Here is an 82,471-nt window from a genome sequence, read left to right as displayed (position 1 = left end):
TCCTATGCGTGGCTGGCAGGCCAACAAAAAGCGCACTTGTGCGTTGCCTGTAGTATTAGGGCTATGCCCGAAACGGAAATACCCCCCGCTTTGCGGGGGGATATTTATTGTTGTGCGCGGCTGTCTGTTCAGAACCGTCCTGGTTCGGCCTGCCTGCGCCCCGAGTCCCTGAAAAAGGGAAGATGGACCGGATTCCCCATTGGCGCTCCTTTTGGGGCATCAGAGCCGGTCTGGGGGCGTGCCTCTGATTGGGTCGCCGCGGGACTTCACAATCGCCCCCGAAGGCTATGGGAGGTCTTTCCCGGATTCCCGGCCTGATGCGTTTTTGATGCATCAAAGGCGGCGGACAGCATATCAGCCCGATTTCATAGATCCGATCGCTTTACAGAAAAATCCCCTCCGGACTGTCTCCAGAGGGGATTTTCAGGAATTTGTCAGCGCATCATGTAGCTGGCGTCAGTGCCGCCCCATTCCACAACGGTAAATCCGGTGCGCTCCATGGGGGTAAGCTCCTGTTCAGGGATCTCGATGGGCTCGTCCAGCGGCAGGTAGACCATGTGCACCCGCACAACGCTGTCCGGCTCAGGAGTGACGGTGAGGGGTGCCAGCTCCTCATACTGCTCCTCGGCGAACATGATGAGGTTGTAGGGGGAGTTCTGCATCTTCGGCACCCAGTAGGTGATGAAGTCATTGTACTCCCGGGGTGTGAGCCCCAGATAGGCCAGTTTTTCCCGGAGGAAGGACTCGGTATCGCTGCCCTTGACCACAAAGCCGCTCTCGAAGTTCCAGAGGGGACGGGCGCCGCCCTCCCAGAACAGGTAGTAGTGTTCGGTGCCGTCGGCCTTGTTGATGAGGCGTCCATCGGGATAGGCTGTCACCTCCCAGCCGTCATTGTAGGTGGGATAGGTGTAGGTGAAGGGGGAGTAGTCCACCGTGACGGTGCAGTCGGTGACCTCCTCAGGATAGAGATAGATCACCGGCTTGCCGGTGGGTGGGTTGAGATGACCCATCGCAGTCTTTTCATAGACACTATTGCCAGACCGGAGGGTATAGAGCAGACCCTGTTCGGTGTCGTTGGTGGTGACCAGCAGCTGGGTTTCAGTGGCGTAGATGTTGTAGACCAGGCCGTTATTGAAGGTGACCGTTACCTGGCTGCTGTCCGGCAGGCTGGTCTTGTCGGTGAAGGTGCCGGCAGAGGAGACAGTCAGCGGAACTTCGTCATAGACGTAGTAAGGCCAGGGGTCAGAGGAGTCAAAAGTACACTCCTCCCCGGTGGCGGCACGGAAGGTGATGGTTTCTGTGCGGCTCTCCCGCATCATGGTCAGCCAGGCAGGTCTGTATGCGCTCCGCTCATCCGAGTCCGCTTCCGACTGGGTGAGGTTGTTCCTGAGGGTGGTGAGATCGGAATCACTCAGCTTGAGCTTGACACTGTCGCCATAGCCCTGTCCGGGCAGGGAACGTGTGAGTTCCACACCCTGCTCATAGAGCCGTCCGGTGAGTTTGGTGTCATCCTTGCCCACAATCTCAAAGAAGGTGTCGGTCATCACCGGCTGGCCGATGTCCTCCGCTTCCACGGCGCTGTCCAGAATCAGCGCCACCGGAGCGGTTTCAGCCGTATCACTGCTCCGGGCAAACAGGCCGTTTCCAAGCCAGCTCACCTTGCGTGTGTCGTCATAAATCCAGTAAGAGCCTTCCGGGGTTCCGCAGGGGGCAAAGCCCAGCACCGGGTCGGGGGTGGCAATGAGCTTTTCATTGGAGAGCTCCTGCTGCCACCAGGCCAGCGTTACAGCGGGCTGAGAGGCGGTGGAGCTGTTCTGAGCAGTGCCGGACTGCGGTTCGCTTACGCTTTCAGAGCTGCTCTCCGGTTCCTCTTCCGGGAGGCTGGAGCTCTGGCTGGAGGAGTTCTCCGGTTCCTCCGGCGCGGAGGACGGTTCTGTGGTACAGCCCGCCAGCAGACTGAGTGCCAGCATCAAGGCCAGGAGTCGTTTCATCCGATCGCATCCTTTCAATCTCTTTTTATAGTGGTGTGGGAAAACGCCCGGTTTATTCCGGGAAATTACAGATCCGGGGGATCTTTCCAGAGCCACCAGCGCAGTCTGTCCGGGTCGGGGTCGGGGGTTTCGGCGTAGTAAACCGCCAGCCGGTAGACATAGAGCTGACAGCGGTCCTCCTGGTACCCCTTGCGGAGACAGTCCAGGCGGTACAGCTCCTCCGGGTCCTTTCCCCGGAGGTCGGCAATGGAATGGATGCCGATGGCTTCCAGATCCGCTTCAATGTTCGGCCCGATGCCCGGGATCTTCCGCAGTTCGCCCATATTTCCCACATCCTTCCTGTTTTCAGTATAGCATAGCCCAAAAGAAAAGTAAACAAAAACAGACACCGCCGGTACAAGCGGTGCCTGTTCATGCAAAGAGGTTTCGTTCTGCAGGTTATTCTGCCGGAGAAGTGCCGGGCAGGTCCTCCGGATGGTCGATGTCATGGAGTTCCTCGGCATCCGCTGTTTCCAGCATCATCACCCGGTCCGGATAGCGCCGGATCACTTCCCGGGCGCCGGTATCGCCGGTGAGGGCTGAGATCTCAGCAAAGAGAGCCCGGGGGAAGATCGCTGGATTGCCGGGCTGTCCCCGGAAGCTCAGCCGGCAGATCCGGTCCGGGTTCTCCCGGAACAGCCGGAGCAGGGCTTCCATGCTCTCTCTGGTGCAGTAGGGCTGGTCTGCCACACAGAGCATACAGCCGTCCATCTCTGCCATTTCAGCCAGCCCCAGACGGATGGTATCGCTCTGGAGCATCAGAGGGTTGTCCAGGGCCTGGAAGCCATATTCCGCAGCCATCTCCCGGACCGGTTCATACCGGGAGACCACAGTCACTCGTTCCAGCGGCAGGGCAGCCAGCTTTTCCAGGGTGTGGCGGATCATGGGTTTGCCGTCTACCGGCAGCAGCAGCTTGTTCTCGCCGGAGAACCGCCGGGACCAGCCCGAGGCCATCACCACACAGCCCACCTGACAGGGGTGCTGGTGCAGATCCAGGTCCCAGACAAAGACATCCGGGCGGCTGCGCAGCCGGTCCAGCAGGGGGGTGTGGTCCTTTCGCAGGGCGGCGATGACGGTGCAGCGGTCAAACAGCCGCTCCAGCTCTTTGGCATAGCGGGCACAGGAGGATTCCAGATAGCCCACTTCATCGATCATCACATCGCTGCCGTCCGGGATCTTGCGCAGGATTGCAGCGGCATGGCTGTCCAGCGCCTCCGGAATGGGTTCCATACGGCCCTGTCCGGGTGTGCCGATGGGGAAGACCTCACCTGTGACAAGGTCCCGCATCTCGATGCGGTCCGGGGTGGGACGGCTGCCCCAGCAGGCGTAGCTCTGGAGGCCGGCGAACGGCTTCTGTTCCAGCAGCAGGTCGCACAGGGTGGATTTACCGATCCGTTTTTGTCCGGTGATCAGCAGATGCCGTTTCCCGGAAGCCCGAAAAGTACTCATCATAGAGCTGAGAAGCTGCCCGGGCACAGGCCGATTTGTATTGTTCATAGCGAGTCATCAGTTCCTTTGCCTTGGCAGTGAGCCGGGAGCCGCCGCCCCCGGTGCCGCCGATGGTTTTTTCTGTGAGGGGAAAGCCCAGTTCCTCTTCGGCATGGCGGATCAGATGAAAGGCTTTGGTATAGGCCATGTTCATCTCCTGAGCCGCTGACCGCAGGGAACCGCACCGTTCAATGCAGCGCAGCAGCTGATAGGGGCCTTCCCCGAAAAAGCGCTGTCCCTCCTCATTGCAGAGGTAGAGTTTTATCTGTTCGCGCATGACGGTTCCTCCTTTAACATGATCCAGTGTCCACCGGCCCGGATCACATGGGTGCCGGGATAGATCTGCCGCAGAGCGCTGGAAAGGCTTTCCGCATCAGCTTCCGCCAGCCGGAGATCTCCGCAGAGCTCCCCGCCTTTGAGCAGTACCAGCCGGGTGCAGTACTGCATGGCAAGGTTAACATCATGCATGGTCAGAAGTACCGTGCGTTCCCGGTTTCCGCAGAGGGAACGCACCGTGTCCAGCAGCAGGTGCTTGTTGTTGTAGTCCAGGGCGCTGTCCGGTTCGTCCAGCAGCAGCACCGGAGTATCCTGCATCAGGGCACGGGCCAGGATCACCAGCTGTTTCTGTCCCTCGCTGAGGGTGAGAAAATCCTGCTCCTCCCGGCCGTCCATGCCCACCTGCCGGAGCAGGTCACGGGCAGCCTGCCGCTGGGCCGCAGAGGGCTGGGCCAGCAGGGGCAGACGGCTGTTGAGCCCCATGAGCACTACATCCAGCACCGGGATGGAAAAGAGAATGCTGGTGCGCTGGGGGATCATGCTGACAGTCTGCGCCAGAGCCTTGGCGCTCCCGGGGGTTTCGCCTGCCAGACGGCAGATGCCGCTGGAGGGAATCCGGGAGCAGATGCCCCGGATCAGGGTGGTTTTGCCGCTGCCGTTGGGGCCGATGAGCCCTACGGTTTCCCCGGGCTGGATGGTGAGGTCCACATTCCGGACTGTCCAGTCCCGTCCGGGATAGCCGGCGGAAAACTGCCGCAGTTCGATCATTGCCATACCGAATCCCTCCTTGCGATGAGCCAGATCAGGAACGGCGCCCCCATAAAGGAGGTGAGGATGCTGATGGGGATCTCACTGGAGCTGAGTGTGCGGGCGGCACAGTCCGCCAGCAGGAGCAGCGCCGCGCCGATCACACCGCTGAGCGCCAGGGCATGGCTTCCGCCCCGGCGGTCCAGCAGACGGGCAATGTGAGGCGCCAGCAGGCCGATAAAGGAGATAAGTCCGGTGACACTGACAATGGAAGCCACCGTCAGGGTAGCCAGGATCAGCACCAGATGGCGCATCCGGTCCACATCCACACCCAGCAGGGCAGCTTCGTCCGGGTCCAGGGCCAGCAGGGTAATCTGACGCTGGAGCAGGAAGAGCAGCCCGCCGCAGAATCCCACACACAGGACGGTGGGCAGGATCTTTTCCCGGGTGATGCCTGCCAGGCTGCCCATGGTCCAGAAGTCGATGGCAGCCAGCTGCTGATTGGGGTCAGCGGCATATTTGAGGAACATCACAGCGGCTTCCGCCAGGGCGTTGACCGCAATGCCAGCCAGTACGAAGGTGGCGGTATTGCGCCGGTCGCCGCCCCGGGCCAGCAGCAGAGCCAGCCCCACAGCGGTGAGACCGCCGGTGAAAGCCAGCAGGGTGTTGGTGAGCAGTCCGCCTCCAAAGAAGAGGATGGATACGCTGGCACCCACACTGGCTCCGGAGGATACGCCGATGATGTCCGGTGCAGCCAGCGGATTGCGGAACAGCAGCTGATACACGCTTCCCGCAAAGGCCAGACCGGCTCCGGCAGTCACCGCCATAATGGTACGGGGAACACGGAGCACCATCAGCACCTTCCAGGACATCTCATCGCCGGACAGCAGGTCAGCAGGGGTCAGGGGATAGCGTCCGGCGCAGAGGGAGAGCAGAATCGCAGCTGCCAGGATCAGCAGTGCCGCAGGCAGAAGAAATTTGCGATGGGTCATAAATTACAGAACAGAGGAGGCATCAAAGCCATAGAACTGCTGGTAGAAGTCCACACAGGCCTTGGTGTAGTCCTCGGTGGAAACAGCGTCAGGATAGAGCACAGAAGCCATCCAGATGGAGCCCAGGTAGGAGCTGGGGATGGGAGAATCCCAGCTTTCGATCACGTTGGGCATTGCATAGACCTTGCCGTTCTTTACAGCGTCCAGGTCAGCCAGGGCGGGATCGTTCAGGACATCGTCCACAGTGTACTCAGCCTGAGGAGCCAGAATGATGGCATCGGGGTTCCAGGCGAGCAGCTGCTCATAGGAAACGGTAGCCCAGTAGGTATCGGTGATCTCGGAAGCCACATTTTCAGCACCGGCGCCCCGGATCAGCAGATCCTGGAACATAGCGGGACCGGCAGTGCTCAGGAATGCGCTGTTGCCGCCCAGGTATACACGGGCAGGCTCCACGCCTTCCAGCTTGGCAGCCAGGTCAGCAATGGCCTTGTCATAGCTCTCGGTGAGCTCATTGGCACGCTCCTGCACATTGCAGGCAGTACCGATCATCGAGATGGTCTCCTTGAATTCCTTCTCGCTCTCGGGGTTTACAGCGATGACCGGAATGCCCAGCTCTTCCAGCTTGGCAACAGCATCCGGCACCTTGGCGGAGAGGATTACCAGGTCAGGCTCGGTGGATACGCAGGTTTCGAGGTTGAACTGCTTGAGGCTGCCCACATTGGGAAGGCTGGGCAGTTCCGGAGCAGCCAGCTTGTAGAGCTCACGGGTGTCGGCCTTGGCCTCGATGCCCACCAGCTTCTCATCCAGGTCCAGGGCAGCCAGGTAGGAAGTGGTGATGTAGTAGCCGCTCACCAGACGCTCGGGCTCCTCTTCGATGGTCACTTCACGGCCCAGGGCGTCAGTGATGGTTACAGGATAGGTGGTTTCCAGGGAAGCGGTCTGTTCGCTGGAGGACTGCGAGGAGGAATTTTCCTTAGCGGGCTGGTTGGCGCAGGCTGCCAGAGAGAGCACCATAACCGATGCCAGCAGCATGGAAAGGATCTTTTTCATGATTTTTTACACCTCATTATAGTTTTGAAAATATCACCATCGCCCGAAAAAACAAATCCCGGAGGATTTGTTTTCTCAGTGTGAAGATTGCAGTATTTTGTCCGTTTCTATCTTAGCAGGAAACGATCAGAACAGCAAGTGGGACAGCAGTGCAATGATCGGAATGCAGATCACAGTACGCACTACAAAGTTTACCACCAGAGCGCCGAAGCTGATCTTCATCTTGGAACCGAGCATGGCGTTGCCGGCTTCGGTCATGAAGATGATCTGGCTGATGGAGAGCATTACTACGAAGAATACGCTCTGAGCAGCCACGCCGGTGCTCACCGAAATGGCAGGCAGGCTGACCTCGATGAAGCCCAGCAGCACAGCCGGAGCAACAGCAGCGGCATCCGGCAGGCCCAGCAGGCTCAGAATCGGAGCAATGGGCTTGCCCAGCCAGGTGAACAGGGGGGTCAGGTGTACCAGCGACAGGGTCACGATCACGATGGGGATCATGTAGGCGATGATGGTCTGGGCAAACTTCAGAGCGGAAACCAGGCTCTTCCAGAACTCAGCCATGGTGAAGTCACGGCTGCGCAGGGCAGCAGCGTTCACAGCGCGCTGGAAGCGGCTGCCTTCCTGGGAAGCAGCGGCATCAGCAGGCTCGGTGGTGCCGTCGATGTAGGTGTTGGGAACCCGGGACAGAGGGGGAATCCGAACGGTGATGACGGTCATCACGAATACCATGACGAAGGTGAGCAGCAGCAGGGTGCCGTACATATTCTCGATACCGCCGATGGAGGACAGTACGCCGATGTAGCCCACCGAGATGGTGGAGAAGCAGACAGCAGCAGCAGTAGCTTCCCGCTGGGTGTAAACCTTGCTCTCATAGTACTGGTCGGTCATGTAAACGCCTACGGCAGCGCTGACCACATAGGAGGACAGGCAGTTAACCGCGGCAGCACCGGGCATCTTGAAGAGAGGACGCATCAGAGGCTCCAGCAGGGTGCCGAAGAACTCTACGATACCGGACTTGAGCACGAATACGATGAACCAGCCGCAGATGGATACGGTGGACATAACAGTACCAGCCAGAGTCAGCACCTGACCGCCGATGTTGGGGTCAGCGAAGATGGCAGCCGGAGGCAGGTTGAACCACACAGCCAGGACTACCAGCAGGGCTACACAGTAGTGGATCTGCTTGTAGGTGGATACATTGCCCAGATACTTGGCACAGGCTTCATTCTTGAAGAAGCGGGCGCCGATGATGATGGCAACGAGCAGGGCCAGGGCGAACAGGACCACATACTTGAGGTTGTCGCCGAGGATGCCCTTGATGAAGTTAACAATCAGTACGACGGGGACGCTGGAGCCGGAAACCGGGATAAAGTACAGGAAAATACCGATGAGTCCCAGGACGGCAAAGCGCATGACATCGCGTTTTGTTGCTTTTTCCATGGTGAAGCACCTCTAGATCAATAGATAAGATTGGTGAGCAGAGCCACCAGCGGAATGGCGATGGCAGTGCGCATCAGGAAGATGAGTACCAGCTTGCCGGCGCCCAGGGGGATCTTGGAACTGAGAATGGCGTTGCCGCATTCCGAGAAGAAGATGATCTGAACGATGGAGAGCTGAACTACAAAGAAGGCAGCGGCAGCACAGGCGCCGGTACCCAAAACCAGGATGCTGGGCAGGCTGATCTCCACAATGCCGATGAGGACACTGGGAGCAGCCAGCGCTGCATCCGGTACCCCGAACAGTCCCAGAACCGGAGCCAGAGGGGCGCCGATCCACTGGAAGAGAGGGGTATAGTAGACCAGGGTGAGCACCAGCATTACAGTGGGAACCATAACGCCGATGGTTTTCTGGGCGAACTTCATGGCCTGGAGGAAGTTCTGAAGGAAGGCCTTGGCAGTGAACTGTTCACTGCGTGCAGCACCCTGTTCCACAGCCAGACGGAACCGCTCGGAAAAGCTCATTTTCCGGGTGGTGACCACCGGAGCGGAACCATCGATGCAGGTATCGGGGATCATCGAAAGGGGCGGAATCCGGATCATGATCGCACCCATGACCAGAACCAGCACAAAGCTTGCGATGAGCAGTACGCCATACATCTCCTCGATGCCGGCAATGGAAGCCAGCACGCCGATGTATCCCACGCTGATCACACTGAAGTTGGTCACCACGGCACAGGCCTGCCGGGTGGTGTATGCCTTCTGGGTGTAATACTGTTCGGTGAAGTAAACGCCCACCGAAGCCGAGGATACAAAGGAGGAGATCATATTGATGGCAGCTTCGCCCGGGAGCTTGAAGATGGGGCGCATGATGGGTTCGCACAGCACCGATACAAACTCCACGATACCCGAACGGATAATGAAGATCACCAGCGTACCAGCCAGAGCGATGGTAAAGAACACGGTGGAAGCCAGTGTCAGGATCTTACCACCGATCTCCGGATGCTGGATAAAGGGCAGATCTACATTCAGTGTAACCATCCATACCAGGATGGCACTTGCCAGGAAAAAGCCCATCTTGATGACGGGATCACCGCTGTAATACTGTTCCAGCGCCTTGATATGAAAGGCCCGGGCACCAATCAGCCCCAGGACCAGCAGGGTGCAGGAAATCACCACTACCAGTCCCAGTGCCGGTCCGAGCAGAGCCTTGATGGTATCGGTGATGAGCACCACCGGAACCTTGGAATTCTGCACCGGAACAAAGAACAGGAATACGCCGATCAAGCTGAGCAGCACAAACTTGGAAACAGACTTAGTATTCATCAAACCCGCCTCGCCTTACAGCCGGCCCAGAATCCGGTCAAAGACATCGGTGACAACACCGCGGGAAGCATAGACCTTGTAATCCCGGTCAAACTCGGGAGCTACATTCTCAGCAATGTAATCGGAGAGGAACCCAGCCACATCCAGAACATTCTGCTCATTGATGGTCTTGCCCTTCATGAAGTCACAGGCCTTCTCAAAGGCAACCGGCTTGATGGCAACAGCGCCAGCGAACATCTTCATCTCACGCACATAGTCGCCGTCCATATCCAGGCCCAGCGCAACGCCGATTCTGGAGATGGTCACCTTCTTGCGGGAGCCCAGCTTGACAAAGGCACTCTTGAAGGCGGGAACGGGGAACAGGAAGCGGATAAAGGCCTCGTTGGCTTCCAGGATGGTCTTGCCGGGACGCAGGATCACATCGGTCACCGGTACGATCCGGGTGCCGTTGGGGGAGGCGATCTCCACCTTGGCATCATACAGATACATGACGGGGATCAGGTCACCGGCGGGAGAGGCATTGCCCAGGTTGCCGCCGATGGTGCCGTTGTTGCGGATCTGCAGGGAGCCTACATCAGCAGCAGCGTCCATCAGGGCGGGCAGGTATTCCCGGACGATGGGATCATGCTCCATCTGGGTCATGGTGCAGTAAGCGCCGACCGAGATGGTATCACCCTGCTTTTCGATCTTCTTCAGCTCGGGAATGTGACCGAGGTAGCAGAGGGCATCGGGCTGAACCGCGCCGGAGTGCAGACGGATGACAAAGTCAGTGCCGCCGCCGACAATCTTGCTCTCAGGGGTGAGGGCAGCCAGGCTGGCAGGCAGCTCAGCCATGGTCTTGGGTGCATAGGATTTCATCATAAATCGTTACGCCTCCTCGGAAGTTCTCTTTACTGCGCGCAGGATCTGGGTGTAGCCCGAGCAGCGGCAGATATTGCCGGCGAGGGCGTTGCGGATCTCAGTCTCAGTGGGGTGGGGGTTGTGCATGAGCAGAGCCTTGGTGGACATGATCATGCCGGTGGTGCAGAAACCGCACTGGATGGCAGTTTCCTCAATGAAGATCTTCTGGATCTTGTCCAGTTCCCCATTCTGCTCCAGACCTTCGATGGTCAGGACGCTCTTGCCTTCCAGCTGGCAGGCAAGCACCAGGCAGGAGTGCATGGCCTCGCCGTCGATGATGACGGTGCAGGCGCCGCACTCACCCTCGCCGCAGCCTTCCTTGGTACCGGTGAGGCCCAGGTCCTCCCGCAGGAGATCCAGCAGGCGCTTGTCCGGGCTTACTTCCAGCTCGGTGGGACGGCCGTTGAGAATAAAGTTCAGTGTCATTTATCTTTCCTCCCGATTCTTCAGGTAAGCAGTGATCTTGTCAGGGGTCAGGGGCAGGTCGTTCAGATCGCTCTGCAGAGCGTCGTTGACCGCGCCAACCACAGCGGCGGAAGCCGGAACATGGCATACCTCACCGATGGTCTTGGCGCCGAACGGACCCTCTGTGTTGTGGTTCTCGATGAGCTCGACCCGTACGCTGGGAGCCTCGAAGGAGTTGAGCAGATGGTAGTCCTTGAGGTTGGCGAAGGGAACACCGTTGGGACGGTAGTGCACATGCTCGGTCAGAGCAGCGCCGGCGCCCATAACAGATGCGCCCTGGGTCTGAGCGATGCAGATCTCCCGGTTGATAGCCTGACCGATATCCTGTACAGCCAGGTAGTCGAGAATCTTGACCATACCGGTGTAGGTGTCCACCTCTACATAGGCGAAGTGACCGCCGCATACGCCGGGGTTATCCTTGCTCACATACTCATAGGAGGCAAAGATCTCGTGCTGGTAGCGCTGCTGGGAAGCATAAACCAGATCGCTCCAGGTGTAAACCACATCGGGCTCCTTGGTGGAGTAAACAGTCATGCCGTCCAGAACTACATCGGCTACATCACAGCCCCGCTCGACAGCGAAGTGCTCCTTGATGCGCTCCTTGAGCAGCTTGGCGCATTCCTGGGTGGCACGGCCCATTACATAGGTGGTACGGCTGGAGAAGCAGCCTACGAAGTCCTGAGGAGTTACGGCAGTATCACCCTCCTGGATGCGTACCTGATCCACTTCGATGCCCAGCTCTTCCGCAGCGATCATCTTGAAGGCGGTTACAGTACCGCAGCCATGGTCATGCAGGGTAACGCCGCAGCGAACGGTGCCGCTCTCGGTTACGCACATATCCACACGGGTGTAGTCCGGCTTGGCAGGATAGAAGCCGTTTACATGACCGCCCAGGCTGACGCCCATACCACGCTTGTAGCGCTTGTTCTGAGCGTTGAACTCAGCGATCTCCTTCTTGCGGTTCTCCCAGTCAAACTTCTCACGGCCCAGTTCCAGTACCTGACGGCCCTTGAAGTCGCCCAGGTTCAGGCCGGTGGACAGCTCGATGTCGCCCTCATGGATGACATTCTTCAGACGCAGCTCGATGGGGTCGATGCCCAGCTTGCGGGCTGCCATGTTCATGCCGTGCTCGAAGTTGATGTTGAACTCCGGCGAGCTCCAGCCACGGAAGGCACCGCTGACAATGGTGTTGGTCAGGGCAACCTGAGCGTGGAAGGTCTCATGGGGATAGCGGTATGTACGGAAGAACTTGCTTCCCAGGGTGCGGGCGTAGTTGATGGAGTTGCCCAGATAAGCGCCGGCATCCAGCAGCAGGTCACAGTCCACATCCTGGAGCTTGCCGTCCGGAGTGAAGGTGAACTTGTTCTTGAAGTACATGGGAGCGCGGCAGTAGGTGGAGCGGATGCTCTCCTCACGGTTGTAGACCAGCTTGACCGGACGCTTTACCCGCAGGGCAGCAGCAGCTACCAGCGGCTCCAGAACCCACTCCTGCTTACCGCCGAAGCTGCCGCCCATGGTGGTCTTTACGACACGGACCTTGTTGTAGTCCATATCGAACAGATCCGCAATAAAGGAACGGATGCCGTAAACGGTCTGGTTGGGGGAGTAGATGGTCAGTTCACCCTGGCTGTCGAACTCAGCCACAGCGGCATGAGTTTCCATAGCCATATGATTGATGCGGTCGATGTGAGTGGTGGTGTCCACTTCCACAAAGGTGCCGTCATTTTCCGGACGGGTGCCGACTTCATTGGCGATGGAGCCGAATACCGAGCCATGCTCATCCATGTTGTCGATCTTACCCTCGAGAGTTTCATGGGCGTCCAGAGCAAAGGAATACTCCTCGTACTCAACCTCGATGAGGGAAACAGCCTTGCGGGCGATCTCCTCGGTGGTGGCAACAACGGCAGCGATCCGGTCGCCGACGAAGCGCACATGCTGGTTGAAGATCCGCTCGGTATGGATCAGATCCTGGCGGTACTGGGAGTGATAACGGTTGTACTCCTTCTGGCAGGTGTTGCCGTAGTAGAGCACATCCACTACGCCCGGCAGTTCCATTGCCTTGGAATAGTCGAGCTTCTTGACGAAGCCATGGGGAATCTTGCTGAACAGCACAGCCATGTGGAGCATACCCTTCAGCTCCATATCGCCGGCGTAAACAGTACGGCCTGTGGCCTTGCCCAGGGCATCGTGAATGGGATACGATTTACCTACGTGTACCATATAAACCTCCTTGCAAATACCCGGTGCGTTGTATACCATTTTATAAAAATAAGCATACCAATCGCTATTTTGCACTGCTTACTATAGCCTTTGAATTGGTCTATGTCAAGAAGCTGTGATATTTTTTTAACCCAATTGGGAAGTTTTTGGTTAAGATGATAAATTGGGTGAAAATATCCCGGTTTTCCTCACAATTATCGCTATTTTTTGCAAAATACAGCGACAAAAAGGCCGGATCTGTTTTTGTACAGAGCGACAAGAAATTTTGAATTGGTATAGATAAAATAAAAAGAGTGCCGGGGATTCCGACGCTCTGAAAAGCTGGTTTTGGATCATTTACTGGAAAATTCCGGTCAAAGAGGACGGCGCAGGGACTGGTACTTGTAGCTGTCGCCGGGGTGATAGCTGCGGCAGAACATCATCACCTGATCGCCGGAGGAGAAGTAGCTTTTGATCTGGAGAATGGGAGAGCCGGTTTCCACCTTGAGCAGCAGTGCGGTGTTGTGCAGGCAGAGCAGGGCTTCCACATCCTCATAGACGGTGAGATCGGGATAGCCCGATTCCGCTGCCATCCGGCTGAGCCCCTTGGTATAGAATTCCCGTCCCACAGTGGGGAAGAAATCCGGGTGGAAGTAGATGTCCTCATAGGCGTAGGGCTGATGTCCGATGCGGCGTACCCGGCGCAGACGCCAGTAGCTGCGGCTGGGATCGAGACCCAGCATCTTGTAGCCATAGCTGCCTTCGGAGCAGAGCTTGCAGCTGACGATCTTGACAGCGTTTTCCCCGGCTTCCAGCAGCAGGTCCGGCTTGGAGCTCTTGGCTGTGGTGAGGAAGGTGCCGCTGCCCTTCCGCCGGATCAGCAGACCTTCATACATCAGTTCTTCGATGGCCTTGCGCACGGTCATACGGCTCACACCCAGCTGGGCAGCCAGTTCCCGTTCCGCCGGGATCGCCTGTTCCGGCTTGTATTCCCCGGAGCGGATGCGCTCCATCAGGTAGTCTTTGATCTCCAGATACTTCTTCTGCATGTCGGCCTCCCGGAAAGTAGTTGATCTTGCTTTTTCCATTGTACCACAAACCGGAAAAACCGCAAGGCGCAAAAAATGACCCGTCCGCCGGGCAGAACCGGGGGACGGGTCGGGTGAAAACGATTTACTTTTCCTTCCAGAAGCAGGCAATGGCAACACAGCCGTCGCCGATATGGGTGCCGATGACCGGGCCGATGCCCTGGGTCATCTCCTCGCCCCAGGTGGCCTTTTCTGCCAGCATGGAGCGCACTTCCACCGCACCCTCGGGATTGTCCGAGTGGATAAAGCCGATGGGGAGGGAGGCATCGAATCCGGTTTCTGCCACATAGTCCACCATCCAGCGGGCAGCGGCTTTGATGCCCCGTGCCTTGTGGAGGATGGAGATATGACCGTCCTTGATGAGGACCACCGGCTTGATATTGAGCATACCGCCCAGGATGGTGACCGTTGCCGAGAGCCGTCCGCCCTTGTGCAGGTACTCCAGCGTATTCATGCAGCAGATAATCACCAGCCGTTCCCGGATCTTTTCCAGATAGTCAGCGATCTCATCCACTGTATGGCCTTCGTCCCGCATGCGGCAGGCGATCCGTACCATCATGGCAAAGGCGGTGGTAGCCAGAGAGCTGTCCACTACCCGGATCTTGCCGGTATACTGCTCTGCTGCCACACAGGCGGACTGATAGGTGCCGCTGAGATTCTTGGAGATGGTCATCACCAGCAGTTCACTGCCGTCCGCACCCAGACGCTCATATACCTCCAGGAAGGTGGCGGGATTGATCTGACTGGTGTGGGGCAGTTCCTTGGAGGCACGCAGCCGCTGGAAGAATTCCTCCTTGGTGATGTCGATGCCGTCCCGGAAGATCTCCTCGCCGAACTGGACGGTCAGCGGGATCATTTCGATCCCCAGTGCCTGACGCTCCTCCGGCTCAAAATCGCAGGTGCTGTCTACAATAATTTTTACGCTCATAATCTATATCCTCGCAGTAGTTTTGGCTGGTTCACCGTGCTTCCCGGGTTTCAGTGAAGAAGTTCGATACGATCTCCAGCGCCGAAACCAGGGTATCCAGTTCTTCCGGCGGGAGCTTTTCCATCACTGCATCTACCATTTTACGATGAAATGCCGAGTGATATTCGTTGGCAGCCAGTCCCTTTTCAGTGGGGATCACATAGACCATACGCATATCATTGAGGCGTTTTTCCCGTTTGAGGTATCCCTTGTTTGCCAGGGTTTTCACCGCTACGGTGAGCGATCCCACCGTGATGCCCAGCCGTTTGGAGATGGCGCTCATGGAGCTGCTGTCCCCGCAGGCGATCACGGCCTCGATGACATGGAACTCACTCACCGAGAGATTGGAAAACTCATGGCTGCTGGAAAGGGCCCGATCCTCCAGCTGCAGGATCGTATTGAAGGCGTTGACCAGGAATGTATTGATTTTTTCACGCTGCATGCAGGGGTACCTCCTTATGCGGGTGGTAACAATGGCTTGTGCTTTGAATTTCAAAGAGTATCTAACAATATATCACTCACAGGCAGTTTTGTCAAGGAAGGCGCCGCAACTTTTTCCAGTATTTGCGAAAGGCCGCAAAGAGGGAAAAGGACCTGACAAGCAGGCCCTTTTCACAAGCATGCGGGAATGGATTACTTTTCGAAGTATCCCTTGACGATGGGTTTTCCTTCCGCCATCATCTTCTTGCCCTTGGCATACATCTCATAAAGCTTCAGCTCGTCGCCGTCCAGAACCAGGATATCAGCATCGCTGTCCGGCTTCAGGCAGCCCTTGCGGGGATAGAGGTTCAGTGCCTTGGCTACATTGACAGTACAGGGCTTGAGAGCCTCTTCCAGCGGGAGACCCTGCTCCAGATGCAGTGCCACCATGGTTTCATAGACACCGGTGCTCTCCGCCGCCTTGATGCCGATGAGCTCGTTCTTCTCGTTCCATACGGGCATACTGCCGTTGGAGTCGGAGCTCATGGTCACGCTGCCATCGGGAGCTTCTGCCATGAATTCCTTCATAATGGCAGCGCAGCCGGAGGGCGGCGAAGCGGTAAAGTCCACATAACCGCCCATCTTTGCCAGCTTCATCATATCCTTGAGATTGTTCTTGGCATGGGTGGGACGGAAGGTCTTGACGGGAATATCGGTCTTTTCAATGATCTTGAATACATCCTTGAGGCCCTTCTTGCCGGCGCCCATGTGGATGTGTACCACGCCCGGTTTCTTGCCTACCAGACCAGCCACACGGGCAGCGGCAGCCAGCTTGGTGAGTTCCTTGCGGGTGATGCCGGCATAGCGGTGGTCGGAGATGCAGATCTTCACGCCGATGACCTCATCGATCAGGGCAATATCCCGGCCCACAGAACCAGTGACAGTGGGGGAGGGATAGTCATAGGAACCGGTGTAGCAGTAAGCAGTCAGGCCTTCTTCGTTGAGGGCCTTGACCTTGGCGAGCAGGCTTTCCACATTTCGGGAGATGGAGTCGGTGCCCAGAACGCCCACAACGGTGCAGACACCACCGCGTACCAGATCCGAGAGACCGACTTCGGTTACCTTGCTGGTGAAGCCGCTCTCACCGCCGCCGCCGGTGACATGGATATGCTGGTCAATGACGCCGGGGATTACCTTGCGGCCCTCGAGGTCCACCACTTCGGTGCCGGGATAATCGAAGTCGATATGCTCTGCAATGTCCACGATTTTGTCATTGCAGATGAGGATATCGGCCTTGCCGATGTGTTCAGGGGCATAGACGTCGCCGTTTTTCAAAAGACGGAACATAGTATCAAATCCTTTCTGTATGGGACAGAGTAAAAAGCAGAGCCAGATCTCTTTCACCATTTGTTACATATTATTATACCATGGAATCGGGACGGAGAAAATGCATTTTCAGCCAATAAAAACTGCGTTTTTTCGTCTGATACGCCAAAAAAGGGGTGGTGTATGGTCGAAATCTGCCGCCGGGAAACAAAATGCCTTCGTTTGCTGTCCTGGGAGGGATTCTTCGGGGCGTGCCTTGTCAGAATATGCCGGATATGCTACAATAAATAACCGGACTGGGAAAAGTCCGCCTTTCATTAGCAGAGTAGATGGCCAGGCGTCAAGTGCCGCAGGGACGGGGAGTTGCCGTGCGGACGAAAAACCGGTGGAAAACCGGTTTGCGGTCGGGCTGTCGCATCCCGCTGTTACAATTTCAAAGATCGGTGCAGGCTCTGCGGCAGCGTGTGCCTTTCCTGACTGTACAGCAAATTTATGAAAGTTAGGAGGCACTGCTATGAAGTTAATCGATTCCTTCCGGCGTTCGGCGGCGCAGCTTCGTGATCTGCGTTCCCTCACCGGCGCGTCGCTTCTGTTGGCGCTGAGCATCCTGCTCACCTATTTCTTCCGCCTGGATTTCGGCGGCTCCCTGAGTGTGGGGCTTTCCTTCAATGCCACCGCCCTGATGGGAATGCTGTTCGGACCGGTGGTCACCGGCCTTGCCAACGGCCTGGGGGACATCATCAAATGTGTTCTCAAGCCCCAGGGTCCCTATTTCTTCGGCTACACTTTTAATGCCATGCTGGCAGGTGTGATCTACGGCGTGTTCCTCTATGGGAAAAAGCCCACCCTGCTGCGTGTGGTGGCAACCAAGGCCACCATCAACATCGTCATCAATGCCTTTCTTGCCACCCTGTGGATGGCACTGCTGGGCGGCAAGGGCTTCTATGCCATGATCCCGGTGCGGGTCATCAAGAACCTCACCATGATCCCCATCGAGTCGGCGATCCTCTATGCGGTGCTCAACGCCGCTTCCCAGGCACTGCGCCGGGCCGGCTATTATAAAATAAGAGAATAAACAGAACCCCGGGCGCTGTCTGGCCGCAAAGACAGTGTCCGGGGGATTTTTTATTGCGCGGGGGCTGCTTCCATCGAGCGGACGGTCCGCCGGAGCAGCGCTGCCACTGCCAGAAAGACGAGCACTTCGGTGAGCGGCATGGCGTACCAGATGGCATCGGGGCCGAGAAGTGCCGGAAGCAGCAGGATCAGCGAGCCGCTGATGAGGGCGCCCCGGGACACGGCGATACCGAAGGAGAGCTCCGCCCGGAGGACCGACTGGAAGAAGTAGGTGGAGAAGATGTTGAGAGGGAGCAGCAGGAAGGAGAGGGCATAGGCCCGGAGAATTGCCGGAGCGATGGCGAGGACTTCCGGCGAGGGCGCCATAAAGACCTTCACGAAGGCCAGGGGAGCAGCCCAGACTGCCGCGGTCCAGGCGATGCCGAAGCAGATCGAGGCGGTGACAGCCAGGCGCAGGAGCTGCCGGATGCGGGAATAGAGCCCGGCACCGAAGTTCTGGGAGAGGATGGGCTGGGCCGCCTGTCCCACACTGTAACCGCAGCACTGGACAATGGTGCTGACATTGACGATGATGCCGTAGACCGCCAGGGCGTCCGAGCCGAGCAGGCGCATGATCTGACGGTTGAAGAGCATGGTGAGAATGCCCATGGCGACATCGATGAAGAAGGAGGAGAATCCGGCAGCGGCGATGCGTCCGAACAGTCCGGGCAGCCCGGGAGCGGGCATGAGCCGGAGGGTGCAGTGCCGGGAGAAGAAGTGGGAGAGCAGAATGCACAGCTGAATGATGGCTCCCAGGGAGGTGGCAAGTCCCGCGCCGTAGATGCCCATATCCAGCAGGAAGATGAAGCAGTAATCCCCGGCGACATTGAAGATACCGCCGGCAAGCACAGCGGCGGTGGTGAGACCCGGACGGCTGTCATTGCGCAGGAAGGCGGAGAGCAGCTGGTTGAACAGAAAGACCGGCACGGCGAAGGAGACCGGGCGCAGGTATTCCATCGCCAGCGGGAGCAGAGCGTCATCGGCGCCGAACAGCCGCAGCATGGGTTCCGGCAGCAGGAGGATCAGCCCCCAGCAGAGCGCCGAAAGCCCGGCGCAGAGCAGCACAGCGGCAGTGAAGAAGCGGTTCTCGGTGCCGTCGTTCCGGCTGCCCCGGGCGGCGGCAAAGAGGATCGAGCCACCGATGCCGGCGAGCAGCCCCAGGCTGTAAATGATGTTCCAGATGGGCGCGAATATGGCCAGAGCGGCGGCGCCGTCCGGCCCCTGGTACTGCCCCACCATGGCGGTATCCACCAGCCCGTAGATGGAGCTGATCATGGCACTGCCGAAGGCGGCGCTGAGATAGCGCAGATAGATGGTCCGGATATTTCCGGTGAGAAGATCCATGATGATTCCAAACCCCTTTTTCAGATACTTTTGCGGACAAACAAAAAAGAGCCGGATAAACAGCAGGCGTTCCAGCCTGACTGCTTATCCAGCTCCTCATTTCAAAGTGAATGATTCACCCTCCGCAACAACTGCCATTATAGCAGTGATTCGCATCTTGTCAAGGGGCTTTTTTACAGCTCAGAACAGCGAGAGCTGGGTGCCCCGGGTCTGTTCCTCCCATTCCCGCAGCTTGCGGTGATAGTCGGTGCTGACTCCGTAAAAGGCTGTGAGCGCCCGGATCTTCTCATAGAGCATCCGGCGGTATTCCCGGTCCAGGTGTCCGGAGGCGTAGAGCCGTGCCAGACCCGCTTCCACATCGGGGAAGTTCTGCCGCACACAGTCAAAGAACGTGCCCCGGGTCAGTCCCCGGAGATTCAGGGTGCCGGGCAGCCAGTAGTCAGCGCCGATCTCCCGGGTGGCTTCGATCAGCCCGGTGAGGTTTTCGGTGCTGTCGGTGATGAGAGGGATCACCGGCATGGAGTGGACTCCCACCACAGCCCGGGTGCACCGGGCAAATTCCCGGAGCATCTCCAGCCGGGCCCGAGAAGGAGCGGCGCCGGGTTCGATCACCCGCCGCACCGGTTCGTCCAGGGTGGTGACGGTGGAGGCGATGCCCACATAGGTCAGCCGGGAGAGCTCATCAAAGAGATCCAGATCCCGGAGCATCAGCACCGACTTGGTGGAGATGGTGATGGGATTGCGGTAGCGGATCATCAGGCGCAGGATCTCGGGCATCCGCTTTTCCCGGGCCTCCACCGGCTGATAGCTGTCGGTGACTCCGCCGATGTTGATCACCGCCCCGTTCCAGTGCGGGGAGGCCAGCCGCCGTTCCAGCAGTTCCACGATGTTTTCCTTGATGAAGATGTCCTCAAAGAAGTTGGTCTCCCCGGCCTGGGGTTTCAGGAACTCCTGGGAGTAGATGGCAAAGCAGTACCGGCACCGGTGGGCACAGCCCCGGTAGATGTTGAGGTCATAGTCATAGGGGTCGCCGCCCACATGGTTGAGCGCCTGCCGGGCTGTGATGCGGTGGATCTGCATGGCAGCATCACTTCCTGTCCCGGAGATAGCGGGCAAAGGGGTCCTCTCCCACGGTGAAGGTGCGTCCGTTCAGGTAGTCCAGCGGGGCGCTGTCCCCTTCAAACCGGAAGGTGAGCGACCAGGCACAGAGCGCCTGGAACCGAAAGCCCAGATCGTTCTTCATGGAGGAGTATTTGCCTTCGCCCACCAGCGGGTGACCGATCTCCGCCATGGTGGCACGGATCTGATGGGTGCGTCCGGTGATGAGGTGCACCTCCAGCAGCGAATAGCGCCCATTGCTGTCCAGCACCTTGTATTCGGTGATCATGGTGCGCCCGTCCGGCACCGGGTGATGGAACACCTCGATGCGGTTTTCGTCCGAACGCTTGCGCATAAACAGTTCAATGCGCCCCTCTGCCGGCTTGGGGGTGCCGTGTACCAGACAGCGGTAGCGTTTGTCGATCTGGCGCAGCTTGATCTTCTCATTCATCACCCGCAGGGCGGCGGCGGTCTTGGCACAGATCACCAGACCGGAGGTGTTGCGGTCGATGCGGTTGCACAGGGAGGGGGTAAAGCTCTGTTCCGTTGCCGGGTCGTATTCTCCCTTTTCTGCCAGATACCGCAGAATGCGCCCAATGAGGGTGTCCGGGGTCTGGCTCTCGTCCCCATGCACCACCAGACCGGCAGGCTTGTTCACCAGCAGCAGGTGCTCGTCCTCATAGACGATGGGCACCATCGGCCCGGCAAAACGGAAGCTCTCCTCCGGGGCGGTATCGAAGAATTCATCGCCGATGTACATCTCCACCACATCGCCGGCAGTCAGGCGGGTGGAGATTTCACACCGCTTGCCGTTTAACTTGATGCGTTTCAGACGAAGATATTTGTACATCAGGCTTTTGGGCAGCAGCGGCACCGCCTTGGTGATGAATTTGTCCATGCGCTGTCCGGCATCGTTCTCCCGGATGGTAAAGCTCCTCATGCAAAGTCCTCCTGTGATGTTCTCCCCTCATCATACCACCCGCCCGGGAAAATGTCACTATGTCACTTTCCTATGGCGGCGGGATATGCTAAAATAGGACAGAGAACATGCCTTTTTATGGCACAGCAGGGAGGAGGCCGCCAATCATGCCGCAGAATGATGTGGATCACAGACAGCATCGCCAGCGCCTGAAGGAGCGCTTTCTCCAGGAGGGACTGGACAGCTTCGACCCGGTGAATATCCTGGAGCTGATGCTGTTCTATGCCATTCCCCAGGGTGACACCAATCCCACAGCCCACCGGCTGCTGGATACCTTCGGTTCCCTGTCCGGCGTGATGAACGCCAGTGTGGAAAATCTCTGCCAGGTCAAGGGTGTGGGACAGCATGCCGCCACCCTCATCAAGCTGTTCGCGGCGGTGGTGCGTCCCTATCTGGACGATGCCAACCGGGGCGGTGTGGTGCTCCAGTCCACCGATGAGATCTGCCGCTATCTGCTCCCCAAGTTTGCCGGGCGCACGGTGGAGACCTTCTATCTGGTCTGCCTGGACGGACGCCGCCGGGTGAACTACTGCGGAATCCTCAGTGAGGGCACTCTGGACAGTGTGCCGGTGTTTGTGCGGCAGATCGTGGAAAAGGTGTTGGCTGTGCACGCCAGCTTTGTGATCATGGCGCACAACCACCCATCCGGGTTCGCCCTGCCGTCCCGGGCGGACATCGATACCACCCGGGAAGTGATTCGGGCGCTGGGGCCGTTGTCGGTTTCGGTGGTGGACCACATTGTCGTATCTGGCGAGGACTGTGTTTCCTTCCGGGATTCCGGCTTCCTGAACCGGTGACAAAACGAAAATGCCCTTGCACAGCCAGGGCTTGTGTGATATAGTAAGGAATGAACATTTGTTCTGAAATTCTGCCGCCGCGGCCTCACTGGAGGGCCGGGGCGGAACTGCTGATGCGGGAAAGGAGAGTGAACCCATGGCAGAAAAGGACCGGTTTGAACTGGTATCCCCCTATAAACCCACCGGTGACCAGCCCCAGGCCATTGAAAAGCTGGCAGCGGGGGTGCTGGCCGGGGACAAGGAACAGACCCTGCTGGGTGTAACCGGCTCGGGCAAGACCTTTACTATGGCGAATGTCATAGCCAAGGTGAACCGTCCCACCCTGGTGCTGGCCCACAACAAGACGCTGGCAGCCCAGCTCTGCAGTGAGTTCAAGGAGTTTTTCCCCAACAACGCGGTGGAATACTTTGTATCCTACTACGACTACTATCAGCCCGAGGCCTATATCCCCGGGACCGATACCTATATAGAAAAGGACAGCGCCATCAATGATGAGATCGAAAAGCTGCGGCATTCGGCGACTTCGTCCCTGTCCGAGCGGCGGGATGTCATCATTGTGGCGAGTGTATCCTGCATCTACACCCTGGGCGACCCCATCGACTACCGCAACATGGTGATCTCCCTGCGCAAGGGCATGACCATGGAGCGGGACTATCTCACCAAAAAGCTGGTGGAGCTGCAGTATGAGCGCAACGACATCAACTTTATCCGCAACAAGTTCCGGGTGCGGGGCGATGTGGTGGAGATCTTCCCGGCTTATCAGTCGGATACAGCGGTGCGGGTGGAGTTCTTCGGCGATGAGGTGGACCGCATCTCGGAGATCAACACCATCACCGGTGAGGTGAAGAACTTTGTCAGCCATGCGGCGATCTATCCGGCGTCCCATTACATCGTGCCGGCAGACAAGATGAAGGAGGCCATTGAGGACCTCAGGGCCGAGGCAGATGAGCGGGTGAAGTTCTTCCGGGAACAGGGCAAGCTCATCGAAGCCCAGCGCATTGCCGAGCGCACCAACTACGATATTGAAATGCTCACCGAGATCGGCTTCTGCAAGGGCATTGAGAACTATTCCCGGGTGCTGTCCCGGCGTCCGGCGGGATCGGTTCCCTATACGCTGCTGGACTACTTCCCCGAGGACTTCCTGCTCTTCGTGGACGAAAGCCATGTGACGCTGCCCCAGGTGCGGGGCATGTACGGCGGCGACCGCTCCCGGAAGCAGACCCTGGTGGACTATGGATTCCGGCTGCCGTCGGCGCTGGACAACCGTCCGCTGAACTTTGACGAGTTCTACAACAAGCTCAACCAGATCATCTATGTGTCGGCGACCCCGGGTGAGCTGGAGAAGGAACACAGCACCCAGATCGTGGAACAGGTGATCCGTCCCACCGGCCTGCTCGACCCGATGGTGGAGGTCCGTCCGGTGGATGGCCAGATCGACGACCTGCTCTCGGAGATCAATGCCCGGGTGGCAGTGGGCGAGCGGGTGCTGGTGACCACCCTCACCAAGAAGATGGCGGAGGATCTCACCACCTATCTGGAAAACCTCGGCGTGCGCATCCGGTACATGCACCACGATGTGGACACCATTGAGCGTATGGAGCTGATCCGGGATCTGCGCCTGGGCGAATACGATGTGCTGGTGGGCATCAACCTGCTGCGTGAGGGCCTGGATATTCCCGAGGTATCGCTGGTGGCGATCCTCGATGCGGACAAGGAGGGCTTCCTGCGCAGTGAAACCTCGCTGATCCAGACCATCGGACGCGCCGCCCGGAATGACCATGGCAAAGTCATCATGTATGCGGATGCAGTCACCGGATCGATGGAGCGGGCGATCACCGAAACGCTCCGCCGCCGGGCCATCCAGCAGAAATACAACGAGGAGCACGGCATCACCCCCCAGACCATCAAGAAGGATGTCCGGGAAATTCTGGAGATCTCCACCAAGGAGTCGGCAGAGTCCAAGGGGAAGAAGAAGCGCATGAGCGCTGCCGAGCGCCAGGCGATGATCCAGCAGCTGACGCTGGAGATGCAGAATGCCGCCAAGATGCTGGAATTCGAGCATGCGGCCTATCTGCGTGACAAGATCAAGAAGCTCAAGGAACAGAAGTAAGTCGGGAGGCTTATTGTGGCAAAGGATAAAATCATCATCAAGGGTGCCAAGGAGCACAACCTGAAAAATATTGACCTGGAGATCCCCCGGGACAAGCTGGTGGTATTCACCGGCCTGTCCGGTTCGGGCAAGAGTTCGCTGGCGTTCGATACCATCTACGCTGACGGACAGCGCCGGTATATGGAGAGCCTTTCCTCCTATGCCCGGCAGTTCCTGGGACAGATGGAAAAGCCCAATGTGGACTATATCGAAGGCCTTTCCCCGGCGATTTCCATCGACCAGAAAACCACTTCCAAGAACCCCCGTTCCACTGTGGGTACCGTCACCGAGATCTACGACTATCTGCGTCTGCTCTATGCCCGGATCGGTATTCCGCACTGTCCCATCTGCGGCAAGGTGATCGAGCAGCAGACGGTGGATCAGATGGTGGACCGGGTGCTGTCCCTGCCGGAGGGAACCCGGATTCAGATCCTGGCTCCGGTGGTGCGCCAGCGCAAGGGCGAGCACGCCAAGGAGTTTGAATCGGCCCGGCGCAGCGGTTATGTCCGGGTGCGGGTGGACGGCAATCTCTACGACCTCTCGGAGGAGATCAAGCTCGAGAAGAACAAGAAGCACACCATCGAGATTGTGGTGGACCGTCTGGTAGTCAAGGAGGAGATCCGTTCCCGTCTGGCGGATTCGCTGGAAACTGCCCTGGGCCTCACCGGCACCATTGCGGTGGTGAATGTCATCGACGGTGAGGACATCACCTTCTCCCAGCAGTATGCCTGTGTGGATCACGGTGTCAGCATCGAGGAGCTCACCCCGCGGATGTTCTCCTTCAATAACCCCGCCGGTGCCTGTCCCAAGTGTACCGGTCTGGGCACCTTCATGAAGATCGACCCCGATCTGGTGATCCCCAATAAGGAGCTCTCCATCCGGCAGGGCGCCATCAAGGCCAGCGGCTGGTACTTTGCCGAGGGCGGTATGGCCCAGATGTACTATGAGGGCCTGGCAGAGCACTACGGCTTCTCGCTGGATACCCCGATCAAGGATCTGCCCAAAAAGGTAGTGGATATCCTGCTCTACGGAAACGGCGGCGAAAAGCTGACCATCCGCCGGGAAACCGGCACCATGAAGGGGGCATACAGCACCGATTTCGAGGGCATTGTCAACAATCTGGAGCGGCGCTTCCGGGAGACCAGCAGCAACTGGATGCGGGAGGAGATCGCCGGCTGGATGAGCAGCATCGAATGCCCCGAGTGCCATGGCGCCCGCCTGAAGAAGGAGGCGCTGGCTGTAACAGTCGGCGGCATCAACATCAACCAGTTCTGTGAGATGTCGGTGGGGGACGAGCTGGAGTTCATCAACCATCTGGAGCTCACCGAACGGGAACAGCTCATTGCCGGTCAGGTGCTCAAGGAGATCCGCTCCCGTCTGGGCTTCCTGGTGAATGTGGGCCTGGACTATCTGACCCTGGCCCGGTCGGCAGCGACCCTCTCGGGTGGCGAGAGCCAGCGCATCCGTCTGGCGACCCAGATCGGTTCCTCCCTGATGGGCGTGCTGTATATCCTGGACGAGCCGAGCATCGGCCTGCACCAGCGGGATAACGACCGGCTCATTGCCACCCTGCAGCGGCTGCGGGACCTGGGCAATACTGTCATCGTGGTGGAACACGATGAGGATACCATCCGGGCTGCGGATTACATCGTGGACATCGGCCCGGGTGCCGGCGTCCACGGCGGCAATGTGGTGGCAGCCGGTACCGCCGAGGACATCATGGCCTGTCCCGAATCGGTGACCGGACAGTACCTCTCGGGCGCAAAGAAGATCGAAGTGCCTGCCCAGCGCCGTCCCGGAAACGGCAAGTTCCTCACCATCCGGGGTGCCCGGGAAAACAACCTCAAGAATGTGGATGTCCAGATTCCGCTGGGCTGCTTCAATGTGGTCACCGGCGTATCCGGCTCGGGCAAGAGCTCGCTGATCAACGAGATTCTCTACAAGTCGCTGGCGGCCCGGCTCAACGGTGCCAAGACCCGTCCCGGCAAGCACAAGGATATTCTGGGCGTGGAGGAGCTGGACAAGATCATCAACATCGACCAGTCCCCCATCGGACGGACCCCCCGTTCCAACCCGGCGACCTACACCGGCGTGTTCACCGACATCCGGGAGGTGTTCGCCCAGACCAATGACGCCAAGATGCGCGGCTACAATTCGTCCCGGTTCTCCTTCAATGTCAAGGGCGGACGGTGCGAAGCCTGTGACGGCGACGGCATTATCCAGATCGAGATGCACTTCCTGCCGGACATCTATGTCCCCTGTGAAGTGTGCAAGGGCAAGCGCTACAACCGGGAGACCCTGGAGGTCAAGTACCGGGGCAAGAATATCTACGATGTGCTGGAGATGACGGTGGAGGAGGCGCTGGCCTTCTTCGAGAACCACCAGAAGATCCGCCGCAAGCTCCAGACCCTCTACGATGTAGGTCTGGGCTATGTGAAGCTGGGACAGGCGGCAACCACCCTGTCCGGCGGCGAGGCCCAGCGGGTCAAGCTGGCAACCGAGCTCTCCCGCCGTCCCACCGGACGCACCATCTATGTGCTGGATGAACCCAGCACCGGCCTGCATACTGCCGATGTGCACATGCTGGTGAAGGTACTGGACCGCCTGGTGGATGCGGGCAATACCATTGTGGTGATCGAGCACAACCTGGACATCATCAAGGTGGCGGATCACATCATCGATCTGGGTCCCGAAGGCGGCGACCGGGGCGGCGAAGTGCTGATCTGCGGCACTCCCGAGGAGGTTGCAGCCTGCGATCGTTCCTACACGGGAAAATATTTGAAAAAGTATTTGTAAATCGTTCCTGATTTGTTTATAATATAGGCGGGCATATATGGTATCATATATGCAGCGGCCCGATTCAGGGACTGAGAAAAATTTAGGAGGTAATTATTATGGCAAAGTATGTTTGCACCGTTTGCGGTTATATCTATGACGAGGCAGTAGGCGAGCCCGATAACGGCATCGCTGCTGGCACCAAGTGGGAGGATCTCCCGGACGATTATGTCTGCCCGCTGTGCGGCGTAGGCAAGGATATGTTCGAGAAGGAATAATCCACAGCCGAACCTGTGATACGCAGAAAAAGTCCATGCGGAAGAAAAAGCTCCGTATGGGCTTTTTTGTTAAAAATAAAGTTTCCTGCTGGAAAGACCGGAACCGGCGGTTGATTTTAACCGGGAAAGATTATATAATAAACCGGAATGTGTCCGGAATGCGCGGTCAAGACAGCTGTCCGGACGGTAAAATGTTCTTTACAGCAGTGGCGGATTAGGGTAAAATATGGGTAGTATCGTGGCAGAGTCCGCCATGTAATGAAACGATAGGAGTGACAGGTATGGAGCCCAAATACAAGCGAGTCCTGCTCAAACTGAGCGGCGAAGCCCTGGCCGGTGATGGTCATGTGGGAATTGATTACGACAATACAGTGCTTTCCATCTGCAGATCCATCAAGGAATGTGTGGATCTGGGTGTGGAAGTGGCAATCGTAGTCGGCGGAGGCAACTTCTGGCGGGGCCGTTCCAGCGGCAGCATGGACCGTACCCGGGCAGATCACATGGGTATGCTGGCTACTGTGATCAATGCCCTCGCCCTCTGTGACGCACTGGAGTCCATGGGCGTGGATGTACGGGTTCAGACTGCCATCGCCATGACTTCGGTTGCCGAGCCCTATATCCGCAACCGTGCGGTACGGCATCTGGAAAAGGGCAGGGTAGTAATCTTCGGCTGCGGCGTGGGAAGTCCTTTCTTCTCCACCGATACAGCATCTTCGCTGCGTGCGGCTGAGATCAATGCCGATATTATCCTCAAGGCCACTCTGGTGGATGGCGTTTATGACAAGGACCCCCATAAGTATGATGATGCGGTACGGTATGAGGAACTCTCCTTCAGTGAGATGCTGGCAAAGGATCTGGCAGTAATGGATCTCACCGCCGCCACCATGTGCAAAGATAACCATATCCCTGTCATGGTATTCAGTCTGGAAGATCCCCACAATATTGTCCGTGCGGTTTGCGGCGAAGATGTGGGTACAATAGTCAAGGAGGCATAACAGTATGAACTCGAATCTCAAGGTATATGATGAAAAGATGAACAAGTCGGTGGATATCCTGGCAAAGGATTATGCCGCCATCCGGGCCGGTCGTGCCAACCCTGCCGTGCTGGACAAGGTAACCGTAGAATATTACGGCGCTCCCACTCCCATCAACCAGATGGCAGCAGTATCGGTAACCGAAGCCCGTACTCTCACCATTCAGCCCTGGGACCGCAGCACTCTGAAGGAGATCGAAAAGGCGATCCAGACTTCGGATATCGGCATCAATCCCCAGAACGATGGCAGTGTGATCCGTCTGGTATTCCCGCCTCTCACTGAGGAACGCCGTAAGGAACTGAGCAAGGGTATTTCCAAGCAGGGTGAGGATGCCAAGGTTGTAATCCGCAACATCCGCCGGGATGCCATGGATAAGTTCAAGGCCATGAAGAAGTCGGGCGAACTGACCGAAGATGATCTCAAGGCCATTGAAAAGGAAACCCAGGACCTGACTGACAAGTACTGCAAGCAGATCGATGAGATGGCAGCAGCCAAGTCCAAGGAAATTCTCGAGATCTGAGCATACAGCCGGAAGTAAAAAAGGAGTACCCCGCATGGCGGAACAGAAGCAAACAGGCGGCATGCTGCCGGAACATATCGGAATTATCATGGACGGCAATGGTCGCTGGGCCCAGAAACGGGGTCTGCCCCGTTCCGCCGGACACAAACAGGGCGCCCGTACCTTCCGGGAGATCGTGCGGTACTGCCGGAGCATCGGAATCCGGTATCTGACAGTCTATGCCTTTTCCACCGAGAACTGGAAGCGTCCCCAGAGTGAGATCGATGCGATCATGAACCTGCTCCGGGACTATCTGGATGAGCTGGAGCGCCACAGCGATGAGGAGCAGGGTGTCCTGCGCTTTATCGGGGATATGGCGCCGCTGGCAGAGGATCTCCGGCAGCGCATCACGGATGTGCAGGAGCGCACCGCCGGACGGGAGGGCATCACTGTCAATATTGCCCTCAATTACGGCGGACGGCATGAGATCGTCCATGCGGTGCAGCAGGCAGTGAGCCTGGCCCGGCAGGGAACTCTCACCCCCGAAGCGGTGGATGAGGCACTGGTGGACAGCCTGATGTATACAGCGGGTCAGCCGCCGGTGGATCTCATTATCCGTCCCAGCGGGGAACAGCGGATCTCCAACTTCCTGCTCTGGCAGGGAGCCTATGCGGAGTTTGTCTTTATGGATGTGCTCTGGCCTGATTTTACCCCGGGAGATCTGGATCGGGCCATAGCGGAATTTCAGCGGCGAAGCCGGCGTTTTGGAGGGATTTCATCTTGAAGCAGAGAATCATCACAGCCTGTGTAGGTCTTTGTGTATTGGCTGTGGTGCTGGCTAAATTCGATACATGGGCACTGAATCTGGCAGTTTCAGTGATTTCCCTGCTGGCTGTGGGTGAGGTACTGCATGTCATTGATTCGGGCAGCCGTACTCTCACCGGCATCGGCCTGATCTTTTCCGTCCTGATCCCCTTTTCCCGGATCGCGGCGATCCGGGCTGTGCTGCCCATCATTATCTATGCCTTTATTGTGGCACTGTTCTGCCTGCTTCTGGCCCGGCATGAAAAAATGCATGTGGAAGAAGTTGCCATGACGGTGTTCATCTGTATCCTGATCCCGCTGTCCCTGTCGACTATCATCGGCATCCGGGATCACCGGGGAATTGTACAGGGCTTTTACTATACAGTATTTGCCCTGATGGCAGCCTGGATGGCAGATACCGGCGCCTATTTTGCCGGTCTCAAGTTCGGCAAGCATAAGATGTCCCCGAAGATCAGCCCCAAAAAGACCGTGGAAGGTGCCATCGGCGGCGCGGTAACTGCCCTGGTATTCACCCTGCTGTTCTCCTGGATGTATGCCGAAGGCGTCACCGAGATCCTCGGAGTCCCGGTGGAGGTTAACTACCTGCGCATTGCTCTGCTCTCGCCGGTACTGACTGCCTCCAGCATTCTGGGAGATCTCTCGGCATCGGTGCTCAAGCGGCAGTACGGCGTCAAGGATTATGGCTCCATCATGCCGGGACACGGCGGAATCATGGACCGGTTTGACAGCGTACTGTTTGTGTTGCCGGCTGTGTTCCTGCTGTCGGTATACCTGCCGCTGATCCAGCTTTGAGTATGAAACGGCATCCAGTTGAATAGAGTAAGATCGGGTGGTTTATTTGAAACAAATTGCGATTCTGGGCTCTACCGGCTCCATTGGCACACAGGCACTGGATGTGTGCAGACATCTTGGATATTCAGTCGTCGCCATCACAGCCAACCGTGATGTGGACGGCATTGCGGCGCAGGCGAGGGAGTTTCTTCCTCGCTACGCTGTTATGTACGATAAAATTGCGGCAGCCCGGCTGCGGGAAGAACTTGCCGGCACCGGAATTACCGTGCTGGAAGGGGAGGAAGGGCTCTGTCAGGCGGCTTCGATGCCCGAGGCAGAACTGGTTCTCAATTCCCTCAGCGGTATGGTGGGACTGCGTCCGACCCTGGCGGCTCTGGAGGCGGGCAAGACTGTGGCCCTTGCCAACAAGGAGACGCTGGTGGCAGGCGGACGGCTCATCACCGATACAGCCCGGCGCTGCGGCGGACGGCTGATCCCGGTAGACAGCGAACACACAGCCATCTTCCAGTGCATACAGGGCGAGGAACAAAACAAAATAAAAACGATCCTGCTCACTGCTTCGGGCGGTCCGTTCTTCGGAAAGACCCGGGCAGAAACCGAGCATGCGGAGGTTGCCAAGGCACTGGCCCATCCCAAATGGAACATGGGGCAGAAGATCACAGTGGATTCCGCCACCCTCATGAATAAGGGTCTGGAATTCATCGAGTGCATCTGGAACTTCGGTGTGCGTCCGGAGCAGATTGAAGTGATTGTCCACCCCGAAACCATCATCCATTCGGCAGTGGAGTTTGAGGACGGCTCGGTCATGGCACAGCTCAGCGATCCGGATATGAAGCTCTCGATCCAGTATGCGCTGACCTATCCCCATCGCTGTCCCAGTACGGTGAAGCACCTGAGCCTCACCGATGTGGGGAAAATGACCTTTTATCCGCCGGATCTGCAGGAGTTCCCCTGTCTGGCGATGGCAATCGAAGCCATTACCCAGGGCGGACTGCACCCCTGTATCCTCAACGGCGCCAATGAGGAGGCAGTCCATGCCTACCTCCGGGGAGAGATCTCCTTCGGCGCCATTGCCCGGACGGTGCGGTATGCCCTGGATCATGTTGATCCGGGCAGTGATGCCTATACACTGCCGGAGATCCTGGCAGCGGATCAGGCAGCCCGGGCGTGTGCCCGGCAGTATATTTCCACAAAGGAGTGATTTCCGGTTTGAATACCCTTCTCACAGCGATCATCGCAATTTTTGTATTTGGAACGCTCATTCTGATCCATGAATTCGGACATTTCATTGCGGCAAAGAAGTTCGGAGTCAAGGTCAATGAGTTCGCCATCGGTATGGGCCCCACGGTGTGGTCCACCCAGAAAGGGGAGACCACCTATGCGCTGCGGGCGCTGCCGGTGGGCGGATTTGTGAGCATGGAGGGTGAGGAGGAAGGCGAGAATCCCGACAGCCGGGCGTTCTGCAATAAAAAGCCCTGGCAGCGGCTGATCATCATGGCGGCCGGACCGGCTATGAACCTGCTGCTGGGCTATTTGATCGTGCTGGGGCTGACTGCCTCGGGGAATGCCATTGCCACTCCGGTGCTCCATTCCTTTGATGAGGACGCAGTCACTTCCCAGTATTTTGAACCCGGCGACCGGATTGTTTCCATGGACGGTCATCGGGTGCATACTGCCAATGACATTTCCTTCTATCTGTCCCGGGAGGACGACGGCATCATGGATGTGGTTGTGCTGCGGGACGGCGAACAGGTTTCCATTTCGGATGTGCACTTCAAGATGGTGAATGTCCAGGGTGTGGATATGGTCACCATCGACTTTATCGTAGTGGGTGAGGAGAAGAACCTCATCAATGTGCCGGTCTATGCACTGGACTGGACCATTTCCCTCACCAAGCAGGTGTGGTTCTCCCTGTGGGATCTGGTGTTCACCGACCGGTATGGCGTGGAACAGATGTCCGGACCGGTGGGCGTAGCCGGAGCCATCGGCGAATCGGCAGCCATGGGCCTGGATCAGTTTGCCATTATGGTGGGTGTGATCACCATCAACCTGGGTGTATTCAATCTCCTGCCGCTGCCGGCTCTGGACGGCGGACGCATTGCCTTTGTACTGCTGGAGATGATCCGGCGCAAACGGCTCAATCCCAACATTGAGGGCTATATCAATATGGCTGGCTTGCTGGCTCTGATGGCCCTGATGGTCTTTGTGACCTTTAACGATATACTCAAACTCATCTGACCGTGGCCCCGGAAGGGGGCAGAAAGGAGAGGGCTATGCCTGCATACAGACGCCCCTGCCGCACTGTGCGGGCAGGGAATATCCTCATCGGCGGCGATGCGCCGGTGTCCATCCAGTCGATGCTCAACACCGATCCCCATGATGCCGCCGCTTCGATTGCACAGGCGCAGGCACTGGAAGCTGCCGGCTGTGAGATCATCCGTGCCACTGTGCCGGATACAGCCGCTGCTGCCACCCTCACGGCGCTCAAAAACAGCGTGGCCTGTCCCATTGTGGCGGACATCCACTTTGACTACCGGTTGGCTCTGGCCTCGGTGGACGCAGGTGCCGACAAGATCCGCATCAACCCCGGCAACATCGGCGGGGAGGACCGGGTGCGTGCCGTGGTGGAAAAGTGCCGGGGAGCCGGCGTGAGCATCCGCATCGGGGTCAACGGCGGTTCACTGGAGCGGGAGCTCTGGGAAAAGTACGGCGGCCCCACCGCGGAAGCCATGGTGGAGAGCGCCCGGCGGCACATCCAGCTGCTGGAGCAGGAGCATTTCTATGACTATGTGCTCTCCCTGAAGCACTCCAATGTCAAGACCATGCTGGATGCCTACCGCATGGCAGCCGAAGTCTTTGACTGCCCGCTGCATCTGGGCGTCACCGAGGCCGGTACTGCCCGGATGGGACTGGTGAAGTCGGCAATCGGCATTGGTTCGCTGCTGGCGGATGGCATCGGCGATACCATCCGGGTATCCCTCACGGCTGATCCGGTCACCGAGATCGCCGCTGCCCGGGATATTCTCAAGGCCTCGGGTCGGGGAACACAGGGGGTTACGGTGGTGTCCTGTCCCACCTGCGGACGCACCCGGGTCAACCTCATCAGCCTGGCGGAGCAGGTGGAAGCTGCCCTGGCAGACTGTCCCAAGCGGCTGACTGTGGCTGTGATGGGCTGTGCTGTCAACGGCCCCGGCGAGGCCCGGGAAGCTGATGTGGGCATTGCCTGCGGCGATGGTGTCGGGCTGCTCTTTAAGAAAGGCGAGATCGTCTGCAAGGTGCCGGAGGCGGAAATCCTTCCCACTTTGCTGCGGTTTATCGAGGAACTGTAATGGAAACGGAGACCGTGGATCTTGAAAACATTCAGCGATGTATTTGGAACCTATCTGCCTGATCTCCCGGCGGCGGTGGCTGCCGGTGAGATCGAGCATCTTCATATTCACACCCAGCGCAGGGAGCTGACGGCTCAGCTGCGCTTTGCCAATGTACTGGAAAAATCGGTGCTGCTGCAGGTGCAGGCCCAGCTCCGGACTGCGCTGCAGCTGGGACGGGTGCTGCTTCTGCCCCGGTATCCGGCAGATCAGCTCACCGTGGCCTATCTGCCCAGCCTGGCAGATACCCTCCGGGCGGCAGGCAAGCATATCAACGGCTTCTTTGACGGCGCCACCGCTGAGCTGGCAGACGACCATCTCACCATCTCCCTGGCCCATGGCGGCTATGAGTGGCTCGAGCGGGAGAACTGTGCCCGGGTGATCTCCGAGATCCTGGAACAGGAGTTCGGGCGGCAGATCACAGTGGAGTTCACCGGCGTGCTGGATCTGGAGTCCAATCAGGAGATCTACCGCAAGACCATGGAGGCGGCGGAAGCAGCCATTCCCAAGGCTCCGCCCCGCCCGGCTGCACCGGCGCCTTCCCGTCCGGCCCCTGCCCAGAACGGCGGCAATGGAGGCTGGAACGGAGGCGGCAATGGCAACGGCGGCTGGAACCGTTCGGGCGGCGGACGCCGGAGCGACAGCCGTCTGCTGGACGAGCCCAAGGCGGCGCCCATCCGGTTTGACGCCTCGGGGCTGCCCTTCCAGGCGGACGAAATGACGGTCATCATGGGCAAGCCCATTGGGGAGCGTCCCATTCCGCTGTCCGACGCCATGGAGGAGGAGATCCAGGTGACAGTCTGGGGCGATGTGTTCCAGACTGACAAGCATGTCACCCGGGACGAAACCAAGGTGATCTACAAGATCCTGTTCACCGATTATACCAACTCCTTTGCCCTCAAGACCATCGTGTCGGCGGAGAAGGCGCATCTGATCGATGATACCCTCAAGCCAGGCAAGACCATTCTCACCAGCGGCAAGGTCATGTTGGACACCTTTGAAAAGGAACTGCTGCTGCGTCCTGATTCCATTGCGTTGGTGAAGCGTACATACCGGCAGGATACCAGCGAGAAAAAGCGGGTGGAACTGCATCTGCATACCAATATGTCCTCGATGGACGGCATGACCCCGGCGGACAAGCTGGTGCAGCGGGCGGCCTATTTCGGTCATACCGCCGTTGCCATCACCGACCATGGCGTGGCCCAGGCCTATCCCGATGCCATGAATGCCCAGAAGGCGGTGGAAAAGTCGGGCAAGGAGATGAAGATCCTCTACGGCGTGGAGGGCTATCTGGTCAATGATATGGTGCCCGCTGTGGTGGGGAAATCCAAGGAGGCCTTTGACGGCGAGTTCATCATCTTCGACCTGGAGACCACCGGCCTTTCTGCCGGTCTGGAGCGCATGACCGAAATCGGCGCGGTCCGGGTGAAGAACGGGGAAGTGCTGGAGGAATTTGACACCTTCGTCAATCCTGAGAAGCGCATCCCCGATGAGGTGGTCAAGCTCACCAGCATCACCGATGAGATGGTGGCGGATGCTCCTCTGGAAGAGGAAGCCCTGCGGATGTTCATGGACTTCATCGGGCGGGAGGATGCTGTCCTGGTGGCGCACAATGCCCCCTTTGACTCCTCCTTCCTCAAGGCGGCGGCAGCCCGGCACGGGATCAAGCTGCAGTATACCTATGTGGATACAGTGCCCATCTCCCGGGCGCTGTTCCCCAACCTCAAGAATCACAAGCTGGACACCATTGCCAAGCATCTGAAACTGGCGGATTTCCATCACCACCGGGCCTGTGACGATGCCCGCACCCTGGCGGGGATCTTCCTGGCGGAAGCCAAGATCATGCAGGAGGAAAAGCAGATCATGGCAGTGGACCAGATCAATACCGGCATTACCGTGGTGGATGTCAAGAAACTGCCGTCCTACCACATCTGTATCCTGGTGCAGAACCTCACCGGCCTCAAGAATCTCTACAAGCTCATCTCCATGTCCCATCTCAATTACTTCTACAAGCGTCCCCGGATGCCCAAGAGTGAGATCTTTAAGCACCGGGAGGGACTGCTGCTGGGCTCTGCCTGTGAATCGGGCGAGCTGTTCCGAGGGATTGTGGACGGCAAGAGCTTCAACGAGCTGTGTGAGATCGCCAAGGACTATGACTACCTGGAGATCCAGCCCATCGGGAACAATATGTTTCTCTACCGCAATGGCTCGGTCAATTCGGTGGAGCAGCTGCGGGATATGAACCGCACCATTGTCAAGATCGGCGAGAAGCTCCATAAACCGGTGGTTGCCACCGGCGATGTCCACTTCCTGGAGCCGGAGGACGCCAAGTTCCGGGAGATCCTCATGGCAGGCCAGGGCTTCAAGGACGCCTCGGAGCAGGCGCCGCTCTACTTCAAGACCACCGATGAGATGCTGGAGGAGTTCTCCTATCTCGGCGAGGAAAAGGCCTATGAAGTGGTGGTGGAAAACACCAACAAGATCGCCGACAGCATCGAAAAGATCAAGCCCATCCCCGATGGCACCTATACGCCGTATATTGAGGGCTCGGAGGAGGAACTCCAGCGCATCACCTGGGAAAAGGCCAAGGAAATCTATGGTGATCCGGTGCCGGATATTGTCCGGGACCGCCTGGATCGGGAGCTCACCTCCATTATCAAGCACGGTTTCGCGGTGCTCTACATCATTGCCCAGAAGCTGGTGTTCAAGTCGGAATCCAATGGCTACCATGTCGGCTCCCGAGGCAGTGTAGGCTCCTCCTTTGTGGCGACCATGGCGGGTATTTCGGAGGTCAATCCGCTGATGCCCCACTATGTCTGCCCCAACTGCAAGCACAGTGAGTTCTTCACCGATGGTTCGGTGCAGTCGGGCTTTGACCTGCCCCCCAAGAACTGTCCGCACTGCGGCACTCCCATGAACCGGGATGGTCACAATATCCCCTTTGAAACCTTCCTGGGCTTCAACGGCGACAAACAGCCGGATATCGACCTGAACTTCTCGGGTGAATATCAGTCCCAGGCCCATAAATATACCGAGGAGCTGTTCGGTTCCTCCCATGTGTTCAAGGCGGGAACCATCTCCACTGTGGCGGAAAAGACAGCTTTTGGCTATGTGCGCCGCTACAATGAGGAGCGGGGGCTCCATGTGAACCGCTATGAAGAACAGCGCCTGACTCTGGGCTGTACCGGTGTCAAGCGCACCACCGGTCAGCATCCGGGCGGCATGGTTGTTGTGCCCAATGACTACGAGGTCTACGATTTCACTCCGGTGCAGCATCCGGCGGATGACCCGGATTCGGACATCGTCACCACCCACTTCGACTTCCATTCCCTCCATGATACCATCCTCAAACTGGATATTCTCGGACACGATGTGCCCACCTTCTATAAGCATCTGGAGGATATGACCGGCATTCCGGTAATGGAGGTGGATACCAGTGATGAGGCGGTATACAGCCTGTTCACGTCCCCGGCGGCGCTGGGCGTCACCGAGGAGGAGATCGACTGCAATACCGGTACGCTGTCCCTGCCGGAGATGGGCACCAACTTTGTGCGTCAGATTCTCATTGAATCCCAGCCCAAGACCTTCTCCGACCTGCTGCAGATTTCGGGACTGTCCCATGGTACCGATGTATGGACCGGCAATGCCCAGGAGCTCATCAAGGAGGGCACCTGTACCATTTCCAATGTAATCGGTACCCGTGACAGCATTATGACTTATCTGCTGGGCAAGGGACTGGAGCCGTCCATGGCCTTCAAGATCATGGAGATCACCCGAAAGGGTAAGGCTGCCACCCAGCTCACCGAGGAGCATATCACAGCCATGAAGGAGCATGGTGTTCCGGATTGGTACATCGAAAGCTGTAAGAAGATCAAGTATATGTTCCCGAAGGCGCATGCGGCGGCGTATGTAATTGCGGCGATCCGGCTGGGCTGGTACAAGCTCCACCGCCCGCTGGAATACTATGCCACCTACTTCACCATCCGCGGCGGCGATATTGATGCCGAAGCGGCTGTGCGGGGACTTTCCACCGCACGCTTGCGGATGCAGGAGCTCAAGAAGCTGGGCAATGAGCGTACCACCAAGGAGGACGATCAGTTCACTGTGCTGCAGATCATGTGTGAGATGATGGCACGGGGTTATGAATTCCTGCCGGTGGATCTCTACAAGTCCCACGCCACCAAGTACCGCTGTGAGGACGGCAAGATCCGTCTGCCCTTCACAGCCCTCAAGGGACTGGGTGAAAACGCTGCCCGCAACATCATGGAAGCAGCGGCGGAAGGGGAATTCCTCTCGGCAGACGAGGTGGTTTCCCGTGCAAAGATTTCCAAGTCGGTGGTGGATCTGCTGCGGCAGGCCGGCGCACTGGGCAATCTGCCTGAGAGCAGTCAGATGTCCTTCTTCTGATTTTCCTGGGAAATACCGCTTGACAGAGTCAGATTTCTGATGTAAACTATTCTGCGTGTCTAATGGTCGGCGTATGATCGGCCCCACGAAAATCAAATATTGTCTGAATAAGGCCCATTTTCCTGTTTTCTGTCCAAAACAGGGGAGTGGGCTTTTTTTCGGGCCAAAGGAGTTATCAATGAGCGTTTCCCTTCGTGAAGAAAACAAAATGGCAGTGCGGCCGGTATTCCCGCTGCTCATGTCCATGGCGATCCCGCCAATGATCTCCATGCTGATTCAGTCCCTTTACAACATTGTGGACAGTATGTTCGTGGCAAAAATCGGAGAAGATGCCCTGACTGCAGTTTCTCTGGCCTTCCCGGTACAGACCCTGATTGTGGCCTGTTCAGTGGGTATTGGTGTGGGAGTCAATTCCTATATCTCCCGCAGCCTGGGCCGGGAGGACCAGGAGGGCGCAGACAGCGCGGTAGCCCATGGGCTTCTTATGGCAGCTTTTGTGGCAGTTCTGTTCATCATCGCGGGACAGTTCCTGCTGGAACCCTTCTTCCGGCTGTTCAGCGATGATCCGGCAATCCTGGCAGATGCCATCACCTACACCAATATCTGCCTGATCTTCTGTGCCGGTTCCTTTATCCACATCTGCATTGAGAAGGTGTTCCAGTCCACCGGTTCGATGATCTTCCCCATGCTGCTCCAGGCACTGGGAGCCATCACCAACATCATTCTCGATCCCATTATGATCTTCGGCCTGTTCGGCTTCCCTGCCATGGGAGTCAAGGGCGCAGCCGTGGCGACTGTGATCGGACAGCACACCGCCATGCTGGCTTCTCTGCTGGTGTTCCTGCTGGGCAAGTTTGCGGTGCGGCTGGATCTTCGGAACTTCCATTTCAGATGGAAGATGATCCGGGATATTGCCTCCATCGGCATTCCCAATTCCTGCATGAATGCTCTGGGCAGCGTGCTGGTAATGGGGCTCAATACCATCCTCATCGGCTTCTCCAACACAGCGGTGTCGCTGTTCGGCATCTATTATAAGCTCCAGACCTTCGTATTCATGCCCGCCAGCGGCCTGACCCAGGGCGCCATGCCCATCATGGGCTTCAGCTATGGCGCCGGCAACGGCAAGCGCCTGCAGCATACTCTGAGCATCAGCCTGCGGGTCTGCTTTGTGATCATGGCAGTGGGCTGTGTGCTGTTCATGGCAGCGCCCGAGTGGCTGCTCGGCCTGTTTGACGCCTCGGAGGAGATGCTCGCCATCGGCGTTCCGGCTCTGCGGATCATCTCGGTATCCTTCCTGCCCGCAGCCATCGGCTTTATCCTGCCTACCATGTTCCAGGCCATGGGACAGGGCGGCTATTCGCTCATCGTCTTTCTGCTGCGCCAGCTGGTGATCACCCTCCCGGCAGCTGCCATCCTCAGCGGCCCGTTCGGCCTGACCGGAATCTGGGCCAGCTTTATTCTGGCTGAATCCATAGCAGCGGGTGCGGCCCTTCTGTTCTATAATAAGCTCCGGAAGAAAGATCCGGTGCTGGGATAAAATAAAAATCCCCGGTTTCCGATGCGGAGCCGGGGATTTTTTTCTCAAACGGTATAGGCACAGGGATTTGGAACAGACTATCCCCAAAGACTGCCGGACGGCAGAGAGGGGACAGGAACATGCGGGTACTGATGCTGGAACCGGGGCAGGATGCCCGGGTGGAGGAGATCCCATCCGACCCGGCACAGCTGGAACGGATTCTGGGCGGCCCGGCGGAGATCACAGCGCCCTTTGAGAGCGGGATATTGCTGGTGATGCTCCGGGATCAGCGTGGACAGCGGCCCAATCGTCTGATCGGCAGCCGAAAAGTGTATGGACGCTGCCTGCTGAGCGGAGTATCCCTGCACGGATTGGACGACCTTCCGGCAGCACTGCTGGAGCGCTACCGGGTCAGGATGGACCGCTGCCGTCTGGAGTGATTAGCGGGGCGAGCGGATCTTGTTGACCAGGAAGTTGGCAGTGAGCACTTCCCAGGCCTGGGCGAAGTAGGTGCCGATGTGCCAGAAGCTGACCCCTGCCAGTTCAAATTCCCGCACCAGATCCATCTTGGCCTGAATGCTGCGGGCGTCCTCGAACCAGACCTCATGCCGGCGTCCGGAGTCATCCCGGTAGTTGAAGTAGGGGGTTTTGGAAGTTTCATCAAAGAAGATCTGGGCGTTGTTCTGCACAGCGATGTTGATGGCGCCCACATTGGAAACCACGGTGGCGGGAGAGTAGGAGCCGATAACCCAGTCATAGCCGTAGTTGGGAATGCCCATGAGGATCTTGCCGGCGGGGATCTCGGTCACGGCATACTGGAGCACCCGGCGCACCTGGTTGTAGGGAGCCACCGCCTGAGGCTCACCGTACCGATATCCCCATTCATAAGTCCGATTATCTATGAAACTGACCCCATAAAAAATCACCCGTCAAACCGCAGGGTCAGATGGAGGCGGGGAGGGACATTTCGCTCGGTCTTGTCATAGTCGATGCGGCTGAGGATGGATTTGAGCATCAGGTTCTTTTCCACCACTGACTGGAGCAGCCCATACCCGTCAATGACCTCCTGGATCCTGGGGATCATCTCTGCCATGCGCCGCTGGTTCTGCTCGGCGGCGGTGAGTTCCTCCTGGGTTGCCTGTTCGCCCTGGCGCAGATCGTCCAGCTGCTCTTCCAGGCGCTGCCGCCGACTGACGAAGGTCTCCCGGTCGTAGATTCCCTGTTCCAACAGGTCAAAGAGGTTTCCCAGCTGCTTTTCCAGCCGGCTGATTTCCTGCCGGGTGTGTTCCAGCTTCTTGCGGTGCGCTGCGGCCTCATCAGCCAGCGTTTCAAGCTGGGGGTATTCCTCCTCAAAGCTGTCCACGATCTCCCGCAGTGCCTGCATCAGCAGCGCTTCCACTTCGGTCACATCGCTGGCCTTGCAGGAGCAGTTCGGCGTTGTGCAGTAGACAATCCCGCCCCGGCTGTTCTGCTGACGCTTCATGCCGTATCCGCACACAGCGCACTTGAGCAGCCCGGAAAAGGGGTTCTGGGGAGTCCGGCTGGACACGGTCCGGGATAGGGTGGAGGCATGGAGTTTGTCCGCCGCCTTCTGCCAGACCTCCTCGCTCACCAGCGGCTCATGCAGGCCGTCGATCAGGGTGTATTCCCCGAACTTCCGCACCGGGCGCAGCACCTTCTGGACGCCGTCCTCATAGGTTTTGATCTTGGGGCGGTATCCCATCTTGATCTTGCCCATGTAGACCGGGTTGGTGAGCACCTTGCAGACGGTGGAGCCGGACCAGTAATGTCCCTGCCGGGTGCGGTAGCCCATCTGGTTGAGCTGGGTGGCGGTGTCACCGGTACCCATTTTCGCCGAGCTGAGAAACAGCCGGAAGATGAGCTGCACCACGGCGGCATCCGGGCTGGGGATCAGGGTGAAGCCCTTCTGTCCGGTGAGAGGCGCCTTTTCATAGCCGAAGGGAGCCACACTGCCCACATACTTTCCCTGTTTGGCCGAGGCCTGACGCCCTCGAACCAGACGGCGGTTGATGGTCTTGAGCTCCCGGCGGGACATATACAGCCCGAACTCAAAGTACTCCTCATCGAATTCATCGCCCGGGTCATAAGTTTTCAAGGGAGTGACAATCTTGGTGCCGCTGTACTGGAATGCCTTGGCGACCGCACCCTGATCCTCGGTGTCGCCGCGGGCCAGACGCTCGATCTCCACCACCAGGACGCCGTCCCATTGTCCGGCGCTCACTTCCCGGAGCAGGCGCTGCATCACCGGGCGCCCGGCAATGCTGTCGCCGGAGACGATCTCCCGATAGATGGCAGTTACCCGAAGCCCCTGCCGCTCGGCAGTCTCCTCCAGGAGCTGCTGGTGCCGGGAGAGGATCTCCTCATCGGTGAAACTGGGGTTTTCGCTGTCCTTCCGGGACTTGCGCAGATACATACAGTAGGGCATGGATAAGCTCCTTTCTGTAAAAAGAAGTGTAATATATTGCTTTTTTGCGTATAAATCAAAACTGAATTTTCATTGATGTGCAAAATGTTGTATTTTTACACACTTAATGATACTATAATAAAAAGAAGAGTTAAAAATTCTGAATTTTACATGATAGAAGCTGAGGTTGATCCTATGAGTTATATTCCATTGACAAAGGTATACTATCAGTCCCCAGACGAATATGAGGAAGAATGGCGCAGACGCAGAGAAAATCCCTTTTCCTCCTACCACATTCCGTTTCAGATCGGGGAGTATCCAGTCTTTTTCCTGCAGCTTCCGGAATTGTACCAGTCGATCATTGAACTGCATCGGCTGGATCAGAAAATCCATCTGCTGTACTTTGGCTTGCCGAAAATGGCGATCCAAAACTTCACACTGCACAGTTTGATTGGGGAAATTGTGATCACCAACCAGTTTGAAGGGGTATCAAGCAGCAGGCGGGAAGTAAGGGAATCGCTTGAGAATCTGCGGCAGAAACAGAGAGCGCAAAAGCGGTTTGACGGTATTGTAAGTAAATACCGTATGCTGATGACCCGAAAAGAAATACCGCTGGAAACCCCTGAAGATATCCGGCATTTATATGATGAACTGCTGCTGGAGGGAAAAAGTGAGATCGAACCGGAAAACCTGCCGGATGGCACTTTGTTTCGAAAGGAGAGTGTCAGCGTTACAGACAGTTTTGACCGGGAAATCCATAGGGGGCTTTATCCAGAGGAGCAGATCATCCAGGCAATGCGGGAAGCATTGGCTGTGCTGAAAGACCCCCAGCTCAACCCGGTGCTGGCCATCGGGCTGTTTCACTATCTGTTTGGGTACATTCACCCATTTTACGACGGGAATGGCCGGATGAGCCGTTTCATCAGCAGCTATCTTTTGGCTCGGGAGTTTCATCCAATTGTGGCATATCGCATTTCCTACCCTATTTTTCAAAACCGAAAGATCTATGAAGAGGCCTTTCGGATTTGCAATAACCCCCGCAGCAGGGGAGATGTTACGCCTTTTCTGCTGATGTTTACCAATATCATCACGCAGGCTATGCAGGGCCTTTATGAGGCGCTGGAACGCCGCGCTGCCCGAATGAACCACTATCATAAAAGACTTCAGGAGGCGCAGGAGTCCTTTGCCGATTGGGACGAAAACCTGAGGGACTGCCTGTTCATTTTAATTCAGGTCAGTCTGTTTTCCGAAGATGGCATCAATCGGCAGGAGCTGGCGGAAGCCTGTGAGTATTCTGTATCTACTCTGATGAAACAGCTAAATCGGCTGAGCGAACTGCAGGATGGAAAGCTTTTGATTCGGGAACAGGTCGGCAGAGAAAAGCATTACCGCCTGGATCTCAATCAATTGGACCAGCTGTTGCAGTGTTTGGCGCAAGAGTAATTTAAATAGTCTGGTTTTTAAAAGGCCGCTTGTCTGTTGCAGCAGACAGGCGGCTTTTTTATTTGTCAGTGATTTTTATACTTCAATGGAATCCTCGTCATTATCATCAGTAAAATCAGTGGATTCCTCATCGGTATACACCTGGTCAGACGAAAGCGACTGATAATACTCTTCGGCGGCCATTGTGCGAACAAACTCAGCAGTAGGTTCAATATCCAGAACAATTTGCTCCAGTTCGTCAAGAGAGACATTGAAGAACTCTTTGCGACGGTTTACCTTGTTTACACGCTTCGCATCCAAGAGAGAGTGAATCCGCCCTTCCAAAGAAACTGCATCTTCGGAGAAGATGAAGCTATGCACATCGAACTTGAAAGGCACGCTGGCATTTCCCAGCTCATTGACACGGTCCTGCGGGACAAGTCTGCGGGTCATACCGATTTTGAATATATTTTCACCAAAGCTGCCCAGGTTGCTGATAATGTAAACTGTACCGGCTTTTCCGTTCTGGAGATTGATGATTTCATCTTTCTTCACAACGACATTGGCAAGCTGTTCCTGCAGTTCCAGAATGCGGGCATTGAGCTTTTCAATTTCCGTTTCGTCCTGAGCATTGGACAGCTGTGTCTGTACCTTGTCCAGTTCGCCCTTGTACTTTTCTTCCTCTTTTTCAACTTTCTTTCGTTCAAGTTCGAGAGCCTTACGCTCTTCAGCTTCCTGGCGCATTTGTTCACGGATCGCCAGCTGTTCCTGTCTGGCCTGTTCTTTTTTCACATAGTAGTTGTACTCAATCTTAATGGCGTTGATAAACAAATACTCGATTTCACCGATGAACTTGGTAAGCGTTCCGGCAATATTTTGGTTTCCGCTGCCGGCAATGGACAGGTACTTGGAAGTAACGAGTTTGAGCTTTTCGATGCTTGAATCCAGCTTCTCATATTTCAGTTCAGACAAAATGTTCTGAAGCTCTGCACGAAGGGCAATAACCATGAGCTGATAGATTGACCTGTTGGCTTTGGTCGTGTATCTTGCCGCATACTGGGACATGAGTGATTCAATCTGCTTGTCGTTTGCCCGGAATGCCTTCCGCAAATCTGCCACATTCATGTAGTTCAGGTGCAAGGTGACTGTTGGAACAAGCTCCAGTTCCTCTTCCATCTGAGGGGAAATCTTACAGTTATCAAATGCTGTAGGATCATTGAAGAAGTTGTCTATGGCATACTTTGTCGCCTCATACAGGGATTTGTTTTTGGCGATTTTGTTTGTAACGGTGCGAAGGTTGGCCTCTTTCTGGGCTACCTGCTTCTCCAGATTCTGAATTTCTTCTCGCAGAGCTGCAAGGGTTGTATTGCAGGACAGAACCTCCTCGTTTGCCTGTTTCAAGGCTTCCTGTACTTGCTCATATTCTGTAAATCCAATCTCATCAAAATGAGCTTTTTGTTCGGCAAGCTGATTGGTAAGATCCTGGATCTGCTGCTTAAATTCTCCAATTCTGAATATATCTCTCAAACCCATAAGATATCATTCCTCCATTTAGTACCTATAAGATCGCAAAACTTCTGACTGATATAACTCTGCCAGACGGGTACTGACCCCAAGCCGGGCAGCGAGCTGGTCTGTACTTTCACCATCAAAGAGCACTTCCGCTGGATCAGGAGCCATCAGACATACTGAGAAGGTGTCCGCTTCTATCTCGGGTCGGCTGGTCACTTGTAAAGTGCACCGATCCATGAACACCCGGTTTTGTCCCCGGTGGAAAAGATGATGTCCCAGCTCATGTCCAAGTACAAAGCGCCGCTCGTAGTCATTCAGACCGCTGTCCACAAAGACGAAAGTATTCCGTTTCAGTTGCTTATACATACCACGCACTCCATGCATGGGTACGTCAAAGATTTTGATTCGCATAGCAGTAAGGATTTCCTGCGGGTCAGTGGTGCCGTATTTTTCAGCGATCCGCTGAGCCCGCTGCAGTATGGTCATGCGCACCGTCTCCTACTTCTTATACTTTTTCGGGGTGTACTTTTCCTTGTTGATTTTCTTAGCATATTCCAAAGCCATAGCCATAGCATTACGGATGCTGTCCACCGCTTCTGGGGAGGCTGGGTCACCATCAAACATCAAATCACCGCTGTTCTCCAGATCGGCCATCAATGCCTCCAGATCCCGTGCAATATCGCGCTTATCCCTTTCAGAGAGTCCGTCCTTCGGGGAGGACTCTTTTTGCTTTCCCAGTATTTCATCGATACTGATGCCGAAGTATTTTGACATCTTTTCCAGAACCTCGGCGCTGGGCCGGTCGGTCTTGGTGGTCTTCCATTTGGCTGCGAGAGAACGACTGACTCCCATTTCAATACAGGCCCGGCCTGGCTTCACGCCTTTTTGCTTACACAATTCTTCAAATCGATCATAGAACACAAAAACCATCCTCAATTTTAGCACATATTCACAAAGATTACGATAGTAACCAAAATGTATTGAAATGATTACGAATGTATGCTAATATTGATTCAGGTTGAAAATCGTAATCATTTCAGGTTTTATTTTACTGACAATTTAATAATATCCCTATTGATTACATAAGTCAACAAATACATGGTGAAAGGAGTAATCTTCGTATGCCTGCACAATGGACAGGAGAAGTTTTGGGCGAAATGCATTTGAATGATATCTCCGCTCAGGAGCTTGCCGAGAAAATTGGTATCCACCCCAAGTATCTCAGCGCTATCATGAACGGACATCGGGAGCCGAAAGGTGCCGAAGAGAAAGTTCGCGCCGCTTTGGATGAGTTGATCCGGGAAAAGACCGAATAAGTCTCATCTCATAGCGGGTGTAAGCAGTTACTGCCCGGGGCACCTGCCCCCGATATTTTTTACTCATTGTACCTCTTTTCATAGTTCTGGTTTTCATTTACGGGACGGGGGCAGATGCCTGGGCAGCAATTCCAGTCATAGGACAAGCCGTTATTCCGATACAATGCAGTGAGGTGATAAAAAATGCAGGAAGAGATCATCACAACCCGCTGGGGGACAGCGGTCATTGACCGAAGCCAGGTGCCGGATGATCCGGCCGAGAATGCCCGGCGCAAGAAGGAGTTGTATCACATCTGTGTCCGGGCGATCATGAACCTGCCGCCCGACCGCCGGGCGATCTACGATGTATTTATCCGCCGCAAGTATGGGGAGGGGAAGCAGTAATGGCAAAGAACAAGAAGCACGAGATGCACACCTACACCGCCGATGTTCAGCTGGTGGAGCAGAACGGCATTTATTTCATCTATAAAAACGGGGAGCGGTACATTGGGCCGATCCTGCCGGCAGATGCCGGGATCATGCTGGCAAGCGTTCACGAGGTGCTGGCAAAGGAATGGGTCGCCGGACGGGAAGCCGAGCTGGATGCCCTCCAAAACCCGGCATAGCGGGAGGAAAAGGACGATGAAACACACAGGACAAAAAATCGCCCGGTGGCTTACACTGGCCAGCCTGGTTGCGATGTTCGGATTCGCCGGCATCGCTGAGCGGGTGGACAAGCTCTCGCCCGGCCTGGTGGCAGGAATGTTCCTGTCGGTGCTGGCCTTTGGGGTCTGTGCCGAGCTGGGCGGCCTTACATACAGGAGGGACAAGCTGTGATTCAGATTTGCCCGAAGGACTGCCCCCGGCGCCGCCCCGGCTGCCATGGGAGCTGCCCGGACTATCCCCGCCGGCTGGCGGAATACCACGCTGAACAGGCCTATACTCGGGAGCAGAAAGCCCGGATCAGCGACAGCATCCGGGGCGTGATCGCCACCCTGCCGGTGGACAAGCGCAACTGCCATGTGACCCGGACACCCGGGCGGCAGGGCAGGCGGAAACGGAGGGGATAGTCATGCGGATTCTCTACGAGTGCCGGGGCATCACCCTGGCAGACACCGGGGATCGCTATGTGATCCTCAAGCGAGGACAGGTATACATAGACAGCATTGAGACACCCCGGGAAGCAGTGATCCTTTTCACTGAGATCCTGCAGACGGAGATGCTCCGGCGGGTGGAGCGGTATGAGCAAAAGAAAAAAGCAGAGCTGTGACGAGCTCTGCCTTCTCAAAAGCGGTATTTGATTGTGTGCAAATTACCGCTTTTATTATACCGCCAAACCGCGAAAAAAGCAAGGCGCCATGCGCCTTTGCAGACTTGGTAAAGCAATTATCTTTTCGACACTGTAATAGCTGAGAGGTTGAAAAATGGCGGGATACATAAAGGCCACCTACCGGGCAGGACCGGTGACGGTGGTGGAGCGATATTACAGTCCCCGGTATGGAGTAAGGGCCGGACGGGGACAGAGGGAAAAGCCAACCCCGGAGAGGGTGGCAGAAGCCAATGAACGCCGGAGTGAGTTCAAACTGTGGCTGACTTTGCTGGAGAACTTCCAGCCGGGGGACCTGCATCTGGTTCTCACTTACCGGAAGGAGAACCGCCCAGCGGACAAGTCCCTTCTCAAAAAGGATATGCAGGCCTTTCTCCGGAAATGCCGGGCAGTTTACAAAAAGCAGGGGAGGGAGCTGCGATACATCTGGGTGTGCGAATACGAGAGCACAGCGCCACACTTCCACATCATTCTGCCACGGATCGACCCTGGACTGCTGCAAGACATCTGGCCCCACGGGAATATCCGCCCGGGCTATCTCTATGCCGAGGGGAACTTCAAGCCTCTGGCGGCGTACCTAATCAAAGAGACCCGGCGGACCTTCCGCCAGAAGCTGGTCAGCGGGCGGCGGTGGAATCCATCAAAGAATCTGAGGAAACCAAAGGTCACCATCGAGGAGACTGGGCGGAGCCGCTGGAGGAAAGACCTGAAAGTCCCCAAGGGATACATGATGCTGGGAGAAGTCCAGAACGGCGTCCATGAGTTATTCGGCACGCCGTACCAGTATTACGAACTACTGCAGATCGTCACCGAGCGCAGAAAGGAGTAGCGGGCGGAATGAAGTTTCAGGAAATAGACCGGCTGGCCCAGAGCGTGGACAAGCTGCCGGACATTGCCAATCTCGGCGACCGGTATGTCTATCACTGCCTGCGGGAGGTGTATGACCGCTTTCACGCCGGGAAGCTGGAGAAAGAGGAAGCCGAAGTAGAACGCCGGAAGCTCTACCAGGCGCACCGGCTCTACCGTGAGCAGGAGGCAGCGCACCTGAAAGCCCATAAGCAGATCCAGGAGGCGATCCGCCAGGCCGGGGAGATGCAGTCCGAGATTTACAAAGGGCTGGGTGCTCTCCCGGCGGAGCAGTTGCTGGGGCTTTGCTGCCGGTGCATCAGCGCCATGACCGGGGAGGACACCCTCACCCGGAAATACAAGAAGGAATATGGGAGGGACAAGCCATGGCCAAACGATTGACCGTAGAGGATTGGCTGAATGTCATTCTCCCGGCGGAAGAAAAAATCGACACAGTGGTCCGGTACGGCCCGGACATCGTATGCCGGGCGGAAAGTCCCAGCTGGCTCAGCTCTCACGGAGCACTGGGAGTGTTGGAAGCCAGAGTGCTGAGCGTTGAGATCACGAAAGCCAGGATCACGATCCAGGCCAGACCCAAAGGCATCACAGTTTGACCATAGAATGGAGGATATACCAATGACCACAATCAATGAACTGAAAGAAGTAATTCTTGAGATGGAGAAGGCCGCCCATGAGTACGAGCAGGAGGCAAGGGAAGCAGATACCAAGGCCGATGCGGACTTTTGCGAGAAGATAGCGGGAATGTACCGGATCGCCGCTGCCTGCTGCTGGGAAAAGCTCGAGAGCCAGGAAGCCGGGGACGGCTGGTTCCGCCCGGAGAAGGGAGAGCTCCCGCCGGACGGGGAAACAGTGATTGCCATTGTAAGCGGATCGCCCGCAGACGGAACCACTCTCACGGGAAGCTATCAGACCGCCAGCTACTATGGAGAAGATTCTGCCGGATGGGTAGTTGACGAGTGGCCTGAGTGGGAAAATCCCACAGTACATTGCTGGCAGTCAGCGCCGGAAGCCCCGGAGGAAGTCAAGAAGAAAATCCAGGAGATCTGGGATAAGATCGCAGCCGGGGAGCAGGTATGACCGCCCATCGGTACGGCGCCCGCTATGAGGTATGTTCCCGGTGCGGGCGTGAATGGAATGTGAGCCTGTGGGCGCCGGTGGGGGAGTACCTCTGCCCGGTGTGCGCAGAGCAGAAGAGGAGGGAGCGGAATGCTTTACGGGATCGCAACCATCGGCGGTGCGGAAACCGCCGTAAAGGTCCATCTGATGGACGATAAAGAGGACTGCAGCCGGCTGATCCGGCCCAGCCAGTGGAATTTCTTCCGGGGGTGTTTTGCCCACATCGGGATAGACCCTGCCACCGTGATGGTGGTAAACAAAGAGGAATATGACAGGGTAGCGGGCAGCCGCACCCGGAAAGGATAAAAGCCATGATCAAGAAGAATCTGCGGCATCTTCATGCCATTGTGACCAAGCAGACATACTGGCGCCTGATGCATTGGGCAGAGGCTGTGGGTCTGCCTGAAAAGGAAATCGGTCGGATCATCGACCGGCTGGTCCGGGAAAAGGCGCTCAGGGAGAGCACCAGCCGCCGGTTTGAAGAGGAACGCCAGAGCACCTGGCGGATCTGGCCCCAGGAGAAGCCAGAAGAAGATGGCGAGTACATTGTGCAGATTGAAGGGGCGGCCCAGGCAACGACACTTTGGTACCAAAGAGAGGCCCAGGAATGGTACGAAGAATGGTACGAACTGAGTGGGCGGTATGAGGAGCGGGAGGCGTACCGCATTACAAAGTGGCAGCCTCTCCCGGAGGTGTGAATGAGATGGGAAAGCGCACCAAAATCACGCCGGAGCTGGTACAGCAGGTCCGGGAACTTCGTGCCAGCGGAATGCCTATCAAGGAAATCCAGAAGCAGGCAGGAGTGGCCTACAACACAGTGGTGAAATTGACCAATGAAATGGAGAATGTTCGGAGAGCTGCGCCCAGGCTGTCTGCCGAGCGAGTTGAAACCATCCGGCGGCTCTATGAAGAAGGGAAACCATATATGCAGATCCGGCTGGAGACCGGTGCATCATATCAGGCGATCCAGCGATGCACAAAGGACCTTCCCAGAAGGAAAAAAGGAAATCATCAGAGTAATGACCTTCCAGCAGAGAAAATTGAGGAGATCCGGGAACTGCGCAGATCCGGGCTTTTGATCAGAGAGGCAGCAGCAGTGGCGGGCGTAACTGTTTATATGGTCCGAAAGTATACCCAGGATATCATCACCACTGAAGACAAGCTCCAGCAGACTGGTCAGCCCGGTACTCTTTGCAGACATAAGGAAACATGTCGGCATTGGAGGCCTCTCAGCGGATTGGGTGGTGGAATCAGCGCCTGCCACTATCCCATTGACCGGGACGAGCTGCGTCCCTGGCCCGCAGATCAGTGCCCGGGCTTTCCTGGCCCCAAAACAGGGCCGAACCCAACCCCAATGAGGATAAAGCGGAAGGAGTGAAACGCGGTGAAAAGATGCGCAGAACCCATGTGGGAGCAGCTGTCTTTGTTTGCGCCGGCACAGGAGTCGCCTATGAAGTTCCCGGATCTCCGCATGGTGGGAGACACCGTTGGGCGGTTGGTGCTGGCTGAATGCGAGGAGGCCATGGTCACCAAGGTGGAGAGTCTGCCGAACCACCCGTTTTACCGGACAAGCAGAGGGATTTGCTACTCCTATGAGGAAGGAGCAGCATCAGTCGATGAACTGCGCCGCCGGGCAGTGGAGCTGCTGCCGCAGTATCAGACGGTGATCCCCAGCGGACTGGAGCGCCGCCTCACGGTCCTGTACCGTCCCTATGACGGGAACGACCCGCCGATGTGGGGGCAGATCGGGATCTACAAGGGAAATATGCTCTTCTGGAAAGATGCTATAACCTATCAATTCCTGGAGCTCTATGATAACCCCAAAAAGCTGGAGGCAGCATATCAGAAGCACCGGAAGGAGCTGCTGGAGGATAGCGGGATTATTACAACCGAGGCGCCGGAACACCCCATGAGCCGCTTGTATTGGAGCCGTCATGGGTTTTATGCCAGCGCTCGGTATGTGCAGTTCAATGGATAGGAGGGAAACAAAGATGAGGACAGACAACTGGCGTCCTGTGACGCCGAAAGAACCGCCGCTTTATGAGCCGGTGATCCTGTGCCGGATCAGGGACGGGAAACTGGTCAGTGAAGCCGGCACCCGGGAACGTGACGGCTGGTGGAAGGTTTATGGAACTCGGGTCAAGAAGATCCTGTGCTGGCAGCCGATGCCTACGCCGCCGGATCTGACCGAATGGGACGAGTGGATGGAAGCCCAGGGACAGGAGGAATAAACCTATGATGAGCAAAGCAGAACTGGAAGTCCTGGCTAAAAAGTACGCAGTCAAGGCAGATAAAGCCTACCAGAACTACCAGGAAACCGGGATTTCCCGGTATAGCCGAGAGTACCATAACGCCGAGGAACTCTTCTATGCGTTTCAGGCGGCAGCCAACGCCGCAGAGGAGCATGCAGCCCTTCTTGGAATGCAGATGGTAATGCATAATCTTGCGGGTCGTGCCCAGAAAGCAGATACCGAAGAAGCGGCCAGGGCCGTGCTGGAAGAGCTGGTATCGCATGCAAGAATGATGGGACTGGCCCAGGAGGAGAAAATATGAATCTGAAAAAGATAGCGGGTATGTGCAAGTCCGCCGGGAGTTTCCATGTGACGAATGTTGTGAATGATGGCGGAGAGGTGACCGACCAGTGGGTGATCCTGGGACCCGCAGCCTATCGGGTGGACAATATGGGGCTCACCGCCAATATGCTGGCACGGTTCGCCGGCATCAAGGGCGACCAGCTGGACAGCTATTTTCTCCAGGACGAGAGCCGGGAGGAGGCAGACTGGATGCGGGACTTTCCCAAACAGCGCAAGGATATGGAAGCCACCCGGGCAACTCTGGGCCTGATTATTGGTGGCAGAGAGATCCGGCTCTACCGGGTATATGGGGCAGAGGATATCCTGCCCATTGATACGGACTATCTGGCACCGCTGGAGAGCAAGGACTATTTTGTCCGGGAGATGGAAGGAAAGCCGGTGCTGGCAGTCAAAGAGGGTATGTATATTGCGGCAGTGATCGCCCCGTATGACGCCTTTGGCGAAAAAGATGGTGTGCCGCTTCCGGGCCTGAAAACTGCCTTGGTCGAAGTCACAGGAATCTGGAGGTGATGAGGGGTGAAGCGCAAGCGTTTTGAAAAGCTCCTGATGGGGATGGGATTCAGCCGGAATGAGGTAAAAGCACTTACCAGAATTATGATTGCCCGGTTTCACCAACCGAGAAAGGGGATAGCTATGACAAAGTACGAATGCGGACTGACCGAGGGGAAAGTGGAAATGGGCGAGACCTGCCCGTTTGACAACCTGAACGAAACCACTATCAAGGACTGCAAAGACTGTCCCCATGTCTGGGAGGTGGAGCGAGATGGCGAATGAGGAGCTGATCCAGGCCCTGGATCGCCTGAAGGTGCAGACCGGGAGCCTGGCCTGCCTGGGCTGTGGGTATGAGCACAACTGCACCACAAAGGGCTGCCGGATTCTGCGGGAGGCAGTGGAACAGCTGAGCGCTCCTGCTATCAGAACCCGGGCAGAGATCCTGGAAGCTGCCGGGAAGTGTGTTGCTGGTGACAGAGATGAAGAGTATGGTGAGCCGGAGGACAGCTTTGATCTCATAGCCCAGCTGTGGGAGCCCTACATCAGGGCGGTCTGCGTATCATCTGGGGCAAATGTAGGAATCCGGGAACAAGATGTGGCGATCCTGATGGCACTGCTTAAAATCGCCCGGGCAGCCGTGAACGATAAGCCGGATAATTTTGTGGACTTAGCGGGCTATGCGGCCTGTGCCGGAGAAGCAGCACAGAGCGCCCGACCAATGCCGCCGATTGGGAAGTGCAAGGAGTGCGTGTACTGGGACGAAGATGATTCACAAGGATTTGAGAGACTTGGCGATTATATGTGCATTTGCCGCAAATGGTCAGACCATGAAAATGGAATGCGCAAATATACTGGTGAGGGGGATTGTTGCAAATCTTTCAAACGAAAGAAGAAGGAGCTGTCATAAGAGAGAAATGAATAGGTGGGCAATAACAAACAGAAGTCGCAATCATTTTCGTGAGGCCACGAAAATGGTCAATTATATCGAATGAAAGAAGGAGGAGAACCAGTGCTGACCTTTACCGAGGAGGAATTTGAGAAATACCAGACCCGTATAGCGGGTGAGAAACGGGAAGCCCAGCTCCGGCGCAGCTACCAGGGAGCGGTGAGCCGAGCCCAGGGCGCTCAGTTTGAGCAGGCCATCGCCGGTGCCTGCGATCTCTACCGGGAAAAGGGTATGGCGGACATCGAAAAGACGCCGGAGCCCATGCGCCCCATCAAAAGGTTGGAGGGAGGGCGCTTTGTGGCGATCTTTGAAAAGCAGGCCCAGCCGGACTACAAAGGGACCCTTGCTGGCGGTCAGGCGGTTATGTTTGAAGCAAAGTCCACAGCCACCGATCGGATCACCCAGGACCGGGTCACGGAAGATCAGGCAGAGCGCCTGACCCGGTGCGCCAAACTGGGAGGCATGGCATTTGTCCTTTGTGGATTTGCGAGCGGGCAGGTATATAAACTGCCCTGGAGCATCTGGGAGAATATGCAGCAGCACTTCGGGGTCAAGTACATCACAGAGGAATCGGCAGCGCCTTACCGGTGCCGCCTGACCGCCCGGGGAGAGCCTCTCTTTTTGGAGTAGAAAGGAAACAGATCCTGCAGTGATTTATGACATGACGGAGGGAGAGTACAGTGGAAGAATCAATTGCACAGCCCATGACAAAGGAGCGCCTGATGCGTTACCGCTCCCTTCGCATGGAGAACGAGAATCAGTTGGAACGCCTGGCCCGTATGAAGAGTGGAGAGCAGTTTCCGGAAATGCGGGAGGGAGACGGCTCTCAGCACGCAGGCGCCGGGGATAGATTGACCGGTGCGGTGCTTCGCCGCATGGAGTATGAGGAGCGAATCCGTCCCCTGATCGAAGCAAACCTCCGAGAGATGGAGAAGATCGAGGAAGCCATCAGCCAGATCCAGGACCCAATGGAGCGGGAAGTGCTTCGGCTGCGGTACATCGACGGAGCCTGCTGGAAACCCATGCCCTGGGGCGAAGTGGCCCTCCAGATCTACGGTGATAATGACGACAAGTGCCTGAGAGCTACCTACCGGCTGCACAATCTGGCACTTGACAGCTTAAAAAAAGTGGGCTGAAAACTTCATTTTTTCTGTGGTTCACTCTCCGAGTTTTTGGTATACAAGATTTTCTCTGAAAGTTTGTCAGTCTTTGTCAGTCAATGTCAGCTAATGTCATTGAAAGTCAGTCTTTTTGCATGATACACTTAAATCATCGGGCAAAGGCGGAAAGCCGCCGAACCGAGAATAAGCCACCTGGAAGGAGAGCCAGGTGGCTTTTCTTATGCCATAGTGCCGGGAATCGGGAAAGGAGGCGGTCTGTGTGGCAAAACTGAGCGCAAGACAGGAGCTTTTCTGTCTGGAATATATCAGGGACGGAAACGCTGCACAGGCGGCCATCCGTGCGGGGTATTCGCCCAAGCAGGCCAACAGCACAGGTGCAAGGCTGTATGCAAATGTACGCATCCGCGCGCGTATAGACGAGCTGATGGCCGACCTGCAGCAGGAGAAGATCGCCGACGCCGAGGAGGTGCTCCGGTATCTCACCAGTGTGATCCGAGGCGAAGCCACCGAGGAAGTAGCAGTTGGGACCCCAATCGGCACCGAGATTATCACCAAGCATATCGGCGGCCGGGAACAGGTCAAAGCGGCAGAACTGCTGGCCAAGCGCTATGGTCTGCTGACCGAGAATGTGAAGCTCACCGGTGGCCTGCCGGTTCAAATCGTAGATGATATAGAGGAGGGCGATGGTGACGGTTAAGCTGTCAAAGATCATCGCTCCCACTTTTGCCGGTGTCCATCGGGATATTAAGCAGCACCGGCACACCCACTACTGGCTCAAGGGCGGTCGAGGATCGACCAAGTCCTCCTTCATCTCGGTGGAGATTCCGCTTGGCATGATGCGGGACGCCGGGAAGGGCCAGTACACCAATGCCATCGTCCTGCGGCGGTACGGTGTGACCCTGCGGGAATCGGTGTTTGAGCAGATCGGCTGGGCTATCAACGCCCTGGGTGTGGCGGAGCTCTGGAAATCCAGCGTTTCCCCCATGTCCTGGACCTACCTGCCCACCGGCCAGCGGATCATCTTCCGGGGCGCCGACGATCCCACCAAGGTCAAGTCCATCAAATTTGCGGTGGGCTGGGCGAAATACCTCTGGTATGAGGAAGTCAATGAGTTCGAGGGGGCGGAGAAGATCCGCTCCATCAATCAGTCAGTGCTGCGTGGCGGCGCTGATTTTTTTGCATTCTACTCCTTTAACCCGCCCAAGGCGGCCCGGAACTGGGTCAATCAGTATGCTGCCATCGAGCGGGAGGACACCCTGGTGCATCACTCCACCTATCTGACTGTTCCGCCGGAATGGCTGGGAGAGCAGTTCATCGTGGAGGCGGAGCACCTCAAGGCCGTGAAGCCGGAGGCCTACCGCCATGAATACCTGGGTGAAGTCACCGGCACCGGCGGCGAAGTGTTTGACAATGTCACTCTGCGGAGGATCACCGATGAGGAGATCAGCCGCTTTGACAACCTGCGCCGGGGCATTGACTGGGGCTATGCGGCGGACCCGTTTGCCTACAATGTGTGCCACTACGACAAGACCCGCCGCCGGCTGTATCTCTTCCGGGAGATCCACAAGGTCAGACTGTCCAACCGGGCAGCAGCCGGTCTCATCAAGCCGGAGGCCGGCAATTCCCGGATCACCTGTGATAGCGCCGAGCCCAAGAGCATTGACGAGGTCAGAGGTTATGGCCTGCGGGTGGTAGGAGCCCGGAAAGGGCCGGACAGTGTGGAGTATGGCATCAAGTGGCTGCAGGATCTGGAGGAGATCATCATTGACCCGGCCCGGTGTCCGGAAACCGCCCGGGAGTTCTCCGGCTATGAGCTGGAGCGGGACCGGGAGGGCATTTTCAAAGCCGGGTACCCGGATAAGGACAACCATCATATCGATGCGGTGCGGTACGCCTGCGAGGACGATATGAAGCGTCCGTCCATCGGAATCATGAAGTAGAGGGGAAAAGTATGGAACTGACACGAAGTGAAGAAATCCGGCTGATGATCGAGGGCGGCGCCGGGTCTGTTATGACACTGCCTGAGATCATCGCCGCTGAGATCAATGATTTTCTCATCTCGCCGCAGTATGACATCATGAAGCAGGCAGATGACTATTATCGCAACCGCTCGGATGTGCAGCGCAAGGAGAACAAATACAAGAATCGCAGCAACACCAAGATCGAGCACCCGATCCTCAAAAAGCTGGTGGATCAGAAGGCAAACTATCTGCTCTCCAAGCCTTTTTCGGTGGAGAGTGAGAACAAAGCCTATGCTGACGCCCTGACCGAGATGTTCGACGGGCGCTTCCGCCAGAAGATCAAGAGCCTGGGCAAGGGAGCAGTCAAGTCGGGAATCGCCTGGCTGGCGCCTTACTTTGAGGACAGCACCCTCAAATGGATGCGGCTGCCCAGCACCGAGGTGATCCCCCTGTGGAGGGACGCCGAGCACACCGAGCTGGACGCCTATATCCGCATCTATCCCCAGGTAGTGTATAGCGGGCGGAACAAAAAGACCATCACCCGGGTGGAATACTGGGACCGACAGGGAGTACGGAAGTACAAGACCACCTATCCGATTCCAAGCCTTTCCACCCTGGAGCCGGACTATGACAGCGACCCGGGCACCAATGAGTTCCCTCACTTCACAGTGAATGGCCAGCCGTACAACTGGGACGCGGTTCCCATTGTGTGGACAAAGTACAACGAGGAAGAATTGCCCCTGTGTTACTTCATTAAGGAGCTGATCGACGATGTGAACTGGCAGACCTCGGTGACCGCCGATGTGCTGCGTGATATCGCCAAGTTCATCTTTATCCTGAAAAACTACGGCGGCCAGGACATTGATCAGTTCACCCGGGAGCTCTACGAAGCACTGGCCATCCAGGTGGAGGGGGACGGCGGCGTGGAAAAGCTGGAGCCGACCCTCAACATTGATGCGGTTATGGCCTTCCTGGATAAGAACCGCCGGGATCTGTTTGACTACGGCAGCGGTGTGGATACCAAGGACCCGGATCTGGGCAATGCCAGCGGCACGGCCATCAACTTCCGGTATATGGACCTGGATACCGACTGCGCTGCCCTGGGAGCTGAGCTGCAGGGGACCTTTGAGCAGATGAAGGTGTTCATCGACGCCGCCCTGGCTCTGACTGGGAAGGGCGATTTCACCGGGGACTCCTTCCATGTGACCTTCAATGCCGATCTGCCGGTCAATGAGGCGGATATCATTGCAAATATCCGGGGCAGTGACGGTATTATCAGCCGGTATACCCAGCTGGCCAATCACCCGTGGGTGGACAATGTGGAGGAGGAACTCCAGCGGATCCAGGACGAAAAGACCCGGGAGATGGAGGAGTTCGGGGCGCAGATGTTCGCCGAGGACTTCACTGCGGCCGGTCAGCAGCAGGGCGGTGGTGTAAATGGCACCGAGTAAGGACTACTGGATTCGGCGGGCCGAGGAACTGGAAAAGCGGGCCGCTGAACAGGGGGGGACCCTGATCCGGCAGGCGCTCCGCCATTACAAGAGGGCGGCACAGGAGATCAGCAGTCAGATTGAGGAGTTCTACGGACGCTACGCCTCGGAGCAGGGACTTTCCTATGCCGAGGCAGTGAAAGTGCTGCGCGGATCTGAAGCCAAGGCCTGGACCAAGACCCTGGGGGCCTATGTGGATGAGATCAATGCTTTGCCGGATGGGGCCCTCAAGGACCGTCTCAAGGCAGAGCTGGATGCCCGGGCATACAGCAGCCGGATCACCCGCCTGGACGCCCTGAAAGCCCAGGTGGATATGGAGGTAGACCGCCTGATGATCGACCTGGAGGACGGAATGGGGGAAGGCTTCGGGGATCTCTATACCGACAGCTATTACCGCAAGATGTTCGATATCCAGCAGCACGCCGGAAAGATGTTCGACTTTGCACATCTCAACCGTGAACTGGTGGAACAGACACTGTCCTATCCGTGGAGCGGCGCTGATTTTTCCTCCCGACTGTGGGAGAACAAAAGGGCGCTGCTTTTCCATCTCCGGGAGATCATGACCCAGGGGGCGATCCAGGGAAAAGGAGTCGCTGCCCTGTCCAAGGAGCTGTCCGATAAGCTGGGTCAGAGCTACAAGACGGCGGAACGGCTGATCCGTACCGAAGCGAATCACTTCCACAACGCTGCTGATGTAGCCGCCTACAAGGCCGCCGGCGTCCGGCAGTATGAGTTCATCGCCACCCTGGACAACCGGACCAGTGCAGTCTGTGCCGGTCTGGATGGAAAGGTCTTTGATATCGGAGATGCGCAGACAGGCGTCAACTATCCGCCCATGCACCCCAACTGCCGCTCCACCACTGTGGAATATGACCCGGACGAGTGGAAGGACTGGGAGACCATCGGGCAGCCCATGCCGGAGCGCATGACCTATGCCCAGTGGGCAGCAGAACAGGGCATCGAAACGCCCGAAGTATTGAAAGACAATACTGAAAATGGTAGAATCAAGCTGAAAATGGAGTTCACTCCCGCAAATTCTGCCCGGGAAGCAAAGGAATACGCTCTGTCTGTTCTGCATCTGGACAATGTGGATTATGATCGCTTTGATCTTGATGTAGCGAACTCTGTTAATCGGGAAATCACCGCATATTATGATGTGTTTGGGGATCTTCATGAGCAGGGCGTCCTGAGAAGTGTGATGTACTATCCCAAAGAACAAAATTTCTACGCAGCTTACCAACCCAGTTCCGGGATTGTGTATATGCGGGAAGTGAGGGAGAAGGATTCTCTGGAAAAGATGCTGAAAACTGCACAGGAGAATTTCGCGGCAGGATTCTGGAGCACGGATCAAACTGAACACGCAATTCGGCATGAGTTGGGGCATGCAGTTCAAATGCTTTTTACAAAAAATAATGCGGCTAAGCAAAAACAAATTGCAGCGCTGAGAAATGAACTTGAGAAAGTATGCGGTATCACGCAGTGGAGTTTGAATGACAGCGCTGAAAACATGAAAAAGGCCGGACAATATCTGTCCTATTATGCGCTGCGCGATGATTGGGAGTTTATTGCCGAAGCGGTAGCAGAGTATATGGGAGGCAGCCCTCGGGAAACTGCCCGGAAGGTCATGGATATCTTGCTCAGAAAGGACTGATAAATTATGCTTTTGGGTATTGAAGATATAAGGTTTATGAGTAAATATCTTAATGAAACGAGGGAAGGCACTTATCGATTAAAGCATCAAGATATTCCTGGTGACGATTTGGAGCGTTTGCGAAAGTTGGATGACCTGAATGTACTATGCTATGGAAGGCATCTGATTGAGGATTTTGAATCGGAGACGTGATCCAGCAATAATGCCGTCCGGAAAGGGAATAGGCGCATATCTTAACAACCTTTCGCCTTGGAAAGACCAACAGATTCCAGATGGCGTAATTGAAAGCGAGGTGGAAGAAGTCGATGAGTAAACTGACACTGGAGGAATCCCGGAAACTGCCGGAAGATCAGAAGACGGAACGCTATAAGGAGCTTTCGCCGCATGATATGTTTCTCTGGAGGATCAGTGATCCCGGAAATCCAAGGGTGATTTCCCGCAGAGCTCTGACCAAGGAAGAAGAGGAAAAAGAGGCAGAGGTCAACAGACAGTTTGAGCAGCTTCTTCAGGAAAAGTTCGGAGATAGCGGGGGTTGACAGTGATGGATCTGGAAGAAGATTCTGAATAAAATAAACCGGCACCGGCCCAATGGGTACGGTGCTTTTTTATACCCATTTCTGGTGATAAGGCGCCCGGTCGGGCGCTTTTTCATATACCGGGGCTGCCTGTCCCCGCAAAACAGGCCAAGGCAAAGCGTGTGGAAGTCACGGAAAACACAGCCGGAAAGAAAGGAGCAAAACCATGCTGGAAAAAATCAAGGAGCTGCTGGGTGAGGAACTCGCCGGGCAGGTGGAAGCTGCCCTCAAGGGCAAAGGCAAGGACGGCAGGGACATCGATTTGGTGATCGGCAATGACGGCAGCTATGTTCCCGCTGAAAAAGTGGAAACGGAGCGGCAGGCCCGCACCAGTGCGGAAACCGCCCTCAAGAATGCGGCAGCAGCCCTCAAGGGAGTGGGCGGCAGCGGTGATCCGGCAAAGATCGCCGACGATGTGGCAGCGGCCCAGCAGAAGATCTCCACCCTGGAGGCGAACTACAAGGCCGAGCTGAACACCATCCGCCGCACCTCCGCCCTCAAGGTGGAGCTCACCGGCAAGGCCCACGACCCGGAGGACATCATCAAGCTGCTGGATCTTGGGAAGATCGAGCTGGACGATGCAGGCAACCTCAAAACCTCCATTGACGAGCTGGTAAAGCCCATCAGGGAACAGAAACCCTATCTGTTTATGGAGGAAAAGCCGGCTGCAACCAGTGGAACCCCCACCATCAAGGGAGCCAAGCCCGCAGATCCCGGAAACGGGGGCGAGATGAAGCCCGACCTCAGCAAAATGACCTATTCGGAGTTCGCTGCCTATGTGGCGGAGCATCCGGATGCAATCTAAGTAACTAAGAAAAGGAGACAAGATTATGGCAGAGTACACCCAGTCGAAATTCGACAGCAAGTCGTTTAACCCTGTGGCGTTCGGCGCCTATGTGGAACGGATCCCGACCACCAAGCGCAACGAGCTGATCAAGTCCCGGGCGCTCCGGGGCAATCAGCAGATCAAGGCGGCATTTTCCAGCCAGACCGGCACCGCCTTCGCCACCATTCCCATGACCGGACGGATCGGCGGCACCCCGCTCAACTACGACGGCCAGACCGACATTACCGCCCAGAAAACCACCACCTTTGAGCGCGGCGTTGTGGTGGTAGGCCGTGCCCAGTCCTGGACCGAGCTGGACTTCTCCAGCGATATTACCGGCGGCACCGACTTCATGGGCAATGTGGCCCAGCAGGTCGCCGAATACTGGGACGGTGTGGATCAGGACACCCTGCTTTCGATCCTCAAGGGCATTTTCTCGATGACCGGCGCCGAGAACCTCAAGTTTGTAAACGGCCACACCTATGACATCACCCTGGCCACCGGCAAGGACAGCGACGGTCACGCTCTCAATATGGCGGGCAGCACCACCCTGAACAGTGCCATCCAGAAGGCCTGCGGCGACAACAAGGCCAAGTTCACCCTGGTCGTGATGCACTCCACCGTTGCCACCAACCTGGAGAACCTGAACCTCCTGGCCTACCTCAAGCAGACTGACGAGAGCGGCGTACAGCGTGACCTGGGCCTCGGTACCTGGAACGGCCGTATCGTCCTGATTGATGACAGTATGCCTGCCACCGAGGGCTATTACCCCGCCACAGCCGAGGAACCCGGTGCCCTGCTGGTCAAGGATTCCGGCGCTTCGGACGGTCAGATCAACAAGAGCGATGTCACTCCGTACTTCGGCACCGGCAGCGTCACAGCGGAGAACTATGTGGTGCCGGGTGTGCAGTACATCACCTATGTGCTGGGCGATGGTGCCTTTGACTATGAGAACATCGGCGCCAAGGTGCCCTATGAGATGAGCCGCGATCCCAAAACCAACGGCGGTCAGGACACCCTGTACAGCCGCCAGCGCAAGGTGTTTGCGCCCTATGGCATCAGCTACACCCGCAGCTCCCAGGCAACGCTGTCTCCCACTGCGGCAGAGCTGGAGAAGGGAGCAAACTGGACCCTGGTCCACAACGGCGCGTCCTCTTCCAAGGAGTACATCGACCACAAGGCGATCCCGATTGCCCGCATCATTTCCAGAGGCTGAGAGAGGGGGAGATCCGCTTGCTCGATCAACTCAAGCTGCTGCTGGGCATCTCCGGGGAGGAGCAGGACGCCGTCCTCACCTTTGTGCTGGACGCGGTCACCGACCTGGTGCTCTCCTACTGCAACCTCGACGAGATCCCGCCCCGGCTGGAAAGTGTGGTTGTGCGTATGGCGGCAGACCAGGTCCGCAGCGAGGGCTATGGGCAGGCTGCCGCTCCCCGGACCGCCCAGTCGGTGACCCGTGGTGATGTGACCGTCAGCTACGGCAGCAATGCCAGTGCTGCGGCGGAGATCACCGGCGCCGGGAAATCCCTGCTGGATGATTACCGGTCGCAGCTGAATGCGTTCCGAAAGGTGAGGTGGTGACTGGTATGTTTGGCAATCCATACGCTGAAAGAATGGCTCTGGAGGCCACCTATGAGGACACGGCGGTCATTTCCCGCCCGCAGCCTGTGAAGGGTGATGACGGCTTTACCAGACCCCAGCCCAGCCCCGTATACTCGGGGATCATCTGCGCCCTGTCCAGCGGCAGCGACAGCAGCCGCCAGACCGACGCTCAGCAGAACCTCCGGTATGACCGCAAGCTGTTTGTCCAGCCGGACAAGGAAGTCCGTCCCGGCGATACAGTGACTGTTTCCCGGTTCGGGCGCTTTCTTGACCCCAGTCCATCGGTGCAGAAGTTTGAGGCGGTGGGAGAGCCGCTGCTCTACCCGACCCACCGGGAGGTATTCCTCAAGGCGGTGGATCTGGCATGAGCATGGAAGTCAGCGGTCTCCGGCAGCTCCGGGACAACCTGGAGCGCCTGGGGGACAAGGCCCCGGAGGTCATGGAGGAGATCCTGATCGGTGAGGGTGTCTATGCCGTGGGGCAGGCCCGGAAGATCGTCACAAACGCCGGAGTGGTCAACACCGGCGCATACCGGTACAACTTCCACACCGGAACCAAAACCCGCCCGGCCTATTCCTCCGCCAGGATGCACGATGGCAGCAAACCCCGGAAACAGGGAAAGACCTGGATTATTGATGTCTACAATAACCTCGACTATGCCAGCTTTCTGGAGATGGGCTTCCGCTCCCACTTTGTCCCCGGACACTGGGAGGGGAAAACCTTTGTCTATGAGCCGGGCTTTCCCGGGGGAATGTATGTGGGGCCGTATGGCGGCTATGTGGAGGGGATCTGGACCCTCCGGACAGCCATGCGCCGCACTGAAATGACTCAGAAATCCCGTATCCAGCGGAAATTTGAGCGATACATCAAGGAAGAACTGGAGAAAGGACTGTAAACCATGACCGTGAACGAGATTATGAGCGCACTGGCGCTCCGGCTGGGGGAGCTTTTCCCCGAACGGGCGGTCTACTATACCCAGATCCCCAGGGAAGCCGACGGAAACCACTATATCCGCTGTACCGATCAGAGCCACACCAAAAAGCTCGGGCGCCGGCGGGAGCGGGCGTACAGCTTCGAGGTGCTCTACTTCTGCCGGGAGGGGGACGCACTGGTGTTTGGCGACTGGGCGGAGACTCTCTATTCGGAGCTGGAGACCCTGACGGTGAACGGGCAGGTGGTACATATCACCGGCGCCCAGGCGGAGCCCGGGGACGATATGGTGTTCCATTTCGTCTTTGATATGACCCTTTCGGGGCTGCTGGACCCGCCTGCCGGGGAACCGATGGAGGACCTGGAGATGAGGGAAGGACTGAAAGAATGACAGCAAAAAACAAACGGGCCGCAAAGCCCGCCGGAAAGGGGCCCGCCGTTCAGACGGAGCCCTCTTTTTATCGGGAGCAGCTGACCGCTGCCCTGAAAGTACACCCGGACATCATACGGGCGCTGCTGGAAGAAGGCAGGCTCTACACGGTGTCCGAGGCAGAAGAAGCTATCAACCGATACATGACCAGAAAGGTGTGATTTTATGCCTATTGGAGGCGGCACATTTACACTCCAGAACAAGGTGCTCCCCGGCGTATACATGAACTTTGTATCCGCAAGCGGCGGCGTTTCTGCGGGCTCCCGGGGCATCGCCTCGATCCCGGCGGAGCTGGGCTGGGGTGCCGAGGACACCATCATCAAGATGGACTCCGGCGACTTTAACCGACAGGCGGTGACGGTGTTCGGCTACGATGCCACAGCGCCGGAACTGCTGCTGATCCGGGAGGCATTCAAGCGGGCAAAAACCCTGCTTGTCTACCGGGTGGACGGCGGCGGCTCCAAGGCCGCCAAGGAGATCGGCGGTATCACCGTGACTGCCAGGTACAGCGGCACCCGGGGCAATGCCCTCAAGGTGGCGGTACTGGAAAATACAGACGGGAGTTTCGATGTGGTGACCTATCTGGATACCACTGAGATGGACCGTCAGACAGTGACCGAGGCCGCCGGGCTGACTGCCAATGACTTTGTCATCTTTGGTGGGGAAGGCTCTCTTTCGGCGGCGGTAGCCACTGCCCTGGAGGGCGGCACCAACGGTACAGCGAACGGCGCAGCCTACACCAAGTACCTCTCCGCCGTGGAGGTGGAGCAGTTCAATACCCTTTGTTACCCCGGCACTGACAGCGAGACCAAGGGCCTGTTTGTGGCCTTTGTGAAGCGCCTGCGGGACGATGAGGGCAAGAAGATCACCTGTGTGCTGACCGGGCAGAAGGCCGATTATGAGGGCATCATCAATGTGAAGAACGGTGTGGTGCTGGAGAGCGGCGAAACCCTGCCGCCGGAAAAGGCGGTGGCCTGGGTCTGCGGCGCTACGGCGGCAGCGGAGATCAACGAGAGCCTGACCAATGCTGTCTACGACGGCGCGGTGGATGTGAGCGAGAAGTACACCAAGAGCCAGTACGAGGCAGCCATCAAGGCCGGCGAGTTTGTGTTCTACGCTGAGAACCAGCAGGCCCGTGTCCTCACCGACATCAACAGCCTGACCACCTTCGCCGGCGGCAAGACCTCGGACTTTACCTCCAACCGGCTGATCCGTGTACTGGACGGCTGGGCCAATGATGTGGCGCGGATCTTCGGCGCATCCTATCTCGGCCTTGCCACCAACAACGACACCGGACGCCAGCTGTTCAAGGCCGATCTGGTGAGCCTGGGGAATCAGTACCAGGACATCGGCGCCATCAGCGACTTTGAGAGTGCCGACATCGAAATCGACCAGGGCGCTGGAAAGCGCGATGTGGCGGTTGCCAGCGCGCTGAAGCCCAATGACAGCATGGAAAAGCTCTACATGACGGTCCATGTGGCATAAGAAAGGGGGATAAACCAATATGGCAAAACTGAAATCCTTTGACCCCATCAGCGGCAAGGAGGGCGTAGCCTACGCCAAGATCAATGGAAACAACGAGGAGCTGTTCTTCGCCAAGACCATCGAGGCCTCGGTGGAGAAGGCAAAGTCAGAGATCAAGGCCATCGGCCGGCGCATGACCGGTCATAAGACCACCGGCATGAGCGGCAGCGGCAAAATGACCCTCTATTATCTCACCCCGCTGTTCCGGCAGATGCTCAAGCAGTACAAGGACACCGGTGTGGACATCTACTTCGATCTGGTGGTGGAGAACAACGACCCGTCCAGCTCTGCCGGCAAGCAGACCACACTGCTGATGGACTGCAACCTGGACAGCGTAGTGCTCACCAAGCTGGACGGTGACAGCGATGATCCGCTGGAGGAGGACGCCGACTTCACCTTTGAGGACTACGATATCCTCCAGGAGTTCACCAAGATCCAGTAAACCAACAACCAAGCCCCGCCAGAACAGCGGGGTTTTCTTTTTAAGGAGGAAACAATCATGGGAAAACTTCAGGACTTCCTGATGTCCCAGGCAGACATCGGTGATGAGCTGGTGGAGGTCCGGACTGCCACCCTGCCCGATCCGTTCCTGGTACGGGCTATCACCGAGGGTGAGAACAAGGCCATCCGCAAGAGCTGCAAGAAAGTGATCATCGACCAGAAAACCCGCCAGCGGCAGGAGTACACCGACCAGGACCTCTACAACAACAAGCTGGTGATCGCCTGCTGCGTGGAGCCGAACTTCAAGGACGCCGACTGGCAGGCGGCTGTCGGAGTTATGGGCGCTGAGGCACTGCTGGACAAGGTGCTCACCGCCGGTCAGTTCTCCGACCTGCTGATGGGTGTCCTCAGGGTCAATGGCTTTGACGATGACATCAACGATCTGGTGGACGAGGCAAAAAACTGATAGCGGGGGGAGATGATGCGGCTCCGGACGGGGAATCCGTCTATGCCCACTACGCCCTCCACAGACTGCACATTCTGCCCAGCGCTCTGATGGATCTCTCGATCCGGGAGCGAGCCTTTATCTATGCGTCCATTGATGAGCAGATCCGGGCGGAAAAAGAGGCCAACAAGCGGGCAGAGCGTGCCGCAAAGAAGGGGGGAAAGTAAATGGCAACCGTATCATCGAGCCTCGCATTGCAGGACCGATTTACAGCCACCATCAACAAGGCTATCCAGGGCAGCAACCGGCTGCTCAAGGTGATGGAACAGATCGACCAGAAGGATCTGGATGTGAACCTGCGCCGGCAGTTCAGTGCTGCCCTGCAGGCGGAAAAGGCCAACAATGCCGAGCTGGAAAAGATGGTGAAGAACCTGAACAACGCCGGAAATGCGGCGGACCCGCTGGCAGATGCCATGTCCAGGGTCAAGGGTGCCCTGCTCGGCGCCGGGGCAGTATACAGCGCCCAGCGGGTGCTCCAGCTGGCGGACAGCATGACCACCACCCGGGCCCGGCTGGATCTGGTGATTGAGGGCATGAACGAGGCCGGAACCACGGCGGATCAGCTGCAGCAGAGAATCATGCAGTCGGCTAACCGCTCCCGTGCCTCCTATCTGGACACAGCGGACGCCATCTCCAAGATGGGTATTATGGCAGGAGATGCCTTCGGAAGTACCGATGAACTGGTGCAGTTCACTGAGCTGATCAACAAGCAGTTCACTATTGCCGGAGCGTCTGCCGAAGGCCAGAGCGCCGCCATGCTGCAGCTCACCCAGGCCATGTCCTCGGGTGTTCTCCGTGGTGAGGAACTGAACTCGATCTTTGAGCAGGCTCCCACCATTATCCAGACCATAGCGGACTATCTCGATGTGCCCATCGGCAGAATCCGGGACATGGCTGCCAATGGAGAGATCACGGCGGAGATCGTCAAAAATGCCATGCTGTCCTCGGCGGACGAGATCAACCGGAAATTTGAATCCATGCCCTATACCTATTCCCAGGTATGGACAATGGCACAGAATATCCTGATGGATTCCTTCCAGCCGGTGCTGCAGATGATCGGCGCCGGAGCCCAGCTGATTGTGGACAACTGGGGAACCATTGAACCGGTTTTCTGGGGGCTTGCGGCAGCCGGTCTTGCCTACGCTGTGGCACTGGGAATCCAGACCACAGCGACCTGGATCGCCACCGGAGCTGCCAGGACATTCTTTGCCACCCTTCTGACCAATCCGCTGCTTTGGATCGCCCTTGTAATCGGCGTAGTAGTAGCGGCGATCTATCAGTGGGTGCAGGCAGTGGGCGGCCTTGAGAATGCCTGGGCTATTGCGATGGATTATATCCAGTATGGCACCGATCTGACCGCCTACGGGATCTCCTATGGTGTCACCTGGGTGCTGAACTCCCTGGACCGTATGGAGCTGGGAGCGGCGACCCTGTCCACCAACTTCCAGAACTTCATGGGAGATATGAGGGCCGGGGCGCTTACTCAGCTTCAGGAGCTCGCCAACGGCGGTATCGGCATCATCAACGATTTTATCAGCACGCTCAATAAGATTCCGGGGGTGTCCATTGATCTCATCGATCAGTTGACCTTCGGCACGATAGCCGGACTGGAAAACGAGGCAGCCAAGCAGCAGCGCAGCGCCGATCTGGCAGCCAAGACCCAGGCGGTCAATGACCGGATCAGCAGCCGGGACACGGCACTGGCGACTCAAAAGGCCACACTGGAATCGGCGCACGCTGCCCGCAGGGCGGAGAATGCCTCCAGGGTAGCTGCCGCTGCGGAAAAGGCAGCTTCCGATTCCCTGCTTTCCGCTGCGGGAGGCGCCGGGGCAAGTCAGCTTGACAGTATCGGCAAGGTGGGCGAGGTCGGCAAGATCAACAGTGATGTGAACATCGCCGACGAGGACCTCCAGCTGATGAAAGATGTGGCGGAGATGCGCTATGTGCAGAACTTTGTCACCCTGACCCCGACGGTGGCCATGAACGCCCAGGTGTCGGAGCGGGTGGACATTGACGAGCTCACCGGCAGAGTAGCCGATGCGCTGATCGAGGAAGTGGCTGCCGGAGCCGAGGGGGTATATTGATGGCAGATTATCAGATGACGCTGTCCTTTGGCAGCAGTGTGATCCATATCCCGGTGCTGCCGGAAAAGCTGACGGTCAAATCCCCGGGCAAGAATGAAACAGCCACCGTGCTGGAGCTGGGTGAGGTGAGCCTCCTGCGCCGGCGGGGACTGCGGCAGGTGAGCTGGGAGAGCCATTTCCCCGCCCATGATGCGCCCTATGTCTCGGCCTGGGAGAGCCGTTCCCCGGTGGACTATGTCCGGGACATCGAGGACTGGCGGGACACCCGGGAAAGCGGACGCCTTTCCATCACCGGCACCGACCTCAACATCAACATGGCAGTGGCGGTGGAGGACTTCTCCTATGAGGAGCGGGGCGGCGAGGTAGGCGACATCTACTATTCCCTCACCCTCAAGGAGTGGAAGGATTACAGCGCCGTGACCGTATCGCTCCCTTCTCCCAGCCGGGCAGTGAAATCCGCTCCCAAGCGCAGCGGAAAGCCTGCGGCGGCGTCCTCCAAGACCCACACGGTGGTCAAGGGGGACTGCCTCTGGGCCATCGCCCAGAAACACTACGGGGACGGCAGCCGTTACCCGGAGCTGTACCAGAAGAACAAGGCGACCATCGACGCCAAAAACAAGGGTACCGGAAATCCGAAGTACACCATCTACCCCGGGCAGAAACTGATCCTGTGAGGCGGTGAAACATGGCACAGATTCTATATCAGAACATCGAAACCGGCGACGCCCACGATATCACCACCCTGGTGAAGTCCGCCAGCTGGAAAACTAAGCGCGCCGGGTCCCCGGCTCAGCTCTCCCTGACGCTGGTGGCTGATCCGGCAGTGGAGATCACCGAGGGCGGCATCGTTACCCTGACCGAGGACGGCACCGGCCTCTTTTACGGCTATGTGTTCAAGCACAGCCGGACCGAGAGCGAGGAGGTCAGCGTCACTGCCTATGACCAGATGCGGTACCTTAAAAGCAAGGACACCTATGTGTTCACCGGGCAGACGGCGGATCAGATCACAACCCAGATCTGCGCCGACTTCGGCATCAAGGTGGGGGCACTGGAGCCCACCGGCTATGTGATTCCCTCAATGGTAGAGGACGGTCAGACCCTGTTTGACATCATTCTGGGGGCCCTGGACCTCACATTGGTGAACACCGGAAAGATGTACTATCTCTGGGACGATTTCGGCAGTCTGCGGATCTCCGATGTGGCGGCATCCGCCATCGGCCTGACAATCGGGGACGGGAGCCTTGCCACCGGGTACACCTACCAGTCAGACATCGACAGCGACACCGCGAACAAGGTGAAGCTGGTGCGGGACAATAAAGAAACCGGCAAGCGTGATGTGTGGATCGTCATGGACAGCTCTACGCAGAAGCGCTGGGGTGTCCTGCAGCACTATGAGAAGGTGGCCGAGGAACGGAGCAGCGCCCAGGTGGAGGCGATGGCCGACAGCCTCCTGGAACTCAAGAACCGACCAAAGAAATCGCTCTCCATCAATGGACTGTCTGACCTGTCAATCCGGGCCGGGCGGTCCATTCTGGTGAGCATCGCAGATGTGGGGATCAGCGGGTGGTACATCGTGGACGAATGCACCCATGATCTCATCAAGGAAACCATGACCTTAAAGGTGGTGATCGTATAATGGCAACACTCGGCGAGGCCGTCAAGCTGGCGGCCGGAGCGCAGAGAAGCGCATCCAAGCCGGCAGCCTGGATGTTCGGCGAAGTGCTGGCTGTATCGCCGCTGCGGATTCTGGTGGATGACCGCTTTGAAGTGGGAGCAGATCAGGTGGTGCTCATGCGGGAGTTTGTGGCCGGGCAGTATGCCACCCATACCCACGGTATTAACCCGCACACCCACACGGTGCAGGAGCATACTCATGCCATTCCCCAGCAGACCACTGAGGAGGCGGACGGGCACAGCCACAGCGTCCCGAAGCAGGTCACAGAGGGCACTGCCCTGATCAGCGACCCGACGCCCCTGCAGACAGCCACAGAGGTATATACCGGCCTCCTGGTCGGGGACAAGGTGGTACTGCTGCAGAATGAAGGCGGGCAGAAGTTTCTTGTACTGGGGAGGGTGTAGCGTATGTCACTGACACCTGCAAATCTCAGCACAATGGTGACCATCGGCGGGACGGTAGAGGTGGAGACCCGTGCCGCGCAGCCTTCCCGCACCTACGCTGTCAACTGGCAGACCGGGCGGATATCCGGCACAGTAGACGGCATGGATGCTCTCAAACAGGCAATCTATAAGGTCCTTCAGACTGAGCGGTTCGCTCACCTGATTTACAGCTGGAACTATGGCTTCGAGGCGAACCGCCTCATCGGGCAGAGTGCTGCCTTTCTTCGGAGCGAGATCCAGCGGCTGGTCACCGAAGCTCTGCTGGCCGATGACCGGATCACAGCGGTGGAGAACTTCAAAATCAGCATCACAGGAAAGCGTCAGGCGGCGGTGGAGTTCACCGCTGTCTCCGTGTTTGGAGAGATCGAAATCAAAACGGAGGTGATGATCTGAATGGCCCATGAGGAGATGACCTATGAGCGGATTATGTCCCGCTGTCTGGCACGGGTGCCGGGCACGGTGGACAAGCGGGAGGGCAGCATCATCTATGATGCCATCGCCCCGGCAGCAGCCGAACTGGCGATTCTTTACTCGACTCTGTCCACCGAGATGGACCGGGCCTTCCCCGATACCGCAGCCGATGTGGACCTGACCAATAAAGCCAAGGAGCGGGGCGTGTTCCGCCTCCCTGCGTCGGCAGCGGTGCGGAAGGGCGTATTCAAGGGCGCATCCGGTTATATGGATATCCCCATCGGCTCCCGGTTTTCCGGCGGTACGGTAAACTATCAGGCGACCAGGAAGGAGAGCCTGGGCGTCTATCAGATGACCTGCGAGGACACCGGGGAGATCGGCAACGCCTACTTTGGCAACCTGATCCCCATTACCTACATAGCGGGACTGACATCGGCAGAGCTCCAGGATATCCTGATCCCTGGCGAGGACGAGGAGAGCGACGAGGAGCTCCGGGCGCGGTATATGCAGAGCCTTTCCAACACAGCATTTGGCGGAAATGTGGCTCAGTACAAGCAGCAGATTGAACAAATTGAGGGCGTAGGTGCCGCCAAGATCTTCCCGGTCTGGGCCGGCGGAGGGACTGTCAAGGCAGTGCTGGTGGATTCCAGCGGCGCCGTGCCGTCTTCCCAGCTCATCGGGAAGGTGCAGACCGCCATTGACCCGGAACAGAACGCCGGGGAGGGGCTGGGCATGGCGCCCATCGGTCATACCGTTACCATCGAGGCAGCCACCGGTACCACCGTGAATGTGGCATTTACGCTGACACTGGAGAGCTCGTCCAGCTGGGAAGGGATCGCTGAGAGCGTAAAGGAGACGATCCAGACCTATTTTGACAGCCTGATTTCCACTTGGGCGGACAGTGACCATCTCACCGTGCGGATCAGCCAGCTGGAGAGCCGGATCCTGGATGTGCCTGGGGTGCTGGATATCACCGGGACAACCATCAACGAAACAGCCGGGAACCTGGAGCTTTCCAATGTGGCAATCCCGGTACTGGGGACGGTGACGAACCATGCTGATTGACCGGTGGCCGAACTTCCTTCAGGACATTCTGGAGTTCCGGAAGATCGCCGAAGCGGAACAGCCGGAGTTTGACAACGCCGCTCAGGCAGTGGAGAACCTGCACCAGGAGTTTTCCATTTTCACAGTGACCGAGATTGGAGCAGCCCGGTGGGAGCGGATTCTGGGTATCCAGCGAGCCCCGGGGGATACCCTGGCGCAGCGGCGCAGCAAGATCCAGACCCGGTACCTTTCCCAGCTGCCCTATACCTACCGGAACCTGTTGCGTTACCTTGCACAGATCAGCGGGGATTTTACAGTGAACCTGGACTATGCCAACTACACGCTGTATCTGGATATCCTGCTCACCGGATATGAGCAGAAGGAGGTACTGTTTGCCGTGCTGGCGGATATGCTGCCGGCCAATATCCTGCTGAAGCTCAAGAGCCTGATCCCGATGACCACCGACAATGCGCCGATCACGCCGGCGGTGGGAGTATTTACGCAGGTGCGTCACAGATCAGAACCAATCCAGAGAGGAGAAAGCTAAATGGCACATTTCAAAAGCGTTGTAACCGATATCGGCGCCGGGAAGATCGCCGCAATCGTGACCGGCGGCGGCAAGCTGTCCCTGACCCGTGCGGCGGTGGGCAGCGGCCGCACCGATTCTGACCGGGCAGCCATGACCGCCCTGGTCAAAGAAGAGAACGCCGAGATCCAGACCGGCGACCTGGAGGTCACCACTTCCGGAGGCATGACGGTGCTGCGCCTGCCGGTGCAGGTCACCAACAAGGGCCAGTCTGTCCCGCTGCCCGTCCGGGAGGTGGGGCTCTATTCCCAGGACGCTGAGGGTGAGTATCTGTTCGCTGTGAGTTGGCTGGACGGGGAGGACACCGACAACATCATTCCCCCACCGGCAGACCCGGAGGCGGCAGATACAGTGCATATCCACGATGTGGGTATTGTTGTCACCAACCAGGAGGCGGCGGTCATTGAGGTCAGAATGGGGCTGGGCGGCATGGCAACAGCGGAACAGCTGGAAGCAGAAACCAAGGCCCGGATCGAGGCTGATGCGGACTTGGAAGGCAGATTGTCCGATCACCTGGCAGATACCGCCCGGCATATTGTCACCCTGACCCACAGCAAAGAGGGCAGCGCCCACACACTGACCGGTCTGCCGGAAGCACCGGGCATCTGTACGGCGCAGTTCAAGGCAACCGCTGACTATGCCGAGGGCGACACCTTCTCCGGCGGCTGGGCAGCCAAGCCCACCGGGGAGGAAACCTCCTTGCCGGACAAGGTGTTTGTGACCGGGGACATTGTATCGGTGACGGTGGACGCCAGCGCAAAGCGGATAAATTTTAAGCTGGGGGGCGGCGGGTACAACGACACCCTTCCGGCGCTGCTCCCGAACTTTACAGCGGACTGGCTGGACGATGAGACCATCATTCTGATGGCGGACATGGTTCCAGCGGCAGACAATCCGGCGCTGGCCGGCGCCCGGTGGGTTTACTGCGTTGATGGCGCAAACTACCCGCAAAGCCCGAGAGATGGAATAGTGTTGGATATTTCGCTTGAAGAACTGGTTTATTAGTGAGGTGATAAAGTGGGTACACCGATAAGTCAATTAGCAGAAGGGACAACGCTTAAAATAAAAAAGCCATCTGGAACCATTGCAATTTATTATATTGCTAAGCATAATTACGAACCAAATTTGAATGGTAACGGAAGGTGTGCGGTAGTTCTAAAAGAGCATGAAGGCAGCCCGGGCGGCTACAATGTTGCGTCTTGGGATAGTAACGGTGAAAACGCATATCTTAGCGCAACAATTCATACGCAATATCTCAAAGAATCATTTCTAAATACATTTGATGAACCTACTAAAAAGCTAATAGGGAAAACCAAATTTTATGTATCGAGAGGGAATCAAGATAAAACCATCATAACCGGAGAAGCGGAAATTTTTCTCCCTTCGGTAACTGAATTGGGGTTAACCACAAGAGTGGGAAGTGATTGGAGCCCCGCTGTAGAAGGAAGCCGTTTCCCGAACTATTCAACTATACAAGTATCAGGAGCTAATAGTTTTTGGACAAGAACATCGAACGAAGCGACACCTGATAAGTATAACAGCGCTTCAGCTTATATATGTCAGTCCGGCACTTCCGATGTTGCTTCTACTAACACATCTGCCGGCGGTTATATAAGAGAAATGTTTACATTACCCGAAACAGCGGAAGTTGATGATAATGATTGTTTGATTGTAAATGAGCCCCCAACTACTCCCTCTTTCATTTCTTTTGAAACGCCAAAAGCGGGAAAAAACCTTGGTATAAGCTGGGGAGAATCGACAGATCCAGATGGAGATACAATCGACTATCTGCTTGAAAGACAGGTAGATACCGGAGAGTGGGCACAAATAGCAAAAACCTCTGCGACAAAATATACCGATGTGTGCCCAAGCAGCGGCACCAATGTCAACTACCGGGTAAAGGCCAATGATCGTAAGGGCGGTGAAAGTGATTACCGCACCGGTACAGCAAAGGCGATTGTATACAATCAGCCTCCTTCAGTTCCGGCGTCCATTACATTCGGAGATCCGCACGCAGGAAAGTCGCTGCAGATCACCTGCGCAGCATCTACCGACCCAGACGGCAATCCCATCACCTACATCTGGGAGCGTCAGATTGACAGCGGCGGCTGGACACAGATTGGTAGCGGAGCATCTACAAGTATCACCGATACAGTCCCATCCAGCGGAACCAATATCAACTACCGGGTAAAAGCCCGGGACAGTGAAGGCGCCGAAAGTGGATACCGCACCGGATCGGCAAAGGCGATCATCTATAATCAGCTCCCGACCATACCGGGCGTACCACAGTATAAGTACCCGATCCCAGGTGAGGAGATGTCGGTCAAGTGGCAGGCGTCCACTGACCCGGAGAGTGGGGCCGTTACCTATATTGTGGAAACAAAGCTGGGCGATGGTGAATGGACACAGGCCAGAGAGACACCGGAAACAAGCTGCCTGGTGAGTGTTCCGCAGGTATCTGCCGCTGGAACGATGATTATAGTCAGAGTAAAGGCGAAAGACCAGGAAGGTGCCGAATCCGCATACTCTACCGGAGAGACGGCAGAGATCCTTTACCACAAGGTGATCCGCAAGATCCCCTGGCAGCAGGGTAAGCCGTTCAAGGCACGGCAGTACACATACAATGGGAAAAAGCAGTACCAGACCATGCGCGAGGGCGCTCTGGCAGGGATAGAAGCAGAGCCATAAAATAAAAGGAGGTATAAACGATGCAGAAACTCAGACTGCCATTTAAGGAATCGACGATGCTGTGTGGTTATAAAACACAGCGGTATCTCAATGCGTGGGGCTATCCGCACTATGGCATTGATATTTCCACCTATCAGGGCAAGAAAGTACCTGATCATACCATTTACGCTTCTGGCGTAGGTACTGTAGTGGCTGCAGGGTGGGATTCCAAGCTGGGCGGTGCACTCTGTATCAGATATGACGATGTGTATAATCACAGGACTGGAAAAACCATTTCTGTGATTGCAAGATATATGCACATGGAAAAAGTTCTGGTTAAGCAGGGGGACACTGTGAGGCTCGACACCCCGATCGGTATCGAAGGGAAGGAGGGTACTTCCAATTACCATCTGCACCTTGAGTTTGACACAGATCTGAATTACCCCAAGTGGACGCCTCAGGTTTCCAAGGGCCTCAGCTTCTGGGTGAAGGGTACAGACAGCACCGTGAATCCCTCCTGTCTGCTCTATCAGGACAAGAACCATACCACACTCCCTGACAACTGGGAGGACGGCTGGCTCAATCAGGAGGACAAGAATATCCCTTTTGTAGATGAATCTACTATCAAGTGGGACGAGCTGCGTGGGATTCTGGAATCTGCCGGAATCGAAACCATTGAAATGTGAGGAGAAGAAGATGGAACATATCAATGAATGGAAAGTGATCATCACCGGCGTGGGTGCAGCAGTATCCGCTGCCCTGGGTTGGCTCGGCTGGCTGGTGGTGGCGTTTGTAGGCTGCATGACGCTGGACTGGATCACCGGTACCATGGTGGCCAAGAGCAAGGGGGAGTGGTCCTCATCGGTGGCCCGGGCCGGACTCTGGCATAAGATTGGATCAGCGGTGGCAGTGATCGTGGCCCTGATCTTCGACTGGCTCATCGCCATGATCCTGGTCAATATTCCCGGCATCACTCTGCCTTTTGACTATTCGGTATTCCTGGGGCCGGTGGTGCTGGTGTGGTACATCGTCACTGAACTGGGCAGCATCACTGAAAACGCCGGTGCTCTGGGCGCCCCGATCCCGGATTTCCTCCGGGCAGCGATTAAGTCCCTCAACCAGGCCGTAGACGGCAGTGACACCAAAGACTAAACTACATAGAACAACAAGAAAGGCCGCCCACACGGGCGGCCTTTTCGTTTTGTGTTATTTCTGGTCAGGGTACAGTGAGCAGCAGCGTGACATTAAAGTGAATGATTGCGCAGTCTGTTTTCCTGGCGATACTCGGCAAAATCGATATCTACAAGGGAAATGACTTCTCCAGCATTAGTGCGGATCGATGCAGGATCAGACGGAGCAGGGATTTCTTTTTTATCGTCCTGCATATCAATACCCATTAACCCAATAGCGTCACGCATCATTGCAATTGCATCAGTCAGGCTGTTTCCCTGCGTATTGATTTCAAAATCCGGTGAATAAGCCATATAACCATCATTGAGTTGAGTGAAAATAACAGGATAAACAGCTTTCATAGTTTGTCCTCCTTGTGCTAGAAAGTGTGGGTAAGCCAAAGGGTCCATTTACAGCAGTCCTCGATAAACCGATTGATTGCCAAGTAGATGGATCAATTGTTTTTCTTGATCCTTTATGCGAACATGGCGTATTTCTTCGGATTTATCAAAACCCATAATTGCGCTTGTTTTTTTGAGATATTCTTTTTAAGCTCTTGTATTTATCTTCCGCCAGTATTCCGATTTCGCTCTTTTCTGATTTTGCGCAAGGACAGGCCAATGCTGATAATGGCCAGTATAATATTGATCAGGCAGAGGAAGATTGCAACATTTTTCATAGTTTACAAAGTGGGTGATTTTGAATATGAAAAAGGGGGAAGCCCCTCCTTATCTTTAATCCTTCATCAGAGTGATAGGAGTGATGAGATGGATTATTGCAGTCGCAAGGTTGGTCTTTGTTTCAGGTGCAGCCATGTGACAGCTTTTCTTTTTGCCCACTTGCCGGCCTCCTTTCCATAGATTTATTATATCAATAGTTTCTCTGTTTGTACTATTTAATTGAAAATTTCAGTATTTTTGCTGCTTTTTATTGCAAATTGCAGGGGTTTTCTGTATTATTATAGTGAAATGGTATAATGTAATACGGGATCGGAGGAAATTTGAATGGCAAAAAATGAAAGCCTCTCAAGGGCTAAAAATGCCAAGAAGGACGAATTCTATACTCAGTATGAGGACATACAGAGTGAACTGAATCATTACGAGAAGCATTTTCAGGGGAAAACTGTCCTTTGTAACTGCGATGATCCATTTGAGAGCAATTTCTGCAAATTCTTCCTCCGGAACTTTAATTATCTTGGACTGAAGCGCCTGATTTGTACTTCTTATGCTGCCTCGCCAGTCATCGGACAGCAGCTCTCCCTTCTGGATCAGGACGGGAATCCGGTAGTTCAAGGGTGTGGATATGTGATGGATATTTCCGAAGTCCCGATGTCAAACGGCCGCGGCGTTTCGGATGCAGATATCGATGCTTTGCTCCAGTCCAAAAAGAGCGGGGTGAAGAAACTCCAGGGTGATGGGGATTTCCGATCTGAAGAGTGTATTGAATATCTCAAACAAGCGGATATAGTTGTTACCAACCCTCCTTTTAGTCTATTCCGGGAGTATGTTGCCCAGCTTATGGAGTATGGTAAAAATTTCTTGATTATAGGAAATAAAAATGCAATTACTTATAAAGAGATATTTCCTCTTATTAAAGATAATCTGATGTGGGTTGGCTATAGAGGCTTTTCTGGTGGAATGTGGTTTCATTCTAATTACGAAGGGCGAACTGAAAAAATCGTTAATGGGGAAAAATTGATAAATGTGCCTAGTATATGGTTCACAAATCTTGACCATAACAAGCGCCATGAAAAGCTGGTTCTCTATAAGCGTTATTATGGCAATGAGGAAGAATACCCTCGGTATGCCAATTATGATGCAATCAATGTGGATAAAGTAGCTGATATTCCATGTGATTATTTTGAGGATATTGGTGTGCCGATCACCTATATTGATAAGCACAATCCGGAGAAGTTTGACATTGTAGGTTCCAGCAGAAATCTGGGTCAGCCAATGTCGGAAATTGCACCAGAAGGAAGTTATGAAAAAGGCGGGCCGAGATTCTACTTAGCACTTGACAAGATAAACCAGACAGGCGATACTCTTAGCAGAGCAGAGCAGAGCAGAGCAGAGCAGAGCAGAGCAGAGCAGAGCAGAGCAGAGCAGAGCAGAGTTATCGTCGCCTGTACGACCGAATTGTCATCCGACGCAAGATGTAATGGAGTCATGGGAGTGCCGATTACTTTCCTTGACAAGTACAGCCCTGATCAGTTCGAAATCATTGGGGCAACTGAAAGCGAAGGAAAGGGATTCTCAAACGGACTCTGGAATTCTGAAAGTGGAGTTGCTCAGCCCATTGTCCAGGGACAGCGCCGGTACAAACGTCTCTTCATCAAGAGAAAGATGTAACGGGATTATGGGTGTACCAATCACATTTCTGGATAAGTATAACCCGGATCAGTTCGAGATTTTAGGCATTACACTGGGGAATACGGTGGACTATCAGATGACTGCTATCTATGAAAATGCGATTCAGCATAATCAGGATGGAACTACTCAAGGCGGTAACAAAGTTAATACAAGGGCTGCAATACTGTTGAAGGAAAAGCCATCTGGTAAAGTATATTACACAGCAGATAATGCAGACGGGTATTTGTTAAGTATCTATCCCCGTATTTTGATAAGGAGGATCAGGTCATGAATATTGAGCCCAGGAAGATCAAGATCAGAGATGTATTTCAGAATTATGCAGATAATGGTGATGACGGTGTCTTTGCATATGGTGGAAGACTTGCCATCCGGCCTGCTTATCAGCGCGAGTTTGTATATGATCTGGAACAGGCAGAAGCTGTAATCCAGACTGTCCTGAAGGGGTATCCTCTCAATGTAATGTATTGGGTCAAGACTGGTGAGGATTGCTATGAAGTATTGGATGGTCAACAGCGTACCCTCTCTGTGATGCAGTATCTAAAACACCAGTTTCCCATAACACTGGACGGGAAAAAGTTTTACTGGGATGCTCTTCCTGATGATAAGTACAACCGGATTATGGACTATGAATTTATGATCTATGTTTGTGAAGGGGCGGAGTCGGAAAAGCTGGAGTGGTTCCGGGTTGTCAACATTGCCGGCGAAAAACTGACTGAGCAAGAGCTTCGAAATTCGGTTTATACTGGTGCCTGGCTGTCAGATGCCAAACTGCATTTTTCCAAACGAAATTGTGCGGCTAAGAAGCTTTCAGATAAGTATATTATCGGAGACCCGAACCGACAGGAACTCCTTGAGAAAGCACTCAAAGGAATTTGCGAGTTCCAGCAGATAAAGGACATCACAGAGTATATGGCACAACATAAGTCGGATCCGGATGCAGATGAGTTATGGCAGTATTTTCAGGATGTAATTCATTGGACAGAAAAAATCTTTCCGCAGTATTATCGCGATATGAAAGGGCTGGATTGGTGTCACCTCTATAATCGTTATCATGAAAATTATTATAATTCAGCAATTATGGCTGCAGAGGTAAAGCGTCTGCATGAAGATACATTTGAGGTACAGAAGCCAAAAGGAATTTATGAATTTCTGCTCTGTCGGGATACCGATCCATACGCAGGAAGATTGCTGAACCTGCGTGTTTTTGAGGAGAAAGACAAGCAGGCTGCATATAGCCGCCAGAATGGAATTTGCCCGGTATGCGGACAGCATTTTGAATACGATGAAATGGAAGGGGATCATATTCTTCCTTGGAGCAAAGGAGGGAAGACAACAGGGGAGAATTGCCAAATGTTGTGCAAGCCATGCAATGGCAAGAAGTCAGATAAGTATTAACCTTTCAGTTATGGCTTAAAACTATATCGATGAGATTCGATTTATAGTGATATACTTATAGTAAGGAGTGATAAATATGGCTGCTCCAAGTCAAGGAAAACTGTTGTATCATATTACACATATTAGAAATATTCCTTCTATAGTTAATAATGGCTTATTGTCTCGTAAAGAATTAATGGAAAGAGGACTTATAGATTTTGAGGATATAGCTGACCATCAAATTTTGGAAAAGAGAGATCAATACTCAGTTATTCTTTCCAGCTGTGTACCGTTTCACTTTTTTGTAAAAAATCCTTTTGATGGTCGGGTGTGTAAAAAATATGGCTCGGAGAATATGGCAATTATAGCTGTCAGGAGAGAGTTATATAAAACTAAAGAACTTTACATTATTCCATCTCATCCATTGGACCGAGAGCATCCGGAAGTTCTATCTTATGAAGATGGAATTAAACGTATTAGATGGGATATACTCGACAACACCGCTGATCGGAATTATCATGATGAAGTAGTTCGAAAAAATTGCATGGCTGAATGTCTTTCGCCTTCACCAATTGATGTCTCGGATTTTTTCGCGATATATGTAAAAAATAAAACAGCGAAAGAGAAATTGGTGGAACTGTTAGTAGAACAATGCGATTTTAATCTTTTATGTAAATATGTGCATATTGATATCGGAGAATATATGTTTCCATGATATCATCCAATTTTCTCGGAGAGGAGGCTGCAAATGATATACTATATGGAGGGGGACTTATTGAAGTCTCAGGCAGAGGCCTTAGTAAATACTGTTAACTGTGAAGGCTATATGGGAAAGGGTATAGCTTATCAATTTAAACTTCAATTTCCGGAAAACAATATAGCTTATGTTAAAGCCTGCAGTGCGAATTTGTTAGCCCCCGGGAAAATGTTTTCTTTTAAAGAAAAAGGAAAGATAATTATTAATTTTCCTACAAAGAATAAATGGAGGGAGAAATCTAAAATTGAATATATTCTGAATGGATTGGATGACATGATCAATACAATTCAAGAAGAAGATATTCATAGCATAGCCATACCTCCATTGGGATGTGGAAATGGAGGGTTAAATTGGTCAGAGGTAAAGGAAATTATTGAAGGTAAATTGAAGAATATCTCAAATGAAGTTGAGATATATGTATATGAGCCTTCGGCTAATTATAAAAAAGCTGTTTGTGAGGAACCAAATCTAAGTGCTTCCGCTTTAGTTTTGATTGATATCAAATTAAATTTGCATAAATTTAATAAAACACGATTACAAAAAACAGCTTATTTTGTTAATTTGTTTTCTCAAAAGCATTACTTTAATTTTGAGGCAAACAAATTTGGTCCCTATGACCACGCAATTGAGGTGATAAGCAGGAAAATTAAAGAGTTTCAAATATATTATGGAACTTCTAACACCATGCAAGCCCGGACAATTTTATATAATAGAATTGTCAGTGAATCTGTAAACAATGTTTTAGAATCCCTAAGTCCATATGTAAAAAAAGCTTGTGATTTTGTAAATTCAATATCGACTGATCATGAGCTTGAGTGCTTGGCAACGATTTGCTTTATCGTTGAGCGAGCCAACATAATTTCTGAACCAGAAATAGTTAATCAATTCAAACAATGGTCTGAGGACAAGGCAAACCGATTTAAAGAACAGGAAATTTTAGAAGGAATTTGGAAACTTAATGACTCCCAAATTTTATCTAAAACATTCGTAGGGTATATAATAAACGACATAAAATAAAGCCATCCAACAGATGCTGGATGGCTTTATTGTTGTGTAAAGAAAACCACGCGATAGTCGCGTGGTTCAAAAGAGCTTAAGCGGTGAAAAAGATAAAAAAACTCCTAATGTGTTAAAGTAAAAGTGTGACCTGCCAGT

The 82,471-nt window shown here is 55.7% G+C and carries 93 protein-coding genes and 1 riboswitch; of the genes, 68 read left to right on the top strand and 25 right to left on the bottom strand.

The window, feature by feature from the left end; genetic code table 11:
* Positions 1–434: 434 nt before the first annotated feature.
* The 16 genes from H9X81_RS11915 to iadA form a co-directional block, all read right to left on the bottom strand.
* Positions 435–1,991, bottom strand: a complete 1,557-nt coding sequence (locus H9X81_RS11915; protein ID WP_243424153.1) for a hypothetical protein — start codon at positions 1,989–1,991, stop codon at positions 435–437.
* A gap of 65 nt (positions 1,992–2,056) precedes the next feature.
* Positions 2,057–2,314 (bottom strand): helix-hairpin-helix domain-containing protein, encoded by a 258-nt coding sequence (locus H9X81_RS11005; protein ID WP_204722008.1) that lies wholly within the window; start codon positions 2,312–2,314, stop codon positions 2,057–2,059.
* A 115-nt stretch (positions 2,315–2,429) separates the two neighbouring features.
* A complete protein-coding gene (locus H9X81_RS11000; protein WP_204722006.1) occupies positions 2,430–3,482 on the bottom strand; it encodes an NTP transferase domain-containing protein in 1,053 nt (350 codons plus the stop codon).
* Positions 3,415–3,795, bottom strand: a complete 381-nt coding sequence (locus H9X81_RS10995) for a winged helix-turn-helix domain-containing protein (RefSeq protein ID WP_204722004.1) — start codon at positions 3,793–3,795, stop codon at positions 3,415–3,417. The genes H9X81_RS11000 and H9X81_RS10995 overlap by 68 nt, the downstream gene beginning before the upstream one ends.
* Positions 3,780–4,568, bottom strand: coding sequence for an ABC transporter ATP-binding protein (locus tag H9X81_RS10990; RefSeq protein WP_204722002.1), 789 nt, complete (start codon positions 4,566–4,568; stop codon positions 3,780–3,782). Before H9X81_RS10990 ends, H9X81_RS10995 begins: the two co-directional genes overlap by 16 nt.
* Positions 4,559–5,533 (bottom strand): FecCD family ABC transporter permease, encoded by a 975-nt coding sequence (locus tag H9X81_RS10985; protein ID WP_191392728.1) that lies wholly within the window; start codon positions 5,531–5,533, stop codon positions 4,559–4,561. Before H9X81_RS10985 ends, H9X81_RS10990 begins: the two co-directional genes overlap by 10 nt.
* Before the next feature lie 3 nt (positions 5,534–5,536).
* Entirely contained in the window at positions 5,537–6,583 is a 1,047-nt protein-coding gene (locus H9X81_RS10980; RefSeq protein ID WP_204722000.1) for an ABC transporter substrate-binding protein, read from the bottom strand.
* Between the two features lie 126 nt (positions 6,584–6,709).
* Positions 6,710–8,023 carry a YjiH family protein gene (locus tag H9X81_RS10975; RefSeq protein WP_204721998.1) on the bottom strand — a complete coding sequence of 438 codons (1,314 nt, stop codon included), beginning with the start codon at positions 8,021–8,023 and terminating at the stop codon, positions 6,710–6,712.
* Between the two features lie 17 nt (positions 8,024–8,040).
* Positions 8,041–9,345, bottom strand: a complete 1,305-nt coding sequence (locus tag H9X81_RS10970; RefSeq protein ID WP_204721996.1) for a YjiH family protein — start codon at positions 9,343–9,345, stop codon at positions 8,041–8,043.
* Positions 9,346–9,360: 15 nt separating this feature from the next.
* A complete protein-coding gene (locus H9X81_RS10965) occupies positions 9,361–10,206 on the bottom strand; it encodes an FAD binding domain-containing protein (protein WP_224762458.1) in 846 nt (281 codons plus the stop codon).
* A 6-nt stretch (positions 10,207–10,212) separates the two neighbouring features.
* On the bottom strand, positions 10,213–10,671 hold the full coding sequence (locus H9X81_RS10960) for a (2Fe-2S)-binding protein (RefSeq protein WP_191392724.1): 459 nt from the start codon (positions 10,669–10,671) through the stop codon (positions 10,213–10,215).
* A complete protein-coding gene (locus tag H9X81_RS10955; RefSeq protein ID WP_204721994.1) occupies positions 10,672–12,930 on the bottom strand; it encodes a xanthine dehydrogenase family protein molybdopterin-binding subunit in 2,259 nt (752 codons plus the stop codon).
* Between the two features lie 353 nt (positions 12,931–13,283).
* Positions 13,284–13,958 (bottom strand): GntR family transcriptional regulator, encoded by a 675-nt coding sequence (locus H9X81_RS10950; protein WP_177504496.1) that lies wholly within the window; start codon positions 13,956–13,958, stop codon positions 13,284–13,286.
* Positions 13,959–14,082: 124 nt separating this feature from the next.
* Positions 14,083–14,925 carry a DegV family protein gene (locus H9X81_RS10945; RefSeq protein WP_204721992.1) on the bottom strand — a complete coding sequence of 281 codons (843 nt, stop codon included), beginning with the start codon at positions 14,923–14,925 and terminating at the stop codon, positions 14,083–14,085.
* Positions 14,926–14,956: 31 nt separating this feature from the next.
* A complete protein-coding gene (locus H9X81_RS10940; RefSeq protein ID WP_177504493.1) occupies positions 14,957–15,406 on the bottom strand; it encodes a MarR family winged helix-turn-helix transcriptional regulator in 450 nt (149 codons plus the stop codon).
* A 191-nt stretch (positions 15,407–15,597) separates the two neighbouring features.
* Positions 15,598–16,719 carry a beta-aspartyl-peptidase gene (gene iadA / locus H9X81_RS10935; RefSeq protein ID WP_204721990.1) on the bottom strand — a complete coding sequence of 374 codons (1,122 nt, stop codon included), beginning with the start codon at positions 16,717–16,719 and terminating at the stop codon, positions 15,598–15,600.
* 310 nt (positions 16,720–17,029) lie between these two features.
* A riboswitch (THF riboswitch) is annotated at positions 17,030–17,137 on the top strand.
* An 87-nt stretch (positions 17,138–17,224) separates the two neighbouring features.
* Between iadA and H9X81_RS10930 the strand changes: the two genes are divergently transcribed.
* Complete coding sequence (locus tag H9X81_RS10930; protein ID WP_177504489.1) at positions 17,225–17,785, top strand: folate family ECF transporter S component; 561 nt, start codon at positions 17,225–17,227, stop codon at positions 17,783–17,785.
* A gap of 50 nt (positions 17,786–17,835) precedes the next feature.
* Here the strand turns inward: H9X81_RS10930 and H9X81_RS10925 are convergent, their stop codons facing one another.
* From H9X81_RS10925 to H9X81_RS10915, 3 genes are all read right to left on the bottom strand, one after another.
* Entirely contained in the window at positions 17,836–19,167 is a 1,332-nt protein-coding gene (locus tag H9X81_RS10925) for an MATE family efflux transporter (protein WP_204721988.1), read from the bottom strand.
* A gap of 180 nt (positions 19,168–19,347) precedes the next feature.
* Positions 19,348–20,247 carry an SPL family radical SAM protein gene (locus H9X81_RS10920; protein WP_204721986.1) on the bottom strand — a complete coding sequence of 300 codons (900 nt, stop codon included), beginning with the start codon at positions 20,245–20,247 and terminating at the stop codon, positions 19,348–19,350.
* A gap of 7 nt (positions 20,248–20,254) precedes the next feature.
* A complete protein-coding gene (locus H9X81_RS10915) occupies positions 20,255–21,205 on the bottom strand; it encodes an RluA family pseudouridine synthase (RefSeq protein ID WP_204721984.1) in 951 nt (316 codons plus the stop codon).
* A 146-nt stretch (positions 21,206–21,351) separates the two neighbouring features.
* Here H9X81_RS10915 and H9X81_RS10910 point away from each other — a divergent pair, with 146 nt between their 5' ends.
* The 14 genes from H9X81_RS10910 to H9X81_RS10845 all read left to right on the top strand — a co-directional run bounded on the left by H9X81_RS10910 (position 21,352) and on the right by H9X81_RS10845 (position 40,124).
* The gene (locus H9X81_RS10910; RefSeq protein WP_204721982.1) at positions 21,352–22,041 is read left to right on the top strand and encodes a JAB domain-containing protein; all 690 of its coding nucleotides are present in this window, start codon (positions 21,352–21,354) and stop codon (positions 22,039–22,041) included.
* Between the two features lie 136 nt (positions 22,042–22,177).
* Positions 22,178–24,151 carry an excinuclease ABC subunit UvrB gene (gene uvrB / locus H9X81_RS10905; protein ID WP_177504483.1) on the top strand — a complete coding sequence of 658 codons (1,974 nt, stop codon included), beginning with the start codon at positions 22,178–22,180 and terminating at the stop codon, positions 24,149–24,151.
* Between the two features lie 15 nt (positions 24,152–24,166).
* A complete protein-coding gene (gene uvrA / locus H9X81_RS10900) occupies positions 24,167–26,986 on the top strand; it encodes an excinuclease ABC subunit UvrA (RefSeq protein WP_204721980.1) in 2,820 nt (939 codons plus the stop codon).
* 98 nt (positions 26,987–27,084) lie between these two features.
* Complete coding sequence (rd, locus tag H9X81_RS10895; protein ID WP_191392715.1) at positions 27,085–27,243, top strand: rubredoxin; 159 nt, start codon at positions 27,085–27,087, stop codon at positions 27,241–27,243.
* A 281-nt stretch (positions 27,244–27,524) separates the two neighbouring features.
* Complete coding sequence (pyrH, locus tag H9X81_RS10890) at positions 27,525–28,238, top strand: UMP kinase (protein ID WP_177503784.1); 714 nt, start codon at positions 27,525–27,527, stop codon at positions 28,236–28,238.
* Between the two features lie 4 nt (positions 28,239–28,242).
* Positions 28,243–28,797: a ribosome recycling factor gene (gene frr / locus H9X81_RS10885; protein WP_177503786.1), complete on the top strand. Its 555-nt coding sequence runs from the start codon at positions 28,243–28,245 to the stop codon at positions 28,795–28,797.
* A gap of 34 nt (positions 28,798–28,831) precedes the next feature.
* On the top strand, positions 28,832–29,560 hold the full coding sequence (gene uppS, locus H9X81_RS10880; RefSeq protein WP_204721978.1) for a polyprenyl diphosphate synthase: 729 nt from the start codon (positions 28,832–28,834) through the stop codon (positions 29,558–29,560).
* Positions 29,557–30,393: a phosphatidate cytidylyltransferase gene (locus H9X81_RS10875; RefSeq protein ID WP_204721976.1), complete on the top strand. Its 837-nt coding sequence runs from the start codon at positions 29,557–29,559 to the stop codon at positions 30,391–30,393. Before uppS ends, H9X81_RS10875 begins: the two co-directional genes overlap by 4 nt.
* 37 nt (positions 30,394–30,430) lie before the next feature.
* Positions 30,431–31,594 carry a 1-deoxy-D-xylulose-5-phosphate reductoisomerase gene (locus tag H9X81_RS10870; protein WP_430673036.1) on the top strand — a complete coding sequence of 388 codons (1,164 nt, stop codon included), beginning with the start codon at positions 30,431–30,433 and terminating at the stop codon, positions 31,592–31,594.
* 8 nt (positions 31,595–31,602) lie between these two features.
* A complete protein-coding gene (locus H9X81_RS10865; RefSeq protein WP_204721972.1) occupies positions 31,603–32,631 on the top strand; it encodes a M50 family metallopeptidase in 1,029 nt (342 codons plus the stop codon).
* Positions 32,632–32,666: 35 nt separating this feature from the next.
* A complete protein-coding gene (gene ispG / locus H9X81_RS10860) occupies positions 32,667–33,722 on the top strand; it encodes a flavodoxin-dependent (E)-4-hydroxy-3-methylbut-2-enyl-diphosphate synthase (RefSeq protein ID WP_204721970.1) in 1,056 nt (351 codons plus the stop codon).
* 21 nt (positions 33,723–33,743) lie between these two features.
* Entirely contained in the window at positions 33,744–38,168 is a 4,425-nt protein-coding gene (locus tag H9X81_RS10855) for a PolC-type DNA polymerase III (RefSeq protein ID WP_204721968.1), read from the top strand.
* Positions 38,169–38,346: 178 nt separating this feature from the next.
* On the top strand, positions 38,347–39,705 hold the full coding sequence (locus H9X81_RS10850) for an MATE family efflux transporter (RefSeq protein WP_204721966.1): 1,359 nt from the start codon (positions 38,347–38,349) through the stop codon (positions 39,703–39,705).
* A gap of 119 nt (positions 39,706–39,824) precedes the next feature.
* Positions 39,825–40,124 carry a DUF3846 domain-containing protein gene (locus H9X81_RS10845; RefSeq protein ID WP_204721964.1) on the top strand — a complete coding sequence of 100 codons (300 nt, stop codon included), beginning with the start codon at positions 39,825–39,827 and terminating at the stop codon, positions 40,122–40,124.
* On the opposite strand, the gene H9X81_RS10840 is transcribed toward H9X81_RS10845, so the two are convergent.
* Positions 40,125–40,535: a glycosyl hydrolase family 18 protein gene (locus H9X81_RS10840; protein WP_345941546.1), complete on the bottom strand. Its 411-nt coding sequence runs from the start codon at positions 40,533–40,535 to the stop codon at positions 40,125–40,127.
* A gap of 71 nt (positions 40,536–40,606) precedes the next feature.
* On the bottom strand, positions 40,607–42,130 hold the full coding sequence (locus H9X81_RS10835; RefSeq protein WP_204721960.1) for a recombinase family protein: 1,524 nt from the start codon (positions 42,128–42,130) through the stop codon (positions 40,607–40,609).
* 150 nt (positions 42,131–42,280) lie between these two features.
* Between H9X81_RS10835 and H9X81_RS10830 the strand changes: the two genes are divergently transcribed.
* Entirely contained in the window at positions 42,281–43,552 is a 1,272-nt protein-coding gene (locus H9X81_RS10830) for a Fic family protein (protein WP_204721958.1), read from the top strand.
* A gap of 75 nt (positions 43,553–43,627) precedes the next feature.
* Here the strand turns inward: H9X81_RS10830 and H9X81_RS10825 are convergent, their stop codons facing one another.
* From H9X81_RS10825 to H9X81_RS10815, 3 genes are read right to left on the bottom strand one after another with little or no spacing between them, the layout of a single operon-like run.
* Positions 43,628–45,064, bottom strand: a complete 1,437-nt coding sequence (locus H9X81_RS10825) for a GIY-YIG nuclease family protein (protein ID WP_204721956.1) — start codon at positions 45,062–45,064, stop codon at positions 43,628–43,630.
* Between the two features lie 18 nt (positions 45,065–45,082).
* Positions 45,083–45,529 carry an ImmA/IrrE family metallo-endopeptidase gene (locus tag H9X81_RS10820; RefSeq protein WP_204721954.1) on the bottom strand — a complete coding sequence of 149 codons (447 nt, stop codon included), beginning with the start codon at positions 45,527–45,529 and terminating at the stop codon, positions 45,083–45,085.
* A gap of 12 nt (positions 45,530–45,541) precedes the next feature.
* Positions 45,542–45,964: a helix-turn-helix domain-containing protein gene (locus H9X81_RS10815; RefSeq protein ID WP_204721952.1), complete on the bottom strand. Its 423-nt coding sequence runs from the start codon at positions 45,962–45,964 to the stop codon at positions 45,542–45,544.
* Positions 45,965–46,164: 200 nt separating this feature from the next.
* Here H9X81_RS10815 and H9X81_RS10810 point away from each other — a divergent pair, with 200 nt between their 5' ends.
* The 47 genes from H9X81_RS10810 to H9X81_RS10575 all read left to right on the top strand — a co-directional run bounded on the left by H9X81_RS10810 (position 46,165) and on the right by H9X81_RS10575 (position 76,798).
* Positions 46,165–46,359: a helix-turn-helix domain-containing protein gene (locus H9X81_RS10810; protein WP_204721950.1), complete on the top strand. Its 195-nt coding sequence runs from the start codon at positions 46,165–46,167 to the stop codon at positions 46,357–46,359.
* 183 nt (positions 46,360–46,542) lie between these two features.
* Entirely contained in the window at positions 46,543–46,743 is a 201-nt protein-coding gene (locus H9X81_RS10805) for a hypothetical protein (protein WP_204721948.1), read from the top strand.
* On the top strand, positions 46,743–46,964 hold the full coding sequence (locus H9X81_RS10800) for a hypothetical protein (RefSeq protein WP_204721946.1): 222 nt from the start codon (positions 46,743–46,745) through the stop codon (positions 46,962–46,964). The genes H9X81_RS10805 and H9X81_RS10800 overlap by 1 nt, the downstream gene beginning before the upstream one ends.
* A 16-nt stretch (positions 46,965–46,980) precedes the next feature.
* Positions 46,981–47,175 (top strand): hypothetical protein, encoded by a 195-nt coding sequence (locus tag H9X81_RS10795; RefSeq protein WP_204721944.1) that lies wholly within the window; start codon positions 46,981–46,983, stop codon positions 47,173–47,175.
* The gene (locus H9X81_RS10790) at positions 47,172–47,408 is read left to right on the top strand and encodes a hypothetical protein (protein WP_204721942.1); all 237 of its coding nucleotides are present in this window, start codon (positions 47,172–47,174) and stop codon (positions 47,406–47,408) included. Before H9X81_RS10795 ends, H9X81_RS10790 begins: the two co-directional genes overlap by 4 nt.
* Positions 47,409–47,410: 2 nt before the next feature.
* A complete protein-coding gene (locus H9X81_RS10785) occupies positions 47,411–47,608 on the top strand; it encodes a hypothetical protein (protein WP_204721940.1) in 198 nt (65 codons plus the stop codon).
* Between the two features lie 154 nt (positions 47,609–47,762).
* A complete protein-coding gene (locus H9X81_RS10780) occupies positions 47,763–48,494 on the top strand; it encodes a rolling circle replication-associated protein (RefSeq protein ID WP_204721938.1) in 732 nt (243 codons plus the stop codon).
* A gap of 8 nt (positions 48,495–48,502) precedes the next feature.
* Entirely contained in the window at positions 48,503–48,913 is a 411-nt protein-coding gene (locus tag H9X81_RS10775) for a hypothetical protein (protein WP_204721936.1), read from the top strand.
* Positions 48,898–49,125, top strand: a complete 228-nt coding sequence (locus tag H9X81_RS10770) for a hypothetical protein (RefSeq protein WP_204721934.1) — start codon at positions 48,898–48,900, stop codon at positions 49,123–49,125. The genes H9X81_RS10775 and H9X81_RS10770 overlap by 16 nt, the downstream gene beginning before the upstream one ends.
* 22 nt (positions 49,126–49,147) lie before the next feature.
* Entirely contained in the window at positions 49,148–49,609 is a 462-nt protein-coding gene (locus H9X81_RS10765; RefSeq protein WP_204721932.1) for a hypothetical protein, read from the top strand.
* Positions 49,610–49,738: 129 nt separating this feature from the next.
* Positions 49,739–49,954 carry a hypothetical protein gene (locus H9X81_RS10760; protein WP_204721930.1) on the top strand — a complete coding sequence of 72 codons (216 nt, stop codon included), beginning with the start codon at positions 49,739–49,741 and terminating at the stop codon, positions 49,952–49,954.
* Between the two features lie 5 nt (positions 49,955–49,959).
* Entirely contained in the window at positions 49,960–50,346 is a 387-nt protein-coding gene (locus tag H9X81_RS10755) for a hypothetical protein (protein WP_204721928.1), read from the top strand.
* Between the two features lie 71 nt (positions 50,347–50,417).
* Entirely contained in the window at positions 50,418–51,026 is a 609-nt protein-coding gene (locus tag H9X81_RS10750) for a hypothetical protein (protein ID WP_204721925.1), read from the top strand.
* Positions 51,027–51,032: 6 nt separating this feature from the next.
* A complete protein-coding gene (locus H9X81_RS10745) occupies positions 51,033–51,626 on the top strand; it encodes a hypothetical protein (RefSeq protein ID WP_204721923.1) in 594 nt (197 codons plus the stop codon).
* 13 nt (positions 51,627–51,639) lie between these two features.
* A complete protein-coding gene (locus tag H9X81_RS10740) occupies positions 51,640–51,879 on the top strand; it encodes a hypothetical protein (protein ID WP_204721921.1) in 240 nt (79 codons plus the stop codon).
* A gap of 4 nt (positions 51,880–51,883) precedes the next feature.
* Positions 51,884–52,201: a hypothetical protein gene (locus H9X81_RS10735; protein ID WP_204721919.1), complete on the top strand. Its 318-nt coding sequence runs from the start codon at positions 51,884–51,886 to the stop codon at positions 52,199–52,201.
* On the top strand, positions 52,198–52,752 hold the full coding sequence (locus H9X81_RS10730) for a hypothetical protein (RefSeq protein WP_204721917.1): 555 nt from the start codon (positions 52,198–52,200) through the stop codon (positions 52,750–52,752). The genes H9X81_RS10735 and H9X81_RS10730 overlap by 4 nt, the downstream gene beginning before the upstream one ends.
* Before the next feature lie 123 nt (positions 52,753–52,875).
* Complete coding sequence (locus H9X81_RS10725) at positions 52,876–53,016, top strand: hypothetical protein (RefSeq protein WP_204721915.1); 141 nt, start codon at positions 52,876–52,878, stop codon at positions 53,014–53,016.
* Positions 53,006–53,641, top strand: coding sequence for a DUF6378 domain-containing protein (locus H9X81_RS10720; RefSeq protein ID WP_204721912.1), 636 nt, complete (start codon positions 53,006–53,008; stop codon positions 53,639–53,641). Before H9X81_RS10725 ends, H9X81_RS10720 begins: the two co-directional genes overlap by 11 nt.
* Positions 53,642–53,743: 102 nt before the next feature.
* The gene (locus tag H9X81_RS10715; RefSeq protein WP_204721910.1) at positions 53,744–54,310 is read left to right on the top strand and encodes a Holliday junction resolvase RecU; all 567 of its coding nucleotides are present in this window, start codon (positions 53,744–53,746) and stop codon (positions 54,308–54,310) included.
* A 50-nt stretch (positions 54,311–54,360) separates the two neighbouring features.
* Positions 54,361–54,816, top strand: coding sequence for a hypothetical protein (locus tag H9X81_RS10710; RefSeq protein WP_204721908.1), 456 nt, complete (start codon positions 54,361–54,363; stop codon positions 54,814–54,816).
* Between the two features lie 244 nt (positions 54,817–55,060).
* Positions 55,061–55,498, top strand: coding sequence for a terminase small subunit (locus H9X81_RS10705; RefSeq protein WP_345941545.1), 438 nt, complete (start codon positions 55,061–55,063; stop codon positions 55,496–55,498).
* Positions 55,485–56,741, top strand: a complete 1,257-nt coding sequence (locus tag H9X81_RS10700) for a PBSX family phage terminase large subunit (protein WP_204721906.1) — start codon at positions 55,485–55,487, stop codon at positions 56,739–56,741. The genes H9X81_RS10705 and H9X81_RS10700 overlap by 14 nt, the downstream gene beginning before the upstream one ends.
* An 11-nt stretch (positions 56,742–56,752) precedes the next feature.
* Positions 56,753–58,213, top strand: coding sequence for a phage portal protein (locus H9X81_RS10695; protein WP_204721904.1), 1,461 nt, complete (start codon positions 56,753–56,755; stop codon positions 58,211–58,213).
* Complete coding sequence (locus tag H9X81_RS10690) at positions 58,200–59,903, top strand: minor capsid protein (RefSeq protein WP_204721902.1); 1,704 nt, start codon at positions 58,200–58,202, stop codon at positions 59,901–59,903. The genes H9X81_RS10695 and H9X81_RS10690 overlap by 14 nt, the downstream gene beginning before the upstream one ends.
* Positions 59,904–60,208: 305 nt before the next feature.
* A complete protein-coding gene (locus H9X81_RS10685) occupies positions 60,209–60,439 on the top strand; it encodes a hypothetical protein (protein WP_204721900.1) in 231 nt (76 codons plus the stop codon).
* Positions 60,440–60,644: 205 nt separating this feature from the next.
* Positions 60,645–61,283 carry a phage scaffolding protein gene (locus H9X81_RS10680; RefSeq protein ID WP_204721898.1) on the top strand — a complete coding sequence of 213 codons (639 nt, stop codon included), beginning with the start codon at positions 60,645–60,647 and terminating at the stop codon, positions 61,281–61,283.
* Between the two features lie 25 nt (positions 61,284–61,308).
* Positions 61,309–62,520: a phage coat protein gene (locus H9X81_RS10675; protein ID WP_204721896.1), complete on the top strand. Its 1,212-nt coding sequence runs from the start codon at positions 61,309–61,311 to the stop codon at positions 62,518–62,520.
* 17 nt (positions 62,521–62,537) lie between these two features.
* Positions 62,538–62,885, top strand: a complete 348-nt coding sequence (locus tag H9X81_RS10670) for a phage head-tail connector protein (protein ID WP_204721894.1) — start codon at positions 62,538–62,540, stop codon at positions 62,883–62,885.
* A gap of 5 nt (positions 62,886–62,890) precedes the next feature.
* Positions 62,891–63,274: an ABC transporter ATP-binding protein gene (locus tag H9X81_RS10665; RefSeq protein ID WP_204721892.1), complete on the top strand. Its 384-nt coding sequence runs from the start codon at positions 62,891–62,893 to the stop codon at positions 63,272–63,274.
* Complete coding sequence (locus H9X81_RS10660) at positions 63,271–63,801, top strand: HK97 gp10 family phage protein (protein WP_204721890.1); 531 nt, start codon at positions 63,271–63,273, stop codon at positions 63,799–63,801. Before H9X81_RS10665 ends, H9X81_RS10660 begins: the two co-directional genes overlap by 4 nt.
* Before the next feature lie 3 nt (positions 63,802–63,804).
* Positions 63,805–64,227, top strand: a complete 423-nt coding sequence (locus H9X81_RS10655; protein WP_204721888.1) for a phage tail terminator family protein — start codon at positions 63,805–63,807, stop codon at positions 64,225–64,227.
* Entirely contained in the window at positions 64,224–64,427 is a 204-nt protein-coding gene (locus tag H9X81_RS10650; RefSeq protein ID WP_204721886.1) for a hypothetical protein, read from the top strand. The genes H9X81_RS10655 and H9X81_RS10650 overlap by 4 nt, the downstream gene beginning before the upstream one ends.
* A 4-nt stretch (positions 64,428–64,431) precedes the next feature.
* Positions 64,432–65,751, top strand: coding sequence for a phage tail sheath family protein (locus H9X81_RS10645; protein ID WP_204721884.1), 1,320 nt, complete (start codon positions 64,432–64,434; stop codon positions 65,749–65,751).
* 19 nt (positions 65,752–65,770) lie between these two features.
* Positions 65,771–66,232 (top strand): phage tail tube protein, encoded by a 462-nt coding sequence (locus tag H9X81_RS10640; RefSeq protein ID WP_204721882.1) that lies wholly within the window; start codon positions 65,771–65,773, stop codon positions 66,230–66,232.
* A 57-nt stretch (positions 66,233–66,289) separates the two neighbouring features.
* Entirely contained in the window at positions 66,290–66,697 is a 408-nt protein-coding gene (locus H9X81_RS10635; RefSeq protein WP_204721879.1) for a phage tail assembly chaperone, read from the top strand.
* 206 nt (positions 66,698–66,903) lie between these two features.
* On the top strand, positions 66,904–68,820 hold the full coding sequence (locus H9X81_RS10625; protein WP_204721877.1) for a tape measure protein: 1,917 nt from the start codon (positions 66,904–66,906) through the stop codon (positions 68,818–68,820).
* On the top strand, positions 68,820–69,494 hold the full coding sequence (locus tag H9X81_RS10620) for a LysM peptidoglycan-binding domain-containing protein (protein WP_243424151.1): 675 nt from the start codon (positions 68,820–68,822) through the stop codon (positions 69,492–69,494). The genes H9X81_RS10625 and H9X81_RS10620 overlap by 1 nt, the downstream gene beginning before the upstream one ends.
* Positions 69,495–69,505: 11 nt before the next feature.
* Positions 69,506–70,456, top strand: coding sequence for an XkdQ/YqbQ family protein (locus H9X81_RS10615; RefSeq protein ID WP_204721875.1), 951 nt, complete (start codon positions 69,506–69,508; stop codon positions 70,454–70,456).
* Positions 70,456–70,899, top strand: coding sequence for a DUF2577 domain-containing protein (locus H9X81_RS10610; RefSeq protein WP_204721873.1), 444 nt, complete (start codon positions 70,456–70,458; stop codon positions 70,897–70,899). Before H9X81_RS10615 ends, H9X81_RS10610 begins: the two co-directional genes overlap by 1 nt.
* 3 nt (positions 70,900–70,902) lie before the next feature.
* Positions 70,903–71,331, top strand: coding sequence for a DUF2634 domain-containing protein (locus tag H9X81_RS10605; protein ID WP_243424149.1), 429 nt, complete (start codon positions 70,903–70,905; stop codon positions 71,329–71,331).
* Positions 71,332–72,414, top strand: coding sequence for a baseplate J/gp47 family protein (locus H9X81_RS10600; RefSeq protein WP_204721871.1), 1,083 nt, complete (start codon positions 71,332–71,334; stop codon positions 72,412–72,414).
* Positions 72,404–72,940, top strand: a complete 537-nt coding sequence (locus H9X81_RS10595) for a putative phage tail protein (RefSeq protein WP_204721869.1) — start codon at positions 72,404–72,406, stop codon at positions 72,938–72,940. Before H9X81_RS10600 ends, H9X81_RS10595 begins: the two co-directional genes overlap by 11 nt.
* Entirely contained in the window at positions 72,941–73,984 is a 1,044-nt protein-coding gene (locus H9X81_RS10590) for a hypothetical protein (protein WP_204721867.1), read from the top strand.
* Between the two features lie 12 nt (positions 73,985–73,996).
* The gene (locus H9X81_RS10585) at positions 73,997–75,667 is read left to right on the top strand and encodes a DUF6273 domain-containing protein (protein ID WP_204721865.1); all 1,671 of its coding nucleotides are present in this window, start codon (positions 73,997–73,999) and stop codon (positions 75,665–75,667) included.
* A gap of 20 nt (positions 75,668–75,687) precedes the next feature.
* On the top strand, positions 75,688–76,332 hold the full coding sequence (locus H9X81_RS10580) for a M23 family metallopeptidase (protein ID WP_204721864.1): 645 nt from the start codon (positions 75,688–75,690) through the stop codon (positions 76,330–76,332).
* Positions 76,333–76,342: 10 nt separating this feature from the next.
* On the top strand, positions 76,343–76,798 hold the full coding sequence (locus H9X81_RS10575) for a phage holin family protein (protein WP_204721862.1): 456 nt from the start codon (positions 76,343–76,345) through the stop codon (positions 76,796–76,798).
* A 92-nt stretch (positions 76,799–76,890) separates the two neighbouring features.
* Here the strand turns inward: H9X81_RS10575 and H9X81_RS10570 are convergent, their stop codons facing one another.
* On the bottom strand, positions 76,891–77,178 hold the full coding sequence (locus tag H9X81_RS10570) for a type II toxin-antitoxin system HicB family antitoxin (protein ID WP_204721860.1): 288 nt from the start codon (positions 77,176–77,178) through the stop codon (positions 76,891–76,893).
* A 642-nt stretch (positions 77,179–77,820) separates the two neighbouring features.
* Between H9X81_RS10570 and H9X81_RS10565 the strand changes: the two genes are divergently transcribed.
* The 5 genes from H9X81_RS10565 (at position 77,821) to darG (ending at position 82,333) form a co-directional block, all read left to right on the top strand.
* Positions 77,821–79,164, top strand: coding sequence for an adenine-specific methyltransferase EcoRI family protein (locus H9X81_RS10565; RefSeq protein WP_204721858.1), 1,344 nt, complete (start codon positions 77,821–77,823; stop codon positions 79,162–79,164).
* 7 nt (positions 79,165–79,171) lie between these two features.
* Positions 79,172–79,456 (top strand): adenine-specific methyltransferase EcoRI family protein, encoded by a 285-nt coding sequence (locus tag H9X81_RS10560; protein ID WP_204721856.1) that lies wholly within the window; start codon positions 79,172–79,174, stop codon positions 79,454–79,456.
* Positions 79,453–80,580 (top strand): HNH endonuclease family protein, encoded by a 1,128-nt coding sequence (locus H9X81_RS10555; protein ID WP_204721854.1) that lies wholly within the window; start codon positions 79,453–79,455, stop codon positions 80,578–80,580. Before H9X81_RS10560 ends, H9X81_RS10555 begins: the two co-directional genes overlap by 4 nt.
* Positions 80,581–80,656: 76 nt before the next feature.
* The gene (locus H9X81_RS10550) at positions 80,657–81,274 is read left to right on the top strand and encodes a DarT ssDNA thymidine ADP-ribosyltransferase family protein (protein ID WP_204721852.1); all 618 of its coding nucleotides are present in this window, start codon (positions 80,657–80,659) and stop codon (positions 81,272–81,274) included.
* 33 nt (positions 81,275–81,307) lie between these two features.
* Positions 81,308–82,333 carry a type II toxin-antitoxin system antitoxin DNA ADP-ribosyl glycohydrolase DarG gene (gene darG, locus H9X81_RS10545; protein WP_204721850.1) on the top strand — a complete coding sequence of 342 codons (1,026 nt, stop codon included), beginning with the start codon at positions 81,308–81,310 and terminating at the stop codon, positions 82,331–82,333.
* Positions 82,334–82,471: the final 138 nt, after the last annotated feature.

It is taken from the genome of Hydrogenoanaerobacterium saccharovorans, from assembly GCF_016901815.1.
GTDB classification, from domain to species: Bacteria; Bacillota; Clostridia; order Oscillospirales; family Ruminococcaceae; genus Avimicrobium; species Avimicrobium caecorum.
Note: the sequence above shows the minus strand (reverse complement) of the source record. Positions and strands in the feature narration are given on the sequence as shown.

Bases quoted from the DNA above. Each gene is read 5' to 3' on its own strand.
- H9X81_RS11915 (WP_243424153.1), bottom strand. From the start codon at position 1,991: ATGAAACGACTCCTGGCCTTGATGCTGGCACTCAGTCTGCTGGCGGGC.
- H9X81_RS11005 (WP_204722008.1), bottom strand. From the start codon at position 2,314: ATGGGCGAACTGCGGAAGATCCCGGGCATCGGGCCGAACATTGAAGCG.
- H9X81_RS11000 (WP_204722006.1), bottom strand. From the start codon at position 3,482: ATGATGAGTACTTTTCGGGCTTCCGGGAAACGGCATCTGCTGATCACC.
- H9X81_RS10995 (WP_204722004.1), bottom strand. From the start codon at position 3,795: ATGCGCGAACAGATAAAACTCTACCTCTGCAATGAGGAGGGACAGCGC.
- H9X81_RS10990 (WP_204722002.1), bottom strand. From the start codon at position 4,568: ATGGCAATGATCGAACTGCGGCAGTTTTCCGCCGGCTATCCCGGACGG.
- H9X81_RS10985 (WP_191392728.1), bottom strand. From the start codon at position 5,533: ATGACCCATCGCAAATTTCTTCTGCCTGCGGCACTGCTGATCCTGGCA.
- H9X81_RS10980 (WP_204722000.1), bottom strand. From the start codon at position 6,583: ATGAAAAAGATCCTTTCCATGCTGCTGGCATCGGTTATGGTGCTCTCT.
- H9X81_RS10975 (WP_204721998.1), bottom strand. From the start codon at position 8,023: ATGGAAAAAGCAACAAAACGCGATGTCATGCGCTTTGCCGTCCTGGGA.
- H9X81_RS10970 (WP_204721996.1), bottom strand. From the start codon at position 9,345: ATGAATACTAAGTCTGTTTCCAAGTTTGTGCTGCTCAGCTTGATCGGC.
- H9X81_RS10965 (WP_224762458.1), bottom strand. From the start codon at position 10,206: ATGATGAAATCCTATGCACCCAAGACCATGGCTGAGCTGCCTGCCAGC.
- H9X81_RS10960 (WP_191392724.1), bottom strand. From the start codon at position 10,671: ATGACACTGAACTTTATTCTCAACGGCCGTCCCACCGAGCTGGAAGTA.
- H9X81_RS10955 (WP_204721994.1), bottom strand. From the start codon at position 12,930: ATGGTACACGTAGGTAAATCGTATCCCATTCACGATGCCCTGGGCAAG.
- H9X81_RS10950 (WP_177504496.1), bottom strand. From the start codon at position 13,958: ATGCAGAAGAAGTATCTGGAGATCAAAGACTACCTGATGGAGCGCATC.
- H9X81_RS10945 (WP_204721992.1), bottom strand. From the start codon at position 14,925: ATGAGCGTAAAAATTATTGTAGACAGCACCTGCGATTTTGAGCCGGAG.
- H9X81_RS10940 (WP_177504493.1), bottom strand. From the start codon at position 15,406: ATGCAGCGTGAAAAAATCAATACATTCCTGGTCAACGCCTTCAATACG.
- H9X81_RS10930 (WP_177504489.1), top strand. From the start codon at position 17,225: ATGAAGTTAATCGATTCCTTCCGGCGTTCGGCGGCGCAGCTTCGTGAT.
- H9X81_RS10925 (WP_204721988.1), bottom strand. From the start codon at position 19,167: ATGGATCTTCTCACCGGAAATATCCGGACCATCTATCTGCGCTATCTC.
- H9X81_RS10920 (WP_204721986.1), bottom strand. From the start codon at position 20,247: ATGCAGATCCACCGCATCACAGCCCGGCAGGCGCTCAACCATGTGGGC.
- H9X81_RS10915 (WP_204721984.1), bottom strand. From the start codon at position 21,205: ATGAGGAGCTTTACCATCCGGGAGAACGATGCCGGACAGCGCATGGAC.
- H9X81_RS10910 (WP_204721982.1), top strand. From the start codon at position 21,352: ATGCCGCAGAATGATGTGGATCACAGACAGCATCGCCAGCGCCTGAAG.
- uvrB (WP_177504483.1), top strand. From the start codon at position 22,178: ATGGCAGAAAAGGACCGGTTTGAACTGGTATCCCCCTATAAACCCACC.
- rd (WP_191392715.1), top strand. From the start codon at position 27,085: ATGGCAAAGTATGTTTGCACCGTTTGCGGTTATATCTATGACGAGGCA.
- pyrH (WP_177503784.1), top strand. From the start codon at position 27,525: ATGGAGCCCAAATACAAGCGAGTCCTGCTCAAACTGAGCGGCGAAGCC.
- frr (WP_177503786.1), top strand. From the start codon at position 28,243: ATGAACTCGAATCTCAAGGTATATGATGAAAAGATGAACAAGTCGGTG.
- uppS (WP_204721978.1), top strand. From the start codon at position 28,832: ATGGCGGAACAGAAGCAAACAGGCGGCATGCTGCCGGAACATATCGGA.
- ispG (WP_204721970.1), top strand. From the start codon at position 32,667: ATGCCTGCATACAGACGCCCCTGCCGCACTGTGCGGGCAGGGAATATC.
- H9X81_RS10850 (WP_204721966.1), top strand. From the start codon at position 38,347: ATGAGCGTTTCCCTTCGTGAAGAAAACAAAATGGCAGTGCGGCCGGTA.
- H9X81_RS10845 (WP_204721964.1), top strand. From the start codon at position 39,825: ATGCGGGTACTGATGCTGGAACCGGGGCAGGATGCCCGGGTGGAGGAG.
- H9X81_RS10835 (WP_204721960.1), bottom strand. From the start codon at position 42,130: ATGCCCTACTGTATGTATCTGCGCAAGTCCCGGAAGGACAGCGAAAAC.
- H9X81_RS10830 (WP_204721958.1), top strand. From the start codon at position 42,281: ATGATAGAAGCTGAGGTTGATCCTATGAGTTATATTCCATTGACAAAG.
- H9X81_RS10825 (WP_204721956.1), bottom strand. From the start codon at position 45,064: ATGGGTTTGAGAGATATATTCAGAATTGGAGAATTTAAGCAGCAGATC.
- H9X81_RS10820 (WP_204721954.1), bottom strand. From the start codon at position 45,529: ATGACCATACTGCAGCGGGCTCAGCGGATCGCTGAAAAATACGGCACC.
- H9X81_RS10810 (WP_204721950.1), top strand. From the start codon at position 46,165: ATGCCTGCACAATGGACAGGAGAAGTTTTGGGCGAAATGCATTTGAAT.
- H9X81_RS10805 (WP_204721948.1), top strand. From the start codon at position 46,543: ATGCAGGAAGAGATCATCACAACCCGCTGGGGGACAGCGGTCATTGAC.
- H9X81_RS10800 (WP_204721946.1), top strand. From the start codon at position 46,743: ATGGCAAAGAACAAGAAGCACGAGATGCACACCTACACCGCCGATGTT.
- H9X81_RS10795 (WP_204721944.1), top strand. From the start codon at position 46,981: ATGAAACACACAGGACAAAAAATCGCCCGGTGGCTTACACTGGCCAGC.
- H9X81_RS10785 (WP_204721940.1), top strand. From the start codon at position 47,411: ATGCGGATTCTCTACGAGTGCCGGGGCATCACCCTGGCAGACACCGGG.
- H9X81_RS10780 (WP_204721938.1), top strand. From the start codon at position 47,763: ATGGCGGGATACATAAAGGCCACCTACCGGGCAGGACCGGTGACGGTG.
- H9X81_RS10775 (WP_204721936.1), top strand. From the start codon at position 48,503: ATGAAGTTTCAGGAAATAGACCGGCTGGCCCAGAGCGTGGACAAGCTG.
- H9X81_RS10770 (WP_204721934.1), top strand. From the start codon at position 48,898: ATGGCCAAACGATTGACCGTAGAGGATTGGCTGAATGTCATTCTCCCG.
- H9X81_RS10765 (WP_204721932.1), top strand. From the start codon at position 49,148: ATGACCACAATCAATGAACTGAAAGAAGTAATTCTTGAGATGGAGAAG.
- H9X81_RS10760 (WP_204721930.1), top strand. From the start codon at position 49,739: ATGCTTTACGGGATCGCAACCATCGGCGGTGCGGAAACCGCCGTAAAG.
- H9X81_RS10755 (WP_204721928.1), top strand. From the start codon at position 49,960: ATGATCAAGAAGAATCTGCGGCATCTTCATGCCATTGTGACCAAGCAG.
- H9X81_RS10750 (WP_204721925.1), top strand. From the start codon at position 50,418: ATGCCTATCAAGGAAATCCAGAAGCAGGCAGGAGTGGCCTACAACACA.
- H9X81_RS10740 (WP_204721921.1), top strand. From the start codon at position 51,640: ATGAGGACAGACAACTGGCGTCCTGTGACGCCGAAAGAACCGCCGCTT.
- H9X81_RS10735 (WP_204721919.1), top strand. From the start codon at position 51,884: ATGATGAGCAAAGCAGAACTGGAAGTCCTGGCTAAAAAGTACGCAGTC.
- H9X81_RS10730 (WP_204721917.1), top strand. From the start codon at position 52,198: ATGAATCTGAAAAAGATAGCGGGTATGTGCAAGTCCGCCGGGAGTTTC.
- H9X81_RS10725 (WP_204721915.1), top strand. From the start codon at position 52,876: ATGACAAAGTACGAATGCGGACTGACCGAGGGGAAAGTGGAAATGGGC.
- H9X81_RS10720 (WP_204721912.1), top strand. From the start codon at position 53,006: ATGGCGAATGAGGAGCTGATCCAGGCCCTGGATCGCCTGAAGGTGCAG.
- H9X81_RS10700 (WP_204721906.1), top strand. From the start codon at position 55,485: ATGGTGACGGTTAAGCTGTCAAAGATCATCGCTCCCACTTTTGCCGGT.
- H9X81_RS10695 (WP_204721904.1), top strand. From the start codon at position 56,753: ATGGAACTGACACGAAGTGAAGAAATCCGGCTGATGATCGAGGGCGGC.
- H9X81_RS10690 (WP_204721902.1), top strand. From the start codon at position 58,200: ATGGCACCGAGTAAGGACTACTGGATTCGGCGGGCCGAGGAACTGGAA.
- H9X81_RS10685 (WP_204721900.1), top strand. From the start codon at position 60,209: ATGAGTAAACTGACACTGGAGGAATCCCGGAAACTGCCGGAAGATCAG.
- H9X81_RS10680 (WP_204721898.1), top strand. From the start codon at position 60,645: ATGCTGGAAAAAATCAAGGAGCTGCTGGGTGAGGAACTCGCCGGGCAG.
- H9X81_RS10675 (WP_204721896.1), top strand. From the start codon at position 61,309: ATGGCAGAGTACACCCAGTCGAAATTCGACAGCAAGTCGTTTAACCCT.
- H9X81_RS10665 (WP_204721892.1), top strand. From the start codon at position 62,891: ATGTTTGGCAATCCATACGCTGAAAGAATGGCTCTGGAGGCCACCTAT.
- H9X81_RS10660 (WP_204721890.1), top strand. From the start codon at position 63,271: ATGAGCATGGAAGTCAGCGGTCTCCGGCAGCTCCGGGACAACCTGGAG.
- H9X81_RS10655 (WP_204721888.1), top strand. From the start codon at position 63,805: ATGACCGTGAACGAGATTATGAGCGCACTGGCGCTCCGGCTGGGGGAG.
- H9X81_RS10650 (WP_204721886.1), top strand. From the start codon at position 64,224: ATGACAGCAAAAAACAAACGGGCCGCAAAGCCCGCCGGAAAGGGGCCC.
- H9X81_RS10645 (WP_204721884.1), top strand. From the start codon at position 64,432: ATGCCTATTGGAGGCGGCACATTTACACTCCAGAACAAGGTGCTCCCC.
- H9X81_RS10640 (WP_204721882.1), top strand. From the start codon at position 65,771: ATGGCAAAACTGAAATCCTTTGACCCCATCAGCGGCAAGGAGGGCGTA.
- H9X81_RS10635 (WP_204721879.1), top strand. From the start codon at position 66,290: ATGGGAAAACTTCAGGACTTCCTGATGTCCCAGGCAGACATCGGTGAT.
- H9X81_RS10625 (WP_204721877.1), top strand. From the start codon at position 66,904: ATGGCAACCGTATCATCGAGCCTCGCATTGCAGGACCGATTTACAGCC.
- H9X81_RS10620 (WP_243424151.1), top strand. From the start codon at position 68,820: ATGGCAGATTATCAGATGACGCTGTCCTTTGGCAGCAGTGTGATCCAT.
- H9X81_RS10615 (WP_204721875.1), top strand. From the start codon at position 69,506: ATGGCACAGATTCTATATCAGAACATCGAAACCGGCGACGCCCACGAT.
- H9X81_RS10610 (WP_204721873.1), top strand. From the start codon at position 70,456: ATGGCAACACTCGGCGAGGCCGTCAAGCTGGCGGCCGGAGCGCAGAGA.
- H9X81_RS10605 (WP_243424149.1), top strand. From the start codon at position 70,903: ATGTCACTGACACCTGCAAATCTCAGCACAATGGTGACCATCGGCGGG.
- H9X81_RS10600 (WP_204721871.1), top strand. From the start codon at position 71,332: ATGGCCCATGAGGAGATGACCTATGAGCGGATTATGTCCCGCTGTCTG.
- H9X81_RS10595 (WP_204721869.1), top strand. From the start codon at position 72,404: ATGCTGATTGACCGGTGGCCGAACTTCCTTCAGGACATTCTGGAGTTC.
- H9X81_RS10590 (WP_204721867.1), top strand. From the start codon at position 72,941: ATGGCACATTTCAAAAGCGTTGTAACCGATATCGGCGCCGGGAAGATC.
- H9X81_RS10580 (WP_204721864.1), top strand. From the start codon at position 75,688: ATGCAGAAACTCAGACTGCCATTTAAGGAATCGACGATGCTGTGTGGT.
- H9X81_RS10575 (WP_204721862.1), top strand. From the start codon at position 76,343: ATGGAACATATCAATGAATGGAAAGTGATCATCACCGGCGTGGGTGCA.
- H9X81_RS10570 (WP_204721860.1), bottom strand. From the start codon at position 77,178: ATGAAAGCTGTTTATCCTGTTATTTTCACTCAACTCAATGATGGTTAT.
- H9X81_RS10565 (WP_204721858.1), top strand. From the start codon at position 77,821: ATGGCAAAAAATGAAAGCCTCTCAAGGGCTAAAAATGCCAAGAAGGAC.
- H9X81_RS10560 (WP_204721856.1), top strand. From the start codon at position 79,172: ATGGGTGTACCAATCACATTTCTGGATAAGTATAACCCGGATCAGTTC.
- H9X81_RS10555 (WP_204721854.1), top strand. From the start codon at position 79,453: ATGAATATTGAGCCCAGGAAGATCAAGATCAGAGATGTATTTCAGAAT.
- H9X81_RS10550 (WP_204721852.1), top strand. From the start codon at position 80,657: ATGGCTGCTCCAAGTCAAGGAAAACTGTTGTATCATATTACACATATT.
- darG (WP_204721850.1), top strand. From the start codon at position 81,308: ATGATATACTATATGGAGGGGGACTTATTGAAGTCTCAGGCAGAGGCC.